This window comes from Caulobacter sp. LARHSG274, assembly GCF_052871235.1.
In genome coordinates this window covers 730,979-840,645 of record NZ_JBIXJO010000002.1, presented here as the reverse complement: position 1 = coordinate 840,645, position 109,667 = coordinate 730,979, and the positions used below count along the sequence as shown (strand labels likewise).

Genomic DNA, 109,667 nt, shown 5'->3' with positions numbered 1-109,667 from the left:
CCAGGGCCGAGGTCTCGTCGCGTTCGGCGGCGCGGACGGTGTAGACCTGGGCCATCACCTGCAGCGAGACCACGCGGTCCAGGCCCTCCTGGGCCATCATCTCGGCGATGGCGCGGTCCAGCTCGGCCAGCTGGCGCGGGGTCAGCAGCTCCAGCAGTTCGTCGTCGCTGAGGTCTTCGGGATTGTTCATGGGGCCGGAGGATAGGACAAAGGAAACCGGATCGCGACCGCCCGCGTCATCGCTCGGCCGCCATCGCCTCGACCACGTGGGCGCGGTAGAGCACGGCCAGCAGGTCGGTCTGGGTGACGATGCCGCGCAGGGTGCGGTCGGCGTCGACGACCACCGCCTCGTGGACGGCGCCGCTGGACAGCAGCGGCAGCAGGGCCTGGATCGGCGTGGTCGCCCGTACCCGGTGCACGAACGGGTCGATCGCCACCTCGACCTTGCGGTCGCGGTTGGCCAGCAGCTCGGCCCGCCGGGCCAGGCCCAGCACCCGGCGCTGGGCGTCGACCACCGGGGCGGTGCGCAGGTCGTGCTCCTGCATGTAGAGCAGCGCGCTCTGGCAGGTCTGCTGCGGATCCAGGACGATGACGTCGGTCGACATGATGTCGCCGCACAGGATCTGGGCGTGCAGCCGCTGGTGGGCCTGCAGCTCGACCTGGCGGAACAGGGCGTCGAGGTCGTCGCGGCTGACGTCGAGCAGCTCGCCGTAGCGGGCCAGGGCGGCGTCGAGGTCGCCGGCGGTGAAGCCGGCCCGCGCGGTCGGCGGCGCGTCGGCGGTCCCGTGGGGACTGACGGCCGGGGTTGGGGCGCGGTGCGGATAGGAGCGGCCCATCAGCCGGTGATAGGCCATCCCGGCCCCGGTCAGCAGCAGCGAGTCCAGGCCCACCGGGCTGAGCGCGAACAGATAGCCCATCTGCCGCACCTGGGGCCCGCCGATCACGCAGATCAGCGCCACGGCCCCGCCGGGCGGATGCAGGCAGCCGGTCAGCAGCATCAGCATGATCGCGGCGCTGACGGCGACCGGCGCGGCCAGGGTCGGGTTGGGGATCAGCAGGGCGCAGGTGATCCCGACCAGGGCCGAGACCACATTGCCGCAGATCACCGAGCGCGGCTGGGCCAGGGGGCTGGCCGGCACCGCGAAGATCAGCACCGCCGAGGCCCCGATCGGCGCCACCAGCAGCGGCGCGATGCGCGGGTCGCCGCCGATCATCAGCCGCGCGGCCACCCCGGCGAACAGCATGCCGAGCACCGCGCCCAGCCCGGCGCGGCCGATGTCGATCAGCCCGCCGGCCGACCGGAGGCGCAGGGCCGGGGGGAATCGATCCTTCATCCCCGCCCGATACGCCAAGCCCCGCCGCAAATGAACCCCAATCCCGCCGTTTCCACCGCCCCCTAAACCGGGCTAGGGTTAGGCATGGACCGTAACGCTTCCGCCTCCGTCATGTCGTCCCACGGCCGCCGCGGCCTGTTTCGCGACATCGAGCCGTTCTCGTTCGGCTGGCTGAACACCGACGGCCCGCACGAGATCTATTACGAGGAGTGCGGCGCGCCGCGCGGCAAGCCGGCGGTGATCCTGCACGGCGGCCCCGGCGGGGCGGTCAATCCGACCATGCGGCGGTTCTTCGATCCCGACCGCTGGCGCATGGCCCTGTTCGACCAGCGCGGCTGCGGCCGCTCGCGGCCCAACGCCAGCCTTGAGGACAACACCACCTGGAGCCTGATCGCCGACATCGAGCGCCTGCGCGAGCACCTGGGCGTCGAGAAGTGGACGGTGTTCGGCGGTTCCTGGGGCTCGACCCTGGCCCTGGCCTACGCCCTCACCCACCCCGACCGGGTCGAGGGCCTGGTGCTGCGCGGCATCTTCCTGCTGACCCAGAAGGAGCTGGGCTGGTTCTACCAGCACGGGGCCTCGATGCTGTTCCCCGACGCCTGGGAGCGGTTCCTGGCCCCGATCCCGGTCGACGAGCGCAGCGACCTGATGGCCGCCTATCACCGTCGACTGACCCATCCCGACCGCCGCATCCAGGCCCAGGCCGCCAACGCCTGGAGCCAGTGGGAGGGCGACACCATCTCGCTGCGCGGCCCCGAGGCCCGTCCGCCGAAGTTCAACGAGGAAGACTTCGCCATCGCCTTCGCGCGGATCGAATGCCACTTCTTCGCCAACCAGGGCTTCTTCGCGGAAGACGGCTGGATCCTGAACAATATCGACCGCATCCGCCACATCCCGGCCTGGATCGTCCAGGGCCGGTTCGACGTGGTCACCCCGCTCGACAGCGCCTGGTCGCTGCACAAGGCCTGGCCCGAGGCCAATTTCGAGATCGTCTGGGACGCCGGCCACGCCTCGACCGAACCCGGCGTCATCGACGGCCTGGTGCGGGCCACGGATGCGGCGTTGCGGACGTAGCGCGTTCGCCGGCCGAACCGATCCCTTCACCGTCATCCCGGGCCTGGCGCCCGGGACCCATCTCACCGCCGCAAGGGCGGTGGAGTGGCGCGCTGGCGCGCCAAGGCGCTTCACGTGCAAGCTGAACCATGGGTCCCGGGCACAAGGCCCGGGATGACGGCGTTGGGGATGGAAACGAACGAATCCCCGGCCCGCGCGCTTTCTTAAAATGGACGTTTCCGACATCCTGGCGCACCGCACGGCGCTGATCGGCACGGCCGTCGCCGCAGCGATCGGCCTGGCCGGCGGGCTGGTCATGCGGACCGGGCCTCAGACCGCGCCGGAACCGGAGACCTACCTCCTCGCCGCCACGCCGACCGAGGACGTCGAGCCGATCGTCTGGCCGACCGGCAAGGTTCCCGACTATGTCATCGGCACCGACTTCCTGACGCCGCCGCAACCGGATCCCGCCCCCGAGGTGGTCGCCTCCGAACCCCTGCCCTACGAACCCCCGCCCTACGAAGACCCCCTGGTGGAGCCGGAACCGGAGCCTGAACAGCTGGCCGTGGTGGACGCCCCGCCGGCCCCGCGACCGCCGCCGGCGCCGATCGCCGTCGCCGCGATGCCCTGATCGACGAGCCTGCGGCCTCCGCCTTGCAATCGGTCTTCCCTCAGGCGGCGCGTGTCTCGTTTCGCGCCAGGGGGCGGACCAGACCTTGCAGACCGGCCAGATCAGCGAACGACACAGCCTGGCGCGCAAGCTGGAAGCCCTGGCCTGCGGCCTGGTGCTGTTCATGCTGTCCAACGCCCTGATCGGTCCGCTGGTGGATCCCCTGCAGGCCGGCGGCGAAGACATGCCGCTGCTGCGGCTGATGTGGCTGCCGGTCTACGCCCTGATCCTGGCCCTGGCCCTGTGGCGCGCGCCGCGGCTGCTCAGCTTCTGGCTGCCGGCCGGCCTGCTGAGCCTGCTGATCTTCTGGGTGTTCGCCTCGGCCGCCTGGTCGCTGGACCCCGGCACCACCAACCGCCGAGCCCTGGCGGCGGCCTTCACCACGCTGTTCGGCCTCTATTTCGCCGCCAGCTTCGACGGGCGGCGGATGGCCGAGATCATCGCCGTCACCTTCCTGGTCCTGGCGGTCGGCGGGCTGCTGGCCGCCGTGGCCTATCCGAAGATGGGCGTGCAGCACGACATCAACGCCGGCGACTGGCGCGGCCTCTGGTACGAGAAGAACCAGATGGGGGCGATGATGGTCTATTGCGCCCTGGCTTCGATGGCCGCCATCCTGGCCGGCTCGCCGCGACGCAAGCTGTTCGTCTTGGCCATCGCCCTGTCGGCGGCGATGATCGTAATGAGCAAGTCCAAGACCTCGCTGCTGGCCCTGATGATCGGCCTGGCCGGCTCGCTGCTGCTGGCGGCCACCCGGCGCGGACCGGCCATGGCGGTGATCGTCGTCTGGACCGGGATCACCGTCGTCGCGGCCCTGGCCCTGGTGCTGTGGCTGGCCCCGGAACTGGCGTTCAAGGCCATTGGCAAGGACCCGTCCCTGACCGGCCGCACCGAGATCTGGACCGCCCTGCTGCGCCAGTCGGCCAAGGCGCCGCTGACCGGCTATGGCTATGCGGTGTTCTGGCGGCTGGACTCGGCGCCCGCCAACTGGATCCGCAAGGAGACCGGCTGGCTGGTGCCCACCGCCCACAACGGCTGGCTCGACATCCTGGCCCAGCTGGGCTGGATCGGGGTGGGGCTGTGCGCCCTGGTGCTGGGCGGGGCCCTGCTGGTCAGCCTGTTCCGCTTCCACAAGGTCGCCGACGGCTATTGGGCGACGCTGTTCCTGGCCATCTTCCTGCTGACCACCTTCTCCGAAAGCTTTATCCTCGAGCGCAACGGCATCGCCTGGGCCCTGGCCTGCGCGGCGGTGGCGCGGCTGCTGGGGCCGGTCCCGGGCGAGCTTGGGCAGGCGGGGCAGACGCCCAGGCGGCCCCTGCTGCCCGAGCCCGTCCTGGCCTGGACCCTGGCCCCGGCCGAGCCCGTGCCGGAGACCTGGGCCGCCGCCCGCGACGGCGTCCCGACATTCGGCAAGCGCGCGGTCTCACCTTTCGGCGCCTGAAGCATCGTGCGGAAAAGTGGGAGCCGGTTTTCCGCAAAAACGATGCGAAAACATAAATCTAGAGCAGGCCGGGCGATTTCGAGGTCGCGCGGCTGGCTCTGGGCCGCTACTGGAGCGGCATGACCGACTACACGCCCCAGCAGATCGTCGCCCGCGGCGCGCGCGCCGACGCCGAAGCCGCCGCCGACGCCATCGACAACCACCCCGGCCTCGAAGGCGCGACCTATTCGATCCTCGAAGAGGACGAGGACAAGGGGATCTGGCGCATCGACGCCTTCCCGACCACCGACGAGGAGGACGCGGGCCTGCTGGCGGTGCTGGCCGGCTATCCGCTGAAGGTGCTGCGCGAGACCCTGGCCGACGCCGACTGGCTGGCCATGGCCCTGTCGGGCCTGCCGCCGGTGCGGGCCGGACGGTTCTTCGTCTACGGCATGCACGACCGCGGCCGCCTGCCGGCCAGCACCGTCAACCTGCGCATCGAGGCCGGCGCGGCCTTCGGCACCGGCCACCACGGCACCACCGTCGGCTGCCTGCTGGCCTATGACCAGCTGATCAAGGCCCGGCGCTTCAACAAGGTGCTCGACGTCGGGGCCGGCACGGGCCTCCTGGCCATCGCCGCGGCCCGCACCGGCACGAAGATCGCCGTCGGCACCGACATCGACCGACCCAGCGTCCGCATCTCCAAAGAGAACGCCAAGGTCAACCGCGCCAACGCCCGCTTCGTCCACGCCTCGGGCCTGGGCCACCGGCTGGTCGCCGACAACGCCCCCTACGACCTGGTGTTCGCCAACATCCTGGCCCGGCCGCTGGTCAGCCTGGCCCAGGACATCAAGCGCGCCCTGGTCCCCGGCGGCACGGTGGTCCTGTCGGGCCTGCTGCGCACCCAGGAGCGGATGGTCAAGGCCGCCTATGTCTCCCGCGGCTTCAAGGTCGTCCGCCGCATCCACCGCGACGCCTGGGCGGCGCTGGTGCTGCAGCGTAACTGAAACCCTCTCCTAGGGAGAGGGTGTTCGTGAGGGGAACGTCCGCCCCCCTCGCCACGTTTGTTTCTGCGGGACATCTCGCTCCAGGAGCAACGTCATGACCTATGTCGATCCCAACGCCCCCCATCCCGAGCGCGTGGTCGAGGTCCGCCGTCCGGGCGGCGCCACCGGCTGGTTCGTGGCCGGCGTGGTGGCCATCGTGGCGATCATCGCCGTGGCCTTCATGCTGACCGTGGGGTCGCGCACCCCCAGCGACGACCAACTCCTCCAGGCGCAGGAACAGGGCCGCGCCGTCGGCGCCCTGCAAGGGGCCCAGGCCGGCGCCGACCAGGCCCAGAGCGTCGCCCAGCAGGCGGCCCGCGACGCCACCGCCGCAGCCGACTCGGCCCGCCGCTCGACCGAGTCGACGGCGCTGAACGCCGCCCAGGCCGCCAAGGACGCCGCCGATCGCGCCGCCGCCTCGCGCGACGACACCCTGGCCCCGTCGGCCGATCCCAACGTCCAGGCGCCGCCGGCTCATCAGCCGCAGCCGCAACCCCAGCAATAAGCGTCCCGACCGCCTCTTTCCTCTTGGGGAGGGGCGGACTAAATCGGAGGCATGCGCCAGACCTTCGATGAATCCACCGATCCCGGCTTCGGCCCCCGTCACGTCCCGCTGATCCGCGCCGCCATGGCCCGCCAGGGCCTGGACGGCTTCCTGGTGCCGCACGAGGACGAGCACCAGAACGAATATCTGCCGCCGGCCAACGATCGCCTGGCCTGGGCCAGCGGCTTCACCGGCTCGGCCGGGGCCGGGGTGATCTTCCAGGATCGGGCCGCGGTGTTCGTCGACGGCCGCTACACCCTGCAGGTCCGCGAGCAGGTCGATCCGGGCGTGTTCGAGATCCGCGATCTGGTCGAGGGCGGGGTGCCGGCCTATCTGGAGACCGCCGCCCCCGGCGCGGTGATCGGCTACGACGCCCGCCTGCACAGCCCGCAAGCGCTGGACGCCCTGAAGGCCGCCGCCGCCAGGGCCGGGGCGGCGCTGAAGCCCGTGGCGGTCAATCCGCTCGACGAGGCCTGGGGGGCCGAGCGCCCCGCCCAACCCGCCGCCCCCGTCGTGCCGCAGCCGGTGGACTATGCCGGCGAGGACTCGGCCTCCAAGCGGGCCCGGGTCGGCGCGGCCGTCGCCGCCCTGGGGGCCGACGCGGCGGTGATCACCGCCCCGGCCTCGATCGCCTGGCTGTTCAACATCCGCGGCGGCGACGTCATCCGCTCGCCCCTGCCGCTGTCCCAGGCCGTGGTCCGGGCCGACGGCTCGGCCCGGCTGTTTCTCGACCCGGCCAAGGTCACCCCCGACCTGCCCGCCTGGCTGGGCAACCAGGTGTCGCTGGAGCCGCCGGGGGCCGTGGACGCCGCCCTGGCCGAGCTGGTCGGCCTGAAGGTGGCCGTCGATCCGGCCCAGTCCTCGGCCTGGTACTTCGACAGCCTGGCCGCCGCCGGCGCGACCGTGGTGCGGGCCATGGACCCCTGCACCCTGCCCCGGGCCTGCAAGAACCCCGTCGAGATCGCCGGCACGGTCGAGGCCCACAAGCGCGACGGCGCGGCCCTGACCCGGTTCCTGCACTGGCTGGCCACCGAGGGCCAGGTCAATCCGCCCGACGAGAAGGAGGCCGTGGCCAGGCTGGAGGCCTTCCGCGAGGCGACCGGCGTGCTCAAGGATCTCAGTTTCGACACCATCGGCGCCGCCAACGGCCACGGCGCCCTGCCCCACTATCGCCCGACCGAGCGCAGCAACCAGCGGGCCGCCCTCGGTTCTCTGCTGCTGGTCGACAGCGGCGGCCAGTACCTGGACGGCACCACCGACGTCACCCGCACGGTGGCGATCGGCCAGCCGACGGCCGAGATGGTCACCCGCAACACCCTGGTGCTGAAGGGCCATCTGGCCATCGCCCGGCTGCGGTTTCCGCCCGGCACCACCGGCTCGGCCATCGACGCCTTCGCCCGCGCCGCCCTATGGGCTCATGGCCTCGACTACGACCACGGCACCGGCCACGGCGTCGGGGTCTATCTCGGCGTCCACGAGGGCCCGCACCGGATCTCCAAGGCTCCCAATACCGTGGCCCTGCAGCCGGGGATGATCGTCTCCAACGAACCCGGCTACTACAAGGACGGCGAATACGGCATTCGCATCGAGAACCTCGAGGTGGTGATGCCGGCCGAGCCGATCGGCGGCGGCGATCGGCCGATGCACCGCTTCCAGGCCCTGACCTTGGCCCCGATCGACCGCCGCCTAGTCGACAAGGCCCTGCTCAGCCCCGAGGAAATCGCCCAGTTCGACGCCTACCACGCCCGCGTCCTGCGCGAGATCGGCCCGCGGGTCGAGCCGGAGGTCCGCGCCTGGCTGCAAACGGCCTGCGCGCCGCTGTAGGGCGTTGTGTCCGGCGCAGCGGACACCGATTCGCCTCAGGAAATGCGTTATATAAAACGCCCTGAAGCTCAGCTCCTCGTTTCCCCTTCCTCGTCATCCCGGGCCTTGTGCCCGGGACCCATCTCTCCGCCGCAGGTGCAGGAGAGTGGCGCGCTGGCGCGCCATTTCACCTCCCGTGCGCACGGAACGATGGGTCCCGGGCACAAGGCCCGAGATGACGGTGAAAGTATTAACGAGTAGCCGATCAACATAATCAGGTCGGAAAGCGAAGGCGAAGGGTCTCTATTCGAAGCTTTCGTCGCCGGTTCGGGCGGTCAGTGACTTGCAATCAAGGCACGTAGTCATTTTCGTCGTCAGAACTGTTGTAGTCGTCAGGGTAAACGATAAACCCATCAAGCGTATTGCGCCGATTCTTTCTCGGCTGATTATAGGCGATCGGCGCCTCCCTGTTGTGCGCCCGAACGAGATTGACGTGAGCGCGACGCGGGATCTCGGCCGTACGGTCGTCCGACACTTCCACTTCGCACTTGGCCCCGGAATACCGTTCGATCCTGCCTTTCAGATTGTTGAGGCTCTGCCGGTCGGTTCCCCACTGGACCTTGATTATCCAGTAGGCGTCCTTTTGCACCACGTTGCTATCCCGGTCCGGAATCCACCGAAGACCCTCGCCCATATCGTCGAAAGTGGTGTCTTTAGCGAAGGTAACTTTGAACTTGGGCATCGGCCGCCTCCCCGCAAGGTGAACCGAAATCATGCCATGGTTGCCAATGCTCATCCATAGCACTTTTAGTTGATATGCGCCGTCAAGCTGACGCCAGACCCGGACCGGTTCGGCGTTCGATAGCTGCCGCTCACGGCGACGCCCGATACCCCGCCGCGATCTGGGCGCTGTCGGCGTATTCCTGGAAGCCGCTGACCTTGCCGCCGCGCAGGGTGAAGACGTGGACCCAGTCGGTGTCGACCGCGGCGCCGGTACGCTTGAGCCGATAGGCGGCGTGGCCCAGCACCACCACCGTATCGCCGTCTGCCAGGAACCGGCGGGGCGAGAAATCGCTGAAGTCCTCGTTCTCGCCGACGCCCTGGAAGAAGGCGGCGACCTCCGCGGGACCGGTCCGGGCGCCGAACAGCGGATAGGCGCCCGGCGGTCCGATCACCGCCCAGCGGACGTCGTCGGTCAGCGACGCCAGGATCGCGGCGACGTCGCCGGCCGCGAAGCTGGCATAGACCTGCCGGACCACCGATAGATTGCCGCTGCTCATGACCGCCTCCCGAAGCTTTGCGACAGGGTCCGCCCGGAAGGCAGGAAGCGCAAGGGCGGCCGGGGCCTACTTGATCCGCGTCCAGGTCTCGGTCTTGCAGAACGGGGCGACGATGCAGCCCTTCAGCTTCAGCGAATTGGCCGAGGTCAGGGTGATGGTGCCCGAATAGGTGCCGCCGTCGGCGGCGTTGTAGACCTTGCCGCCGGTCCATTTGGTCGGGCCGCCGGTGAAGTCGTAGAGCATCTGCATGTTCTTCAGCGGCCGGTCGCGCAGGGCCGTGTCCTTGTTCTTGGCGTCCTTGACGCCCGGATCGGCCCGGATGTGGTCGGAATTGACCAGCTTGCCGCACAGGCTGTTGCCGCAGCGGGCGATCTCGACCTGGCCGCCATTGGTCTGGGTCTGCCACAGGCCGGTGACGTCCTGGGCCAGGACCGGCGAGGCCATGGCGACGGCCAGGGGACCAGCCAGGGCGGCGGCGGCGAGGAGGGGCAGTTTCATGAGGCGTTTCTCCCGAGAGCTTTGCCCCCTTCTAACGCCTGTTCGCCTGAACTGGCGATGAATTGATGCGCTCGCCTATCCCGCGACCATCGCCAGCCATTCGTCCTCGGTCATCACCTGGATGCCCAGATCGGTCGCGGTCTTCAGCTTCGAGCCCGCCCCTGGTCCGGCCACCACCAGGTCGGTCTTCTTCGACACCGACGAGGCGACCTTGGCGCCCAGCGCCTCGGCCTGCGCCTTGGCCTCGTCGCGGGTCATCTTCTCCAGCGCGCCGGTGAAGACCACGGTCTTGCCGGCCACGGCGGTGTCGGTCTTGGGCTTGGCCACCGGCTGGATGTCGAGCTGGGCGACCAGATTGGCGACCTTCTCGCGGTTGTGGCTCTCGGCGAAGAACCGGGCCAGGGACTGGGCCGCCACCGGCCCGATGCCGTCGATCGCCGCCAGCTGCAGATAGTCCTCGCCCGGCGCGCCCCGCGCCGCCTCGACCAGGGCCTGGGCGAAGGCGTTCCAGTCGCCGTAGCGCTCGGCCAGGGCCGTCCGGGCGGGCTTGGACAGCTTGGGCACGGCGTGGCCGATCTTGACCTCCAGGCTGTCGGCTTCCGGCCACGGATCCTCGCGCCAGCCCGCCCGGCCGGCCTCGACCAGTTCGTCGCGCGCCTTGGGCCCGACGCCCGGGGCGCCGGCCAGTTCCAGATAGGTCGGGCCCGGCAGCTGGCCGGCGGCCCGCTCGGCGGCGGCCTGCAGGTCCTCGAAGCGGTCGAAATTGCGGGCCAGCACCGTCGAGGTCGTCTCGCCGATGTCGCGCATGCCCAGGCCGTAGATCACCCGGTCCAGGCCGATGGTCCGCCGCGCCTCGATGCCCTTGACCAGGTTGGCGACCGAGGTCTCGCCATAGCCGTCGCGCTCCCGCAGCTGGGCCAGCTTGTCCTCGTCGCGGGCCAGCTTGAAGATGTCGGCCGGCTCCTTGATCCAGCCGGCCTCGAAGAAGGCGGCCAGCTGCTTTTCGCCCAGGCCCTCGATGTCGAAGGCCCGGCGCGACACGAAGTGGCGCAGGTGCTCGACCCGCTGGAACGGGCAGGCGAACTCGCCGCTGCAGCGGCGCACCACAGATTCGTCGCCCGAGGCGTTGGTCTCGCGGACCAGCGGCGTCTCCAGGTGGCAGGGACAGTGGGTGGGGAATTCGAACGGGACCGCCCCGTCCGGGCGCTCGTCCAGCACCGGCCCGACGATCTGCGGGATGACGTCGCCGGCTCGCTGCAGGATCACCGTGTCGCCGATCCGGACGTCCTTGCGGGCGATCTCGTCGGCGTTGTGCAGGGTGGCGTTGGTCACCGAGACCCCGCCGACCGTCACCGGCCGCAGCCGCGCCACCGGGGTGATCGCCCCGGTGCGGCCCACCTGCAGGTCGATGGCCTCCAGGATGGTGCGGGCCTGCTGGGCCGGGAACTTGCGGGCGACGGCCCAGCGCGGCGAGCGCGAGACGAAGCCCAGCCGGCGCTGCTGCTCCAGGTCGTCGACCTTGTAGACCACGCCGTCGATGTCGAACGGCAGCTTGGGCCGCAGCACCTCGAATTCGGCATAGGCGTCGAGCAGCCCTTGCGCGTCCTGCACGCGGCGGGCCGGCGGGGCGGTGGTCACGAAGCCCCAGTCACGCAGCCGCTCCAGCGCCTCCCACTGGCCGGCGGCGAACGGGCCGCTGACCAGGCCCCAGGCATAGGCGAAGAACCGCAGCGGCCGCTGGGCGCTGATCTTCGGGTCGATCTGGCGCAGCGAGCCGGCGGCGAAGTTGCGCGGATTGGCGTAGGTGCGCTGGCCCGCCTCCAGGGCGGCGGCGTTGAAGGCGGCGAAGGCCTCCAGCTCGACATAGACCTCGCCGCGGATTTCGATCACCTCGGGCCAGCCTGAGCCTTTCAGGCGGTGGGGGATGTCGCCCACGGTGCGCAGGTTGGCGGTGACGTCTTCGCCCACCCGGCCGTCGCCCCGCGTCGCCCCCTGGACCAGCACGCCGTTCTCGTAGCGCAGCGAGGCCGACAGCCCGTCGATCTTCGGCTCGGCGGTGTAGAACACCGGCTCGCCGGCCAGCCGCAGGAACCGGCGGATGCGGGCGTCGAACTCCACGGCCTCGTCATTGGAAAAGGCGTTGTCGAGGCTGAGCATCGGCACGCCGTGCTCGACCGGCGCGAACTGCTCGGCCCGCGCCGCCCCGACCCGCAGGGACGGCGAGTTGTCACGCACCAGGTGCGGGAAGCGGTCCTCGATGTCGAGGTTGCGGCGCTTGAGCGCGTCATATTCGGCGTCGGAAATGACCGGCGCGTCCTGCTGGTGGTAGCGCAGGTCGTGGGCGGCCAGGTCGTCGGCCAGGCGCTCCAGCTCCTCGGCGGCCTGGGCTTCGGAAAGGTCGGCGACGGGGATCTGGGACACGGGCGAATCCGGAAGCTGCGAACGCGGCGGCAGACTAGCGAACTCCGCCGTCCTGGCGAAGGGTGCGCGCGACGCTGGCCCGGGCCTTGCTGCGACGGGCCGGCGTAGGAGCTTGAGCATGACCCAGACCGCCTCGATGTCCCAGAATGGCGCCCGCGGCCTGGTGCGCGGCGGCGCCCTGGACGTCCTGCGTTTCGTCGCGGCCCTGTTCATCGTGCTCTATCACGTGGCCGAGCGGGCCCCGGTGTCGCTGTTCGCCCTGCATCCGGCCCTGAGCCGCGGCTATCTGGGCACCGACTTCTTCCTGATGCTGTCGGGCTATGTGCTGGCGCGGACCTATGGCGAGCGGGTGCTGAGCGGCGGCGTGGGGACCGGCGAATTCCTCAAGCGCCGGATGCTGCGCATCTGGCCGGCCCACCTGGTCATGCTGGTGGTGTTCGTGGCCTTCGTGCTGGGCACGGCGGCGATCGGCCTGGCGCCGCAGAACCCGCAGTGGTTCCAGTGGAGCCAGCTGCTGCCGCAGGTCTTCCTGGTCCAGGCCTGGTTCGTGCCCGGGATCTCGGGCTGGAACATGCCGACTTGGACCCTGTCGGCCCTGATCGTCTGCTATGCCGGCTTCCCGGCCGCCTGGCGGCTGACCGCCAAGGTCCGCTCGCCGTGGACGACCCTGGCGGTCGGCGTGGCGATCTTCCTGGCCGTCGACTACGCGGCCCTGGCGGCGACCGGCATACCGGGCCACCAGCTGCCGCTGCGGTTCGGTCTGGTGCGGGGGATTCCGCTGTTCGTCCTGGGCATGCTGGTCGCCCGGATGCCGACGACCATCCCGTCGCGCCTGGCCGACGGATTGGCGATCGCCGCCGGCCTCGGCGTGTTCGCCCTGCAGGCCCTGGGCCGCTTCGACCACGCCAGCCTGGCCCTGCTGAGCCTGCTGATCTACGCCGCCGGCGCCTCGGGGGCCAAGGGCTCGGCCTGGGCCAGCCTGGCCGGGCGGCTGTCGTTCTCGCTGTTCCTGACCAACCAGCTGGTGGCCGTGGTCTGGTTCGGGGCCCAGCGCGCCGCGGCGGCCAGGTTCGGCTTCGACGCCACAATGCTGTGGCTGACCTGGGCGCTCGCCCTCCCCGCCTGCGTCGCCGGCGCCTGGCTGTTCGAGCGCCTGGTCGACACCCCGCTGCAGGCCTGGATCAAGCGTTGGTCGCGGCGGGAGGCGGCTGTCCCCGCCCCCGCCAGCGAGCCGATTGCAGCCTAACGTGCACTGATTTTAGATCGACGCGCCTTCTCCTTCTTCCGTCTTCCCGGCGAAGGCCGGGATCCAGATTCATCCTGAGCGGCTCGTGGGTTTCACCTGGACCCCGGCCTTCGCCGGGGAGACGGGGTTTCAGACGCGCGATTCAGCTCAGGAAACCCGCCCTAGCCGATCAGCGCCCGCGCCGCGGCCCGGGCCGCCTCGGTGACCTCGGCGCCCGAGAGCATGCGGGCGATCTCTTCCTGGCGTTCGGCGTCCGACAGCGGTTCGACCCGGGTGCGGATGGCGGCGTCGTCGCCGGACTTGGCGATCCGCCAGTGGGCGTCGGCCCGGGCGGCGACCTGGGCCGAGTGGGTGACGACCAGCACCTGGGCGTTGGCGGCCAGGCGCTTGAGGCGCAGGCCCACCGCGTCGGCCACGGCCCCGCCGACGCCCTGGTCGACCTCGTCGAAGATCATCAGCGGCTGGGGGCCGTCGCCTCTTCCTGCCAGAGCAGCTTTCAGGGCCAGGGCGAAGCGGGCCAGCTCGCCGCCCGAGGCGATGGCCTCGATCGGCCCGAACGGCGCGCCGGGATTGGTCGAGATCTCGAAGGCGACGCGGTCCATGCCGGTCGGGCCGGCGCGGTCCTCGTCCAGGGTCTCGATCGCCACCCGGAAGCGGGCCTTTTCCAGCTTCAGCGGGGCCAGCTCGGCCTCGACGGCGGCGGCCAGGCGGTCGCCGGCGGCGCGGCGCTCGGCCGACAGGGCCTGGGCGGCGTGGACATAGGCCTCGCGAGCGTCGGCCGCCTCGGCCTCGGCGGCCTTCAGCGCCTCGCCGGAGGTCTCGATCGCCTGCAGGCGGGCGGCGAAGTCGGCGCGGGCGGCGGGCAGCAGCTCGACGGCGATGTTGAGCTTGCGGGCCATGCCGCGCAGGGCGAACAGGCGCTCCTCGGTCTTTTCCAGCTGGTCGGGCTGGAACTCGAAGCTGTCGGCGGCCGCGTCGATGGCGGCGACCGCCTCCTGGGCCTCGACCAGGGCCCGGTCGACCGCCTCGCAGGCGGCGGCCAGGCGGACCATGGCCGCGCCGTCGGCCGGGGCGCCGGCGTGGGCGGCGCGGTCCCGGGCCCGCTCCAGGGCCCGGAAGGCCCCGGCCAGCTTGCCCGACAGGGCGTCGCCGCCGAGGGCGTCGCGGGCGGCCTCGATGTCGGCCAGGGCCTTTTCGGCCGAGCCCAGCAGGGCCCGCTCCTCGGCCAGCTGGACCTCCTCGCCCTCGCGCGGGTCCAGGCGGTCCAGCTCCGACAGGCGCAGGGTCAGTTCCTCGGTCTCGACGGCGGCGCGGTCGGCCAGGTCGCGCAGGGCGGCGGCCTTCTCGCGGGCGGCGCGCCAGGCGCTCCAGGCGGCGGCGACCGCCCCCGCCCCGACCGAGCCGAAGGCGTCCAGCAGGGTGCGGTGGGTGCGCACGTCGAGCAGGCCGACGGTCTCGTGCTGGCCATGGACCTCCAGCAGCAGGGCGCCCAGGTCCTTGAGCACGCCGACGCTGGTGGCCTGGTCGTTGACGAAGGCGCGGCTGCGGCCGTCGGCCGACAGCTGCCGGCGCAGCACCAGGTCCTCGTCGCGGCTGTAGTCCAGCCCCTTGTCGTCAAGATAGGCGAAGGCGGCGTGGTCGGCCGGCAGGGCGAAGATGGCCGTGGCGCTGGCGTGGCCCGTCGCCCCGCGCCGAACCAAGCCGGCGTCGGCCCGGGCCCCGGCGGCCAGGCCCAGGGCGTCGAGGATGATCGACTTGCCGGCCCCGGTCTCGCCGGTCAGGGCGGTCAGGCCCGGCCCGATGGCCAGGTCCAGGCTTTCGATGAGCACGACGTCGCGGATGGAAAGGCCGATCAGCATGGGCCGCAGGATCGCCGGGAATCAGGGTTTTTCAAAGGGGGGTTGTTCCCCTGGCGTTCTCGCCGGCTTTTGCGGCCGCCAAGAATGCGAAACGGGCCGATCCACAAGGACCGGCCCGCTCGAAGCTACATGCCCAGGACGCCCTTGAGGCCGCCCTTTTTCTTCTTGGTCGCCTCGCCCGGCGGGGCCAGGGTGGCGTCCTTGTCGTGGATCAGCCGGTCCAGCAGGTTCTTCTTGTTGCCGGCCTTCAGCGGCTCGACGGCGGGCTTGAGGCCGTTGTTGGTCAGGAGCTTGTAGGCCTCGGCGTACCAGGGATCGCCCGGGAAGTTGTAGCCCAGCACCGCGCCGTTGCGCTTGGCCTCGTCCAGCAGGCCCAGGGTCAGGTAGCTCTCGACCAGACGGTACAGGGCCTCGGGGGTGTGCGAAGTGGTCTGGTGGCGGTCGATGACGGTGCGGAACCGGCCGATCGCCGCCAGGGTCTGGCCGTTGCGCAGGTAGTAGCGGCCGATGGTCATTTCCTTGCCGGCCAGCTGGTCGCTGACCATGTCGATCTTCAGCCGGGCGTCCTGGGCGTATTCCGAGTTCGGATAGCGCTGGACCACGTCGCGCAGGGAGGCCATGGCCTGCTCGGTGGCGGCCTGGTCGCGGTTGACGTCGACGATCTGCTCGAAATAGCAGACGGCCTTCAGATAGTAGGCGTAGGAGGCCGACGGATTGCCCGGATACAGGCCGATGAAGCGGTCGGCGTCCGAGATCGCCTCGTTGTACTGGTTGCCCATGTAGTGGGCGTAGCCGGTCATCAGGATCGAGCGGCGCGACCATTCCGAATAGGGGTGCTGGCGCTCGACCTCGCGGAAATAGTCGACGGCCTCGTTCCAGTTGCCGCGGTCCAGGCGATCGGCGCCGGTCGAATAGAGCAGCTCCACCGGGCGCTCTTCATAGGCGAGGGACGGCTTCTTATGCTTGCCGGCGCAGGCGTTCACCGACAGCGCGACCAGCACGGCGGCGGCGACCGTAGCGGCCTGGCGTCCCGAGAAATTACGAAGCACGGACTTATCACCCTCGAAGCAAACGTGCGCCCCTGCGCCGTGCAAGGCTTCTACACCACGCCGATGCGGGCGCAAATGGAAGCCGAGCCGTCGAGGAATACGCCCCAAGACGCATCCCCCGGGGAATCCGCCGAACTCTACTGACATCGGCTTTTTGACCAAATCAGGTCGAAGCGCGATCGGCAGGGCGCGAAGCCTCAGACGGCTTCGGCCAGCTCCACCGCATGCGAGCGCATCCGCCAGGCGCGCGGATTGGCGATCAGGGCCCGGACGACGGCGTTGTTCAGGCCGTGGCCGGCCAGCACGCCCTCGAACCGGCCGATGATCGGCGCGCCCAGGACATAGAGGTCGCCCACTGCGTCCAGCGCCTTGTGGCGCACGAACTCGTCGGGACGGCGCAAGCCCTCGGGATTGAGCACGCGGTCGCCGTCGATGACCACGGCGTTCTCCATCGAGCCGCCGCGGGCCAGGCCGATGGCCCGCAAGGCCTCGACGTCGCGCAGGAAGCCGAAGGTGCGGCAGTTGGACAGTTCGGCCCGGAACGACTCCTCGTCGACCGTCAGGTCGACGCGCTGGCGGCCGATGGCCTTGCTGCCGAAGGCGATCTCGAAGGCGACCTCGAAACGGTCCGACGGCGTCAGGCTGGCCAGCTTGTCGCCGTCCTCGACCACCACCGGGGCGAGGATCTCGATATAGCGGCGGGCGGCTTCCTGCTTGCGGCGGCCGGCGCGGTCGAGAATCTGCACGAAGGGCTCGGACGAGCCGTCCATGATCGGCACTTCGGGACCGTCCAGCTCGACGACGCAGTTGTCGATGGCCAGGGCGGCCAGGGCCGCCATCAGGTGCTCGATGGTCGAGACGCGCACGTCGGCGGCGTTGTTGATCACCGTGCCCAGCTGGGTCTGGCAGACCGCCTCGGGCTTGACCGGCACGCGGTTGTCGCGGTCGTGGACATCGGTCCGGACAAAGATGACGCCGGTCTCGACCGGGGCCGGCCGCACCGCGACGCGGACATGCGAGCCCGTGTGCAGGCCCACGCCCGCGAAGATCACCGGTCCTGCGACCGTATGCTGAAAATATGCCGAAGCCGACACCACAGAGACCCTTACCTTGACCAGCGGGGCGGTTCATTGACCGCCTTCTCGCCCCGTCTAACATCTAGGGACAATGCTGCGTCGCGGCAAAGCAAGTCCTGTTTCCGATTGTTACCTGCCTACTCGTTTGTTTTTCATGGCTTTTTTGGGCACCTCAAAGCCATTTTTACGCCGCATTGCAGAGCTTGCGAGTCGGAGCGCAATCTTCTGCCCTCCCCCTGGCCTCTTGCGCAAGCCCTCGCTAGGCTCGCGCCTCTTTCCGGCGCCCTCGCCCCCTGGACCCCGCCTCGATGACCAAGACCTTGCGCCTCGCCGCCTCCGCCCTCGCCCTGTCCCTCGCCGCCTTCGCCGTCGCGCCGACCGCCTTGGCCGCCCCGGACCAAGGGGGCCGCGGCTTCACCGCCCGCGACATGGTGCAGCTGGAGCGAATCAGCGATCCGCGCGTGTCGCCCGACGGCCGCTACGTGCTCTACAGCGTGCGGACGATGGACTACGCGGCCAACAAGGCCTCGATGTCGCTGTGGATCGCCGACCTGAAGGCGCGGATGGCCCCGCGCCGGCTGGCGGTCTCGGACGGCGGGGCGTCGAGCGGCCGCTGGTCGCCGGACGGCCAGGGCATCTATTTCGTCTCCGGACGGACCGGCGGCCTGGACCAGGTCTATCGCACCGACGCCGCCGGCGAGACCGCGGTGCAGGTGACCCAGGCGCCGTTCGACGTCGGGGCCTTCAAGATCGCCCCCGACGGCAGGACGATCGTCATTTCCCAGGCGGTGTTCCCCGACTGCGACACCCTGGACTGCAGCAAGGACCGGCGGGCGGCCAAGGGCGCGGTCAAGACCACCGGCGTGGTCTACGACAAGCTGTTCATCCGCCACTGGGACGCCTGGAACGACGGGACCCAGAACCACCTCTACGCCCTCAAGCTCGACGACAAAGGCGTGGCGAGCGGCGCGCCCGTCGCCCTGATGAACGGCTTCAACGGCGATGCGCCGACCAAGCCGTTCGGCGGCGACGAGGACTTCGCCATCACGCCGGACAGCCGGTTCGTGGTGTTCTCGGCCAAGCTGGCCGACCGCGAGGAGGCCTGGAACACCAATTACGACCTGTGGCGGGTCCCGCTCGACGGTTCGGCCAAGCCGGAGAACCGCACGGCGGCCAACCAAGCCTGGGACGCCCAGCCGAGCTTCTCGCCCGATGGCAAGGCCGCCGCCTACCTGGCCATGAAGCGCCCGGGCTTCGAGGCCGACCGCTTCGCGATCATGGTCCGCGACTACGACGCCAAGGCCCCGAACGGCTACAGGGAGCGCGAGCTTTCGCCCGCCTGGGACCGCTCGGCCCAGTCGATCACCTGGAGCGCCGACGGCAAGACGATCTACACGACCGCCGAGGACGTCGGCCAGACCAGGCTGTTCGCGGTCGACGTCAAGACCGGCAAGGTCACCGCCCTGACCGGCGCGGGCCATGTCAGCGGCTTCAGCCTGGGCGGCGGGACTCTGGTCTACGCCCAGGACGACCTGAAGGGCCCGGCCCAGCTCTACGCCCTGTCCACGACCAGGAAGGCCGAGGCGCCGGTCAAGCTGACGAATAACAACGCCGAGGCGCTCAAGGACGTGGCCATGGGCGAGGCCGAGCAGTTCAGCTTCCCCGGCTGGAACGGCGAGACCGTCCACGGCTACGTGGTCAAGCCGGCCAATTTCGACGCCTCGAAGAAGTACCCGGTCGCCTTCCTGATCCATGGCGGACCGCAGGGCAGCTTTGGCAACCTGTTCCATTACCGCTGGAACGCCCAGACCTACGCCGGGGCCGGCTATGCCGTGGTGATGATCGATTTCCACGGCTCGACCGGCTACGGCCAGGCCTTCACCGACGCGATCAGCCAGCACTGGGGCGACCGGCCGCTGGAGGACCTGCAGAAGGGCTGGGCCTTCGCCCTATCCAAGTACCCCTTCCTCGACCAGGACCGCGCCTGCGCCCTGGGCGGTTCGTATGGCGGCTTCATGATCAACTGGATCGCCAGCCAGTGGAAACAGCCGTGGAAGTGCCTGGTCGACCATGACGGCATCTTCGACAGCCGCTTCATGGGCTATTCGACCGAGGAGCTGTGGTTCAGCGAATGGGAGAACGGCGGCCCTCCCTACCAGGCCGGCACGACCTATTCCAAGTTCAACCCCGCCGACCATGTCGACCAGTGGAGCGTGCCCGAACTGGTCGTCCAAGGCGGCAACGACTATCGCGTGCCGCTGGAGGAAGGCATCGGAACCTTCACCGCCCTGCAGCGCAAGGGCGTGCCCAGCAAGCTGCTGTACTTCCCCAACGAGAACCACTGGGTGCTCAAGGCCCAGAACTCGGTGCAGTGGCACGGCGAGGTGCTGAAGTGGCTGGACCAGTGGACGGGGCCGGCGAAGTAAGGGGAGGTTTAGTTACCCCCGCTTCCGCTCATCCCGGCGAATGCCGGGACCCAGATCCAGCTTGAGCATTCAGGATTCTGGGATCCGTCCGGCTTTATGATCTGGGTCCCGGCATTCGCCGGGATGAGCGGGTTTTGGGGTGGCCTGCTCTTGAATCCGAAGCCTTCAGACCCGCCCCGTCGCCACCGCCCAGGTCAGTCGGGCCCGGGTCTCCAGTTCGCCCAGCTCCCGCGCGGTCTGGGCGAGCGCCAGGGCCGCGGGGGCGGCGGCGGGGAAGGCCGCGACCGGCAGGGCCTTCAGCTCGTCGCGGGCCGCGATTCGGGCCTCGCGGACCCGGCTGCGGAGGTCGGCCTGGGTCCAGTCGGCCGGCAGCCGGTCGACCCCGGCCCGCTTCAGTCGCCACAGGCCGGCCAGGCCGTAGGCCCGGGCCGCGCTCTTCACTGCATGGGGATCGGCCTTGGGGTCCAGCCGCCAGGCGGCCAGCATGGTCACCGCCCCGGCCGTGGCGTCGACATAGGCCAGCACCTGGCCCTCGTCGGCGAACGGCGCCGGGTCGAGATCGGCCATCCGGGCCTCGGCCATCTCGGCCAGGGCCGCGGGCGGATAGCCGGCCCGGGCCGCCGCCTCGACCGTGGGATGCTGGCGCGGCGGCCGGCCGGCGGCGATCTCCTCCATGGCCTCGCGCCACCAGGTCAGGCGGATCTCGCCCATCAGGGCGTTGCTGACGCCGCCGGCCACCCGGGCCAGCTCGTAGTTGAAGGCGTAGAGGGCCACGACGTCGGCCCGGGCCTTGGGGTCGGCGATGAACCGGCTGGCCAGCCAGCGGTCCGGGTCCACGCGCCGGACCAGGGCGTCGAGATCGGTGTCGGGGCCGGGTTCGGGACTCGTCATGGGCGCGGCTTATGCGCCGCATCGGCCAATCATTCAAATCTCCGCTCATCCCGGCGAATGCCGGGACCCAGATGGAAAGGCTGTGGGGATAACGCCATAAGCGCGGCGCTCTTCCAATCAGCCTCCAAGCTTTGGGATCTGGGTCCCGGCATTCGCCGGGATGAGCGGAATCTTTAGCCGAACAGCGTCTGGTACATGGTCATGCAGGCCAGCATCGGGATGCTCAGCAGGGTGTTGATGCGCGAGAACAGCATCGCCGTCCGGGCGGCCTTGGCCTTAGTGTCCGCGTCGGCCTCGACGATGCCCAGGGCCCGCTTCTGGTTCGGCCAGATCACGCCCCAGACGTTGAGGAACATGATGGTGCCCAGCCACATGCCCAGGCCGATGAACACGAAGCCCATGTCGGCGCCGCGCGTATAGCCGCCCCACAGGCCCAGGGTCGCGGCTTCGCCCAGATAGCCGCGGCTGAAGGCGGTGATCACCCCCATCACCCAGGTGGCCAGGGCCGCCCAGCGGAACCAGAACAGCGCCTCGGGGGCGATGTACTTGGAGACCGCGGGCTTCAGCTCGGCCGGGATCTGCGGCATCACCCGGATCTGCACGAAGTTGAAATAGTACAGCAGCCCGATCCACAGGATGCCGAACAGCACGTGCAGCCAGCGGAACACCGCCTGGAAATAGGCGCCGTCGAAGCCGTGCGGGCTATGGCCGAAGCCGAAGGCGATCACCAGGGCCAGGATGACGCTGACGATGATCGTGTTGCGAAAATTCGAAAGAAGTCCGGCCATGGTTCAGCCCCCTGAAATGCCAACCCTGGCTCAGGTATAGGCCTGTTCGCGAACTCGGCAAGCGCCGTTCTCCGAGCGCTGCGGCCGCCTCAGACCGCGATCAGCGCCGCCGCCAGCCGGCGGCCCTCGCTGGCCAGGACGTTGTAGGTGCGGGCGGCGGCCTCGGTGCTCATGAACTCCAGCCCGACGCCGGCGGCCTTGAGGGCGTCGCGCACCGGGCGCGGCGGCAGGGCGTTGACCAGCCCGCCCCCCAGCAGCACGAACTCGACCGCGCCGTCGGCGGCCAGCACCTCGGCGAAGTCCTCGGGGGTCAGGTCGGCCAGGGCCTTGGCCGCCCAGGTCCGCGGCTGGTCGTCGAGGATCAGCAGCGAACCCGCCCGCCACTGGCCCGAGACCCGAAAGCCCCCGCCGCCCCAGGCGTCGATGGATGGCGGCTGGCGCAGCATCAGGGACGGGTGCCGGCGCCGAGCTTGATCGGCGTGGCCTCGTCGTCGCCGCGCTTGGCGCCCCAGACCAGGATCAACGGCAGGGCGATATAGACCGACGAATAGGTGCCGATGACGATGCCGAAGGTCATGGTGAAGACCAGCGGGAACAGCACCGGGCCGCCGAAGAACATCGTGCCGCCCAGGGCCAGCAGGGCCGTGGTGCCGGTGATGATCGTCCGCGACAGACGCTCGTTCTCCGACAGGTCGATGATGTCGCGCAGCGGCGTGGTCTTGTACTTGCGCAGGTTTTCCTTGAGCCGGTCGAAGGTGATGACCTTCTCGTTCATCGAATAGCCGATCACCGTCAGCAGGGCGGCGATCGAGGTCATCGAGAACTCGATGTGCAGCACCGACAGCAGGCCCAGGGTCAGGATGATGTCGTGGAACACCGCGACCACGGCGCCGAGGCCGAACTGCAGCTGGAAGCGGAACCAGATGTAGCCCAGCATCAGCACCAGGGCGATGCCCAGGGCCTTGAAGCCCGAGCCGAGCAGCTCGCCCGAGACCTTGGGCCCAACTTCCGAGCGGTCGGTGATCTTGGCGTCGGGGAAGGTCTGCATGACCTTGGCGGCCATGCGGTCGGCGGCGGCGCTGGGCGCTTCGCCCGGATTGGGCAGGAACCGGACGATCGAGGCGTTGTTGCCGCCGAACGGCTGCACCTGGGGGTCGTGCGCCCCGCCCTGTTCGAGGGTGGCGCGCAGCTTGCCTTGCGACAGCGGGCCAGGCGTGGCGACGCGGAAGGCGACGCCGCCCTTGAAGTCGATCCCCAGGTTCAGGCCCTGGGTGAAGAACGAGGCGCAGGATCCCGCGATCAGCAGGGCCGAGATCGCCGCGGCGACCGGCGCCCACTTCACGAAGCGGAAGTGGGTGTGCCGGGGGATCAGGCGGATGAGGGGCCAAACCATGGTGTGAACCTACGCGATCGGCAGCTTCTTCGGACGGGCGGTCTTGAACCACCAGCCGATGAGCACTTGAGTGATGATGATGGCGGTGAACACCGAGGTGAACACGCCGATCGAGAGCGTCCAGGCGAAGCCCTTGATGGGCCCGGACCCGAAGCCGAACATGATCCCGGCCGAGATCAGGCTGGTGATGTTGGCGTCCATGATCGAGACCATGGCCCGTCGGAAGCCGGTGTCGGCCGCCGACATCGGGGCTCGCCCTCCCGCCGCCTCGTCGCGCATCCGCTCGTAGATCAGCACGTTGGCGTCGACCGCCACCGCCAGGGTCAGGATCAGGCCGGCGATGCCGGGGAAGGTCAGGGTGGCCTGGGTGAACGACATGATGCCGATGATCATCAGCACGTTGACGATCAGGGCCAGGGCCGCGAACACCCCGAACAGCCCGTAGGCCAGGATGATGAACACGAACATCGCCGCAGCCCCGATGGCCAGCGAGATGGTGCCGGCCCGCACGGCGTCGGCGCCGAGTTCGGCCCCGACCGTGCGCTGTTCCTCGAGGTTCAGCTTGGCCGGCAGGGCGCCCGAGCGCAGCAGCAGGGCCAGCTCGTTGGCGCTTTCCGGCGTGAAGTTGCCGGTGATGATGCCCGAGCCGCCCGGGATCGGGCCGTTGATGCGCGGATCGGTGATGTACTTGCCGTCGAGCACGATGGCGAAGCGCTTGCCGACGTTGCGGGCCGTGGCGTCGCCGAACTTGCGGGCCCCCGAGCCGCCGAAGCGGAAGGCGACCACGGCCTGGCCGCTCTGGCTGTCGAAGGTCTGGCTGGCGTCGACCAGGTCCTCGCCGGTCACCAGGGCGCGCTTGGCCACCGGGATCGGCGGGGCGCCGACCTGGGCGCCGGGGATGACCACGACGCCGGGCGGGATGCGGCCGGCGGCCATGTCCTCGGCCGAGACCGTCTCGTCGACCATCTGAAAGGTCAGCTTGGCGGTCTGGCCGATCACCTTGCGCAGCCGCTCGGGATCGCTTTCGCCGGCCGCCTGGATGACGATCCGGTTGTTGCCCTGGCGGGTGATGGTCGGTTCCTTGGTGCCCAGGGCGTCGATCCGGCGGCGGATGGTCTCGATCGACTGGCTGACGGCCTTGGCGGCGTCGGCGTTGGCGGCCTCGGGCACGAAGCTCAGCTCCAGCCGGCCGTCGCCCTTGTTGCTGATCGTGGTGTCGCGGCCGTTGAGCGAGCCCTGCAGCGGCCCGCCCACCGAGCGGCGCAGCAGGCTGACCGCCTGGTCCACCTTGCCCGGGTCGGTGATCCGCACCCGCACGATCCCCCCGGCCTCGCCCAGTTCGCTGAACGGGATCTGGTCGTTGCGCAGCGAGGTCCGCACGTCCTCGACCATGTTGGTCAGGCGTTCGGCCCGCAGGGCGTCGGTGTCGACCTCGTAGAGCAGGTAGGACCCGCCCTGCAGGTCCAGGCCCAGGTTCAGCTTCTGGTGGGGAACCCAGCCGGGAAGCGCGTCGAGCGTCCTCTGCGGCAGCAGGTTCGGCAGGGTGAAGACGATGCCGAAGATCACCGACAGGATGACGGCGGTGACTTTCCAGCGGGAGAGGGTCAGCATGGATTACAGGCTCTAGACGACGCCCTGGGGCGCCCCGTGTTCAGCGGTGTCGGAAAATCAGCTCTTGGGGTCGTTGGCCGGAGCCGGTTCGCCCTTGGCGCGGATCTCGGCGATCATGCTCTTGACGACCTTGACGGTGACGCCCTGGGCGATCTCGACGCCGACCTCGGTCTCCTCGACCCGGACGACCTTGCCCAGCATGCCGTTCGACAGCACGACATTGTCGCCGCGCTTGACGGCGGCGATCGCCGCGGCGTGCGCCTTGGCCCGCTGCTGTTGCGGCCGGATCAGCATGAAATAGAACAGCACGACCATCAGCAGGATGGGCGCGAATTGGATCAGTTGGGCTTGAAGGCCGGCGGGCATGGTGACTCCACGAATCCTGGCTGGCGAAGCTTCCCGGATGGGGGCCCGCCAAGTCGGCGGAAGCTATGCGTTCACCTCCCCTTTTGCAATGACGCCGCGGCAGGGTTAGGACGCAGGCCATGAACGACGCCGCCATCGCCCATCTCGCCCGCATCGCCGACGCCCTGGAACGCCTGGCGCCGCCCGCCCCGGCCGCGCCCGCCTTCGACGCCGCGCGGCTGTTCCGACATGAACCGGGTGGCGGAGGCTTCGTTCCCGCCCCCGACTATCCGATGGCCCTGGACCTGCTGATCGGCGTCGACCGGCAGAAGGACCGCTTCGTCGAGAACCTGCGCCGCTTCGCCCTCGGCCTGCCCTGCAACCACGTGCTGCTGTGGGGCGTGCGCGGCACCGGCAAGAGCTCGCTGACCAAGGCCGCTTTCATGGTGCTGGCCGCCGAATACCCGGCCCTGAAGCTGGTCGAGGTCGATCGCGACGAGGTCACCGCCCTGCCCCCGCTCTTTGATGTGCTGCGCGCCCGGTCGGAGCGCTTCGTCGTGCTGTGCGACGACCTGTCGTTCGAGGACGGGGCGGCGGCCGCCAAGGCCCTGAAGTCGGCGCTGGAGGGCGGCGTGGCCGGGCCGCCGGAGAACGTGCTGTTCGTGGCCACCTCCAACCGCCGCCACCTGATGCCGCGCGACCATGTCGAGACTCAAGGCGCCATCGCCGCCGCCGAGAACGCCGAGGAGGAGATGAGCGTCTCCGACCGCTTCGGCCTGTGGATCGGCTTCCCGCCCATGGACCAGCCGACCTATCTGGCGGCTATCCACGGCTATGCCGCCCGGTTCGGCCTGGAGGTGGAGAACCTCGACCGCCGCGCCCTGCAATGGTCGCAGCTGCGCGGGGCCCGCTCGGGCCGGGTGGCCTGGCAGTTCATCCGTGACCTGGCCGGGGAGTTGGGTGTGAGCTTGCCGAGTTAGGGCGTTCGACGTTTATCGGTGATTCCGCGCCCCCCCTTCACCAACAACTCGTCATCCCGGGCCTTGTGCCCGGGACCCATCCATCCGCCGCAAGGGCGGTGGTGTGGCGCGCAAGCGCGCCATTTTTGCTTCACCGTCAGCTGAACCATGGGTCCCGGGCACAAGGCCCGGGATGACGGTGAAGGAGGATAAACGGCTCTTGGGTTGGGCAGCTCAGCGGGCGAATGCCGTAACCGCCCTCACCCGCCCGCCGAGCGCAGCGCCCGCAGCTGCGGGCGGCTGAGGCGGGAGCGCACCTCGTCCTGGACGTCCATCCGGCAGGCCCGGGCCGACCAGCGGTCGAGCGACTCCTGGCGGATGCGCGCGGCGCACACCGCCTCGCCGGCCGCGTCGATGCGGGCCTTGAAGATCCGGGCGTCCTCGGTTCTCGACAGGTCCAGGTCGCCGACCCGGATGCTGGCCAACGGCGCCGGGCGGGCCGTCCGCGGCGCGGCCTCGGCCTGGCTGAGCCCCACCGCCGGAACCGCCGCCAGGGCCAGAACCGCGATCGTCGAAAGCCTGGCGATGAAGCTTGCCATGTCGATCTCCCCTGTCGTCGAGACGCCGTTCGCGCCTTGATCTTCGAAGGGATACCGACAGGACGGTCACAACACCCGTTACGGCTGCGTCATGACCTCGAATTCACAGAATGAAGAGACCGTAATCTTCTACTGTGTTGAAGAGCCCAGGCTCGCTTCCTTGACCAGCGGCCTTTCCAGGGCCTGGTAGACCAGGGTGCGGCTGGTGGCGTCGAGGCCCGAGCCCACCCCGCCCAGGCGCTGGATCATGCCGATGAAGAACAGGTCGTTGGCCGGGTCGATCCAGAACCAGGTGCCGGCGCTGCCGCCCCAGCTGATCGTGCCCGGCCCGACCGGCGCGCCCGAGGCCGCCGGATCGACGGCGACGGCGACGTCGAGGCCATAGCCCATGCCGGCCGCGAACGGGAACGGCTTCTGGTCGGGCCGCAGCACCCCGGCGGTGCCGTTGGTGGTCAGCTGGAAATTGGCCGGCAAGTGGTTGAACCGCATCAGGGCCACGGTCTGCGGCTCCAGGATCCGCACTCCGTCCAGCTCGCCGCCGTTGAGGATCATCTGGGCGAAGCGGGCGAAGTCGCCGGCGGTCGACAAAAGGCCCCCGCCCCCGGACGGCGCGGCCGGCGGCCGGGTGACGTCGCGCCAGGGTCCCTCCGAGGCCGGGACCAGCTTGCTGGTGGCCGGATCGGCGTCATAGACCGCGGCCAGGCGCGGCAACTTTTCCGACGGGGCCCAGAAGGCGGTGTCCTTCATGCCCAACGGCGCGAAGATCCGCTCCTCCATGAACACCGGCAGCGACTGGCCCGACAGCTTCTCGACGATATAGCCCTGGATGTCGGCGGCGACGCTGTAGCGCCAGACTGTGCCCGGCTGGGCGTACATCGGCAGGACGGCGATCTTCTGGACCATCTGCTGCAGCGAATCCGACTGCAGCACCCCGGCCCGGTAATAGGCCTGGTCGGCCTGGCTGCCCGGATCGTCGGCGATGCCATAGGCGAAGCCGGCGGTGTGGGTCATCAGCTCGCGCATGGTCGGCGGCCGCGTCGCCGGCGTCAGGATCGGTCGCCCCTCGGCGTCGACGCCCGCGGCGATGCGCAGGTTGGCGAACTCCGGCACGTACTTGGTGACCGGGTCGTCCAGCTTCCACTTGCCCTCCTGGTAGAGGATCAGCATCGCCACCCCGGTGACCGGCTTGGTTTCCGAGCGGATGCGGAAGATGGCGTCGGCCGGCATCGGCTCGCCGCTCTCCAGGCTGCGCTTGCCGAAGGCGTTCAGCGCCACCACCCGGCCGTGGCGGCCCAGCAGGGTGACGCCGCCGGCGATCTGGCCCTGGTCGACCAGGGCCTGCAGGGTCTCGTCCAGCTTCTTCAGCTTCTGGACCGAGAACCCCACCGCCTCGGGCCGGGCGCGCGGCAGCGGCGCGGCGGCGACCGAGCCGGCGGCGGTGAGCCCGAGCAGCGCAGCCAGGGCCCCGGAAGCTCTGCGAACCAGGCTCATGCTCCCTTCCCCCTGGAGGGGGGAAGGGCCGGGGATGGGGGTGGAAGCGCGTCAGGATAGGGCGAAGACGCAGCAGCTTCCGCCGGCGGCGCCACCCCCACCCCTGCCCCTCCCCCCTCCAGGGGGAGGGAAAAGCGCGCGACCGCCCGTCCCATCATTTCGGCCTGAACCGCTTGGACGTCGGGAAGCCCTTGGGCGACAGCTTGCCGGCCCCGGCCCGCTTGCCGACCCAGTCGCGCCACTCGACCCAGTCGCGGCGGCGGCCGGCGGTGTCGATCCAGAACGCCCCGGTCTCGGCGTTGAACGAGATGGCGTCGCGCAGCCCGCCCTCGCGATAGGCCTGCAGCTTGACGCCCTTGCCGCGCGGCATCTCCGGCAGCTCCTCCAGCGGGAAGATCAGGATCTTGCCGTTGTCGCCGACCACCGCGATCTGGTCGCCGACGGCCTCCAGGCAGAAGGCCGCCCCGGCCGCGTCAACCGTCAGCACCTGCTTGCCCGCCTTGCGGTTGGCCAGGGCCTCTTCCTCCGGCAGCAGGAAGCCGTAGCCCAGCTTCGACGCCAGGAAGCGCTTGCGCCCGGCCTTGTAGGGGAAGACGTCGATGATCTTCACCTTGTCGTCCAGCTCGATCATCATCCGCACCGGCTCGCCATGACCGCGGGCCGACGGCAGGTTGGCGCAGGGCAGCGTGAAGAACCGGCCGTCGCTGGTGAACAGCAGCAGCTTGTCGGTGGTCTCGGCCGGGACCAGGAAGCCCAGCTTGTCGCCTTCCTTGAACTTCAGCTCCGACGGATCGTCGACCTTGCCCTTGGCGGCGCGGATCCAGCCGCGTTCCGACAGGATGACGGTGATCGGCTCGCGCACGATCATCGCCTCCATGGCCGCCTCGGCGTCGACCAGCGGGGCGTCCTCGAACACCGAGCGGCCGATCACCCCGGTGGGACGCGGCTTGTCGTGCGGATGCTTGATCTTGACCAGCACGGCGCGCACCTGGCGCAGGCCTGCGCCGACCAGGTCCCACTGCTTCTTGTCGCTGGCCAGCATGGCCAGGATGCCGTCGCGCTCCTCCACCAGTTCGGCGTGCTCGCGGCGGATCTCCATCTCCTCCAGCTTGGCCAATTGGCGCAGGCGGGTGTTGAGGATGGCGTCGGCCTGCAGCTCGCTGAGGGCGAAGGTCTCGATCAGCTTCTTCTTCGGCTCGTCCTCGTAGCGGACGATGCGGATCACCTCGTCAAGATTGAGGTAGGCGATCAGCAGGCCATCGAGGATGTGCAGCCGAGCCTCGATCTTGCTCAGGCGGTTGCGGGCCCGGCGGGTCAGCACGTCGCGGCGGTGGGCCAGGAAGGCGATCAGCGCCTGCTTGATGCCCATCACCCCCGGGGTGCCGCGGGCGTCCAGCACGTTGATATTGACCGGGAAGCGGCTTTCCAGGGCCGAGAGCTTGAACAGGCTCTCCATCAGCACTTCGGGCTCGACGTTCTTGGACTTCGGCTCCAGCACCAGCCGGATGTCCTCGGCGCTCTCGTCGCGCACGTCGCCCAGCAGGGCGGCCTTCTTGCTGTCGATCAGGTCGGCCAGCTGCTCGACCAGGTCCGACTTCTTGACCTGGTAGGGGATCTCGGTGACGACGATCTGGTAGGTGCCGCGACCGGTGTCCTCCTTCTCCCACTTGGCCCGGGTGCGCACGCCGCCGCGGCCGGTCTCGTAGGTCTCCAGCAGGCTCTCGCGCGATTCGACGATCACGCCGCCGGTCGGGAAGTCCGGACCCGGCACCCGCTCAAGGATGTCGGCCGTGGTCGCCTCGGGTCGGCTGAGCAGCAGCAGGCAGGCGTCGATCAGCTCGGCCGGATTGTGCGGCGGGATCGAGGTGGCCATGCCCACGGCGATGCCCGACGAGCCGTTGGCCAGCAGGTTCGGGAAACCCGACGGCAGGACCACCGGCTCCTCGTCCTGGCCGTCATAGGACGGCTTGAAGTCGACCGCGTCCTCGTCGATGCCGTCCAGCAGCAGCATGGCCGCGGCGGTCATCTTGCACTCGGTGTAGCGCATGGCGGCGGGGTTATCGCCGTCGATGTTGCCGAAATTGCCCTGGCCGTCGACCAGCGGCACCCGCTGGGCGAAGTCCTGGGCCAGGCGGACCAGGGCGTCGTAGATCGACTGGTCGCCGTGCGGGTGGAAGTTGCCCATCACCTCGCCGACCACCTTGGCGCACTTGCGCGCGGCGCCTTCGGGGTTGAGGCGCATGTTGTTCATCGCGTGCAGCACGCGGCGGTGCACGGGCTTCAAGCCATCGCGCACGTCGGGCAGGGCCCGCGAGCCGATCGTCGACAGCGCATAGGCCAGGTAGCGCTTGGACAGCGCCTCGCTCAGCGGCTCGTCGAGAATGCGATCGCCGTCGCCGGGACCGCCAGGGGGGAGGACTGGTTTGTTCATCGGGGAGATTCGTTACGCGTGAACCCCACCCTAGCCAATCCCGCGCGGCAAATCCTCCCTTCATGCGACAAAAGGAGAACGCTGAGCGCATGGGCGCCTTTTCCTTCACCGCCGTCTTCCCGGCGAAGGCCGGGGACCCAGATTCATCCTGGGCCGCTCGTGGGTTTCACCTGGACCCCGGCCTTCGCCGGGGAAACGGAACGCGGTGTGGTTCCAAAGATAGAGAAGAAGTCTAGACCTTCGCCAACCGCGGATCGCCCGCCTCGATCGCCAGCTCCATGCGCGTGGTCAGGGCGCCGTCGCGGCGGGTGACGGCGTCCAGGACCTTGAACTCGGTGACCCAGCGCCCCGGCGTCACGTCGCAGATCGCATAGCCCCGCTGGCTGTTGTTGAACTTCAGCTGCGGGTTGGCGGCCTGGATCTTCGCGAACTCGGGGGTCTGGTCGACGCCGTCGCCGCCCGAGGTGATCGAGGTGGTGACGAACTCGACAGCGATCGGCCGGGCCTCGGGATGGGCGCCGTCCAGCTGCAGCTCGCCGGCGAAGTGCTGGTGCTCGTCGCCAGTCAGCACCACGACATTGGCGACCTTGCGGTCGCGGATCTGCCTGAGCAGGCGGCCCCGCGGCGTGCGATAGCCGGCCCAGCTGTCGGTGTTGACCACCACGTCCGGCCCCGGATCGCGGTCGAGGTCCATCATCATCACCTGCTGGGCGATGACGTTCCAGGTCGCCTTGGAGGCGGTCAGCCCCCCGACAAGCCAGGCCTCCTGCTTGGCGCCCATCATCTCGGCGTCCGGGCGGTCGAGGGTCGAGCAGACCACCTGTTTGTCGCCGCACGGCTGGTCGCTGCGATACTGGCGGGTGTCGAGCAGGTTCAGCTCCAGCAACCGGCCCCAGGCGGCCCGGCGATAGATCTGGATCGCCGTCCCGACCGGGAAACTGCCCGCCCGCAGCGGCATGTGCTCGTAATAGGCCTGGGCGGCGGCCTGGCGGCGCAGGTTGAACAGCTTGGGGTCCGTGCCGTCCTGGTCGATGTCGCCGGCCCAGTTGTTGTCGGTCTCGTGATCGTCCCAGACCACGAACCACGGGGCGGCCGCGTGGGCGGCCTGCAGGTCGGCGTCCATCTTGTACTGGGCGTAGCGGCGGCGGTAGTCGTCGAGGCTGTAGATCTCGCCGCCGAAGTGCTGGCGGACGTTCTCGCGCGGGCCGTCGGCGCCGTTGGAGATCCGATTGCCGCGGCCCTCATAGATATAGTCGCCGTAGTGGAAGACGAAGTCGGGATTGTCCTGGGCCAGCTTGCGATAGGCGGTGTAGTAGCCGGCTTCGTAATGCTGGCAGCCGGCGACGGCGAAGCGCGCATGGTCCACGGCGGCTCCGGCGGCCGGAGCGGTGCGGGCCCGGCCGACGCCGCTACGCTCCTTGCCGGCCGTGAAGCGGTACCAATAGTCCCGCCCGGCCTCCAGGCCCGACACTTCCACATGGACGGCGTGGCCCAGTTCGGGCGGGGCGACGGCGGTCCCCTTGGCGACCACGGTCTTGAAGCCGCGATCGGCTGCCACTTCCCAGGCGACCTCGACCGGGGCCATGGGCATGCCGTAGCCGATCTCGAACGGCGCCGGCGCCAGGCGGGTCCAGATCACGAAGCCGTCCGGCCAGGGGTCGCCCGAGGCCACGCCCAGCTGGAACGGATACTGGGCGAACACCGCCTGGGCGAAGGCCTGGCCCGTCGCCAGCGGGATCGACAGGGCGGTGACGGCGCTGGCCCCGACGGTCTTGAGCAAACGGCGGCGGCTGAGGGCGTAGCGGTCGAGGACGAGCGACATGGCGGGACTCCACTGGGGTCCCTGCCCGATAGCGTCGCAGTGTGACGGTTCGTCCGGCCTACCCTCTACCCGCTCATCCCGGCGAATGCCGGGACCCAGATCCCACAGCGGGGTGGATGGTTGGACGGGCTCCGCGCTCCTGGCGTCAGCCTCAAAGCCATTCCATCTGGGTCCCGGCATTCGCCGGGATGAGCGGTATATTTAAAGCCGCCCCGCTTCGCCCAGCCGGTCCAGCAGCCACACCCGGGCTGGGGGCAGCGGCCGGTTCAGGGGATGGAACACGAACTGCTCGAGGAAGTGGCCGGTGATGTCGAGCCCGGCCTTGACGTCGCCCGGCCCCAGCCCGCCCTGGGCCGACAGCATGAACGGCGGCAGGGGCAGCAGCTTGTCGTGATAGGGCGCGCCCGCCGCCCGGCTGACCGCCCGGCCGGTGCGCGGGCTGACATAGACCAGGTCGTCGAGCGATCCCGTGGCGGCGCAGCGGGACAGATCCAGGCCAAAGCCCAGGTCCTGCAGCAGCCCGGCCTCGAACCGCACATAGACGGCCGGCCAGATGTCGGGAACGGCCAGGGCGGCGATCAGGGCGTCCAGGGCGTGGAAGGCGCCCGGATGCGGCTCGCGCTCCGGCAGGGCCCCCGCCGCGACGGCGGCGGCGGCGGACAGTCCGGACAGGGCCAGGGGCTCGTCGAACAGCGACGAGGGCCCCTCGCCCATCGGCTCCAGGGTCGCTGCGCCCAGCTGGTCGTTCATCCGGGCCCGGTAGCGGGCGATCACCCGCGCCCCGGCCTGCAGGAACGGCTTCATCCGCCGCGAGGCCGCGCCCGAGACATGGGCGGCGTACTTGCCGCGGTCCTGGGTCAGCAGCTCGACAATCGCCCCGGTCTCGCCGTGGGCCCGCGCCGACAGCACGAAGGCCTCGTCTTCCCATTCCATTTCAGGCCGCTCCGACGGAGAGCGCGCGGCGGCGGCGGGCGGCGGTCACGAGCAAGGGCATGTCCTGTCCATACGACGCCGGCGGCCGGGCGCCGACCCTGAAAAAGACGCGACACCCCAGGATGGGCGAGTCGGCTTGCTCGCCAAATCCGCGACTGCTAGCCAAGGGGGTCGGGAAAGCTTGAGCGGGGGCCAACAGATGATGGAAGAATCGCTGATCGCGTCGCGGGTGTTCGGCCGCAAGCTGGAGAAGCCGCCGATCACCTGGCCGGCCTTCGCGGTCACGGCGGTGATCGGGGTCGCGGTGACCGTGGGCTACAGCGTCGGCTTTCTGGGCCTGCTGGACGGGCCGCTGGACATCTCCAACCTGATCAACACGCGGTTCGTCTACAGCATCGTTCCCTGCGCCCTGATCAGCCTGACCCTGTGGGCCCTGCTCTATTTCGGCTTCGTGCGCTGGCGCAACGCCACCCTGGGGCCGACCTATTTCAACAGCCTGGCGATCATCGTCTTCGCCACCTCGCTGCTGGCCCCGCTGGGCCTGCACGGCGTGCGGTCGGTGGAGCGCCAGGTCGCCGAGGCCAAGGCGCGGCGGGAATGGAACCAGGTGCCGGCCCTGAAAGGCGAGCTGGCGACGATCGCCCGCGACGCTCGCAGCGCCGACCTGGCCGCCTGGAACGCCATCGCGTCCGAGATCCGCGAGGCCGACCTCGCCCTGGACATGAGCCCCTCGACCCTGGCTTCCCAGGCGATCGTCGATGCGCGGCGAGCCCGGATCGGCAAGGCGTCGAAGGACCTGAAGACCTATCAACGCGCCTATGGCCAGCGCCTGGACCAGACCCAGGCGGCCGTGACCGCGGCCCTGGCCCGCAACAAGGCCCCGCCCCTGGTCATGGCCCGGGTCAAGCCGCTGCTCGACGAGGACACCCGCAACGCCCGGGCGGCGCGCGAGCGCACCTACGCCGTGCGCCAACTGGCCTATGACGAGGCCCTTGAGGCGCTCGACATCCTGGCGGCGGCGCGGGGAACCTGGAAGTCCGACGGCCAGCGCCTGCTGTTCTATCGCGAGGGCGTCCTCGACCGGCTGCTGCCCGAGGTCCGGCAGGCGGCCCAGGCCCAGTACCGGCTGCGCTATATCAGCGACAAGGCCTCCTCGCCGATGCTGTGGTCGCGGCCGCCGCCGGGCGTGTAGGAAATCTCAGTCCCGACGCGCCGCCGCGATGCGAGCCCGGGCGATCTCGTCGGCGACCAGGTTGGCCGGGCGCTGGTCGATCAGCGAGTGGTCGAGCACCTCGCCCAGGGTCTGGGCCAGGCGGTCGAGCTTGGCGGCCACCCAGGGCGGGTCGAAGGCCGTCCCGGCCTCCAGGGCGCGGATCTCGCCGGCCACATTGATGATGCCGCCGCCGTTGATGACATAGTCGGGGGCGTAGAGGATGCCGCGCTCGAACACCGCCTGGCCGATCGTGGCGTCAGCCAGCTGGTTGTTGGCCCCGCCGGCGATCACCTTGACCTTCAGGCGCGGCAGGGTGGTGGTCGAGATCGCCCCGCCCAGGGCGCAGGGGGCGAAGACGTCGGCCTCGACGTCGAAGATGGCGTCGGTCGGCACGATCTGCGCGCCGGTCGCCGCCGCCACCTCGGCCAGGGCCTGCTCATTGACGTCGGCGATGACCAGCCGGGCGCCGGCCGCATGCAGCTTCTGGGCCAGGTAGGCGCCGACATGGCCGACGCCCTGGATGGCCACGGTGACGCCGTCGAGGTCGCGGTTCAGGGCCCGCTGCACGCACAGCCGCACGCCGCGGAACACCCCCTCGGCGGTGACCGGCGACGGATCGCCCGAGGCGGCCGCGTGGCCTTCCAGGCCGGCGACATAGCGGGTGGTCCTGCGGGTCGAGACCAGGTCGGCGGGCGAGACCCCGACGTCCTCGGCGGTCCAGTACCGGCCGGCCAGGCTGTCGACGGCGCGGCCGAAGGCCTCGAACAGTTCGGGGGTCTTCTGGCTGCGGGCGTCGCCGATGATCACCGCCTTGCCGCCGCCGAAGTCGAGGTCGGCCATGGCGTTCTTGTACGACATGCCGCGCGACAGCCGCAGGGCGTCGGTCACGGCGGCGCTGGCGCTGGAATAGTCCCACATCCGGCAGCCGCCGGCGGCCGGACCGCGGGCGGTGGAGTGGACGGCGATGATCGACTTGAGGCCGGTTTTTTCATCAAAGAACGCGTGTACGCCTTCGTGCCCCTCGAAATCGGGGGAATCGAACAAGGTCATGCCGTCGGTCTCGCCTCTGCCTGAAAGATTGCACCGGGGTGTACGCTCACCCGGTTCGGCTCACAAGGCCCGGCCTTGCCGCACCGCCAACCTCCGCTCATCCCGGCGAATGCCGGGACCCAGATCCTATGGCGTTGAGGATGACTGGACGGGCTCAGTGTTCTTGGCGTCAGCCCCAGAGCCATTCCATCTGGGTCCCGGCATTCGCCGGGATGAGCGGATTATTATTGGCCCGAAAGCCCCGAGCGCACGACGTTCGGCGCCGTCGGGGCCCCGGGGATCGGCGGGGCGCCGGAGGGCAGGTCCGACAGCGGGTCCTTGAGGAAGGCGGCGGCGTCGCGCCAGACGACTTGCGCCTGCTTGTCGATCAGCAACAGGTGCCAGCCGTTGGCGTAATAGGCCGAGCGGTCGTCGGGCTTGAGCCGCCGGGCCGCCTCCATGGTCGGTTCCTTGGGGATGATCTGGTCGTTGGCCCCGTAGAAATAGGCGACCGGGACCTGGACCTTGCCGAGCGACGACCAGGCCTTCTCCATCAGCCCGACCAGGCCGTAGAGGGTGTCGGACCGCGCGCCCCAGATCATCAGCGGGTCGCGGCCCATGCGGCGCAGCTCGTCGATATTGTCGGTGGGCTGCACGTTCTTGACCAGCCATTCCGGCGGCTTGACCACCCAGCCGCGGGCGGTGTGGGCGGTGATCCACAGGCTGGTCTTGTAGGGCAGCGGCTGGTTCGACCAGCCCCAGACGGCCGGAGCGAACAGCAGGACGCTGTCGGCGGCGGGCGGCCGCTCCGAGGTCATGGCGGCGATGGCCAGGGCCCCGCCCATGCTCTCGCCGGCCAGGGCGACCTTGGCGTCGGGATGGGCCTCCCGCACCAGGGCGACGGCGGTGCGCACGTCCTCGACCACCAGCTCGACCGGCGCCCAGACCCCGCGGTTGGGCGAGCGGCCGAAGCCGCGGATGTCGATGGCGTAGGTGGCGATCCCCTGGCTGGCCCAGAACGGACCGGCTAGGTGGAAGGCGTTGGAATAGTCGTTCATGCCATGCAGGGCGACGATCACGTGGGTGACCGGCTGGCCCTGCGGCAGCCAGCGCATCAGGCCCAGCCGGGCGCTGTCGAAGCTGACCAGGCCGTCCTCTTCCAGGCGCGGACCGCGAAAGCCCAGCGCGCCCAGGCCCGGGCGCTGGGTGACGGGAGCGCAGGCGGCCAGGCCGGCGGCGCTGGCGGCACAGGCAAGGAGGCTCCGGCGATTCATCGCCCCAGAATGCCCGCCACACGGCGGCGAAGATAGGGCGCGACCTCGGCCTCGAACCACGGGTTACGCTTGAGCCAGGCGGTGTTGCGCCACGAGGGATGCGGCAGGGGCAGGACCCCGGCCTCCAGATAGTCGCGCCAGGCGGCGACGGTGTCGGTCATGCTTGCCTTCATGCGAGACCCCAACGCCCAGGCCTGGGCATGGCTCCCGACCAGCAGGGTCAGCTCGACCTTCGGCAGGGCCGCCAGCAGCTGCGGCCGCCACAGGGCCGCGCAGCGGGCCGGCGGCGGATAATCGCCGCCCTTGGGGTCTGTGCCTGGAAAGCAGAAGGCCATGGCCGCCACGCCGATCTCGTCGCGGCCGTAGAAGGTCTCGCGGTCGATCCCCATCCAGGCCCGCAGCCGCTGGCCCGACGGGTCGTTGAACGGCAGGCCGGTCTCGTGCACCAGCCGCCCCGGCGCCTGGCCGCAGATCAGCAGCCGCGTCCCGGCGCCGACCCGCACCACCGGCCGCGGCGCGTGCGGCAGGTAGGGCGCGCAGGCCCGGCAGGCGCGGATGTCGGCGAGAAGGGCGTCCAGCGGCATGGCGGTGGAGTTAAGGGCTGGCCGGGGGAAGGCAAGCGCGAGCATGGCGGGCGGCGCGGCCCCTAACCGCCCAGCACGCGCTTCTCCACCTTCACCAGGGCCGCGAACGACGGGCGGGCCAGGATGGCGTCGGCATAGGCCTTGGCCCTGGGCCAGGGCGACAGGTCGTAGTTCAGATGGCCGAGATTGACGAACGGGCTGGCCACGGCGATGTCGGCCAGGGTCAGGCGGTCCTCCAGCAGGAAACCGGTCTCGGGAACCACCCGTTCCAGATAGTCGAGCACCGGCGGGATCGCCGCCTCGGCCTTGGCCATGATGGCCGCGTCGCCGTCCATGCCCATGAAACGCGGAGCGACGATGCGGTTGAAGAACAGCGGCCCGGCCGCCGCGACGACGATGGTGTCGGCATATTCCTCGAACCAGATCGCCCGGGCCCGGTTCCTGGGGTCCAGCGGGATCAGGTTCGGCTCGGGGTGCAGCGCCTCCAGATAGGTGATGATCGCCGTGGAGTCGGAGATCTGAAAGTCGCCGTCCTCGAAGGCCGGCATCTTGCGGAAAGGGCTGCAGGCCAGAAAGGCGGGGTCGGGCGCGCCGGGGGGCGAGACCTTGTTCTGCAGGGCCAGGCCCTTCTCGGCCCCGAACACCAGGGTCTTGCGGACGAACGGCGAGAGCGACGAGCCGTGGACGATCATGGTGGGGTCCCCCTTATGAGCCTTGCTCATAGGTCCACCGATCCGGCCCTGGTTTCAAGCCACGGCGGCGCTCTAGCCCTCGCCGCCTTCGGCCGCGTCCTCGAAGCTGGTCGGGTCGCCCTCCATCCGCAGGCGCAGGCGGTAGACGCCGCGGAACTGCTCGGGATTCACCGGCTTGTTGTGGCGCAGGATGACGATCCCGCCCTCGCGGGCCAGCTCGATGGCGTTGGTCCGCACATGGCCCAGCAGGCGCTGCCAGCGTTCGGGCTCGATGGCCTTGGCGACCGACATCGGGTCGATGGACTTGCCGGCCGGAACGGCGGCCAACTGCGAAAGGATGGTGTCTTTAATCGGGGAGGTCATGGCCGGAGGGATGCCACGGATTTGTCAGCAGCGCGAGCGCGGCCGCTTGCGTCGCCGCCCGCCCCGCCCTAGCTGCATCCTCAAAGACAACGCAAGTGAACGGGGCGAGGGCGGCGTGATGGACGGCGGCAACGAGATCTGGGACGGGCCCAAGCTGGTCACCGAGGGCGAATGGGCCGGCTGGCGGACCTGGGCGGGCATGGACGCCTTCGAGGACCAGGCCGGGCCGTTCTACTTCCAGGAGCAGGACGGCGTCGTCCGCTGCGCCTTCCGGGCCGAGGCCCGCCACATGAACGGCGGCGGCTTCATGCACGGCGGCTGCATGATGACCTTCGCCGACTATTCGCTGTTCGCCATCGGCTGGAAGCATCTGGAGGGCGTGCGCGCCGTCACCGTCAGCCTGAACGGCGAGTTCCTGGGCCCGGCCAGGCCCGGCGACCTGGTGGAGTCGACCGGTGAGGTGACCAAGGCCGGCGGCTCGCTGCTGTTCGTGCGCGGCCTGCTCTCGACCGGCGGCGCGCCGATGCTGAACTTCTCGGGGGTGATCAAGAAGATCCGCGCGCGGTGACCCGCTAAGCCCTTCCCCCGTTGGCATGAAGAGGCTTCTCGGATTTGCGTGACCCGCCGTAGTCACCCCCATCCCCGGCCCTTCCCCCATCGAGGGGGAAGGGAGAAGAAGAGAGTTACAGCCCGAACCAGCCGCGGGGCATCAGGCCGATCAGCGAGCCGGTCAGGCAGGTGGCCAGGAAGCCGGCCATCATCGCCTTCCAGACCAGGCCCAGCACCTCCTGTCGGCGCTGGGGCACCAGCACCGAGAAGCCGGCGACGTTCATGCCCACCGAGCCGATGTTGGCGAAGCCGCACAGGGCGTAGGTCATGATGATCCGGGTGCGCGGGTCGAGCAGCTCGGGGCCGGTCTTGGCCATCTGGATGAAGGCGGTGAACTCGGTCAGGATCAGCTTGACGCCCAGCAGGCCGCCGGCGCTGCCGGCTTCCTTCCACGGCACGCCCATGGTCCAGGCCAGGGGCGCGAAGATCACCCCCAGGATGCGGGCGATGCTCAGATGCTCGCCGCCGACCATCGGCAGGGCGAACAGGATCTTGTCGACCATGGTGGCCAGGGCGATGAACACGATCAGGGTGGCGCCGACGTTCAAAGCGATCTGCAGGCCGTCGGTGGTGCCCTTCATCACCGCGTCGATCGAGCTGCCATAGGTCTTGTCCTCGGCGGCCAGGTCGAGGTCGTCGGACTTCTCGCTGGGATCGCCGGGCACCATGATCCGGGCCAGCAGCACCCCGGCCGGGGCCGAGATCAGCGAGGCGGCCAGCACGTGGGCGGCGGCGTTGGGCAGCACGTCATGCAGGATGGTGGCGTAGGCGACCATGGTCGAGCCGGACACGCAGGCCATGCCGACCGCGATCAGCATGAACAGTTCCGAGCGGGTCAGGCGCTCCAGATAGGCGCGGATGAAGATCGGCCCCTCGATCTGGCCCATGAAGATGGTGGCGGCGGTGGCCAGGGCGGGCGGGCCGCGCAGGCCCAGGGTCTTCTGGAACAGGAAGCCCAGGCCCTTGGCCAGCCACTTGAGGATGCCCCAGTGCCACAGCAGGGCCGACAGGGCGCAGACCACCAGGATCACCGGCATGACCCGGAAGGCGAACAGGAAGCCGGCCCCTGGATTGGTCTCGGCATAGGGCGGCGTGGTGCCCGACAGGTAGCCGAACACGAAATTGGTCCCCGCCTGGGTCGAGGAGGCCAGGCCCTCGACCGCGCCGTTGACGCCCTGCAGGGCGTTGCGGGTGGCGGGCAGCTTGAACAGCACGAAGACCAGGACGAGTTGGATGGCGATGGCGCAGACGGCCAGCAGCCACGGGAAGCGCTTGCGGTTCTCGGAGACGAGCCAGCAAAGGCCGAGGATCAGCGCCACGCCCGACAGGGCTTGGACGTTCTCGGGAAGAAAGATCAAGGTGGAGGAACCTTACGATGAGGCGACGCCCCCGCGACGCCGACCAAGCGGCCAAAAGACTACGACTAGGGGCGCGGGCGCAAGCGCTATGCGGGATTGTGGCGTCGCCATGGTCGAACCCGCCGCATCCGGGGCGCCCCTGGGCGGTTTGATCCCTTCGGCCAAGACCGCGGAACCCCGACGCCAGGACGCCGGGGTTCCGCGGCCGGATCAGGCCGCGATGCTGACCGACCCCGTCGCGGTCGTCGCCTGGGCGCTGGCCAGCTGGGTCAGCAGCTTCTGCATCAGGTCCGACGCCAGGCTGGAGGCGCCGCCGGTCGAGGCGGCGGCGGTCGTCGACTGGGCGTCCTTGAGCATGGCGGTGAACTCGTCGCCCGACAGGCTGCCGTCGCCGTCGGAATCGGCGCCGCTGGTCAGGCCCTGGGCGGCCGTGGCGGCGTCGCTGCCCTGGGTGTCGGCGGCGGCCAGTTCGGCGGCCGAGACCACGCCGTCCCTGTTGGTGTCGAGCGCCTCGAACACCCCGCTCGTCCCGCTCGCCCCGCCGGACGTGGCTTGACCGTCGCCCGACGGCGGGGGACCGCCCGGCGGCGGGCCGTGGGGCGGCCGGCTGGCCTGGGCCAGGGCGGCGAACTCGTCGCCCGACACGCTGCCGTCGCCGTCGGCGTCGGCGTCCAACACCAGCGTACTCACCGCCGAGGAGACGTCGGCGGAGTCGCCCAGGGCCTTGGTCAAGGCTGTGGTCAGCTCGTCGGTCGACAGGGCGCCGTCGGCGTCGGTGTCCAGGGTCTGGAAAATCCCCTGCCCCGCTTGAGAGGATTCCTGGGTCGAGAGCAGCGACGACAAGGTTTCAGGGCCGAAACCTTCGCCGCTGGAACCCGGCCCGCCCATCGGCGGCGGCGGCGGGCGCTTGCCGTCGACGGCCGGCAAATCCTGCCCGGCGGCGGCGTCGCCGGACGATGAGGTTCCGCTGACGGACGGACTGGTGGAACTGCGCATCGACTGCAGCAACTGCTGCATGATCGAGGAACTGCTCAGGCTTGAGACGCTCAAGACGGTTTCTCCTTTGATCTTCGGGCGGCGCAAGCGGCGCGGCCAGGGCGCGCCGGGGTCCGACGCACTTGAAGGCCTGCGAAAAACATTCCACATTTCAATCTGTTGCGGAGCCTCCCGGATGTTGCCGGGAGGATACAAGATCCGGGTTTCCGGCAACCTTTGGCGGGATGGCTCCGGGCTTCGCCGCGTCCAGTTTCGCCCGCCCGGCGCCGTCGGCGTGCGCAAATCGTCACGCGCGGAGCGTGTATCGCTCGCCTAACGGCGATTTAACTTGGCCGGTCGATCATCGGGCGTCATTGCTGCAACCATCGATTGGGGAGCATGTCGGACAAATGTCGCTGGCCTTGGCCACTCTGCTGTACGAATGGCGTCGCTACATGGCGGCCGTGGTCGCCCTGGCGTTCTCGGGTCTGCTGGTTCTGGCCCAGGTCGGCATCTTCGTCGGCATCGGCAAGGGCTTCACCGCCCAGATCGACCGGGCCCGGGCCGACATCATGGTGCTGGGCCCCGGCGCCAAGGCGCTGTTCGGCGGCCCCGCGGGCCTGCCCCGCCGGATGATCCCCCTGGTCTACACCCATCCGGAGGTGCTGCAGGTGGCCCCGCTCGACGGCTCCGGCGGCCGCTTCCAGAACATCCTGTCGCCCGAGGAGCAGGCCAAGGCCGACGCCCGCGCCAAGCAGGGAGGCAAGGGCGGCGGCGGCGGCGGACGCAAGAGCGAGTTCGTCAATGTCACGGTGATCGACGCGATCCCCGGCTATGTCACCGTGCCGACCGACTATACCGACGCCATGATCGAGGCCCTGCGCCAGCCCTATGCGGTGGCCGTCGACCAGACCGCCCTCAAGCGCCTGGGCGTCAAGAAGGGCGACAAGGCCCTCTACAACGGCAAGACCATCACCATCGGGGTGGTGACCACCGGCTATCCCAACATCATCCAGCCCACCCTGGTGATGTCGCGCGACACCCTGCGGATGCTCGGCGAGGCCGACACCGGCCAGCGGGTCGGCCCGCTGATGGTGCAGATCCGCGACCCGGCCCGGGCCGAGATCGTCGCCGCCCAGCTGAACAAGAAGGGCGACGGCAAGTTCCGCGCCTGGACGCGGCAGGAGCTGGCCGACGCCAATTCCGGGGCCATGCTCGACGACCAGATCATCGGCATCATCCTGGGCTTCTCGGCCTTTCTGGGCCTGCTGATCGGCGTGGTGATCACCTGGCAGACCCTGCGCGGGGCGATCATGGCCAATATCAAGGAGTTCGCCTCTCTGCGGGCCCTGGGCGTCTCGATCGGCAACCTGCGCAACATCGTCATGGAGCTGAGCTTCTGGGTGGGGATCGTCGGCGTGGCCGCCTCGGCCCTGCTGACCTGGCTGGTGTCGCTGGCGGCGACCGCCGGCGGGGTGCCGATGTCGTTCCCGCCGGTGCTGGTGGTGGTGGTGGCGGTGTTCCTGATCGTCATCTCCATGCTGTCCGGCTTCCTGTCGCTGGGCGTCCTGAAGAACAGCCAACCCGCGGACCTGCTGCGATGAACGCTCCCGTCACGATCAAGAGCCTCGGCGCCTTCACCCACGGCGAAAGCGCCCTGACCGCCAAGGGCCTGGTCAAGCGCTTCAAGACCGGCCGAACCTATATCGAGGTGCTCAAGGGCGTGGACTTCGACGCCAAGCACGGCGACGTGACCATGGTCATGGGCCCGTCGGGGTCCGGCAAGTCGACCCTGGTGGCGGCGCTGTCGGGCCTGCTGCGCCCCGACGAAGGCAAGGTGGCGGCCCTGGAGGCCAAGGACCTCTGGAAGCTGTCGCCCGGCAAGATCGACAAGTTCCGCCTCGACCATTGCGGCTTCATCTTCCAGGGCTTCAACCTGTTCCCCGCCCTGACCGCCAAGCAGCAGGTGATGACCGCCCTGAAGTACCAGGGCGTCGGTCCCGGCGAATGCGCCCGCCGCGCCCAGGCGGCGCTGGAGGAGGTGGGCCTGGGCCCGCGCGTCAACCAGCGGCCGTCCGAGCTGTCGGGCGGCGAGAAGCAGCGCGTCGCCATCGCCCGGGCCATGGCCAAGAACCCCAACCTGATCTTCGCGGATGAGCCAACCTCCGCGCTTGACGGGAAAAGCGGCCAGATCGTCATCGGCCTGCTGCGCCGCGCCGCCACCGAGCGGGGCGCGGCGGTGATCTGCGTCACCCACGACCCGCGGCTCGAAGCCTATGCCGACCGCGTCATCCACATCGAAGACGGCCGCATCCTGGACGACGTGCGTAGAACGCCCGACGCCAATCCCGCGCCGCTCAGCCACTGATTTTGTAGGGGGAATTCCGATGCCCGGCTTTCTGCGCCGTCCCAGCTTCTGGATCGTCATCGTCGTGCTGGCCCTGGCCGGCGGCGGCGTCTTCGTGATGAAAGGCCAGGCGGCCGAGAAGAAGAAGAAGCTCGAAGTCGCCGCCGCCGAGCAGGAGCCCAGCCCCTACGGCGCCATCGCCAACGGCAAGGCCGACGTCGAGGGCGGCATCATCCAGGTCGCCGCCCGCCGCCAGGGCATCGTCCGCGACGTCTATGTCCAGGAGGGCGAGGACGTCACCTCCGGCCAGGCCCTGGCCCGCCAGGACGACAACGATGCACGCCTGGCCGCCGACACCGCCGAGGCCAGCCTGGCCTCGGCCCGCGCCCAGCTGTCGGTCTACCAGGTGCAGCTGCATACCGGCCAGCGCGAGTTCAAGCGCCTGCAGGCCCTATCGGCTTCCAACTTCGTAGCCGGCCAGCGGCTGGACGCCGCCCAGGACCAGATCGCCTCGGCCACCGCCAACATCCAGGCCCAGCAGGCGGCCATCCAGGTCGCCGCCGCCCAGCTGGCCCAGGCCCGCTACAACCAGGAACTGACGGTGATCCGCGCCCCGGCCAACGGCCGCATCGCCCGCCGCTACGCCAATCCCGGGGCCGGCGCCTCGACCCTGAACGTCACCCCGATGTTCGACCTCGAACCCCAGACCTCGCGCATCGTCCGCGCCGAGATCGTCGAGTCCGACATTCCCAACGTCACCCTCGGCCAGGAGGTCGAGATCCAGCCGGAGAGCGACCCGACCAAGGTCTATGTCGGCAAGGTGCTGCGCCGGGCGGCGGTGTTCGGGGCCCGCAAGCTGGCCTCGGACGATCCCAACCAGCGCAGCGACGAGCGCGTCGTCGAGGTGGTGGTCAGCGCCGACGGCGCCCCGCTGCTGGTCGGCCAGCGCGTGCTGGTCAAGTTCATGAAGCCGGGCCAGAAGGCCGGCGTGAAGCGCGACCAGCCCAAGCCGCCGACAGCGGCGACCAAGAAGGCGTAGTCGCCGCCGCCCTTGACGGCCCCTCTCCCGCGACGCACAAACGCGCCAAACCAAACGCGCGTTTGAGGGAGATCAGGGTCATGGCGGACGACATCCGGTTCGACGGTCAGGTGGCGATCGTCACGGGGGCCGGCGGCGGCCTGGGCCGGCAGCACGCCCTGGAACTGGCGCGGCGTGGCGCCAAGGTCGTGGTCAACGACCTGGGCGGCAGCGTCGATGGTTCGGGCGGCTCGTCCGAGGCGGCGCTCAAGGTGGTCGAGGAGATCAAGGCCCTGGGCGGCGAGGCCATCGCCCACGGCGCCTCGGTGACCGACGACGCCGGGATCGCCGACCTGGTCAGGACCACCATGGCGACCTGGGGCCGGATCGACATCCTGGTCGCCAACGCCGGCATCCTGCGCGACCGCACCCTGAGTAAGATGGAGTTGGCCGACTTCGAGGCCGTGATCCAGGTCCATGTGTTCGGCGCCTTCAAGCCGATCAAGGCGGTCTGGGACATCATGAAGGCTCAGAACTACGGCCGCATCGTCGTCACCACCTCATCCTCGGGGATGTACGGCAATTTCGGCCAGAGCAATTACGGCGCGGCCAAGATGGCGGTGCTGGGCCTGATGAACACCCTCAAACTCGAGGGCGCCAAGAACAATGTCAGGATCAACGCCATCAGCCCGGTGGCCGCCACCCGCATGACCGAGGGCCTGATGCCGCCGGAGGTTCTGGAGAAGCTGAAGCCGGAATATGTCACCCCCGGCGTGGTCTATCTGGTCTCCGAGGACGCCCCGACCGGCGCGATCCTGACCGCCGGGGCCGGCGCCTTCGCCCTGTCGCGGATCTTCGAGACCGAGGGCGTCTATCTGGGCGCAGGCGGGCTGTCGGCCGAGGCGGTCCGCGACAGCTGGGACCAGATCAGCGCCGAACCGGGCCAGCAGGCCTACTTCAACGGCGGCGAACAAGGCCAGAAGTTCTTCCGAAAAATGGCCGGCGGCTAGCAACGCAGCGCCAAACCCGAGCTCTCCAGACGTGAGGGTCGCCGCGCTTTACTTTCCCTTACGTCAACTTTTCTGCGTTTCTGACGGAATGCAGAAATCAACGCGCGACCTTCACCTGGCGTTTCTTTGACGCGAGCGTTAAAATTCATGGTTTTGTGAATAAATAGCAACGGTTTTTGACTGGATGCGTTAAAGCGACGCCAACCGGCGCCGCCAAGGGGGCCGGAACTCACTTCCCCAGAAGGTCGTCATTCATGTCTCTCTCGCGTAAACGCCTCGCCGTCGGCGTCGCCCTCGCCACCCTGGTCGCCGCCTCGCAGGCCTCGGCGGCCGCCTTCTACCTGCAGGAACAATCGGTGCGCGGCGCCGGGCGCGCCTATTCGGGCGAGGTCGCCGACCGCGGCGCCGCCAGCCTGTGGTGGAACCCCGCCTCGATTGCCGGTCTCGAACAGAACGAGATCTATGGCGGCGTCCACCTGGTCCAGGTCGATTCCCAGGTCAACGACGCCGGCTCGACCCTGACCCGGCCGGTGATCCCCGGCGGCCTGACCACGCCGGTCGGGGGCGAACCGCGGGCCGGCGGCCCGATCAACAACGGCGTCATACCCAACTTCGCCCTGGCCTACCGCCTGAGCGACAAGCTGGCCGTCGGCCTGTCGGCGGCCGCGCCGTTCAACTTCACCACCGACTACAACAGCCGCAGCTGGACCCGTTACGACGCGCTGAAGTCGAACCTGACCACCGTCGACGTCAACGGCACGGTGGCCTATCGCGTCAACGACATGCTCGACCTGGGCGTCGGCGTCTCGGCCCAGTACACCGACGCCGAGCTGAGCTCGGCCCTGCCGAACCTGTCGCCCCTGCTGCCCGACGGCTCCTCGTCGCTGAAGGGCGACGGCAACTGGGACTACGGCTGGAACGTCGGCGCCCAGTTCCACGCCTCGCCCGCCCTGACCATCGGCGCCTCCTACCGCTCGCAGATCAAGCACAAGCTGGACGGCCACGTGGTGGTCTCCGGCCTGCTCGGCCCGCTCGCCGCCGCCAATGTCGACACCGACGGCAAGGCGACGATCACCACCCCGTGGATGGCCAATCTCGGCGCCCGCTGGAAGGTCAACGACAAGACCACCCTGAACGCCTCGGTGTCGCGCATCGGCTGGAGCGAGTTCGACAAGATCGTCGTCACCTATACCGGCGGCGGCACGGTCAGCGCGCAGAACTACAAGGACACCACCACCGTGGCGGCCGGCGTCGACTATGACGTCAATCCCAAGCTGACCCTGCGGGCCGGCGTGCAGTACGACCCGACCCCGACCCCGGACATCGGCCGCACCGCCCGCGTGCCTGACGGCGACCGCATGCTCTACGCCATCGGCGCCACCGGCCAGGTCCGCGACAACCTCAAGCTCGACGCGGCGGTGTCCTACATCAGCTTCGACGACACCAAGATCAACCGCACCGAAACCATCTACCGGGGCAGCCCGGCCGCCACCACGCTCAACCTGAAGGGCGACGTGGGCGGCTCGGCGGTGGTGATTTCCAGCGGCCTGCGCTGGAGCTTCTGACCTGCTATCGTCTTGACCAGAAAGCGGCCGCCCGGAGCGATCCGGGCGGCCGTTTTTCGTTGCGGCGAGGGGCTCAAGCCTCCAGCTCGATGTCCCAGTAGAGGTAGTCGAGCCAGCTGGCGTGCAAGTGGCCGGGCGGGAACCGGCGGCCGCGGTCCTGCAGCTCGTGCATGCTGGGCCGGCGGGCGGTGTGGAACGGGTGCATGCCCGCCTCCCGCGGCGTGCGGCCGCCCTTGCTGAGATTGCACGGCGCGCAGGCGGTGACGATGTTCTCCCAGGTGGTGCGGCCGCCGCGCGAGCGGGGGATCACATGGTCGAAGGTCAGGTCGTCGGGCGCGCCGCAGTACTGGCACGAGAACCCGTCGCGCAGGAACAGGTTGAAGCGGGTGAAGGCCGGCGGGCGGTCCTGCGGCACGTACTGCTTCAGCGACACCACGCTGGGCAGCTTCATCTCGAACGATGGCGAATGGACCACGTGGTCGTAGGTCGAGACCACGTCGACGCGGTCGAGGAACACCGCCTTGATCACCTCCTGCCAGGGCCAGAGGGACAGCGGGTAGTAGCTCAAGGGCCTGTAGTCGGCGTTGAGCACCAGGGCCGGCATGCCGGACGGGGGACGGGACAGCACCTGCATCAGGGCCTCCCAGCGCACGCCCGGGGAACGCGGTCCCAGGGGCGTCTATGAAGCGGATACGCGGTCGGACTGAAGACGGGCCTCCTTCCTACGCATTCTCAGGAATCGCCATTCATTCCCGAACGCAGGCAAAGGATGAGCCATGTTGGCGACAGAACCAAGACATGGTTGCGCCGATCGGGCGACGAAATCAGTCCTGCCCGATCGCGATGATCTCGACCTCGCCGCCCGCCACCCGGGCCGTCTCGCCCACGCCCTTGCCCAGCAGGGCCCGGGCCACCGGCGAAACATAGGACACCGAGCCCTTGGCGGGATCAGCCTCGTCCTCGCCGACGATGCGGAAGGTCTGGCGGCGGCCGTCCTCGCGGTCGAAGGTCACCGCCCCGCCGAACTGCGCCACCGCCAAGGCCGGGTCGAGCTCGCGCAGCTGGGCGCTGGCTCGTCGGGCCGAGTAGTAGCGCAGGTCGCGGGTGGCGCGGGCCATGGCGGTGCGGTCCTGGGCGACGTCGCCGCCGGCCTGGGCGGCGCCGTAGGCGGCGCGGGCGGCGGCCAGGGCCTCGTCCAGCTGGGCCAGGCCCCGCGGCGTCACCAGGTTGGGGTGCGGCGAAATCGGGCGGTCGAGCAGGTCAGCGGCGAAGGCTTCGCTGTCGCCTTCCTTGGTGAAGGCCACGCTCATCGGCGGGCCGGGGAATGATGGGTCATGGAGCGGAAATCCGGCCGAGGGCGGAACGTTCCGCGACGGGGACGCCAGACCTAGACCCGCGCCTTGGCCGGATCAAGCCATGCAAAAGCCGCCGGCGACAAGCGCGGGCGGCTCAGACAACGCCTCCAGGGCGACCGTGTCGGCGGGACGGCGCGCCAGCGCCCTTCCCGTCGGCCGGTTAGGCTAGCCGATCAGATCGCCACCGCGATCAGGGCGGCGGCGACGCCGACGGCCGTGGCCAGGAAGAAACCCACCGCCATGCGGTCGAGCGCGGTTTCGAAGGCGAGAAAGGTCTTGGTCATCACACACATCCTTGAGTTCGGGCCCGGCCTGAGGTCGAGCCCCTTGGTTTCAGGCGCGGCCGTCGAGAGCTGCGCCGGTCCGATCTGGACAGCGCTTAGATAGCATCAATCTGAGCGGCGTCAAGATGATCTTGACATCGTTTGGATGGATTTTCGATCAGGAGCGGTTACAGTGGCCGCGATGACACAGCCCGCCCCCGCCGACGCCCGTCCCTATCACCATGGCGACCTCAGCCGCGCCCTGGTCGACGCCGCGCGCCGCATCCTCGAGACCGAGGGTCCGGCCGCCTTGTCGCTGCGGGCGGTGGCGCGCGAGGCCGGGGTCAGTCCGGCCGCGCCCTATCATCACTTCAAGGACAAGAGCCAGCTGCTGGAGGCCGTCGCCCACGAGGGCTGGGTCGCCCTCGACCTCGCCCTGAGCGCCGCCCGCGCCCAGGCGCCCGACAGCCGGGAACGGATGACCGGCCTGGGCGTGGCCTATATCCGCTTCGCCCGCGACAATCCCGCCCTCTACCGGGTGATGTACGACTGCTCGCGCGACAAGGACTCCCTGCCCGACCAGATGCGGGAGGAAGGCGCCTATTGCCAGGTACGCAACACCATCAACGAGCGCAGCGGCGGCCAGGCCTCGGCGATCGACCTGGAACTGGCCACCATCGCCGCCTGGTGCGCCGGCCACGGCTTGGCCGAGATGATCGGCTTCAAGCAGTTCGCCCCGCTGAAGGAGCTGCTCGGCGGCGAGGAGGCCTTCGTGCGCGCGGTGTTCGAGCACCTGGGCATGTTCGCCAAGCTCGACCAGGGCTGATCGCGCTTGCGCTTCGCCACCCGCTTCGCGCCCTCCCCGACCGGCTATCTGCATCGCGGCCACGCCTTCTCGGCCCTGACCGCCTTCGACGCCGCCCGGGCGGCCGGCGGCCGGTTCGTGCTGCGCATCGAGGACATCGACGCCACCCGCGCGCGGCCCGAATACGAGGCGGCGATCCTCGACGACTTGGCCTGGCTGGGCCTGGCCTGGGAGACCCCGGTCCGCCGGCAGTCCGAACACCTGGCCGACTACCACGCCGCCGTCGACCGCCTGCGCGAGCGAGGCCTGGCCTATCGCTGCTTTCGCACCCGCAAGGAGCTGGACATCGGCCGCGCCCCGCATGAACCGGCCGTCCCGTTCACCGGCGCGCCGCTGCCCGCCGCCGAGGAGGCCGCCCGCCTGCAGCGCGGCGAGCCCTTCGCCTGGCGGCTGTCGCTGGACGCGGCCCGGACGGCGCTGGGCGGCTTCGAAGGCCTGGCCTTCGTCGAGGAGGGCGCCGGCCCCGGCGGCGAGACCGGCCGGATCGCGGCGCGGCCGGAACTGGCCGGCGACATCGTCCTGGCCCGCAAGGACGTCGGGGTCGCCTACCACTTGGCCGTCGTGCTCGACGACGCCCTGCAGGGGATCACCCACGTGATCCGCGGCCAGGACCTGTTCGAGGCCGCCCACATCCAGCGCCTGCTGCAGGCCCTGCTCGGCCTGCCGACCCCGACCTACCGCCACCACCGCCTGCTGACCGGCCCCGACGGCCGGCGCTACGCCAAGCGCGACCGCGCCCAGACCCTGCGCGAACTGCGGGCGGCGGGGGTGACGCCGGAACAGTTGCGGGCGGAGATGGGGTTGTAGATCTCAACCGCCACCAGCCTGCTCCACCAGCCGCCCCATCGCCCGCAGATAGGCCGCAAAAGCCGCGCGGCCGGCCTCGGTCAGTCGCACCCGGGTCAGGGGCTTGCGGCCGACGAAGCTCTTGTCGATCGCCACATAGCCGGCGTCCTCCAGCTTGCGCAGGTGGACCGAGAGGTTGCCCTGGGTGACCTCCAGCAGGTCCTTCAGCTCGGTGAAGTCGGCCACCTCGGCGCTGGCCAGATAGGCGACGATGCCCAGCCGCACCCGCCCGTGGATGACGTCGTCCAAGCCGCTGATGTCGAACTTTTCGGTCACGCGGGTCTCAGGCCGCACGCGCCGTCTGGCGCAGGGCCTGGCGCATCAACACGTAGCCGGGCGTCATCATCCAGGCGAACAGGCCCAGGCCGGCGACCAGCAGGTAGGGGCCCGGATGGTCGATCAGCAGGCCCAGCGCCACGCCCGACCCGATCCAGCCGGCGGCCACCAGGGCCATCCACATCCGCTTGCGCAGCACGAAGACCACGTACCAGACCGCGCCCTGCAGCACGAAGACCACAGCCGGGTGGAACAGCCAGTAGCGGAAGTCGTGGTTGCGCAGGGCGGCCGCGGCGAAGATCAGGATCAGCGCCAGATTGGCGATCCCGGCCCCCGCGAACGCGGAATTGACCGCCCGGTTGGCCACGCCCCCGGTGGGCCGCCGGCGATCGATGACGATCACCACCGTCATCATGATCGCGAAGATCACGGTCGGCAGCCAGCCCAGCAGCAGGCTGCCCAGGGGCGGCAGGCGGAGCACGCCGATCACCTGGCCGAAGTGGCCCAGGCACTGCAGGCCGTAGACCAGGCCCGCCCCGGCATAGAGCGCCCCGCCCGCCGCGCCCATCCCGGCGTCGCCGCGTCCCTCGGTCAAGGTCCGCAGGAAGGCCAGGTCGTCCTGGACCGACTTGATCTCGTCGTTCATCGGCAAGGTCCCTTTCAGCATCCCATCATGGCCGGTCACAGGATTCGGCCCGACAGCGGCATGCGGCGCAGCGCCATGGTCGTCAGCCAGCTGAGCGCCACCGCGCCGGCGAACACCGCCGCGCCCTTGGCCAGGCCGCCCCAAGCCTGCGGCAGCAGCATCCAGGACAGCCAGGCGGTGAAGACGTAGTGGGTCAGGTACATGCCGTAGGCGTTGGCCTGCAGGCTGCCCCCCACCGGCCCGGTCCTGCGCACGAAGCGCAGGAACACCGCCAGGACCGCGAAGGACAGGCTGGCGCAGGCCAGGACGAAGGCCAGGCCGCCGACCAGGTCCAGCACCGGCTTGGGCGGCGGATGGGGCGAGAAGGCGGCGACGAGGGCGCCAACCGCCGCGATCACGGCGGGAACCGGCAGGATCTGCCAGGCCCACCAGCGTCGGGCCAGCGCCCCTTGCGGATCGGTCAGGCCCTGGCCCACCCCCGCCGCGCCGAACGCCAGGCCGGCCAGGAAATAGACGAGGTAATGCGCCGCCCGACCGGTCTGGATCAGGAACGGCCCTTCCAAGGTCCAGTGGCCGAACGGCAGGACCATGTTCAGGGGCACATAGGCCAGAGCGCTGAACGCGACCAGCACCAGGAAGGCGCGCCCCGGCCGCCGGGCCGCGCCCTCCGTCCAGCGCCCCAAGGCCGGGATCAGGCGGGGAAACAGGCTGTCCAGCGCGGCGGCGACCGCGCCGAAGGCCAGCAGCACCCACAGGAACCAGGCCGGCCCGCTGGGCCAGAACGGCAGGCTGGTCCAGGCCCTCGCATAGGCCGCCAGCGACGGCGCCCCGCCCGACTGCAGCCAGGCGGGATAATAGGCCAGCGGCGCCAGCAGCCCCGCCCCGATCACGAACGGCGCCCCCAACCTCAGCGCCCGGCTCTTCAGAAACCCGGCCGCCCCCTTGGCCTTCAGGCTGGCGGCGACGAACAGGCCCGAGACCAGGAACATCAGCGACATGAAGAACAGGTCGTTGACCAGGGTCAGCAGGCCAAAGCCCGCGAACTTCTGCGGATCCACCACCGGAAAGGCGGTCCACAGGATCGGCGGCGCCGCAAAGGCCTTCGGCGGCGGCGCATAGGGGTGATAGGTCAGCGCCGCGTGGTGGGCGATGACCAGCAGGGTCAGGAAGGCGCGCAGGGCGCCGACCGGCGCGTTGCGGATCGTCGGACCCGCGAGGGCGGGGGTTTCGAGCGGTTTGAGGGGCGCGTGCATGGCCGGGCTCCGTTGCGATGGCCGCAGCACGGATCAACTAGTTTGTTTTGTAAACTTGTTGATGAACGCTGATCTTTGGAAAGGTTCGGTTCGGCGCCTTGCCGGGTCAGCGCCGCGCGCTCTAAGCATGGCGGTAGGCGGCCGATCGCCTCGGGAGACGACGATGCGCGGATGGATGCTGGCGGCCGGACTGGCGGCGGGAACCTGGCTGGCGGCGACCAGCGCCCAGGCCGCCGCGCCGACCTTCACACTCGGTCCCTGCGCCGGCGACTATAGCGGCGTCAGCAACCGGATCGAATGCGGGACCCTGGTGGTCGACGAGACCCGCGGCGGGCCGAGTACGCGCCGCGTCGCCCTGCCGGTGACCATCGTCAAGGCCAGCGCCCCCAGGCCCGGCGCGGTTCCGGTGGTCTATCTGCATGGCGGTCCCGGCGGCGCGACGGTCGAGAACGTCGCCCGGCAGCTGCGCGGCCCGGCCGGGCGCGAACTGGTCGCCGTCGACCAGGACTGGATCTTCTTCGACCAGCGCGGCGGCGGCCTGTCGGCTCCGGCCCTCGACTGCGGCCGCGTCGCCCTCAACGACGCCGGCCCGCTGAACGACGCCGCCGCCCAGCAGTTGATCGCCTGCGGCCGGCGCCTGCGGGCCTCGGGCGTCGACCTCAGCCGCTACAACGCCGAGGAGGTCGCCCGCGACGTCCAGGACTTGCGCCTGACCCTGGGCCTCAAGCGCATCGACCTGTTCGGCGTCTCCTACGGCACCCGCATCGCCCTGGCCATCGTCCGCCACCAGCCCCAGGGGGTGCGGGCCGTGGTGCTCGACTCGCCCTGGACGCCGGAGGCCAAATGGACCGAAGGCGGGCCGGAAATGGTCTCCGACGCGGTCAAGGAGATCTTCAAGCGCTGCGCCGCCGACCCGGCCTGCCACGGCAAGTATCCGCACCCGGGCGCCGACCTGGACGCCCTCGCCGACAGGCTGCTGGCCGGTCCCCAGACGATCGGCGGCCGCACCTACGCGGCCGACGACCTGGGCGGTTTCCTGATGGACGCGGCCTATAGCGGTCCCGACGCCCGGGCCCTGCCGGCCACCGTCGCCAAGTTCGCGGCCGGCGACATGACCGCCCTGGCCGAACAGATGGCCAACCGCAGCGGCTACAGCGAGGCCCAGCACCTGACCCACCTGTGCAAGGAGGAGTTCCCGTTCGAGAGCGAGGCGAAGATGCGGGCCGGGGCCAAGCGCGACCCGGTCTCGCGGCTGCTGGAGGCCTCGATGGGGCGCTATTTCGCGGTCTGCAAGGCCTATCCGGTCGGCCCGCCCGACCCGGTCGAGGCCCTGCCGGTCAGCAGCCCCCTGCCGACCCTGTTCCTGGCCGCCGAGATCGACCCCGGCTGCCCGCCGGCCGTGGCCAGGGCGGCGGTCGGGCGCTTCCCCAAGGGCCAGCTGTCGATCATCCCCAACACCACCCACGGCGTGTCGCGCGGCAGCGCCTGCGCCCGCAAGATGATCCGCGCCTTCCTGGCCGACCCCAACGCGCCGATCGACCAGAGCTGCCTGCACCCCGAGCATGACCGGTTCGTGTTCGACCTCGATTAGGGACGCGGGTCCTTCTCCCGCAAGGGGAGAAGGAAAAACCCCCTATTCCACTGCCTTGCGCAGGGCCGCCAGGGTGGCGGGCGAGGTTTCCGAGAGGCGCTCGGTGAGGTCCTCGTCGACCGCCCAGGCGCCGCCGGCCGGGGCCAGGACCACCGCGGTCAGGCTGTCGGCGTTGGGCGAGGACGTGCGGTAGATCAGGCCGATGCGCCCCTTGGAGACCGCGCCGACCGCGGCCAGGCCGTCGCAGGACACCGCCTCGGTCCCGCCGACGCCGATCACCGTCAGGGCCTGGCCGTCCAGCTGGACGCCGCACCAATAGGTGTTGCGCGCCTCCGACCGCCCCGGGGCCGGCTCGAAGCGCCAGGAACTGAGCGTCGCCTTGCGCCCGCCGGTCAGCTCCAGGGCCTGGGGAGCGTGATCGGGCCGGACCGGGCCGGCGGCGTCGGCGAAGACCGCCGGCGGGGCGGCCGTGGGGGCCGACGCGGTGGGGGGCTTGACCGGGACGGGAGCCGGGGCCGAGGCCTGGGAAACCGGCTTGGGGGCGGTCTTCGGCGCCGTCTGGGACCCCGCATCGCAGGCGCCGGCCCCCGACAGCGCCAGCATCAGCACCGCCGCCCAGCTGCGGGCGTCAGCGCGCCGGAGTCTTGGGGCGCGGAGCCGGGGCTGGGGCCGGCGCGGGCGGCGCGAGTGCTTTGTAGGCGTCGGCCATTTTCGTATCATAGTCGTTCTTCTTGTAGTCGGGCCCGTTATAGCCGCGCGCGAACTTGACCCAGTCGAGATCCTTGATTGCCTTGGTCAGGGCGGGACTGGCCTGGATGAACGCGACGAAGGCGTTCAGGTGCTTTTGCTCGCTTTCGAGCATGGCGTCCACGAACGCGGCGACATCGGCGAAGCCCGAGGCCGCGTAATTGGCCCCCATGATCTGGAAGGCGCCCCAGGACGCCGACTGCAGGGCCGCCGACTCGTTCAGGATCGCCGCCCGCCGCAGCTTCTCGTACTGCTCCGAGAACTTGCCATAGCCGCCCGCCGTGGGGTTGGAGATGTCCGGGTGGCTGCGGTCGAAGCGCCGGCCGCTCAGCCGCGAGAAATAGTGCCGCTCGAACAGGATCGTCGGCCGGCCGACGTCGTCCCAGGGCGAGCGCTTGGTCTCGGTCTGGGCCACCGCCTGGATGGCGGCGCGCTGGCAGCCCAGCTGGCGGGCGGCCAGGTCGAAGTCGTTGACCGACAGCCCCTTGCCGTCGCGCGCCCAGCACAGCGGGGTGAAGACCTTGTGGGCCGGCGGCGGGATCGACTGGCGCTCCAGCTGGGTGATGGTGAAGCCCGCCGGCGACACCTTGCCGTCCGGATGCTTCATCGCCGCGGCCGTCTCCTGGAACTTGCGGATCGCCGCAGCGGTGTCGGCGTCGAACTGGCCGCTGACCACCGGCGTCCGGGCCGGCCAGAGCCAGAGCGTGTGGCGGCCCAGCAGCTCCTGGATCGTCCGGACGTCCTTTTCCTTGTTGGGTGCGCCAGGTCCGACGGCGGCGCTGATCAAGGACATGGAACAACCTCCCCGTGAGCGATAAGGATCGCCCAACCCGGCGCGGTTGGGAAGCGCTTTGTCGTGCACGGGCGCCGTTCCGCTATTCGCCTGAGGCCTGGGCCAGATAGGATGCGACCAATGCAGCGCGAGGCGCTCTGCCGGCGCACGAACCAGGGAGGACAGCATGGCGAAGTTCATGGCGATCTATACCGGCACGGCGGACAAGGGCCCGCAGCCGGACGCGGCCACCATCGCCAGGGGCATGCAGGCCTGGACCGCGTGGATGACGCGCCACGCTAGCCAGATCGTCGATGTCGGCGGCCCGCTGGGCAAGACCAAGCGGGTCTCGGCCGACGGCATCGCCGACATCCGCAACACGCTGGCCGCCTATGTCGTCGTCGAGGCCGAAGACCATGAGGCGGCCGCCCGGATGTTCGAGAACCATCCCCACTTCGCGATCTTTCCCGGCGACGCGGTCGAGGTCATGCCCTGCCTGCCGATCCCCACCGCCTGATGGTCGGCGGCCGGATGGGATCAACCAGCGCGATCGCCGCCGCGGTCCGTGAGGGGGCGGCTAGCCGCCTTTCCGACAAAGACGACGCTCAAGTCCGAGACTGCGGCCGATCGCCAGACCCTCCATGCCCGCTTCCTGTTTGAAACGGCGCCAGTCGGCCGCGCCGGCCGGCGCCCAGGCGGGGCCCAGGTTCGTCAAGCCGGCGCAGCGCAGCGCCGCATAGTCTATGAAGATGAACGGCTGGCCGTCGACGACGGCGCCGTCCACCGGCCGGGCGTCGCCGGTCAGGCGCGGCAGGTTCTCGACGACGTCGGCGCTCAGGCCGACCGCGCGGTAGAGGCGCGCCTGGTCGCGCATCGCCGTTCTCATCTGGCGGTCCGTGCGCTCGACATTGGCCGCGATTGTGGCCGGCGACGCATGGGCGTCGGCCAGCATCGTCCGCATGGCCGTCGTCATCTCCGCGACGGCCTCGTCGGTCACGCCCCCGTGCCAAAGGACGACGGAACGGGTCAGGACCACCTGCCTGCGGCCGGCGACGAAGAGGTAGTTCGCGCAGGACGACACGCACGCTCCGTCGACCGCCACACGCAGGTTCCGGGCGCGGATTCGCGCGGCCATCTTCAGGGCCGGGATCACGTCGCCGCCGCCCGAATTGACGACGATGGTGCCGACCTGATCCGTCAGGGCGTCCGCGAAAACCTTGTCGTCTCCAGCCGTGATACGCCCCTCGACCATCAGGATTTCGGGGCTGGGCCGGGTCACCCGAAACGGCCCGCGCGCCGCCTTGAAGATGCTCCGACGGTCCGGATGATCGGCGGCGAGCGCACCCTGGCCTGAACAGAACCAGAAGGACGCCGCGGCCAGCGCGCTGAGCCAGAACCTTAGAAGAGCCGACAGATGCTCGCTCACAGGCGCGCCCCGGAATACAACCATGGCGTCAGCGATGTCAGAACCGCTTGCAGGGGTCAAGGTTCGCGCGTGGCGTCGAAGCCGGTGGTCGCCAATCTGATGGACAGACCCGTCCGCGCCCCTGCGCCTGGCGAGGGAGTCTTCTCCCGCAAGGCTTCCACGGAAGCCCCTACCCCGTCAGCAACCGCGCCAGGCGCGCGTCCGGGGCCGCGCCGAACGGGTTGGTGACCGTCACGCCGCGCCAGGCGAAGCCGTCCTGCAGGTCTTCCGACAGCAACAGGTCGCAGCGGGCCTCGACGGCCGCCGCCAGGACGATGGCGTCGAAAATCTGCAGGCCGTGGTCCGAGGCCAGGTCGAGCGCGGCCTCGAACACCGCGCCGTTGGTGTCGATCAGCTCACCCCGCGCGGCCCAGAGGGCGACCCGGTCGCAGGCCGGGCCGGCGGCGAGCCCGCCCTTGCGCACCAGCACCCGCTGGAATTCGGCCAAAACCTGACGCGGCAGGACGATCTCGTCGTCGACCGCGGCGGCCAGCAAGCGACGGGCCGTCGCTGCCTTGGCGGCGTCCGAGGGCGCGGACCCCAGCCCCTCGGCATAGACCAGGATGTTGGTGTCGAGGGCGAAACGGAGCCGGCCGCGAGGGCGCGCGTCAGTCACGGTCGTAGAGTTCGTCGCGGGTCCAGGGCTGGATCGTGACGGGCTCGACCGCCTCCAAATGCTTCATCAGCGCCTGGTGGGCGGCGCGACGCCGTTCGATCCGCGCCGCGTCGGAACGCACCGGCCCTAGCTCCGCCACGGGTTCGCCATGGGAGGTGATGGTCACGCGGCGACCTTCCCGCGCCGCGCGGAGCAGCTTGGAAAATTGCCGGTTCGCCTCAGCAGCGGAGATGGTCAGGTCGCCGTCGGCCATCTCACTACTGTAGTGCTATTTGGATGGCGTCTCAAGACCAGCGAGCGTTGGCCCCTCCCCGCCGACGCGCGCTCAGGCCGCGCGGCGGGCGTAGAGGAACTCGATCACCGCGGCCCGGGCGTGGATGTAGGTCGGGTTCTCGGCGACGGCCAGGCGGTCGCGCGGGCGGTCGAGGGCGACGTCGAGCACCTGACCGATCGAGGCGCGCGGGCCGTTGGTCATCATCACGATGCGGTCCGACAGCAGGGTCGCCTCGTCGACGTCGTGGGTGATCATCAGCACGGTGTTCTTCAGGGCCGCGTGGATCTCCATGACGCTGTCCTGTAGGTGGGCGCGGGTCAGGGCGTCCAGGGCCCCGAACGGCTCGTCCAGCAGCAGCACCTTGGGCTCCATGGCCAGGGCCCGGGCGATGCCGACCCGCTGCTTCATGCCGCCGGAGATCTCCGAGGGCCGCTTGTCCATGGCGTGGGTCATCTTGACCAGGTCGAGATTGTGCAGCGTCCATTCGCGGCGCTCGGCGGCGGACTTGGTCCTGCCGAACACCTTGTCGACCGCCAGCGAGACATTCTCGCGCACCGACAGCCAGGGCAGCAGCGAGTGGTTCTGGAACACCACCGCCCGGTCCGGGCCGGGAGCGTTGACCTCCTGCTTGTCGAGGATCACCGCCCCGGTGGTCACCGGCACCAGGCCGGCGACGACATTGAGCAGGGTCGACTTGCCGCAGCCGGAATGGCCGATGATCGAGACGAACTCGCCCTTGTCGACCCGCAGGTCGACGCCGGTCAGCACCTCGGAACGGACGGAGCCCTTGGCGAAGGTGACGCCGACGGCTTCGATCGAGAGATAGGCTTTTGCCATGGGGGAGTGTCCTAGCTCGCCGCGCTGCCGCGCGAGATGATGCGGCCCAGCAGGGCCACCAGACGGTCGAGGAAGAAGCCGGTCAGGCCGACCCAGGCCAGGGCCACGACGATGTCGGAGATCCGCCCGGAATTGTACTGGTCCCAGATGAAGAACCCGACCCCGACGCCGCCCAGCAGCATCTCGGAGGCGACGATGGCCAGCCAGCTCATGCCGATGCCGATGCGCAGGCCGGTGAAGATGTAGGGCGTGGTGGCCGGCAGCAGGATCTTGAAGAAGTATTCGACCGGCGACAGCCGCAGCACCTTGGCGACATTGACATAGTCGGTCGGGATGTTGCGCACGCCGACGGCGGTGTTGATGATGATCGGCCAGATCGAGGTGATGAAGATCACGAACAGGGCCGAGGGCTGGGCCTGCTGGAAGGCGGCCAGCGAGATCGGCAGCCAGGCCAGGGGCGGCACGGTGCGCAGCACCTGAAAGATCGGGTCCAGGCCGCGGTGGGCCCAGCGGTTGGCGCCGATCAGCACGCCCAGCATCACGCCGCAGACCGCCGACAGCGAGAAGCCGACGCCGACCCGGCTGAGGCTGGTCAGCACGTGCCAGAACAGGCCCTTGTCGACCCCGCCCCGGTCGAAGAACGGGTCGGTGATCAGGTCCTTGGACTCGGCCCAGATGTGCAGGGGCGAGGGCACGCCGGTATAGGAGTCGCCGGCCATGACCTGCCAGATCCCGAGCAGGACCAGCAGGGTCACGGCCGGCGGGATCACCGCCGCCGCCGTGGCCCCGGCCCGGCGGCGCAGTTCCGACAGCCGCGAGGCCCGCGGCTCGGCGGCCGGCGGCGGAGCCGCCGACGCCTTGACCTCTCCCATGGCCCCCGCCACGGGTTCGGCCGGTGAAAACGAGGGCTTGGGAAAGGTCATCACCGCGCTCCTAGACCAGTTTCTTGATCGGCTGGCTGGCGAGGTAGGCGCCCGGATTGGCCGGGTCGAACACCTTGCCGTCGAAGAACCGCTCGACGCCGCGGCTGTCGCCGGCCGGGCCGGACTGGCCGATGGTCTTGGCCGCCTCGCGCCAGATGTCCGAGCGGTTGACCTTGTTGACCAGCGCCTGGGTGTTGGTCTTCTGCGGCAGCACGCCCCAGCGGATGTCCTCGGTCAGGAACCACAGGTCGTGGGACTTGAACGGGAAGCTGGCGCTGTCGGCCCAGAACTTCATGTGGTGCGGCGAGTTCTTCAGCGTGCGGCCGTCGCCATAGTCCACCGTGCCCTGCAGGCGGGGCAGGATGTCGCCCATCGGCACGTTGACGTATTGGCGGCCCGAGACGATCGAGCACATGGCCGGCAGGTTCGAGGCCTTGTCGCACCACAGCTGCGCTTCCTGCACGGCGGCGGTGATCGCCTGGGCCGCGCGGGGATATTTGTCGACCCAGGCGGCGCGCATGCCCAGCGCCTTTTCCGGGTGATTCATCCACAGTTCCGAGGTCAGGCAGGCGGTGTAGCCGACATGCTGGTTGACCAGCTGGCCGTTCCACGGTTCGCCGACGCAGAAGGCGTCCTGGGTGCCGGCCTTCATGTTGGCGACCATCTGCGGCGGCGGGATGACGATGGTCGAGACGTCGGTCTCGGGATTGATGCCGCCGGCCGCCAGCCAGTAGCGGACCCACAGGTCGTGGGTGCCGCCGCGGAAGGTCATGGCCACCTTGGCGATGTTGCCGGCCGCCTTCAGCTGCTGGAACTTGGCCTTGGCGCCGGCGCTGTTGAGGCCGACCTTGACCGCCTTCAGGTCGTTGCCGACCGAGATGCCCTGGCCGTTGGTGTTCAGCCGGGCCAGGATGTACATCGGCGTCGGCGCGCCGCCGGTGATCGCCCCGGTGGTCATCAGATAGGGCATGGGCGACAGGATGTGCGCCCCGTCGATGCCGCCGCGCTCCGAACCCAGCACCAGGTTGTCGCGCGTGGCGCCCCACGACGCCTGCTTGAGCACCTCGATGTCGGGCATGCCGTGCTTGGCGAACAGGCCGCGCTCCTTGGCGATGATCACCGGCGCGGAGTCGGTCAGGGCGATGAAGCCCAGCTTGGCCTTGGCGATCTCCGGGCCCGAGCCGGCGGCGTGGGCCCCGGCCGGGAAGGCGGCCCGGGCCGCCGCCACCGTGGCGGCGGCGGCGATCAGGGCGTGGCGCCGGGTCAGGCCCGCTTCGGGGCTGGCGGCGGCGGCGACGGTCTTGTCGGTCTTGGTCATGATCTTCAATCCCGCTCGGGTCAGAGTTTGTATTCGAGGGTGAACCAGGCCTTGGTCCGCGAGGCCGGCGGCGTCGCCGTGCCCAGCGGCACGGTCTTTTCGCGCTGGAAGTCGGCGTACTTCAGCTGGAACGAGAGCTTGGGGGTGATGGCGGCCGTGAACTGCAGGTCCCATTCGCGGCCGAGGTCGGCGCCGGTCCGCTGGTCGTCGAAGTCGTGGTAGCGGACCAGCATGTCGGTGTTGAAGAAATAGGTCCGCTTGAAGCGCGGCTTGACGTTGAACGTCAGGTTGGCGTCCTCGATGCCGTCGACGAAGCTCTTGTTGCCGCCCGGCGAGACGAAGGCGTCCGACCAGCCCTGGAAGGCGTGGACGGTGGCCAGGGGCGTGGTGAAGCCGCGGGTTCCGTTGCCTTCGAGCGACTCGTAGCCGGCCTTGACGGTGTAGATGTCGAAGGTGCCGGCGACGTCGCCGCTGAAATAGGCCAGGTCGAACTTGGGCGTGTTGCCGTGATAGTCCGACTGCTCGGCGTAGGTGGCGTTGTAGGCCAGCTGGTAGAGGCCGACCCAGGTCTTGCCCGAGGCCTTGACGCCCTTGGTCAGCGACGAGTTGACCGCCGAATTGCCGAAGTCGAGGGCGTAGACGAAGCCCTGCAGGCGCAGCATCTCGGCGGGCGACCAGGTGACGTTCAGCAGGTGGCTGTCGCTGTCCCAGTCCTTCAGTTCGCCGAGGATGCGGTTGACGTGGGTGACATAGGCGTAGGTGGCCTTGATCCGGCCGAGGGCGAAGTCGGTGCGGATGGCGTCGAAGGTCTGCTCGTCCTGGCGCCAGCCGACATTGCCGACGAAGCGCTGGTCGTCGAGCAGGATGCGCTGGCGACCGGCCGTGACCTGCAGGGCGGCGCTGGGCGTCCAGGTCAGCTGGGCGCGGTTCAGCTCGGTGACGTCGGGGTCGTTGACTACCGGATAGCGGGCCTTGTCGGCGCCGTTCAGCGGCGGGGTGGTCGCGCCGGGGACGTTGACGGCGTAGTGCTCGGGGCCGGCTTGGCGGACGTCCTCGAACTCGATCAGGCCCTTGACGCCCTTGAACTCGCCGGTCTCCCAGCCGAGGCGGGTGCGGATGGTGAAGGCCGAGGCGTCGTCCTTCAGGGTGGCGGTCTTGGTCTGGTCGACGCTCTCGTAGCGGGCCCGGACCTCGAGGATCAGCTTGCCGGCCATGATCTGGTCGCTGATGGTCGGCGGCGGAGCGGGGGGCGGCGGCGGCTCGACGGCCTCGGGCGCCGGCTCGGCGGCCGGTTCGGCGGCGGGCTCCATGGCCGCGGCCGGAGCCGGGTCCGGCGCGGTCTGGGCCAGGGCGGTTCCCCCCCAGGCCAAGGCGCAGATCGCCACGCTGCAACGCAGCATTTCTCTCGATATTTTCATGCCTTCATCCCCCAAGGCCAAAAAAAAACGCCCGGCGGGACCGCTGAAAGCGATCTTGCCGGACGTCTTTGTCCAAACGGTACCGAGCAGCTACAGCGCCGCCGGCGGCCCTCTCGAGCCAGCGCGGGACGTCGTTGCCCCGCGTGTTGTCCACAGGAGGCGGCGGCCGGCCCGGCGCGGCAATTCGAAAACCGCGTTATGCCGCACCGCAACAGACGAATGGGCCGATTTGCACAGCGACCAAGCACGGCCTTGGGCCCGCCTGCCCGCATTTCGCGCGTTCGCCAGATGCTTTCAGGCTGTGAACGTCCGTGGACGTCGCCAAACGTGTGGGGGTCGCGGCGCTCGGAACTGGGGGCAGTCGAGAATCTTGGGCCGAATTCCTCGTCCTTCGACAGGCTCAGGATGAGGAATTCTACTGAACCGCCTTAGCAGTAGCCCTCATCCTGAGCCTGTCGAAGGACGAGGGCGGCGCCCACCACGCCAAACGCCGAACTGTCTATGCCCCTAGGCTTCGATCACGTGCGGCACGAAACGGGCCAGATTCTTGGTCACCACGCTGTCGTCCTCGCGGACGCCGATGCCGGCCGGCTCGGCCCCGACGATCCAGGCGCCGACCACCGGACGCTTGCCGTCGAAGTCCGGCGGCGGGTGATAGGCCTGCAGGATCGCCCCCTCGGCCCCGTAGCCCTGGTCGAGCACCGGCTCGCGCAGGTGTTCGGGACCGCCAAGGATCTCGACATTGGCCCCCTCGCGCGAGAACAGCGGCTTGCGCACATGGTGCGGACCCAGGTTCGAGGCGGCCGGATCGCCCTCGAAATAGGCCTCCAGCAGGTTCGGATGGCCCGGATGCCGCGCCCACAGCAGCGGCAGCACGCCCTTGTTGGACAGGATCGCCTTCCACGGCGGCTCGATCCAGCGCACGTCGGCGGTCTGCAGGTGGGCCGCATAGGGCTCGCGCAGCATGTGCTCCCACGGATAGAGCTTGAACGCCGCCTGCAGCAGGTAACCGTCCGGGTCGACGAACTGGCCCTCCTGGTTGACGCCGATGGCGTCCATGGCCACGAACTTGGGCTCGACGCCCGCCTGGGTCGCCAGGTCCTCGAAGAACCGCACGGTCTGGCGGTCCTCGACCGCCTCGGCCTCACCGGCGAAGTGGACGAAGCCGCCGGTCGGGAACAGAACCTTGAACCGGTCGCGCAGGGCTTCGAACAGGCTGTTGAACTGGTCGGCGTTGGCCGGCAGCGTCCCGCTGGCGATCAGCTCCTCCAGCCACAGCCATTGGAAGGTGGCGGCCTCGAAGACGCTGGTCGGGGTGTCGGCGTTGTATTCGTAGAGCTTGGGCTCGGAGACCCCGTCATAGCCGAAGTCGAAGCGGCCGTAGAGCGACGGCTGCTTGGCGCGCCAGGAGGCGGCCACGAAGTCGCGATGCGCGGCCGGGATCGCCAGCCGCTCCATCAGCTCCTGGCTGGCCGCCGCCTCGTCGACCAGGTCCAGGCACAGGTCGTGCAGCTCGGCCGCGGCGGGCTCGAGGTCCTCTTCCACCTGCTTGAGGGTGAAGGCGTAGGCCGCCCCCTCGTCCCAATAGGCCTGGCCCTCGGTGTGGTGATAGACGAAGCCGACCGCCTCGGCCTTGGCCTGCCAGTCGGGACGCGGGGTCAGGGTGAGACGGCGCACGCGGCCTAGGCTTCGCCGGTCTTGTCGGGATCGGCGGCCTTCTGCTCGATCTGCAGGGCCGGCGGGGCCAGGCGGGCCAGGACGTCGTCGGCGCTGGACTGACCGGGCAGGATGCCGGCCAGGCGCAGCTTCTCGTCGAGATCGGCGCCGGTGCGGCGGTCTTCCAGCTCGCCGGCCGCCTTGATGCGCTCGCCGCGGATCGCCTGCTTTTCCTTGATCCGGGCCAGGCTGTCGGCGGCCGAGCCCAGGGACGAGCCGGCCCCGGCCCCGCGGGCGGCGACCGAGGCCTGGGCGCGCTGGACCGACTCATTGACCTTCACCACCTCGACCTCGCGCCGCAGGGTGTCGATGCGGCGGTCGGTGGCGCTGATGGCCGTATGCAGCTGGTCCTCGGCCGCGCGCATCTCGGCGATCTGCGGCTCCTTCAGGGCGATGTCCTGCTCGAGGTCAGCGATGCGCTGGGCCACCTGGCGGGCCAGGTCCATGTCGCCCTTGGTCACGGCGGCGCGGGCCGAGCCCTCGTACTTGACGACCTGGTCGCGGAAGCTGGCGACCTCCTTCTCCAGGATGCGGCGGCGGGCGACCAGGCTGGCCATGTCGTCGCGGGCCTTGCCCTGGGCGGCGTCGGCGTCGCGGATCTCCTGGTCGAGGATCCGCAGGGCGTTGGCGTCGACGACGGCGGCGGTGGCCTCGTGCGCGCCCGCGCGGCCCAGGGTGAACAGCTTGCGCCAGATGGACATCAGGAGGTCTCCGGTAGGGCTCTGAAAGTGGATTTAGGCGGCGGACGAAAAGGACGAGCGCAGGTCCGAGGCCGCCTCGATGGCGTTCTCGGCCAGGGCCCGCAGCTCGATCAGGATGTCGTCCAGCGACGAGGTCGTCGCCAGCTCGCCGAACAGCTCGTAATAGTCGCGGCCGGCCACCGTGCTGATGCCGAAGTTCGACAGCGGCACCAGCTTCTGAGCCCGGAGCAGGAACTCGTTGAAGGCGTGGCGGTCCTTCTGCTCGTCGACCGGCCACAGCAGCACCGAGGCGGCGATCTGCTGGTCGCTGACGCTGACATAGATCTCCAGGTCCCCATGGTCGTGCATGGTGACCAGCAGGATCGGATCGGCGCCTTCGACCACGCGGGCCGTCATGGCGTCGCTGAAGCCGTCGCTCAGGGCGGTCTTCAGCGAGCGAACTGTCCAGGCGGCGGGGGTCGTCATCGGGCAGGGTCTCCTTCGGCGGGCCAAGTCCTGGGGCCGTTTCATACTAGATGGGCGGCGGAACGCCAGTCGTCGAGAGCGCAACCTTACCGAGCCGCATGACAAGTTGGTAATGGCGCGGGCTCTTTTGCCGAGGCCTTGCGCGTCGTACATGTGCGGGACGCGTTTCGCATCGGGTCGCCTTCATGTTCAGCAAGCTCTTCGGCCGCAAGGACAACGCGCCCGCCTCGGCCCTGCCGGAGATCCGCAACGTCACCCTGGGCCGCACGCTTTGGCTGGATAGCCTGGCCTGGCGGCGGCTGGGCGACGACCTGAAGTTCGTGCTCGACACCGACACCCTGGAGATCACCGCCCAGGGCCTGGTCGAGCTGCGCGAGGGCGGCTTCGTGCATCGGTTCTATACCGACGACAACGTGATGTTCCAGGCGGTCTCCGACGATCGCGAAGGCCAGCGGGTCACCGACATCACCCTCTTCATCCCCTGGGACAGCGCCTATCCGGGCGGGCGGGCCGACGAGGAGGCCTGGGCCAAGCGCCTGCGGGCCCGCACCTTCACCGGCCCCGGCCTGCCGGAGTACCGGCGCGACTGGTTCGGCGACGAGGCCGAGAGCCAGGAGCCCGTCAGCTTCTGGGAAGACGTCCACGACGACCGGGACGGGATCCCCGACCGGCGGATCTTCCAGACCTGCATGCTGTTCTCCCGCGATTTGCCGGGCGACGGCCGCGAGCTTCTGCTAGCCATCCAGCAGGAGAACGAGAACGAGGACACGCGCCGGCGCGAGGTTTCGTTCGAGATCATGATCGGCGTGGCGCTCGGCGTCGGCGAGTTCCGGGCCTGAACCGCACCCAAGGGGGAAATGACCAGATGTTCGACCTGCACGGATTTGGCGCCAGCGCCCTGGCCTTCCTGGTGGCCTTCGTCGCCGCCGGCCTGTTCACCGTCGCCTTCAAGCTGATCTACCAGTGGGTGACGCCCTATGACGAAGCCAAGCTGATCCGCGAGGGCAATGTCGCCGCCGCCCTGGCCCTGGGCGGGGCGCTGGTCGGCTATGTGCTGCCCCTGGCCTCGGCGCTCAGCAACACCGTCTCGCTGATCGAGTTCTGCGCCTGGGCGGCCCTGGCCGGCGTGATCCAGATCGCCGCCTTCACCCTGGTGCGCGTCGTGGCCATGAAGGACGTCTCCGCCCGGATCGAGAAGGGCGAGATCGCCGCCGGCCTTTATCTGATGAGCATCTCCCTGGCGGTCGGCCTGCTCAACGCCGCCTGCATGACGGCCTGAGGCGTATCATGTCCGAACAATTCCCCAAGCCCCGCCGCCGCCTGCGCTCCAGCGGCCTGGCCCTGACCGGGCTGATGGCCGGCACGGCGATGTCGATCAGCGCCTGCGACGACGGCGGCGGTTCGACCGTGCAGTGGGGCGACCCGCCGGCCGCCACGCGCGAGGTCGATGCCAAGACCTTCGCCTCGCTGGACGACTGCAAGAAGTCCGGCGACATGACCGCCGAGCAGTGCCAGACGGCCTATGATCAGGCCCAGAAGGACAGCGCCGCCAACGCGCCGAAGTTCGGCGACCAGCAGAGCTGCGAGGAGCGCTACGGCGTCGACCAGTGCGTGCCGCGCTCCAGCCAGAACGGCGGCAGTTTCTTCACCCCGCTGCTGACCGGCTTCATCGTCGGCCAGGCGCTGAACAACATGGGCGGCGGCTATTACGGCGCGCCGATGTACCGCGACCGCAACGGGACCTATTACGGCGGCGGCGGCTATCCGCTGTCGCGCGACTATGTCACCGGCCGCACCCGGGTGCGCACCGACAGCTTCAACGCTCCGGAAATGCGCGCCCCCACTCGCGTCCAGAGCCGCAGTTCGGTGATCTCGCGCGGCGGCTTCGGCGGCGGCGGAAGGTCATTCGGGGGTTAGGGCGGGTCCCGAAGCGACGGTTCCTGTGAAGCCCTTTCGAACTTGACTGTAAACCATTGTAAATTCGATGTTACAACCGCGGCGGCGGGAGCGGTCGCGCGTTAGTCTGCCCAGGCGGATCGCCGCGATGATCCTTCCCCCTGGACGGGCGACGCCCGCCGCGCGTCCCGCGCCCCCATCGCGGGGCGCGCGAGTTTGTTCTGGCTGTAAGTGAGCGCATGAAAGTCGCCCTGCTTGACGACGACGACAGCCACAACGCGCTGGTCGCCGCCCTTCTGGGCCCGGCCGGCTATGACTGCACCTCCTTCACCCGGCCCGAGCGGCTGCTGGCCGAGCTGCGCCGCCAGACCTTCGACCTGCTGATCCTCGACTGGAACATGCCCGACCTCAGCGGCATCGAGACCCTGCGGCGGGTGGGCGAGCTGCTGTCGCCAGCTCCGCCGATCCTGCTGCTGACCAGCCGCTCGGTCGAGGCCGACCTGGTGGAAGGCCTCAACGCCGGGGCCGACGACTACATCGTCAAGCCGCTGCAGCCGCAGGTCCTGCTGGCCCGGGTCAACGCCCTGGCCCGCCGCGCCTATCGCCCCGCCGCCTTCCCGCAGGTCGAGCAGCACGGTCCCTATCGCCTCGACCCCGGCGCCCAGACCGCCGCCTGGGGCGACCGGGTCGAAGCCCTGACGCCCAAGGAGTTCCAGCTGGCCGCCCTGCTGTTCAACAACCTGGCCCGACCGCTGTCGCGCGAATATCTGCTGCGGCGGGTGTGGGGCCAGCGGCCGGATCTCGAGACCCGCACCCTGGACGCCCACGTCTCGCGCCTGCGCTCGAAGCTTCAGCTGCGGCCGGCCAACGGGTTCCGGCTGACCACCGTCTACGGCTTCGGCTACCGGCTGGAGGCCTGCGAGCCGGAGACCGCCGACGGGGCCGCCAATGGGGCCGCCGGCGGGGCCGCCGAATGAGGCTTCGTCCGTCGCGACTCGTCCTGGCCGCCGTGCTGGCGCTGGAGGCGGGACCGGTCCTGGCCGCGCCCGCCCCCGCCCCGACGGTTGGCCCGCCGCCGTCCGAGCCGCCGGTGACCTATGTGGTCCGGCCCGGCGACACCCTGTTCGGCCTGGCCCAGGCCTATCTGCGCAGCGCCGGCGACTATCGCCACGTGCAGCGCGCCAACCAGATCCGCCGGCCGCGCGCCCTGCGGGCCGGCGCCATCCTCCGCATCGACCGCTCGCTGCTGAAGACCACGCCGATCGACTGCCGGCTCAGCGCCTTCAGCGGCAAGGTCGAGATCGAAGCCGACGGCCGCCGGACCCCGGCGCGGGCCGGCATGGCGATCCTGGAGGGCCAGCGGGTGATCACCGGCCCCGGCGCCTTCGCCACCTTCGAGCTGGAGGACGCCTCGCGCGTCACCCTGCCCTCCAACACCGCCCTGCGCATCGTGCGGCTGCGCAACGTGTTGCTGACCCACGCCCCGCAGCGGATCTTCAAGCTGGAGGAAGGCCGCGGGACCGTCTCGGCCACCCCCAACCCCAATCCCGACGCCCGCTTCGAGGTGCGCACGCCGGTGTCGATCTCGGCGGTGCGCGGCACCGAGTTCCGGGTCGTGGCCGCCGGCGACCGGGCCCAGACCGAGGTGATCAAGGGCGCGGTCGGCGTCGGCCCGGGCGAGGCCCCGCCGGCGGGACCGCCCGTCCCGGCCGGGTTCGGCGTCACCGCCGCCGCCGGCGCCGTCAGCGGCCCGACCGCCCTGCTGCCGGCCCCGAAGCTGGGCGACGGCGGCCAACACCAGGCCGGCAAGGCCGTCCGGTTCGCCGTGGTCCCGGTCGGCGGCGCGACGGCCTACCGATTGCAGCTGTCGCGCGACGCCGGCTTCGTCGACCTGTTCGCCGAGGCCACTCGGCCCGAGCCGGCCGCCGACTTCGGCCCCCTGGACAACGGCACCTATTTCGTCCGCCTGACCGCCCTGGACGCCGGCGGCCTGGAGGGCCTGCCGGCCGACTACAGCTTCGACCGCGACCTCGACACGCTTGAGCCGGGCGCATCGCCCACCGCCGAGCGCGACGGCAAGCACCGCCGGTTCCTGTTCCGCTGGACCGCGGCCGGCGACGGCGTGCGCAGCTACCGCTTCCAGCTGTTTTCCGGAACCGAGGCGACCGCCCCGATCGTCGACCAGCCGGGGCTGACCGAACCGCAGCTGACCCTGACCGACCTGCCGCCCGGCCTCTATGGCTGGCGGGTCAGCGCCCTGCGCTTCAAGGGCGGGACGGTCAGCGAGAAGGTCGGACCGCTCCAGACCCTGCAGATCGGACGCTAGGGCGTGGCGCGCCTTCGTCTTCCTCGTCGCCGCCTGCTGGGCTGGCTGCTGGTCGCGGCCCTGACCAGCCTGGCCCTGGCCGGCCTGACCGTCAGTCCGCTGACCGCCCGGCTGGACAGCATCCTCTATGACCGCCTGCAGCGCGCCTCCGGCCGCCCGGTCGACCCGTCGATCCTGATCGTCGGGGTCGACGAGCGCAGCCTGCGCGAACTGGGGGCCTGGCCGTGGTCGCGGGCCCGCCACGCGGCGATGATCGACCGACTGACCCAGGCCGGGGCCAAGGCGATCGTCTATGACGTGCTGTTCAGCCAGCCGGCCCCCAATCCCGCCGACGACGCGGCCCTGGCCACGGCCATCGCCCGCTCGGGCAAGGTCTATCTGCCGCAGTTCCTGGAGCCGTCCGGCCAGGCCGACGCGCCGCCGGTCCGGATCGGGGCCACGCCCCGGCTGGCGCGCGGCGCGGCGGGGGTTGGCCTGGTGCATGTGCGCTTCGACCCCGACGGCGTGGTGCGGCGCATGGCCCCGTTCGAGGCCGACGGTCCCGACCTGGTCCCCGACCTGATGACCGTGGTCCACCGCGCCACCAAGCCGCCCGGCGCGGCGGACGCCACCCGCGGCGCGGCCAACACCCTGCTGATCCCCTTCGCCGGACCGCCCGACCGCTATCGCCAGATCGCCTTTTCCAGCGTCCTGGCCGGCGAGGCCCCGGCCGAGCTGATCGCCGGCCGCACCGTGTTCGTCGGCCTGACCGCCCCGGGGCTGGGTCCGGCCTTCCCCACCCCCGTCACGCCGGACGCGGCCAGCATGACCGGCGTCCACCTGCAGGCCAGCGTGCTGGACGGCCTGCGCCACGGTCAGATGATCCGCCCCGCCAGCCTCGCCGCCCGCCTGGCCTTCGGGCTTGGCCTGCTGTGGCTGCTGCTGGCCGGGCTGCTGGCCCTGCCGCCGCGGGCCAACCTGCTGCTGCTGGGCGGCCTGTCGGCCCTGGCCTTGGGGGCCAGCGCCGCCCTGTTCGGCGCGGCCCACCTGTGGCTGTCGCCCGTGGCGGCGATTCTCGGCCTGGTTGGGGTCTCGCTGGTCTGGAGCTGGAGCCGGCTGGGCCGGGTCAGCGACTTCCTCGGCCACGCCTTGGACCGGCTGCGCCCGGCGCATTCGCCGCACGCGGTCGAGGCTGAGGCCGGCTTCGGCGGCGACCGGGTCGCCCGCCAGGCCCTCAGCCTCGGCGCGGCCATCACCCGGATCGACGACCTGCGGCGCTTCTCGGCCGACGCCCTGTTCAGCCTGCCCGACGCCACCCTGGTGGCCGACGCCGACCGCCGGGTGATCGCCGCCAACGCCGCCGCTCGCGCCCTGCTGGACGCGGCCCCATCGTCGCTGAAGGGGGCGCCGCTGGAGGGCTCGACCCTGGCCGAGGCGCTCAACGCCCTGGCGCCCCTGGGCCGCGGCTTCGCCCCGACCTGGCCGGCCGAGGTCGAGACCGGCCGCCCCCTCGACCTGCACCTGGCCGACGGCCGCGCCTTCCAGGTCCAGACCGTGTTCCGCCGCGACGAGGCCGGCGACAGCGCCGGCTGGATCCTGCGCCTGGCCGACATCACCCCGCTGACGGCGGCCATGCGCCAGCGCGAACAGGCCCTGCAGCTGCTGACCCACGACATGCGCTCGCCGCAGACCTCGATCCTGGCCCTGCTGGCCACCACCCCCGACCTGCCGGCCGAACTCGCCGAGCGGCTGGGAGCCTGCGCCCGCCGCACCCTGGCCTTGGCCGACGGCTTCGTGCAGCTGGCCCGGGCCGAAGTGACCCAGACGGTGCTGGAGCCGCTCGACGTCTGCGACGTGGCCACCGAGGCCGTCGACGAACTGTGGCCGCAGTGTCGCCAGCGCCGCATCGAGATCCGCCAGGAGGGCTGCGACGCGCCGCTGATGGTGCTAGGCGACCGCGACGTGCTGGCCCGGGCCCTGGTCAACCTGATCGGTAACGCGGTCAAGTACAGCCCCGAGGGCTCGCGGATCATCGTGCGGGCCGCCGTCGCGCCCGAGGCCGAGCGCTCCTTCGTCGAACTCGCCGTCGCCGACCAGGGGCCGGGCCTGACCGCCGAGGAAGCCGCCCTGGCCTTCCGGCCGTTCCAACGCTTCGAGCGTCCGGGGGCCGAGGCGGCCGGCGGCGCGGGCCTGGGCCTGGCCTTCGTCCAGGCCGCCGCCGCCCGTCACGGCGGCGCGGTGACCTGCGTCAGCCCGCCCGGCGCCGGCGCGACCTTCATCCTGCGGCTGCCGGAGGCGGTGGGCTGAGCGTATTGATTTTAGATCAAAGCGCTCTCCCCTTCTTCCGTCTTCCCGGCGAAGGCCGGGATCCAGATTCATCCAGAGCGGCTCGTGGGTTTCACCTGGGCCCCGGCCTTAGCCGGGGAGACGGGGATTTGGGAGGCGCTCTAGCCCTTGCCCGACGCCGTCACCGCCGTCACCAGCCGCTCGGCCAGGTCCGTCGGGTCGGCGCTGGAGGTCCGCACGCCGGCCCAGGCGGCCGGCTTGCCGGTGGCGACGTCGAGCACCACCAGGGTGGCGGTGCGGTTCGGGCCGCGGCGCGACCACGGGCGAAGCCTGACCGGGGCGCTGCGCCAGGCCGGTTGCGGACCGACGGCCGTAGCAACGCCGACGGCGGGATCAGCGGCGGCGACCGCCACCTGCACCAAATAGACGGGAGCCTTCGCGCCCGAGGCGTCGGCGCCGCCGGCCACCAGTCGCGCCATCACCCGGGTTTCGATCGCCCTGGCCAGGGCGGCGTCGGGTCCGGACGGGGTCGCCTGGCCGCCCTGCAGGGTCACGGCTCGGCCGGCCAGGACCGGCAGGACGCCCTCGCCCGCCAGGCGCGGAGCGGTCGCGCAGCCGGCCAGGGTCAGGGCCAGGGCCGCGATCAGAATACGCACGTGTGTCGGTTCCCCCGGCGAAGACTCGGTCCTGCGACTTCTAGCGCCCTAGGATCGCCCCATCCAGCCCAGCAGCCGCCACACGCCCCAGCCGATGGCCGTCCACAGAGTCAGGCTGACCAGGCCGGCCATGCACAGGAACGCCACCCGCGGCCGGCCGTCGGCCGTCCGGTGCGGCGCCGGATCCAGTCCCAGGCGATCGGCGACGCCTTGCAGGAGGGTCATGAATTCCATGGCTCATCCGGCCCCGTGGCCGCCGTCGCGCAGCAGACCGTAGGCCTGGTCGGTCAGCGCCCAACGCTGGCTGCCGGGTCCATAAGGCAGATGCAGCAGGCCGGCGCCGCGCGGGTCGCTGGTCGCGCAATAGGCGGCGAAGGCCGCGTCCAGGTCGCGCCGCAGCGCGTCCGACGGACGAAAGATCCCTCGCCGCCTGGCGACATAGGCCACCACCAGGTCGCGATGCGCCGCCCCGCCCAGGTCGAGCAGGGCCTGGAGAATCTCGGCGGCGGCCGGGTTGAGGATCGCCACCCCGCTTCCGGCTTCGCCAAGACCTCTGGTCGCGACCATCATCCGGCCCATGTTCGCCCCCGTTGTCCCGGAGGCAGTTAAAGGCCAGGAATTCGATCACCACCAGAGGTGGAGGACGTGATTTTACAATGCGTTACATTGAACGGGGCGCCCGTCTCTCGTCAGTGCGTCTCGTAGGCCGCCTTGCCGCCGCTGATGGCGAAGGCCTCCTCCGGCGACAGCACTAGCTTCTTGCGCCCGAACAGGGCGAAATAGGCGATGCCGACCGCGAACCAGATCGCCACCCCGATCACCCCGGTGCGATAGATCGGGTCCTTCAGCTGGTAGAAGATGGTCACCAGCGAGATGGCCACCGTCAGCCCCGCCCCGGTCAGGCCGAAGCGGCTCTTGTAGGGACGCTCCAGGTCGGGGAACTTGCGGCGCAGCAGGATGAACGACAGGCCCTGGGCCAGGTAGGACAGCATGGCCCCGAACACCGCCATGTTCAGCAGTGTGCCGCCGATCACGGCCGCGCCCTTCTCGGCCCCGAGGATGAACCACACCGCCAGCATCACCGCCAGGCCCGCCAGGGCTCCGGTGATCAGGGCCACGTCCGGGGTCTTGCGCACCCCGTGGGTCACCGACAGGGCGCGGGGGAAGTAGCCCGCCCGCGACAGCGAATAGATCTGCCGGCCATAGGCGAAGATCACCGCATGGAAGCTGGCGACCAGGCCGGCCACCGCCACCGCCGCCAGCACCTTGGCCAGGCCGCCGCCATAGATGGTGCGGAAGCCTTCCAGGATCGGCTCGCCCGACTTGGCCAGGGCGAAGGTCCCCGGCGAAATGGCGCTGTTGAGCCACAGCACCAGCAGGGCCGAGACGATCAGGGTCGAGACGCCCAGGATGATGCCCTTGGGCAGGTCGCGGGCCGGGGTGTGCGACTCCTCGGCCGCCAACGGCAGCTGCTCGATGGCCAGGAACAGCCACACCGCGAACGGCAGCTGGGCCAGGGCCCCGCCCATGCCGGCCGGCAGGAACGGCCCGTGGCCGTCCTTCAGCTCGGTGCCGCCCGGACCGACGTTCATGGCGTATTTGAAGAAGTCGGCGTGCGGCAGGGCGCTGACCCAGAACACCGCCAGGCAGGCCAGGGCCAGCAGGGTGACGAACACCGTGAACTTGAACGACATCGCCACCCCGCCGGCGTTCAGCCCGACGAAGATGGCGTAGGCCCCGATCCAGTAGAGCGGCTGCACCCAGGCCGGCGTCTCGAAGATGCCGCCCAGATAGCTGCCGATGAAGAAGCAGACCACCGCGGCGGTCAGCACATATTCGACGTTCTCGCACAGGCCGGTGATGAAGCCGCCCCAGGGGCCCATGGCGGCCCGGGCGAAGCTGTAGGCCCCGCCGGTGTGCGGTTGGGCCGCGGCCATCTCGGCGATCGAGAAGGTCAGGCCCAGGTACATGACGGTGATGATCAGGGTGGCGACCAGCATGCCGCCCCAGCCGCCGGTCCCCATGCCCAGGTTCCAGCCCGAGAACTGGCCGGCGATCACCGCCCCCACCCCCAGAGCCCACAGCGAGAACACCCCCGCATAGCGCTTGAGTCCGCGCTTGTCGAAATAGGCGTCGTCGACCTGTTCGTAGCTGACGCCGCCGCCGGCGGTTTCTTCGCTCATGGACATCCCCTCTGCGCAAATCCTGAGAGGAGCTTGCGCGCCGGACGCCGCGACAGCGACTCCGCGCGCCCTCGAACCGTCGTTTGAACGACAGGCGTTCACTATTTCGGCGCCCTGCGATCCTGGGGTGCAAAAGGCGGGCGGCGACCTGCTATGGATGGGCCATGATCACCATCGACTATCTCGATCACCTGGTCCTGACCGTCGCCAGCCTGGAGGCGACCACCGCCTTCTATCGCGACGTGCTGGGCATGCGGGTCGAGACCTTCGACGACGGCCGCACGGCCCTGGTGTTCGGCGGCGAGAAGATCAACCTGCACGAGGCCGGCCACGAGTTCGAGCCCAAGGCCGCCCGGCCCACCCCCGGCTCGGCCGACCTGTGCTTCGTCGCCTCGACGCCGCTGGAGGCGGTGATCGTCCATCTCGAGGCGCTGGGCGTCGAGATCGTGGACGGGCCGGTCCGGCGGACGGGCGCCTCGGGACCGATCCTGTCGGTCTATGTCCGCGACCCGGACCTCAATCTGATCGAGATCTCGAACCTGGTGTGAGGTCACCCTCTCCGGGGAGAGGGCGAACAATCGCCCCCTCCAGCAACGCCGTATCGCTCTCGTCCTTCAGCGCCACTCCGGTCAGGCCCAGCCTCAAGGCCTCGCGGGCGTGCCAGGCCAGCTTGAAGGCCGCGGCCGCGTAGCTCAGGCCTTCGCCGCGGATGTTGGAGACGCAGTTGCGCTCGGCGTCGGTGCGGCCGATGCGGGGGGCGAAGGTGATGTAAGCGCCCAGGCTGTCGGGCGAGGACAGGCCCGGCCGCTCGCCGACCAGCAGGATGACCAGCCGCGCGGCCAGGGCCTCGCCGACCGCGTCGCCGAGGGCCACCCGGGCCTGGCGGGCGATCACCACCGGTCCCAGCCGCCAGCCGGCGGCGCGGACGGCCGGCAGCAGGGCCTGGACCAGCGGCGCGGCATGGGCGTGGACGGCGGTGCTGGACAGGCCGTCGGCGACGACGATGGCCAGGTCGCAGGGCCCGGGCGGCAGGGCCGCGCGCCCGGCCTCGGACAGGGTCCGGCCCAGGTCGGGCCGGCGCAGATAGGCGGCGCGGTCGGGGGCGGCGCTGTCGACGATCACCGTCTCCAGGTCCAGGGCCCGCAGCGCCGCCGCCGTCGCCTCGGCCTCGAACGGGGTGTGGACCGCGTCGCGGGCCTGGGCGTGGGCCAGGGCCAGGGCCAGCACCTCGCGGGTGGGCAGGCTGGCGCCGCTGCGGCCCAGGGCGATGCGGGCCGGGGTGTGGCGGCGCAGGGCGGTCCAGGGGTCGGGGGTGACCGGCGGCGCGCTCACGCCCCAGCGCCCATTTTGGCCTCGGTCCCGGCGGTCAGCAGCGGATGGCCGGCGGCGCGCGGGGCCAGGCGGCCGTCCGCCCCGACGATCCGCGACCGCTGCAGCCAAGCCTCGAACTCCGGGGCCCGCTGGCGGCCCAGCAGCTCGCGGACATAGAGGGCGTCGTGGAACGAGGTCGACTGATAGTTCAGCATCACGTCGTCGGCCCCCGGCACGCCCATGATGAAGGTCACGCCCGCCGCGGCCAGCAGGGTCAGCAGGCTGTCCATGTCGTCCTGGTCGGCCTCGGCGTGGTTGGTGTAGCAGACGTCGACCCCCAGCGGCGCGCCCAGCAGCTTGCCGCAGAAATGGTCCTCCAGCCCGGCCCGGATGATCTGCTTGCCATCATAGAGATATTCGGGACCGATGAAGCCGACTACGGTGTTGACCAGCAGCGGCGCATAGGCCCGGGCGACGCCATAGGCCCGCGCCTCCAGGGTCTGCTGGTCGACGCCGTGGTGCGCCCCGGCCGACAGGGCCGAGCCCTGGCCAGTCTCGAAATACATCACATTGTCGCCGACCGTGCCGCGGTTCAGCGAGCGGCCGGCGTCGAGCCCCTCCTGCAGCAGGGCCAGGGTCACCCCGAAGCTGGCGTTGGCGGCCTCCGTACCGGCGATCGACTGGAACACCAGGTCGACCGGCGCGCCGCGCTCGATCAGCTGGATCGCCGTGGTCACGTGGGTCAGGACGCAGGACTGGGTGGGAATCTCGAAGCGCTGGATCAGGTCGTCCATCAGCCGGGTCAGGTCGCCCAGCACCGACAGGTTGTCGCTGGCCGGGTTGATGCCGATCACCGCGTCGCCGCAGCCGTACAGCAGGCCGTCGAGGATCGAGGCGGTGACCCCGGCCGGATCGTCGGTCGGGTGGTTGGGCTGCAGGCGCACGGCCATCGTCCCGGGCAGGCCGATGGTGTTGCGGAACTTCGTGACCACCCGGCACTTGGAGGCGGCCAGGATCAGGTCCTGGTTGCGCATCAGCTTGCTGACCGCCGCGACCATCTCCGGCGTCAGGCCGGGCGCCAGGCGGGCCAGGGCGGCCGGCGTGGCCAGCTCCGACAGCAGCCAGTCGCGGAAGCCGCCGACGGTCAGGGCGGCGACCGGGGCGAAGGCCTCCAGGTCATGGCCGTCGAGGATCAGGCGGGTGACCTCGTCGGTCTCGTAGGGCACCAGGGCCTGGCTGAGGAACGCCTTCAGCGGCACGTCGGCCAGGGCCATCTTGGCGGCGACATTGTGCTGGGCGCTGGTGGCGGCGATCCCGGCCAGGGCGTCGCCGGACCGCAACGGCGAGGCCTTGGCCATCAGATCGGCCAGGCCGTCGAAGGTCCAGGTGGTCGCTCCAAGCGTCGCGCGATAGGCCATGGCGGCAGGGTGGCGCCGATCGGGAGCGGGCGAAACCCCGGGCGGCGGCCGGCCGGCGTTCGGGCCGGACCTGCACCCCAGGTGATCGCGCCGCGGCCATTTCGCCTAACGGACGCGCTTCGCCGCCTTAGGCGATCTGCCGCGCCCGGGCCGCGGCGGTCCTGACGGCGTCGACGAAGGCCTCGTGCACGGCGTCGGGCAGGTCGTGGCCCAGGCCGGCGATGATCCGCAATTCCGCGCCGGGAATGCTCGCGGCGGTGTCCCGGCCGCCCTCCACCGACACCAGGGGATCGTCGGCGCCATGCAGCACCACGGTTGGGACCGCGATCGCGCTCAGGGCCCGGCGACGGTCGCCCGAGGCGATCGCCGCCGCCATCTGCCGCGCGATGCCGGCCGGGTGGTAGGCGCGTTCGATGTCGGACCGCAGGCGCGGCCGCTCGATCGCCGGATCGACCGGCCAGGCCGGGCTCTGGACAGCGATCTGGGCCCTCAGCGCGTGGTCGGTCAAACTGTCGAGGTCGGCGGCGGCCGGGCGCGCGAACAGCACCGCCTGCACCTCCGGGCGGGCCGGCGGCACGGCCGGATTGCCGGTGGTCGACATCACCGAGACCAGCGACAGCGCCCGGGCCGGATGCCGGACGGCCACGGTCTGGGCGATCATGCCGCCCATCGAGACTCCGACCAGATGGGCCCGGGCGATGCCCAGGGCGTCGAGCAGGCCCACGGCGTCGTCGGCCATGTCGTCGAGCCTGTAGGGCAGGTCCGGCTCGTCCCCCCGGGCCAGGGCCCCGAACACCGCCGGCAGGTCGGGCGTCCCGGCGGCGTCGAACCGGGTCGACAGGCCGATGTCGCGATTGTCGAAACGCACGACCCGGAAGCCCTCCTCGACCAGCCGGTCGATCAGCGACGGCGGCCAGCGGGTCAGCTGCTGGGCCAGGCCCATGATCAGCAGCACGACCTCGCCGGTCTCCGGGCCGCTGGTCTCGTAGGCGATCTCGATTCCGTTGGCGGCGGCGGTGGGCATGAGGCGTTCCTTCCGGGGACGGGCAAGCTCTCACGTTTGATCGCGCCGCGCCAAGCCTTGCGGTCGGTCCCTCTACGACCATGGGCGGTCTTGAAGCGACAACGCTGTCAGCTAGTCTGCGCCGTCGCGACCGAAGCGGGAGGAAACATGCTCAAGGCCCTGACCCTCGTCCTGACCGTCTCGGGGGCGCTGGCCGCGGGACCCGCCCTGACCGCGCCGGCCGCCGCCCCCCTCGCCCTGGTCGACGTTCCCAAGCCGGCGGGACCGGCCGTAGCGCTGTTCAACGGCCAGGACCTGAAGGACTGGGACGCCTGGCTCGGCTATCGCGACCCGGCCCTGACCTATACCGCCCCGGCGATCGCCCCGATCGGCGCGACGGCGGAGGGCGCGCAGGTGTTCAAGGCGGTGATCGAGGACGGCCGGCCGGCCCTCTATGTCAGCGGCAAGACCTGGGGCAGCCTGGTGCGGCGAGGCGACTTCCATGACTACCACCTGCGCCTGCAGTTCAAGTGGGGCCCCGGCCGCTGGCCGCCGCGCCAGGTCCTGCCGCCCAACAACGGCCTGCTCTATCACTCGCACGGCGCGCCCGGCGCGGTGTTCGGCACCTGGCGGCCGGCCGTGGAGTTCGAGATCATGCAGGGCTCGACCGGCATGGTCGTGCGGGTCGGCGAGACAGTCAGCGGCAAGGTCACGGCCGTCGACGACGCCAGCCTGATCGCGCCGCACCTGCGCTTTTCCCTGGCCGGGCGCGAAGTCACGGTGGCGACGCCGAACTGGAACGTCGAGGCGGCGACGGACGCCGAGAAGCCGGCCGGCCAGTGGAACACCCTCGACCTCTATGTGGTGGGCGACCGCGCCGTCCACGTGGTCAACGGCGTGCCGGTGATGGAAGTCCACGACCTGCGGGCGCGCAACGGCGACGGAGGTCCCGCCCTGCCCCTGACTCACGGCGCGATCCAGCTGCAGTCAGAGGGGGCCGAGACCTTCTTCCGCGACATCACCCTGGAGCCGATCACCGCCCTGCCGAAGATCGTAGCGCGGTAGCAGGGCGCGCGCCGGCTCGCGGTGAGATTCAAGGCCCGAGGCTCATCAGCGGCCTGAATCTGTAGACAGCAGGATGGGGCCAGCGGAACCACCGTGCGTCCTTCGAGGCCCTCCTGCGGAGGGCGCCTCAGGATGAGGAAGTCAGCAGAGGTCCTCATCCTGAGGTGCGAGCCCCGGATTACGGTGGATTACGGTGACGGGATTACGGATTACGGGATTACGGTGACAGGGATTACGGTGACGGGATTACGGTGACGGATTACGGTGACAGTGCACTTAATTCGCGCTTAGACTTGCGCCCGGCATGGGGCGCGACTGAGCGATCGGCCCGATCGGCGCCAATTAGTGCACTGTCACCGCAATAGGACCTCTTAGCTGAACGACGATCCGCCTTAGGCCGGTTCAGGCTGTTTCGCCGTGGCCTTTAGATGGCTCACATAGGCCTCGTCGGTCGTGAAGGGGATCTCCTTCACGTCGATCAGCAGCCGCTTGTTCTGGCCGACGATCAGGATCTTGGGCAGGAACAACCCGTTGAACGTGCCGCGCACGGCGTAGGGCGTCGTCCCCTGCCCCAGCGGGCCCGTCCAGCCCATCACGTCGACGGCCAGGCCGCCGACGAAGTGGGGATCGCGGACCAGCTGGATGTTGCTGGTGAAGTTCGGCGCATTGCCCTTGACCGAGACGCTGAAGAAGCCCGGCGCGCCGAGCCCCGTCCAGACATAGGTCGCTTCCGCCGTATCAAAGGGCTCAGGACCATAGAAACCCATGACGTTCTCCCTTTTATGATTGATCGTCGGCCCAGCCTGACGGCCGGTGCGGACGAGGGCGACGCCGAGGACCGGCGGGCCTCGGCTCCACATATGCGCGTCTGATGCGTTCATTGCTAGTTAAAATTGTATAGAGTCTCCAGAGGACCTCGCGCCGGTCGGCGGCTGATCCGTGCAACTTCTGGAGGCCAGACACAGCGCCCGAGCGGTTTTCCGGCGGGGCGGCGCGCTCCCGGCGAGCGATGACAGGAAAAACCATCATTTTACTTGGTCATTATCCGGATACCGCCAGATTTATTCGAAACCTTCCCAGATCTGACCCACGACCATAGGTCGATCTGTCGCACCCCCGCGGCATCTATTCCTGACCACTCCTTAAGCCCTAAAGGTAATAGTCGCCGCAAAAGACGTCGGGGACCGCATGTTCAACGTCCTGCTTTGCATATCGGGCGGACACGACTGGCGACTGGTCGTGATCGCGGCGCTGGTCTGCGTCCCGACCACGCTGGCGACCTTCTTCCTCTACGCCAAGGCGCTGTCCTTCCCGGCGTCCGGACGCTGGGTCTGGCTGGCCATGGCCGGGATCGTCGCCGGCTCCGGCATCTGGACGACCCACTTCATCGCCATGCTGGCCTTCAAGACCGGCCTGCCGGTCGGCTATGCGCCGCTGGCGACGCTCGGCTCTCTATTGGTCGGCGTGATCGGCGCGACCCTCGGCTTCGCCCTGGCCTCGACGATGACCCACGCCCCTCGACCCGGCCTGCGGGCCGCCGTCGGCGGCGGCGCGGTGGGCTCGAGCATTGCGGCCATGCACTATGCGGGCATGGCCGGCTACCGGACGGCCGGCGTGCTGCACTGGGACGGCCGCTATGTCCTGGCCTCGGTGGCGATCGGCTCGATCCTGGCCGGCGCGGCGCTTCTGGTCGCCCGGCCCAAGGCCCGATGGGACCGCCTGGCGGGGGCCGGCGGCCTGCTCAGCCTGGCCGTCATCGGCATGCACTTCACCGGCATGACCGCCGTGACCATCCTACCCGACCCCACCGTCATGGTTCCCGCCGCCCTGATGTCCGACCCGGTGATCGTGGCGATCACCGCCGCGGTCATGGCGCTGATCCTGATCACGGTGATCAGCGGCGCGGCCATCGACGCCGCCAGCCGCGGCAGCCTTCGGCGTCTGCGCGAGGCGCTGGACGTCATGCCCGAAGGCCTGGCCTTCTACGACGCCGCCGACCGGCTGGTCGCCTGGAACGCCCGCTACGCCGACCTGTTCCAGGTCGGCGACGCGACGCTGGCGGTCGGCCTGCCGTTCGCGGAACTGCTGGCCCGCAACGTCGCCCAGGGCGTCTATGCCGAAGCCGTCGGCCGCGACGCCGAATGGATCGCCGAACGCCAGGCCGCCCGCTGGGGCGCGCCGCGCAGCCTGACCCACAAGACGGTCTGCGGCCGCTGGCTGCGGGTCACCGAGCGCCGCACCGCCGACGGCGGCACGATCTCGGTCAGCGTCGACATCACCGACCTGAAGGTCGCCGAGGCGGCGATGACCGAAGCGCGCGACCGGGCCCAGGAACTGGCCCGCCAGGCCGAGGTCGCCGAGACCGTGGCCGGCCTTGGCCACTGGCGCGTGGACGTTCCGACCCGCCAGGTGACCTGGTCGCCCCAGATGCACCGCATCCACGGTCTGCCCCTGGACACGCCGCTGGACGGCGCGGTGCTCAGGAACATGACCCACCCCGACGACGCCGACCTCATCCCCCAGGTCTGCCGGCGGCTTACCACCGACGCGATCAGCGAGACCGTGACCACCCGGATCATCCGCCCCAATGGCGAGGTCCGGCACCTGTCCGGGCGGGTCTATATCGAACATGACGCCGACGGCCAGGCGCGCACCGTCATCGGCACGGTCGTCGATGTCACCGACCAGAAGGCGGCCGAGGCGGCGCTGGCCGAGAGCGAAGGCCGCTTCCGCCGCCTGGCCGTCAACGCCCCGGACATCATCTGCGAGAGCCGACTCGACGGCGTGCTGACCTATGTGTCGCCGGCCAGCCTGGCCATCACCGGCTTCGCGGCCGAGGAACTGGTCGGCCGCAACTTCCTGTCGCTGATGCATCCCGAGGACGGCAAGAAGGTCCGCGACATGTGCCAGGCGGTGTTCGGCTCCAAGGGCCGGATGGCGGCCTGGCCGATCGAATTCCGCGCCCGTCACAAGTCCGGCGACCTGCTGTGGCTGGAGTGCAAGCCGACCCTGTGCGTCGATCCCGCCACCGGCCGCTTCACCGGCCTCAACGACGTGATCCGCGACATCACCCCCCGCAAGGCCCTGGAGACCCAGCTGCGCGAGGCCCGGGCCGAGGCCGAGGCCGCCGCCCAGGTGAAGGGCGAGTTCCTGGCCAATATGAGCCACGAATTGCGCACGCCCCTGACCAGCATCGTCGGCTTCACCGGCCTGGCCGCCGAGCAGCCCGGCCTGACCGACCTGACCCGGCAGTATGTCGAGCGGGTCGCCGACGCCAGCCGCGCCCTGCTGTGCACGGTCAACGACATCCTCGACTTCTCCACCCTCGAGGCCGGCCAGATCAGCATCCATCCGCAGCCGGTGTCGATCGCCCGGCTCTGCCGCGAGACCCTGGACCTGTTCGCGCCCCAGGCCGGGGCCAAGGACCTCGACCTGGCGCTGGACGGCGATGGCTCCAGCGACGGCGACGACCTGGTGGTCGGGGTCGATCCCGACCGCGTCCGCCAGATCCTGCTCAACCTGGTCGGCAACGCCGTCAAGTTCACCGCCGCGGGCGGCGTCACCCTGCGCACCCGCTACGACCGCGCGGCCCGGATCCTGCGGGTCGAGGTGATCGACACGGGGGCCGGGGTCTGCGCGGACAAGCGCGACCGGCTGTTCAAGCGCTTCTCCCAGGTCGACGGCTCCTTGACCCGGGCCCAGGGCGGCACCGGTCTGGGCCTGGCGATCTGCAAGGGCCTGGTCGAGGCCATGGGCGGCCAGATCGGCGTCGACAGCCGTGAGGGCCAGGGCTGCTGCTTCTGGTTCGAGATTCCCGCTCCGCCGGCCGCAGCCGCGACTGACCCGGCCCCGTCGGCGCGCGGGCCGATGGGCCTGGCCGGCCTGCGGGTGCTGGTCGTCGACGACCATCCGGCCAATCGCGAGCTGGGACGGCTGTTCCTGGCCGGGGTCGGGGCCGAGATCGCCGAGGCCGCCGACGGCGAGGAGGCGGTGGCCCGCGCCGCCGAGCAGCCCTTCGACCTGATCCTGATGGACGTGCGCATGCCCCGGCTCGACGGCCCCGGCGCCCTGACCCGCATCCGCGCCTCGGCCGGCCCCAACGCCGCCACGCCGATCCTGGCCTTCACCGCCGACGCCGACCAAGACTCCGTCCGCGGTCTGGTGGCCGCCGGCTTCCACGGCGTGGTCACCAAGCCCCTGACCCCGGCCGGCCTGATCCGGGCGGTGATCGAGGCGGTGGGCGGCGAGGCGGCGAACGGCGACGAGCCCGCCGCGCCGGGCCGGCGGGCGCGATCCCGGGGACGGTGACGGCCGGTCGCGCCGACGGAACCCGAGGCCTGTGCGTCCCGCTTGGCGACCGGAGCCGCCAAGGCCTCGCTTGTTTAGTCGGACGCAACCTATGCGACCTATTGTCACGACAAGGCAATAGGGAGGAAGACGACCATGCAGACGACCTATGTGAGCCGTGTGAGCGTCGCCGTGACCGAGGACATGACGATACTCTGCACGGTCGGACCGGGCGGCCCGGTGACGGACGGGGCGATCCAAGCGACCGAGGCGGGGCGTTTCGTGATGACGCACAAGACCATGCGGGATCTGGCCAAGATCCTGGCCGAGCATGTGGCCCAGCTCGACGATCGCGAAAAGGCCCTGCTCAGCGAACGCCGGACCATCGAGGCCGGGGCCGGACAGGAACGCCGTCCGCTCCAGTAGACCGCCGCCGTCGGTCGCGTCCAGGCTGAGTTCCCGCCGCCGATCCGCCCCCTGCCGGTTCGTGGTCCCGGCCGCAGGACAGACGGCCTCCGCCTTGGCTGAAATTAGGATTACCGCAATCTCTGCGGCAGAATGTCGCGAAGCTTCCGCACGCCTGCCAGCGGCGAAGCACAGGCCGGCTCCCCGATTGTCCGATCGCTCGGAGCCGGCCGCCCTTGCGGGGTCGGCGCGGTCCCGGGCGGTAGCGGCGCCTATCCTTCTGGTTCTTTGCACCTGGCGTCAAAAACACGCACACAGGCGGGTCGATCAAAAATCGTATCCTGAAGGATACAAAACGACTTGCATCCGCCGCGTATCCCATGGGATACAGTGGCGTGATTGAAGTTCAGGCGACCGCCGAATTCACCGAATGGCTCGAAAGCCTGAAGGACGTTCGAGCCGTCCAGGCGATCGCCGGGCGCTTGTCGCGGTTCGAACTCGGGCTGCTTGGCGACGTTCGACCCGTGGGCGAAGGCGTGGGCGAGGCGCGGATCCATTACGGATCAGGCTTTCGGGTGTACTTCGTCCGGCGGGGCGACGTGCTGATCGTCGTCCTCTGCGGAGGCGACAAGCGGACGCAGGACCGGGATATCGAGAAGGCGAAGGCCTTGGCGAGGGGCCTCTGATCCTCGCCGACCAGGGTGTCGCCAGCACCCGAACGAGAGATGACCTGATGACCGGCAAGACGAAGACGACGCGGTTTGACGCAGCCAAGTACATCGACACCCCCGAGGCGGTCATCGCCTTCCTGGAGGACGCGCTGGAAAGCGGCGATGCGGGCTACGTGGCCCACGCGCTGGGTATCCTCGCGCGATCGAAAGGCATGACGGTGGTCGCCGAGAAGGCCGGCCTTGGCCGCGAGAGCCTGTACAAGGCCCTGAAGGACGGCGGCAACCCGCAGTTGGATACGGTGCTGAAGGTGGTCCAGGCCCTGGGCCTGCGCCTGACGACCGCACCGACGAAGGTGCATGAAGCCGCCTGAGAACCGTTGAAAACGGGAGCCGCCCCTCACGCCTCCACCGGATACCCCCCGTCCCGCCAGGTCTTCATGCCGCCGTCCAGGGCCGTGGCGCGCATGAAGCCCAGCTGGCGCAGGGTCGCCGCGGCCAGGGTCGAGATCTTGCCGAACTCGCAGCAGGTGACGATGCGCATCGTCGGGTCGGGGATCTCGTCATTGACCCGCAGCTCCAGCTGGCCGCGCGGCAGGTGGCGGGCGCCCGGGATGTGGCCGGCCAGGAAGGCGCCGGCCTCGCGCACGTCGAGCACCAGCAGGTCGTTGGGCCGGTCGGCCAGGCGACGGCTCAGCTCGGCCATGCCGATGTGCGGCACCTGGGCGGCGGCCTCGGCCAGCAGCTGGCCGACGGTCTTGCCGCCGGTCATGTTGGTGCGCAGCGCCTCGGTCATGTGGGTGGGGGCGGCCAGGCTGAGCTCGCGCATCATCTGGGTGAAGGCGGCGCGGTCGCGCTTCTGCAGGCGCGGATTGTCGGCGATCTCGGCCCCGAGCGTCGAGCAGCCGCGGCCCTTGTAGTCGTGGGCCGGATAGATCCGCAGGGCCGGGTCGAGCAGCAGCAGCTTGCCGAACAGGCTGTCGTACAGCTGGTCGGGATCTCCGGTCGGCAGGTCGGTGCGGCCGGTCCCGCCGATCAGCAGGGTGTCGCCGGTGAACACCCGGTCCTCGACCACCAGGCACATCGAATCCCGCGTGTGCCCCGGCGTGTGCAGGGCCCGGATGCGCAGTTCGCCAACGATCAGCAGGTCGTCGTCGTCGAGGCGGAGGCCGGCGTGCGGCGCAGGACTGGCCGAATGCATCACCACCGGGACGCCGAGCAGTTCGCCCATCGGCTTGGCGGCCGAGAAATGGTCGGCGTGGGTGTGGGTGTCGACGATGTAGCGGATGTGCAGGCCGTCGCGGGCGGCCAGGGCGCGGTAGCGGTCGATCTGGCTGATCTCCGGATCGATCAGCACCGCGCTCAGCGTCGCCTCGCAGCCGACGAGGTAGGACTGGCAGCCGCCCGTGGCGATCTGTTCGAACAGCAATCCAGCCTCCCCCGATCGAGCCGCCCCGCCCCGCCGCCGTCAGCCCTCGGGCTGGGCGACGACGCGCAGATAGGGCTTCAGCGTCTTCCAGCCGTCCGGATATTTCAGCTTCGCCTGCTCGTCGCTGACCGAGGGCGGGATGATCACGTCCTGGCCGGGACGCCAGTTGACCGGCGTGGCCACGGTGTGGCGGGCGGTCAGCTGGCAGGAGTCCAGCAGCCGCAGCACCTCGTCGAAATTGCGCCCGGTGGTCATCGGATAGACCAGCATGGCCTTGATCTTCTTGTCCGGACCGATGACGAACACCGCCCGCACGGTGGCGTTGTCGGCCGCCGTCCGGCCCTCGGAGGTCGCGCCCTCGATCTCGGGCAGCATGTCGTAGAGGGTGGCGACCTTCAGGTCGGTGTCGCCGATCATCGGATAGTTGACGGCGTGGCCCTGGGTCTCGGCGATGTCGTCGGCCCAGCGCGCATGGTTCTCGACCGGATCGACGCTGAGGCCGATGATCTTGGTGTTGCGCTTGTCGAACTCCGGCTTCAGCCCGGCCATGTAGCCCAGCTCGGTGGTGCAGACCGGGGTGAAGTCCTTGGGGTGCGAGAACAGGATCGCCCAGCCGTCGCCGATCCACTGATGGAAGTCGATCGGGCCCTGGGTGGTCTGGGCCGTGAAGTTCGGGGCCTCCGAATTGATCCGCAAGGACATGGGTCGGTCTCCGTTCGAGGTGGTGCGGCGGGCGCGCGGGCGGGGCCGAACAGCCGGCCGAAAACGCGTCCCGATCGCTTAAGCTTAAGGCCGGCATCGTCTTGCGAAGGGCCCGCCTTGGCAACAGGAAACCGGGGGTGGAGTGTATTTTAGGCCGGGCGGCGACCATTTGGCGGAGGTGCGGAATCTGGCGGCGACGCGGCGTTCATCACGGAATGCGAACACCGAGGGCGCCGTTTACTCTGGCCGGACAAGCGGGGTCGCTGTCCGAAGTACGTCACGGTAATTCGGGAATTAAATGCGCTGTCACCGTAATTCCACCGTAATTCCCAAAAACGGCTACCGGCGAGGCGCGGTCAGCATTACCTTTCCCACGCCCTTGAAGCGCTGGATCACGTCCGCGTACGGTAGTTTTGGCGGGGGCTCGATGCCGTTCATCGAAATAATCGTTAGGTTCTGATCGCGGCGCCGGATCATCAAATCCGGCATCCCGATCCATCCGGCTTTCTGAAGGTGACCGACCATCGCTCGGCGAAGGCCGTTCGTCACGATATCCACGAGTTCCAAACCCGGCTCCGCATCCGTCGAGAACCGGAAATCGCCGAACACCTTGCGCAAATCGACGCTCATTCGAGGCCGGTCGCTCGGCTCTATGTGTGGAAGCAGATATTCTGGAATCTCGTCGTGCAAGAACGGTGCGAAGTGCGACCAGTCAGCATCTTTGAGAAACCCCGCAGGCTGACGGAGCGACGAAGCTTGGAGATAGGGGAACATCACAAAGCTCCACCATTTCTCCCAAGGCGTCGCATCAACCATCGGCTCCTTCCCATCGACAACCCATTTGAACTGCGCCAATTCACGCGGGAACCGCTGAGCGAAATAGTTCGGGATGTGGGTGTACACCTCCCTCAGAAGCTGGAAGTTGGCCGTGCTCTGAACAAAGCCCGGAAGCTTCATGGCCTCCAATTCCGCACGAAGCTGGGCCGCGCCCTTGTGGGTGTTCTCGTGATGCTGGGGCGTCAGGTTACGTGTCAGCCCGTCCGCTAGGCTGGCTTGGTGAGCCTTCAGGCCACCGACCGTGTGCATCCCCATTTCGACAACCACGGCCTCGAACAAGACCGAGTGGCAACGCAACATCTTGATGACTTCGGCGACGTGGAGTTCGCTCAACTGGCGCCCCTTCACCTCACCCCTGCGCGGCCAGATTTTGCGACGCAATTTGGTGTAGTTGGCGAAGAGCTCGTCGAGCTTGTGGTCTGGGATGATGAGCGCGCCTACCACCGAAGGGCTCGGCATCTTGTCGGCGACTTGGAACGCACCCGACTCATCTATGAAGATGTGCATGGCCGATCATACCAGCTGGAGGCGAGTCTCGATAATCGTGGTAGCGAACCGGTCCGCGTCGATCACGCCGACTACGCCCAGCGCGCCTACAACATATGTACCACCGAGAAAATTCAGTGAAATCAGCGGTGCGACCGCTTCTGACAGTGAACATACATAGAACATCCCCGTTCATCTGACGTCTAACTATGTGCGAGCCGCGCGAGCGGAGCGATTCGCGGTTAACGAATTAGTCCTCTTCAATGATGGACTCGGTCAATTGGCCTCCAAGAAATCCAAAGCCAAGAAACAGCGGAAACTCCAAAAGCAGTTGAAGCGCGAACGGCGTGTGAGCGTGACGGTGAACCTCAATCAGCCGAAGCGATCCAGCGGCCTCGTCCGGATGTTGTCCCGACTGTTCAAGGTCGCGGCCTCGGCAATCGTCCTGTTCCACATCTGATTACTGAAGCTGAAGGCGCGGGCGATAATCAGGAAACAGGGATGAGGGACACACACTCATTCCCCCCACGGCCTTTCATCCAATATTTGCGTTGGCGGAAGTGAGCGTGTGTCCCTCAAGCCCGTGAAAAAATTCTCCGCACCGCTCCCGGCGTGTTTCCTGAGCAAATTCAACACGCCAAAATCGTTTATCCTCCCCCTTTCCCGCCGCCCCCATAATCAACCCACTTCAAGGCGATGGGGAGGGCGTGAGGCCTGCGACCTTCGCGGCCTTGGGGGGCGGTCGAGCGGGACGCGCTCGTCGGCGGCGGTTCTGCAAGGAGCCGCGACCTCGTCATCTGGTGCCGGCCGGGCCCGTTTACGGATACGGCGTTGACGAAGGGCCGATGAGAGCGACAGGCACGGGGAGACCCGTGCGTTCCGGGACCGGGCTTCGTGGGCCCGGCCCGCCCGTCGGGGGCCAAGACCGGCGAGGTCCGAACAGGACCGACCGCCGGACGCTCCCGAAGAACGATCGCGCGGAGCGTCGGTCCTGGTCGAAACGGTAATTCTTACAAAGCTTCCGGGCCTGGCCCGGCGCTCCGCCTCCCTCCCACACCTTCAGCGGCCCGCCGCGTGAGGCGGCAAAGTCGCGTCCGAAAGGAGACCCTGATGCCCAGATCCCAGACCCGCGCCCTCTCGAAGATCCGCCCGCCCTGTCGCGACCTACTCATCCACAACCGCGAACGCATCGACCTCGATGAGATAACCAGGAGAAAGGGCGGTGACGCCCATGAGGACGTCGGCGGGCTTGTGATCGCCGAACAGCCCGACTCGCGCCTCCTCGATGATCGACAGATGGCGGTCGCGGTCGTAGCCAACGACATGGATCGTGATCTTCGCCACGTGCTCGGGACCGGCGCCGGCGGCGGCAAGGGCTCGGCCGAGGTTGGCGAACACCTGGCGGGCTTGAACCGCCAGGTCGCCGGGGCCGACAAGCTTCCCGTCGACATCTTCCGGTTCCTGACCCGCGACAAAAATGAGCTTGGCGCCCCTTGCGACGATGACTTGAGTATAGGTCGTCGGGGTCGGCAGATCGTGCGGGTTGATGCACTCGAGCGTCATCTGTTCTCTACTCCCTTGATAGCTTCGCCGTTCCGCTGTTCGGGCCGATCGAAATGCGCCTCTGCACCGCTGCGCCCCAGGAGGCGGGTGGTAGGCCTGGAGGGACTCGAACCCCCAACCAGACCGTTATGAGCGGTCGGCTCTAACCATTGAGCTACAGGCCCCCAGGACCCAGGGCGAGCGCGGCGCGCGTCCCGTGCGGGAGGACGGGTCGATTAGCATGGGCTGCACGGCGCTTAAAGGTCCGGTTCAGGTTGGGGCTGTCATCAGGAAGCCATCAACCGTCGGTCACGCTTGCCGCGGCCGCAACCCCAGACGCCCCAGGCCGCCGCTCCGGCGGCGCAAGGCGTCCGCCTGGAGAACAAGTTCATGACCGCCCTCGTTTCCCGTCCCGTCGCCCTGGTCGCCTCCGCGGCCCTGGCGGGCGTCCTGCTGGCCGCCGCGGCCGCCCTGCCCGCCCGCGCCCAGAGCGTGTCGGACGCGGCGTTCCGGGCCACCACCCTGAACCTGTCGGCGTTCGGCGAGACCGCCATCGCCCCCGACCTGGCGACCATCACCCTGGGCGTGCAGAACGACGCCCCGACCGCCGCCCAGGCCCTGACCGCCAACGCCGCCCAGATGGCCAGGGTGGTCGCCGCCCTGAAGAAGGCCGGGATCGCCGAGCGCGACATCCAGACCTCGACCCTCACGGTCAGCCCGCAATATGTCTATGAGCAGAACAAGCCGCCGCGGCTGACCGGCTACCAGGCCAGCAACCAGGTGACTCTGCAGGTGCGCGACCTGGCCCGGCTGGGCCAGACGGTCGACGCCACGGTGAGCGCGGGGGCGACCAATGTCGGCGGGATCAGCTTCGGCCTGCAGGATCCCAAGACGGCCGAGGACGCCGCCCGGCGCGAGGCGGTCAAGGCCCTGCAGGCCAAGGCCGACCTCTACGCCCAGGCCTCGGGCTATCAGATCGTGCGGCTGGTCAACCTCGCCGAGGGCGGCGGCTATGCGCCCGCCCCGCCGATGCCGATGTACGCCATGGCCAAGCGCGAGATGGCCGATTCCAGCCAAGTGTCGGGCGGCGAGCTGAAGGTGCGGATCGACGTCTCGGCGACCTATGAGCTGGCGAAGTAGATGCTGGAGCCCTCCCCCTGGATGGGAGAGGGTTGGGTGGGGGTGACTGCGGCCTTGCCGGCGGAACCGCCGCGTCACCCCCATCCCCGGCCCTTCCCCCATCAAGGGGGAAGGGAGAGTCCTACAGCCCCGCCTTCTCGAAGGCGCGTTCGACGCGTTCCTGGACTTCGCGGCCGGGCAAGGCGCGCTCGCCCTCCATCACCGCCACATAGGTCAGGCGGCGGTCGGGCCTGCCGTCGGCGATCGGCGCCGGGCCCATGGCCCAGCCGACGGTGTTGGCGCCGCCGGTCCCGGTCGGGCAGCTGGCGAAGCGGGGCGGCTTGCCGATCGCGCCCTCCAGCACGGTCTGGGCCGTGGTCGTGGTCCCCTGGCAGCTCGGCAGCTGGCGGGCGCAGGTGATGTAGCCGCCGGCCCGCCAGACCAGCCGGCCCTTGGAGTCGCCGACCAGCACGCAGGTGTTGGGCCCGCCGATGGCCCGGCCCACCGCCTCGGTCAGCCGGTCGCCGTCGACCCCGGCCGGCAGCTTGGGCGCGCAGGCGGCCAGGCCCAGGCCCGTCGCGGCCAGCAGGGCCAGGACGGCGGCGGCGCGCATCCTCAGGCGGCCTTCTTGATGCGGTTGCCGTCGTCCAGCAGCACCACGGTGGGGGCGTAGTTGCGGGCCTCCTCGGCCGGCATCTGGCAGTAGGTGACGACGATGACGGTGTCGTTCTTCTGCACCAGCCGGGCGGCCGCGCCGTTGACCCCGATCACCTTGGAGCCGCGCGGGGCCTCGATGGCATAGGTGGTGAAGCGGGCGCCGGTGGTGATGTTGAGCACGTCGACCTGCTCGTTGGGCAGGATGCCCGAGGCGTCCAGCAGGTCGCGGTCGATGGCGATCGAACCCTCGTAGTCGAGGTCGGCCTGGGTGACGGTGGCGCGGTGAAGCTTGGCCTTCATCATCGTCAGCAGCATGGCGATATCCCCCTATCCTTTTGAAACGCATGGGATTTGCCGGGTCGCCACACACATGACCCGCGATCAGACAGGCCATATAGACAGGATGGCGCGGCCATTCAATCGCGCCGCGTCAATCAGCGCATCTGCGAACAGGCGGCCGCAAGGGCCGGCCCAGTCGGCCGGCCCCGCTCCGCGGAGGTCTGGAGAGACCGATAGCCCTAGTGGCGAACGGCCCCGGCGGGGGCGTTTTCCGTCGGCGCGGCCTTGGGCAGGACGATCTCCAGCACGCCATGGCGCATCGCGGTGGTCATCCGTTCCGGCGCCACGCCGGGCGGCAGTGGGAAGCTGCGCTCGAACTGGCCGAACCAGCGCTCGCTGCGGCGATAGGTCGAGGTCGCCGCGTCCTGCTCCTGAGCCTTGCGGCCCTGGATGCGCAGCAGGCCGTCCTCGGCCGAGACCTTGATGTCCTGTTCGGTCAGGCCGGGCAGTTCGACCGACACCACGCAAGCGTCGGCGGTCTCCTTGACGTCGACCGAGGGCAGGTCGAGGAACGGGGCCGGGGTCAGCAGCCGCGAGACCTGCGGCGCGCGCAGGCCGCTGGCGGCGTCGCGCCAGAACGCCTGGCTCAGGCGCGCCATGCCCGACAGCACCTGGTTGAACGGCTCCAGCGCCTGCTCCCACAGGCGGATCGAGGCCAGGGTCGTCTGGCGGGCGGCCGCCGCCAGTTCGCCGCCCTCCTGGGTCAGGGCGATGTCGCCTTCCCGGGCCTGGCGCCCGCCGTCGTCGGGGCGGAACGAGGCCGGCTCGGCGGCTGGCGAGGGGGAAGGTTCCGCTCGCCTTGGCGGGGGGGCGGCGGAGGGCTTGGACACGGTTTCGCTGTGCGGATCGGCCATGATCGGGCTCCCTGCAATGATCCTGGTCACGGCCGACAATCTATACCCGGCTGGGCGGCGACACACCCCTCGTCCCGATCACAACATCTTGCCGGACGGCCGTTGAACCTAGGGGCCGGTCAGGCGCTGGACCATGGCCGGCACGGCCCAGCCCTACAGCCGGTAGGCCCCGGCCAGGATCTTGGCGTGCACCGCCTTGGTCAGTTTCACATAGCCCTTGGCCGCGTCGCGGAAGTACAGTGGATCCTTGATCGCGGCCGGATCGAAGCCCTCCTTGACCAGGTCGATCTTGCGGTACTTGAACGTGCCGGTGGTCTCGATCTGCGACTGTAGGCGCACGAAGACCGGGCGGGCGTAGGCCGGCAGCTCGCGGTCGACATATTCGGCCAGGGCCCCGATCTCGAACTCGGGCCCGACCACCAGAGAGGCCATGCCCGCCTTGCCGTCCATCTCGCCGACCGGCACGCCGTAGACATTGACCTCCTCGACCCCCGCCACCCCGGCCAGGCGCTCGGCCACCTCGCTGGTGGCGACGTTCTCGCCCTTCCAGCGAAAGGTGTCGCCGATGCGGTCGACGAAATAGAGATAGCCGTCGCCGTCGGCCCGCATCAGGTCGCCGGTGCGGAACCAGGCGTCGCCCTTCTGAAAGGCGTCGTGCAGGACCTTCTTCTCGGTGGCGGCCTTGTCGGCATAGCCGGTGAAGTTGGAGCGGGCGTCGCTGGCGATGTGGCCGATGCATTCGCCGATCTCGCCAGGGGCGGCCTCGATGCAGCAGCCGTTGGCGCCCCGCACCGGGGTCTCGGTCTCGACGTCGAACTTGACGATGCGGATGTTGAACTTGCTGTGCAGGTAGCGCGGCACCCGGCCGATCGCCCCGCGCCGGCCGTCGAAATTGAACAGCGAGACATTGCCCTCGGTCGCGCCGTAGAACTCCAGCACCGAGCCGACCTTGAAGCGGTCGAGCATGGTGTCCCAGACGTCGGGCCGCAGGCCGTTGCCGAAGATCAGCCGGATCTTGTGGGCCCGCTCGTTGAGCGTTTCGGGATGGTTGGCCAAATAGCGGCACAGCTCGCCGATATAGACGAACATCGTGCAGTTCTCGGCGACCACGTCGTCCCAGAACTGATTGACCGAGAACTTCTTGCGCAGCACCACCGTCCCGCCGTTCAGCAGGGCCGCGCCCATGGCGCAGAGGCCGCCGGTGGCGTGGTAGAGCGGCAGGGTCACATAGATGCGGTCGGTGTGGCGCGCGTCGGTCGAGCCGGCGAAGCCGCGCATGTAGAGCTGGGCCCGCATGTGAGTGATGCGCGCGGCCTTGGGCAGGCCCGTGGTGCCGCTGGTGAAGATGTAGAGGGCGGTGTCGCGGGCGGTCAGGCCGTTGCGGGCCGTCAGGCGGTCGGGCCGCAGTTGGCTGCAGCTCTTCAGCGCATTGACCAGGTCGCGCTGGTCGCCCTGGGCGGGGCCCAGCACCCATTGCTGGACGTGACGCTCCAGCCCGCCCTTGACTTGCTCGAAACAGGGCGAGGTCTCCGGATCGACGATGCAATGCAGGGCGTGGGAGATGTTCAGGCAGTGAGCCAGGGCCGCGCCGGTCAGCTGGTTGTTGATCAGGGCCGTGGCCACCCCGACCTTCGACAGGCCGTACCAGATCGCCAGATATTCCAGTCGGTTGGGCATGAACAGCGCCACGGTCTGGCCGCGGGTGATCCCCTGCCCCTTGGCCCAGTGGGCGTAGCGGTTGGCGATGGCGTCCAGCTCGCCATAGGTGACCGAGCGCCCCTCGAAGACGATCGCCTGGCTGTTGCGCCACCTGTCGATGGCCGCTTCCAGGTCGTCGCAGATCAGGTCGGGACTGTCGGGCGCGATGGACTTCACGCGCTTCAAGGTGCGCGTCAGTCCCTTCAGGAACCGCAGTTCACGCTTCAACCTGGCCGGCAAACTCATCGACGCACTCCGTTCAAACAACCATTGGAGAGCGGCGGGCGAGCGGTCAAGACGCGGCATGCCGTGTCACGCGCCTTGCCAAACGGGCAAGCCGAGACTTTCCATGCTCAACAGTTCAGCCACGGTCGGAATATTGAAACCGGATCTCGCCGCGCTTGAAGTCCATGGCGATGGTGTCGAATTTCTGAAGGATATCGGTCCCGATCAGGATCGCCGGTTTTTCGGATAGGTCCCAATAGTCGAAAGTATGAATGGGTCCAAAAACCACAGGCACATTGCGCAGCATCAGCCCGCCGAAAATCAACGTCTTCAGTCTCGCCAAACGTCCGGAAAGCATCTGGCCAGTTACGCTATGAAGTTCTAGCGAAACGAATTCCGCTCCAATCGCTCCGCGTCGCCGGCCTTCCTCGTAAAAAGCCAGATTGCCCACGGTATTGGTTGCACCGCTGTCGATGAAGGCCGGTAACCGCATGCCCTGAACAGTGGCTTCGACCAGGGTGATGCCACTGCGTTTGGTCCAGGCAGGAATCGTCAGTGTCCGATCATCTGTATTCGGCAAAGCGACGTCGATCGTCATCAGCTGCTTACGATAATCGAGCATCAGGCTCTGTGTGCCCAGCCAGTCGAGACCCAACAGACCGGCGCTACCCAGCCGTTGCTCGGGAACAACGATCAGAGGCACGTTCCGCCGTCGCCGCCGCCCGACCCGCAACGAATCCACCACCGTGGTATCGGCCAAGCCCACACCCGCGATGCCATGCAACGCGACGACGGCTCCTCGTCCCAGACCGATCGCGTCGGCCAGTTCGGACGAGATCATCGAGGCGTTGGCGCCGGTGTCGATTATGAAGGGAAAGGGCCCTCGCTCGTTGATAAGGACCTCGACCGTCAACCGCAGGGCCGGATCGAGCACCTTAAGCCGATCGTTTTGCGCTTTCATCGAAGTTGACGATGGATCGGTCGCTTTCGCCAGCACGAGGCGGGGCGATGCTGCCGCTATTCCGGCCAACCCACATAAAGCTCTACGCGATATGGCCGACACCTTCATCGGAGGCGCCTCCTCAATAGAGAAAGCTATACCCCTGTGAAGGTTCGCGCCAGCAATCGCCGACCAACGTTATCCCGCGACCAAACGCCGCTGGTCGTCGCGGGCCGACTTCAGCTTTTCGGCGACCAGGAACGCCAGTTCCAGCGCCTGTTCGCCATTCAGGCGCGGATCGCAGTGGGTGTGGTAGCGGTCAGCGAGGTCGCCCTCCGACACCGCCCGCGCGCCGCCCAGGCACTCGGTGACGTTCTGGCCGGTCATCTCCAGGTGGACGCCGCCGGGATGGACGCCCTCGGCATGGGCGACCTCGACGAAGGTCTTGACCTCGGCCAGGATGCGGTCGAACGGCCGGGTCTTGTAACCGGTCGACGCCTTCAGCGTGTTGCCGTGCATCGGATCGGTGGCCCAGACCACCGAACGGCCGGCCGCCTTGGTCGCCTTCATCAGCCGCGGCAGGCGGTCGGCGATCTTGTCGGAGCCGAAGCGGCCGTACAGGGTCAGGCGGCCCGGCTCGTTCTGCGGGTTGAGCACGTCGATCAGCCGCAGCAGGTCGTCGCCCTCCATGGTCGGGCCGCACTTCAGGCCGATCGGGTTCTTGACGCCGCGCATGAACTCGATGTGGGCGCCGTCCAGCTGGCGGGTGCGCTCGCCGATCCACAGCAGGTGGGCGCTGGTGTCGTACCAGTCGCCCGAGGTGGAATCGACGCGGGTCATGGCCTCCTCGAAGCCCAGCAGTAGGGACTCGTGGCTGGTGAAGAACTCCACCCGGCGCAGGTCCGGCTGGGTCTCGGGCGTCACACCGACCGCCGACATGAAGGTCAGGGCTTCGCTGATCTTCTCCGACAGCTCGCGGTAGCGCGCGCCCTGCGGGCTGTCGCCGACGAAGCCCAGGGTCCAGCGGTGGATGTTGTAGAGGTCGGCGTAGCCGCCGCTGGCGAAGGCCCGCAGCAGGTTCAAGGTCGCCGCCGACTGGCCGTAGGCGCGCAGCAGCCGGTCCGGATCGGGGATGCGGTCCTCGGGCGTGAAGTCCATGCCGTTGATATTGTCGCCGCGGTAGGACGGCAGGGTGACGCCGCCGATCGTCTCGATCGGTTCGGAGCGCGGCTTGGCGAACTGGCCCGCGATCCGGCCGACCTTCACCACCGGTTTGCCGCCGGCGAAGGTCAGCACCACCGCCATCTGCAGGATCAGGCGGAAGGTGTCGCGGATGTTGTCGGCGTGGAATTCCTTGAAGCTTTCGGCGCAGTCGCCGCCCTGCAACAGGAAGGCGCGACCCTCGGCCACGTCGCCCAGCAGGCTCTTCAGGCGGCGCGCCTCACCGGCGAACACCAGCGGCGGCATCTGGCGAAGGGTCTGCTCCACCCGCGCGACGGCGCCCGCGTCCGGATAGTCGGTCGGGACGTGCTTGGCGGGCTTTGCTCTCCACGACGACGGGGTCCAGCGGCTGGTCATGACGATCTCGGATTTCTCGAAAAGGAGCGGCTTTTATCTTAACCGCGGGCCAAAAGCAAAATCATTGCGACAAAACCCCGCGATCTAGTTCAGCGGGGTAAGTTCGTCCCAAGCTTCGCCGTCGGGGAAGCCGCCGAAACGGGCCAGGCCGCAGGCGATCAGGGTGATCGCGCCCAGGGCCAGCCACCACTCCTGCCAGACGCCGAAGCTCAGGCCGCCGATCGTCAGATAGCTGACCAGCGCCCCGGCCGCCATGGCCCCCTCGCCCCGCGACCGTTCGCTGATCCGCGTGACCTCATAGGTCAGCCAGCAGAAGAACACGCCCGCCAGGGCCGCGCCAATGGCGCCCAGTTCCAGCCACAGCTGCAGCTCGGCGTTATGGGTGTGCAGCGGGATGGCCAGGCCGAAGGTGCGGCTCGCGTCCAGGCCCCAGCCGCGGAACGGATAGTGCTGGATCTGGTCGGCGGCGAAGGTCCAGATGTTGAGCCGCGCGTCCCATGAGGGCGGGGCCAGCCTGTGCAGCCAGGCGACCAGCCCGGTCTCCACGCCCAGCAGGACGGCCAGCGGGGCCAGGACGAACGGCGCCGCCACCAGCACGACCAGGATCTTGCCCCCGGTCACGCCCAGATAGCGCACCAGCAGCCAGGCCGCCGCGCCCAGCCCCAGGGCAAGGAGGCAGGCGTCCGAACTAACGATGACCGACGCCACGACGGTGGCGGCAAGGAGCAGCAGGATCAACTGCGGCCTGTAGCGGCGCGACAGGATCAGCGAGACCGGCCAGAACAGCAGCGCCAGGGCGTAGGTCGCCAGCGAGACCTTGACCATGGCCAGGTCGGGCCGGATCGGATCGCCGGTCAGCAGATGCAGGCGCTGGTAGATTCTCGCGCCGCCGGCGGCGTCGATCGCCGCCAGCACCGCCAGCGCCACGGTCGCATAGGCCAGGATCGCGCCCGCGCGCACGGCCGGCCGCTCCGGCAGCCCCCCAAGCGCCACCACCGCCGCGCCATAGGTGGCCAGCTGCAGGAACAGCTTCATGGCCGTCAGGGTCTCGAGGTCGCCATAGTCCTTGAGCTTGGACGGATCGATCGCCACCGGGCTCCAGGTCATGCTGACCGCCGCCCACAGGGCCAGGGCCAGCAGGATCAGCAGCGGCGGGGCGGCCGCCCGCGTCAGGCGAACGCCTGGCAGCGCCAACAGCCCGACCAGGGCGAGCAAGGGCGCAAAGCCCAGCGGGGCCAGATAGGCCAGCAGCGCGGTCATCACCACCAGGAAGATCGCCACTCCGCCCAGCCAGCGCGTGGTCCAGGTCGCGGGCGCCGCGACGGCGGATGCGGGCTCGGTCATGCGCTCATCTCGGACGGCACGTATTTCTCACGCAAGGTCACCAGTTCCTCAGCCAGGGTCGGGTGGACGGCGCAGGTGGAATCCCACTGGGCCTTGGTCACGCCCATCTTCACGGCCACGGCCGCCATCTGGATGATCTCCGGCGAATCCGGCCCGACGATATGCACGCCGACGATCCGCTCGTCGTCCTGCTTGACCACCAGCTTGATCAGGCAGCGGTCCTGGCCGCCGTAGAAGGTCACCTTCATGGGGCGGAACACGGCGCGATAGATGTCGACCTTGCCGAAGGCGTGGCGGGCCTGGGCCTCGGTCATGCCCACCACCCCGACCGGCGGCTGCGAGAACACCGCCGAGGCCACCATGTCGTGGTCGAAGCGAGTGGGATTGTCGTGGAACTCGGTCTGGGAGAAGGCCGCGCCCTCGCGGATCGCCACCGGGGTCAGGTTGATGCGGTCGGTGACGTCGCCCACCGCCCAGATGTTGTCGACATTGGTCTTCGAATAGTCGTCGACCGCGATCGCGCCGCGCTCGTTCAGCGCCACCCCGGCCTTGTCCAGGCCCAAGCCCTCGACATAGGCCTCGCGGCCGGTGGCGAACATCACCAGGTCGGTCTCGAAGGTCAGGTCGTTGTTCAGCGTGCTCAGCAGGCCGGTCTCGGTTTGCTCCAGGCGCTCGTGCGAGCAGCCCAGCACCACCTTGATGCCGCGCTTTTCCAGCTCGTCGGCCAGGTGGGCGCGGACGTCGTCGTCGAAGCCGCGCAGGATGTTGGCCCCGCGGTAGAGCAGCGTCGTCTGCACGCCCAGGCCGTTGAAGATGCTGGCGAACTCCACCGCGATATAGCCGCCGCCCACCACCATGGCCCGCTTGGGCAAGGTCGGCAGGTGGAAGGCCTCGTCCGAGGTGATCCCCAGCTCCGCGCCCGGGAAGTCGGGACGCCAGGGCCGGCCGCCGGTGGCGATCAGGATCTTGCGGGCGGTGTAGCGGCCGGCGTCCTTGCTGTCCGCCTTGGGCAGCACCTCGACGGTGTGCCTGTCGATGATCTGGGCCCGGCCGTGCAGCAGATGGGCCCCGGCCTTCTGCAGGTTGGTGACATAGATTCCCGACAGCCGGGCGATCTCGACGTCCTTGTCGTGCAGGAAGGCCTTCCAGTCGAACGACCGCTCGCCGATCGTCCAGCCATAGCCCTTGGCGGTCTTCAGCTGGCTGGCCACCTCGCTGGCGTAGACCATGAACTTCTTGGGCACGCAGCCGCGGATCACGCAGGTGCCGCCGACCCGGTATTCCTCGGCCACCGCGACCTTGGCCCCGCTCATCGCCGCCACCCGCGCGGCCCGCACCCCGCCCGAGCCGGCGCCGATGACGAAAAGGTCGAAGTCGTACTCAGCCATCGCAGGCGCTCCGGGGTCGCGGTCGGTTGGACTCTCAGCGAGGCTGTGAGGCCGGAAGAGGGCGGATATGGGTCTAGGGGACCAGCTTGACCACCCCTTGGTCGGTTCCCAGCAGGGCCTCGTCGGCCAGATCGAGGAACAGGCCGTGGTCGACGACGCCGGTCACCGCCTTCAGGGCGGCGGCCAGGGCGGCGGGCTCGGCGATGACGCCGGCGGCCATGTCGTAGATGACGTTGCCGCCGTCGGTGACCACCACGCCCCGCTCGGCCATCCGCAGGCGCGGCGGCAGCAGGTCGAACTCGGCGGCGATATCGGCCAGGCGCTGGCCGGTATGGACATGGCCGAACCGCACCACCTCGATCGGCAGCGGGAACTTGCCCAGGGCCGGCACCTGCTTGGCGGCGTCGGCGATGACCACGCAGCGCTTGGAGGCCTCCCAGACCAGCTTCTCGCGCAGCAAGGCCGCGCCGCCGCCCTTGATCAGCGACAGGCCCGGACCGATCTCGTCGGCCCCGTCGATGGTCAGGTCGATGGACTTGACGTCGTCCAGGGCGGTCAGCGCGATGCCCAGCTCGCGCGCCAGATTGGCGGTCGCCTCGGAGGTCGGCACGCCGCGGATGTCCAGCTTGCGGGCCGCCAGGGCCTTGACGAACCAGGCGGCGGTCGAGCCGGTGCCCAGGCCCACGACCATGCCGCTCTCGACGAGCTCGGCGGCCGCCTCGCCCGAAATCCGCTTCTGATCGTCGGCGCTCATGGTTTTTCCTTCTGGGCCAGCTTGAGGGCGCGGAACTGGTTGGCCCAGCCCGCCTTGTCGCTTTGCGGCGCCCGGCCCAGGGCCAGGGCCCCGTCGGCGACGTCGCGGGTGATCACCGAGCCTGAGCCGGTCATCGCCCCCTCCCCGACCCGCACCGGCGCCACCAGGGCGGTGTTGGAGCCGATGAAGGCGCCTGGCCCGACATGGGTCTCGAACTTGTCGAAGCCGTCATAGTTACAGAAGATCGTTCCGGCCCCGATATTGGCCTTGGCGCCCACCGAACCGTCGCCGAGATAGGACAGGTGGTTGGCCTTGGCGCCGGCCCCGACCTTGACCTTCTTGACCTCGACGAAGTTGCCGATGTGAGCCTCGGGGCCGATCTCCGCCCCCGGCCGCAGGCGGGCATAGGGACCGATCAGGGCCCCCTCGCCGACGCTCGCGCCTTCCAGGTGGCTGAAGGCCTTGATCACCGCTCCCGTCGCGACGCTGACGCCCGGGCCGAACACCACGAAGGGCTCGACCGTGACCCCGGCCGCCAGCCGGGTGTCCCAGCACAGGTGGACGGTATCGGGCGCGGGCATGGTCACGCCCTCGACCAGCAGGGCGGCGCGCCGGCCTGCCTGCCAGACGGCCTCGGCGGCGGCCAGCTCGGCCTGGGAATTGACGCCCTGGACCGCGGCCTCGGGCGCAAACGCGGCGCGGGTCGCCAGGCCGCGGTCATGGGCCAGGCCGACCACGTCGGTCAGGTAGTACTCGCCCTTGGCGTTATCGTTGCCGACCTGGGCCAGCAGGTCGAACAGCAGGGCGCGGTCGGCGGCCAGGACGCCCGAATTGCAGTGCCTAACCTGGCGGACGGTGTCGTCGGCATCCTTGGCCTCGACGATGCGCAGCAACACCTGGCCGGGGGCCAGGATCAGCCGGCCATAGGCGCCCGGATCGGCGGCCTCGAAGCCCAGCACCGCCACGTCGGCGCCCTTGGCTTTCAGGTCGAACAGCGGCTCGATCACCGGCGCGGTCAGCAGCGGGCAGTCGGCATAGGTCACCACCACGTCGCCGTCGAAATCGGCCAGGGCCTCGCGCGCCGCCAGCACGGCGTGGCCGGTGCCCAGCGGCGGGTCCTGGACCACGGCGGCGTCAGGGCCGAGACGGGCGCGGACGTGCTCGCCGACCTTGGGGCTGTGGGCCCCGACCACCACCACCACCCGCTCGCAGTCGAGCGCCAGGGCGGCGTCGATGGCGTGGTCGAGCAGGGCCCGGCCGCCGATCGCGTGCAGCACCTTGGGCGTCGGCGACTTCATCCGCGTGCCCTGGCCGGCCGCCAGGATGACGGCCGCGCGCTTGCGAGGCGAAGGACTGGTCATGGGCTTGAGCGACTCCCCCTTGGACGGACCAAAGTTGCATTAGCCGCGCGTTTAGCCGAAAGGCCAGAGCCATGCATGCCCAGAACGACATCTTGCCGACCGATATCGGCAATGGCCAAATCCTCCGGGGGGCGACGATCGCCTTCGACCTCGACGGCACCCTGGTCGACACCGCCCCGGACCTGGTCGCGTCGCTGAACATCATCCTCGGCGAGGAGGGCCTGCCGCCCCTGCCCTTCGACGACGTGCGCAGGATGGTCGGGCGCGGGGCCAAGGCCCTGCTGGAGCGCGGCTTCGCCGCCGCCGGCGCGCCGCTAGACGCCGACCAGGCCCCCGACCTGGTCGAGCGCTTCATCGCCCTCTATCTGGGCCGCATCGCCCACGAGAGCGCGCCCTTCCCCGGCGTGGTCGAGACCCTGGAGGCGCTGCGGGCGGCCGGGGCGAAGCTGGCGGTCTGCACCAACAAGCTGACCCACCTGTCGGTGGCCCTGCTCGACGCCCTGGACCTGACCCGCCATTTCGACGCCGTGGTCGGGGCCGACCACGCCCCGGCCGCCAAGCCCGATCCCCGCCACCTGCTGGCGACCATCGCCGCGGTCGGCGGCGACCCGGCCCGCGCCGTGATGGTCGGCGACAGCATCAACGACGCCCTGTCGGCCAAGGCCGCCCAGGTACCGGTGCTGCTGGTGTCGTTCGGCTATACCGAGGCCCCGGTCGAGACCCTGGGCGGGGACCTGCTGATCGACGCCTTCTCCGACGTGCCGGCCGCCTGCGTCACGCTCCTGACCGCCCGGCCGCCCAGCGCCTAATCCCGGTCCGGCGCGCCCAGCGGGAAGAAGTGGCGATAGGGCCGGCCGCCGTCGACGGCGCGGGCGAAGGACGGCCGGGCCAGCAGCCGGGCGCGGTAGGCGTGCAGGTGCTTGAACTCGGCCGGGATGGCGTGGGTCCAGTCGGCGTAGAACAGCGACGGGGCCGCGGCGCAGTCGGCCAGGCTGAAGGTCTCGCCCACCGCCCATTCGCGATCGGCCATCCGCTTGTCCAGCCAGTCATAGATGGCGTCGAGCATCGCGTGGGCCTCGCGCACGCCATAGGGGTCGCGGTCGGTCTCGGGGCGGATGGCGTCGAACACGCAGCGGCCTTGCGGGGTCATGACGTAGTTGTCGAACACCCGGTCCAACATCCGGACCTCGACGGCCAGGTCCGGATGGTCGGGGATCAATCGCACCGGGCCGGGATGGCGCACCTGCAGGTGCTCGATGATGCTGGTGGCCTCCAGGATCGTGCGCCCGCCGTCGACCAGGATCGGGAAGCGCTTGATCGGCCAGAGCCGGGCGAATTCCTCGCCATTCGCCGGCTCGTCGGGCGACAGCATGCGGAACTCGAAGGGGATGTCGTTCTCGTAAAAGGCGATCAGCGCCTTCTGGCAGTAGGACGAGAACGGGTGGGCGAAGAGCTGCAGGGTCATGTCGATCTCCTCAGGCGCGGTCGCGAACGTAGTGCAGGATGACCGCGCCCGTATCGAGGGGCGTGGTCTCGATCAGCTTCAGGGCCAGGGGCGGCAGGCCGGGGGCGAACAGGCGCTTGCCGTCGCCGAACACCTGGGGCAGCACCATCAGCCGGTACTCGTCGACGACGTCCAGGGCCATCAGGCTGTTGGCCAGGCCGGCGCCGCCGAAGCTGTAGATGTCGCCGGCGACGGTTTGCCGGAGGGCGGCTACGGCGTCGGCGAGGTCTTCGCCGCGCACGACCTGGCCGTTCCAGCCCGGATCGCCCGAGAGGCGCGACGAGACCACGGTCTTGGGCAGGGCGTTCATCGCCTCGGTCTCCGGCATCCCGACCGCGTCGGACGAGGTCCAGAAGCCCTTGTTGAACTCGAAATTGGTGCGGCCGTAGATCAGGTGACGGGCCGCGGCCAGGCCCTTGCCCGACCAATGCTCCCCCACCGCGTCCGACCAGGCCGGGGGAATGAATTGGCCGTCCGGCCCTTCGATATAGCCATCCAGGCTGACGAACATCGCCAGAACCACCTTCGCCATCGCCGTCTCTCTTGGTTTAAACCAGTTGCGATATGCAAGCAGTTGCGTTCTAGCAAACCGATCCTATATTGCAACCAGTTTTTGCGGAGAACTTCGGATGGAAGGCGCCCACCGTTCGGGATGCCCGATCAACCTGACGCTGGAGATGCTGGGCGACCGCTGGAGCCTGATCGTCATCCGCGACCTGATGTTCGGAAACCGCCGCCACTATCGCGAGCTGCTGACCCAGTCGGAGGAAGGGATCGCCTCCAACATCCTGGCCGATCGGCTCAAGCGCCTGACCGAGGCGGGGATGATCTCGCGGCGCGACGATCCCAGCCATAAGCAGAAGGCGATCTACAGCCTGACCGAACCGGCCATCCAGCTGGTGCCGCTGCTGGCCCAGATGGGCGCCTGGGGCCGACGACATACGCCGACCTCGGAGGAGCTGGCGATCCGCGCCCAGGTGCTCGAAGAGGGCGGCCCGCCGATGTGGGACGCCTTCATGGCCGAGCTGCGCCACCTGCACCTGGGCGCGCCGCCGCCGCAGACCTCGGTGTTCGGGCAGTTGCAGCAGGCCTATGAGGCGGTGGTCGCCCAGCGCCGCCAGGACCCGGCGCCCGCCCCTTCGGCCTGACTGGGCGTCGCCTCCTCGCCTACGCCAGGGCCGAGGCGGAAACCAAGGCCGCCGCTCGCGGTTGGTGGGCCAAGGGCCCGGCGTGAGCTAATCACCGCCTCACGTCTCCAGGGCCGGGCGCAGCCGCAGCAGGCGCGGATCGATCGCGGTCTTGATGCTGGCGTGGATCTCTTCGTGGAACCCAGGAGGCGTCAGGGCCAGGGCTCGCTGCGGCGCGATGGCGGCCGGCTCCAGGCCCTCGGGGAGGAACTGCAAGGCGCCCATGAAGTCGCGGCCGATCTGCTCAAGCAGGCTGTAGGCGTGCGGAAGACCCGGCCCTAGTCTTGGACGACAGCTTCGACCACGAAGCCTGGAACGGCAGCCGTCAAGCCGGCGTGGTCCTGAGCCGTCCGTACATGACGATCTGTTGGTGGCGGCAAGGAGGCGACGAGCGGATCCGCTATAGTCCGACAATTATAGCAAGCTTGAGCGGCCCGCTACGGCGACGCTTTCGATGTCGACGATCTATTGCTCCCGCCACCGGAGCCTCCCCTCCTGCCGACAGGGGCCGCACTTTTTGCTCTTGCCTCGTTCCGGATTCCCCGATATTCCGCTTTTGTCTGAGTAAATGACTTCGACAAACCAGCACGCTACCAAGGCGGGCGGCAACAAAGGCGCAAGGCGTCGCGCAAACGGGGGGAGACGATGGGCCGTTACGGCGCCCGTCCGACATCCGCCCTTCCGCGCACAGCCGGCGTCGACGGGGAGTGGACCGCGTGGCGCGTGTGCGGCTTGAGCAGCTGAGCAAGAGTTTCGGCCCGGTCGCGGTGCTGGACGACCTCTCGCTGGACATCGCGGCCGGCGAGTTCATCGCCTTTCTCGGCCCCTCGGGCTGCGGCAAGTCCACCCTGCTGCGGATGATCGCCGGGCTGGAGACCGTCGAACAGGGCCAGATCCACATCGGCGAGCGGCGGGTCGATCCGCTGCCGCCCGGCGACCGCGGCGTGGCCATGGTGTTCCAGCACTACGCCCTCTACCCGCACATGACGATCTTCGAGAACATGGCCTTCGGCCTGCGCAACGCCAGGGTCCCGAAGGCCGAGATCGAGGCCCGCGTGGCCGAGGCCGCCCGCATCCTGGAAATCGAGCGCTTCCTGCGGTCCAAGCCCGGCCAGCTGTCCGGCGGCCAGCGCCAGCGCGTGGCCATCGGCCGGGCCATCGTCAAGAAGCCGGACCTGTTCCTGTTCGACGAGCCGCTGTCCAACCTCGACGCCGCCCTGCGCATGCGCACCCGGCTGGAGCTGGCCCAGCTGCGCCGCCGGGTCGAGGCGACGATGATCCTGGTCACCCATGACCAGGTCGAGGCCATGACCCTGGCCGACCGCATCGTGGTGATGAGCGACCGCCGCATCCAGCAGGTCGGGACGCCGATGGAGATCTACGCCCGCCCCGCCAACCGTTTCGTCGCCACCTTCGTCGGCTCGCCGCCGATGAGCTTTCTCGACGCGACCCTGTCGGAAGGACCCGCGGGCCTGGCCCGCGCGACCCTGGCCGGCGGCGCAAAAGTTGACACCGGTGTCGCCCTGACCGACCTGCCCGCCGGCGCCGGCGCCGGTTGGCGGCTGGGCCTGCGGGCCGAGACCGTCCGGGTCGTCGCGCCGGGCGCCGGCCTGGTCGACGCCAGGGTCGAGTTCGTCGAGCGCCTGGGCGACCGCACCCTGGTCTATCTGCGCCTGGCCGACGGGGCGGCGATCACCGCCGAGGACGCCGGGACCAGCCGCGCGGCCATGGGCGACGTCGTCGGCCTGGCCCTGACCGGCCCGCCCCATCTGTTCGACGCCGACGACGTCGCCCATTACGACAGGTCGCGCCCATGACCGCCCCCGCGCCCCGCCCGGGAAAGGGTTCCTGGACCAACGGCCTGTTCATCGCCCCCTACCTGGCCGTCTATCTGGGCCTGCTGCTCTATCCGCTGCTGGCCGGGGTGTGGCTGAGCCTGCACAAGGCCGACCTGTTCGGCGGGGCGGCGTTCGTCGGAATCGAGAACTTCGCCCGGCTGCTGCGCGACGGCGTCTTCCTGCAGGCGGTGCGCAACACCTTCTTTTTCGTGCTGCTGACCGTGCCGGCCCTGGCGACGATCAGCCTGGCCCTCGCCCTGGCCCTGAACCGCCCGACCCGCGCGGCGGCCTTCTTCCGCGGCGTGTTCTTCAGCTCGTCGGTGCTGTCGGTGACCATCGTCACCCTGATCTGGCGGCTGGTGCTGATCCCCGACGGCGGGCTGATCGCCAACTTGCTGCACGCCGTCGGCCAGCCGCCGCTTCCCCTGCTCAGCCATCCGGACCTAGTGCTGCCGGCCATCGCCTTGACCACCGTGTGGTGGTGCATCGGCCTGCCGATGATGCTGTACTTGGCCGCCCTGCAGCAGGTGCCGGCCGAGCTCTACGAGGCCGCCGCCCTCGACAAGGCCGGAGGGTGGAAGACCCTGACCCGCATCACCCTACCCTCGATCCGGCGGACCATCGTGCTGGTGGTGATCATCCAGTGCGTGCTGCAGTTCCAGCTGTTCGGCCAGGCCCAGCTCCTGACCCAGGGCGGCCCCAACGGCGCCTCGCGGCCGATCGTGCTGTTCATCTACGAGGTCGGCTTCCGGCGCTGGGACATCGGCTATGCGGCCGCCGCCTCGGAGATCCTGTTCGGCCTGATCCTGGTCGCCACCGTGCTGCAATATGTGACGACCCGCGGCGGGGAGCCTCGCCGATGAGCGCCCTCGACCGCGCCGCGGGACGCAATCCCTGGATCGGCCGCCTGGGCTGGACGGCCATGGCGGTGACGGCCGTGGTCATGGTCCTGCCCCTGCTGTGGACGGTGGGCCTGTCGCTGAAGTCGAACGGCGCCCTGCTGCGCGACACCGCCTCGGTGTTCCACGGCCCCTACACGCTGGAGAACTACGGCTCGATCCTGGCCCGGGCGGCGGTGTTCCGCTGGCTGTGCAACAGCCTGCTGGTGTCGCTATGCACCACGGCCGGCGTCCTGGTCCTGTCGTCCCTGGCCGGCTACGGCTTCGCGCGGCTGGAGTTCCCCGGCCGCAAATGGCTGTTCGCCCTGGTGCTGTTCGGCCTGGCCGTGCCCGAGCAGTCGGTGATCATCACCCGCCACCAGCTGTTCAGCGCCCTGCACCTGCACAATAGTTATCCCGGCCTGATCCTGCCGGGCCTGGCCGCGCCGTTCGGGGTGTTCCTGATGACCCAGTACTTCAAGGCCATCCCGCTGGAGCTGGACGAGGCGGCGGTGCTGGACGGGGCCTCGCGTCTGCAGGTGTTCTGGAAGGTGCTGCTGCCCCTGACCCTGCCGGCCCAGGCGACCCTGGGGATCTTCACCTTCCTGTCGTCGTGGAACGACTACTGGTGGCCGCTGATCTCGGCGACGCGCAGCGAGATGTTCACCCTGACGGTCGGGGTCGCCAGCTCGCAGATCAACTTCGCCCAGACCAGCGGCCTCGGCTTCCTGATGGCCCAGGCGGTGTTCGCCAGCGCGCCGGTGCTGGTCGTCTATGTGGTCTTCCAGAAGTACATCGTGCGGGCCGTGTCCGGGGCGGCGGTGCGATGAGCCGCCTTCCCCGCCTGTTCGCGATCGCCGTCGCCGCCCTGAGCCTGTTCGGCTGCGCCAGGCCCGACGACGTCACCCGGATCACCGTGCAGCGGATCTTCGGCGAGTGCCGCTCGACCGGGGCCGGAACGCGCAATCCCGACGGCGAGTGCGAGATCATCACCGGCCTGCTCGACCAGTTCCAGCGCGAGAACCCGGACATCCGGCTGAAGGTCAATATCGCCGCCTGGCCCGGCTATGACCAGTTGTCGGCCCAGTTCGCGGCCGGCGACCCGCCCGACCTGGTGACCATGCACATGTCGGCGATCTCCGACTACCAGTCGCGGGGCCTGATCGAGCCGATGGGGCCGGACCTGGCCAAGGTCGGCGTCGAGCCCGCCGCCTTCACCCGCGCCGCCCGCGAGGGGGTGACCAAGTCCGGCCAGGTCTGGGGTCTGCCCTTCGACAACTGGGCGCCGCTCTGGCACGTCAACCTGAACCAGTTCCGCCAGGCGGGGCTGGTGCGCGACGGCCAGCCGATCCTGCCGACCAGCGCCGACGAGCTGCTGGCCCAGGCCCGCCAGTTCAAGGCCGCCACCGGCAGGCCCTACCTGGTCCAGGCCATGGCCAACGAGACCGCCAGCTACACCCGCAACCTCTACACCTGGCTGATGACCCAGGACGCGGTGATCTTCCCCGACGCCAAGCACATCAAGCTGACGACGCCGCAAGCCCATCGGATCGTGGCCCTGTTCAAGCAGATGTACGACGAGAACCTGACGACCAAGGACCAGGACTATCCGGCCGCCACCAGCGGCTTCATGAACGGCGACGGCGGCGTCTATCTGGTCGGCACCTGGATGATCGGGACCTTCGAGGCCGAGGCCCACGCCAAGGACCGGCCGCTGTCGGACGGCTATGCGGTCGTGCCCTATCCGCGGCTGTTCGGGGATCGGGACGCGGCCTATGTCGACGGCCATGCCTGGGTCGTGCCGCACCGCCAGCGGACGCCGGCCCAGCGCGCCGCCGTCTATCGCCTGGTGCGGTTCCTGGCCGATCACGACTATGACTGGTCGCGCACCGGCCACCTGCCGGCCATGCAGGCGGTGATCGACAGTCCTCGTTTCAAGGCCCTGCCCCACCGCCAGGCCATCGCCCCGCTGGCGACGATCGGCCAGACCCTGCCGCCGCAGGTCCAGCGCCAGTTCGCCATCCAGGACATCATCGGCGACGAGATGGCCAGCGCCATCACCGGCCGCAAGCCGATCGACACCGCTCTGGCCGACGCCGAGCGGCGGGTCAACGACCTGCTCTTCCACCTTCTCTAGCCACGCGAGCCGCCATGC

General features: G+C 69.6%; 110 protein-coding genes, 1 tRNA gene and 1 pseudogene (2 of these 112 running past the window's edge). 42 read left to right on the top strand and 70 right to left on the bottom strand.

Going from position 1 to position 109,667, the window contains the following annotated elements; all coding sequences use genetic code 11:
- Both ACIPQB_RS08250 and ACIPQB_RS08245 read right to left on the bottom strand, forming a co-directional pair.
- A protein-coding gene (locus ACIPQB_RS08250) for a low temperature requirement protein A (RefSeq protein WP_446484717.1) crosses the window boundary here: on the bottom strand, positions 1-190 show its 5' portion. 65 nt of this gene lie to the left of the window's left edge; only the first 190 of its 255 coding nucleotides appear in the window; it begins with the start codon at positions 188-190; its stop codon lies beyond the left edge, outside the window.
- 46 nt (positions 191-236) lie between these two features.
- Entirely contained in the window at positions 237-1,334 is a 1,098-nt protein-coding gene (locus ACIPQB_RS08245; RefSeq protein ID WP_446484716.1) for an HPP family protein, read from the bottom strand.
- A gap of 84 nt (positions 1,335-1,418) precedes the next feature.
- Here ACIPQB_RS08245 and pip point away from each other — a divergent pair, with 84 nt between their 5' ends.
- From pip to ACIPQB_RS08215, 6 genes are all read left to right on the top strand, one after another.
- Positions 1,419-2,408: a prolyl aminopeptidase gene (gene pip / locus ACIPQB_RS08240; protein WP_446484715.1), complete on the top strand. Its 990-nt coding sequence runs from the start codon at positions 1,419-1,421 to the stop codon at positions 2,406-2,408.
- 208 nt (positions 2,409-2,616) lie between these two features.
- A complete protein-coding gene (locus ACIPQB_RS08235; RefSeq protein WP_446484714.1) occupies positions 2,617-3,018 on the top strand; it encodes a hypothetical protein in 402 nt (133 codons plus the stop codon).
- A gap of 85 nt (positions 3,019-3,103) precedes the next feature.
- Positions 3,104-4,495, top strand: coding sequence for an O-antigen ligase family protein (locus ACIPQB_RS08230; protein WP_446484713.1), 1,392 nt, complete (start codon positions 3,104-3,106; stop codon positions 4,493-4,495).
- A gap of 119 nt (positions 4,496-4,614) precedes the next feature.
- Positions 4,615-5,481: a 50S ribosomal protein L11 methyltransferase gene (locus ACIPQB_RS08225; RefSeq protein WP_446484712.1), complete on the top strand. Its 867-nt coding sequence runs from the start codon at positions 4,615-4,617 to the stop codon at positions 5,479-5,481.
- A gap of 94 nt (positions 5,482-5,575) precedes the next feature.
- The gene (locus ACIPQB_RS08220) at positions 5,576-6,025 is read left to right on the top strand and encodes a hypothetical protein (RefSeq protein WP_446484711.1); all 450 of its coding nucleotides are present in this window, start codon (positions 5,576-5,578) and stop codon (positions 6,023-6,025) included.
- A 51-nt stretch (positions 6,026-6,076) separates the two neighbouring features.
- Positions 6,077-7,888, top strand: coding sequence for an aminopeptidase P family protein (locus ACIPQB_RS08215; RefSeq protein ID WP_446484710.1), 1,812 nt, complete (start codon positions 6,077-6,079; stop codon positions 7,886-7,888).
- 328 nt (positions 7,889-8,216) lie between these two features.
- On the opposite strand, the gene ACIPQB_RS08210 is transcribed toward ACIPQB_RS08215, so the two are convergent.
- The 4 genes from ACIPQB_RS08210 to ligA all read right to left on the bottom strand — a co-directional run bounded on the left by ACIPQB_RS08210 (position 8,217) and on the right by ligA (position 12,066).
- Positions 8,217-8,609: a hypothetical protein gene (locus ACIPQB_RS08210; protein WP_446484709.1), complete on the bottom strand. Its 393-nt coding sequence runs from the start codon at positions 8,607-8,609 to the stop codon at positions 8,217-8,219.
- Between the two features lie 130 nt (positions 8,610-8,739).
- The gene (locus tag ACIPQB_RS08205) at positions 8,740-9,147 is read right to left on the bottom strand and encodes a nuclear transport factor 2 family protein (protein WP_446484708.1); all 408 of its coding nucleotides are present in this window, start codon (positions 9,145-9,147) and stop codon (positions 8,740-8,742) included.
- A 66-nt stretch (positions 9,148-9,213) separates the two neighbouring features.
- On the bottom strand, positions 9,214-9,645 hold the full coding sequence (locus ACIPQB_RS08200; RefSeq protein ID WP_446484707.1) for a DUF2147 domain-containing protein: 432 nt from the start codon (positions 9,643-9,645) through the stop codon (positions 9,214-9,216).
- Between the two features lie 75 nt (positions 9,646-9,720).
- Positions 9,721-12,066, bottom strand: coding sequence for an NAD-dependent DNA ligase LigA (ligA, locus tag ACIPQB_RS08195; RefSeq protein WP_446484706.1), 2,346 nt, complete (start codon positions 12,064-12,066; stop codon positions 9,721-9,723).
- Positions 12,067-12,184: 118 nt separating this feature from the next.
- Between ligA and ACIPQB_RS08190 the strand changes: the two genes are divergently transcribed.
- Positions 12,185-13,312 (top strand): acyltransferase family protein, encoded by a 1,128-nt coding sequence (locus tag ACIPQB_RS08190; protein ID WP_446484705.1) that lies wholly within the window; start codon positions 12,185-12,187, stop codon positions 13,310-13,312.
- A gap of 161 nt (positions 13,313-13,473) precedes the next feature.
- Here the strand turns inward: ACIPQB_RS08190 and recN are convergent, their stop codons facing one another.
- The 3 genes from recN to lpxC form a co-directional block, all read right to left on the bottom strand.
- On the bottom strand, positions 13,474-15,171 hold the full coding sequence (gene recN, locus ACIPQB_RS08185; protein ID WP_446484704.1) for a DNA repair protein RecN: 1,698 nt from the start codon (positions 15,169-15,171) through the stop codon (positions 13,474-13,476).
- 125 nt (positions 15,172-15,296) lie between these two features.
- A complete protein-coding gene (locus tag ACIPQB_RS08180) occupies positions 15,297-16,265 on the bottom strand; it encodes an outer membrane protein assembly factor BamD (protein WP_446484703.1) in 969 nt (322 codons plus the stop codon).
- Positions 16,266-16,417: 152 nt separating this feature from the next.
- Complete coding sequence (lpxC, locus tag ACIPQB_RS08175) at positions 16,418-17,314, bottom strand: UDP-3-O-acyl-N-acetylglucosamine deacetylase (protein WP_446484702.1); 897 nt, start codon at positions 17,312-17,314, stop codon at positions 16,418-16,420.
- Between the two features lie 290 nt (positions 17,315-17,604).
- On the opposite strand from lpxC, the gene ACIPQB_RS08170 reads away from it, so the two are divergent.
- The gene (locus ACIPQB_RS08170; protein ID WP_446484701.1) at positions 17,605-19,722 is read left to right on the top strand and encodes a prolyl oligopeptidase family serine peptidase; all 2,118 of its coding nucleotides are present in this window, start codon (positions 17,605-17,607) and stop codon (positions 19,720-19,722) included.
- A gap of 165 nt (positions 19,723-19,887) precedes the next feature.
- Here ACIPQB_RS08170 and ACIPQB_RS08165 read toward each other — a convergent pair whose 3' ends face one another.
- From ACIPQB_RS08165 to yajC, 6 genes are all read right to left on the bottom strand, one after another.
- Positions 19,888-20,613: a squalene/phytoene synthase family protein gene (locus tag ACIPQB_RS08165; RefSeq protein ID WP_446484700.1), complete on the bottom strand. Its 726-nt coding sequence runs from the start codon at positions 20,611-20,613 to the stop codon at positions 19,888-19,890.
- Between the two features lie 173 nt (positions 20,614-20,786).
- Entirely contained in the window at positions 20,787-21,401 is a 615-nt protein-coding gene (locus tag ACIPQB_RS08160; protein WP_446484699.1) for a urate hydroxylase PuuD, read from the bottom strand.
- A gap of 89 nt (positions 21,402-21,490) precedes the next feature.
- The gene (locus ACIPQB_RS08155) at positions 21,491-21,844 is read right to left on the bottom strand and encodes an Mth938-like domain-containing protein (RefSeq protein ID WP_446484743.1); all 354 of its coding nucleotides are present in this window, start codon (positions 21,842-21,844) and stop codon (positions 21,491-21,493) included.
- 2 nt (positions 21,845-21,846) lie between these two features.
- On the bottom strand, positions 21,847-22,794 hold the full coding sequence (gene secF, locus ACIPQB_RS08150; protein WP_446484698.1) for a protein translocase subunit SecF: 948 nt from the start codon (positions 22,792-22,794) through the stop codon (positions 21,847-21,849).
- A gap of 9 nt (positions 22,795-22,803) precedes the next feature.
- A complete protein-coding gene (gene secD / locus ACIPQB_RS08145) occupies positions 22,804-24,405 on the bottom strand; it encodes a protein translocase subunit SecD (protein ID WP_446484697.1) in 1,602 nt (533 codons plus the stop codon).
- Between the two features lie 57 nt (positions 24,406-24,462).
- Entirely contained in the window at positions 24,463-24,771 is a 309-nt protein-coding gene (gene yajC, locus ACIPQB_RS08140) for a preprotein translocase subunit YajC (protein WP_446484696.1), read from the bottom strand.
- 119 nt (positions 24,772-24,890) lie between these two features.
- Between yajC and ACIPQB_RS08135 the strand changes: the two genes are divergently transcribed.
- Positions 24,891-25,730 carry an ATP-binding protein gene (locus ACIPQB_RS08135; protein ID WP_446484695.1) on the top strand — a complete coding sequence of 280 codons (840 nt, stop codon included), beginning with the start codon at positions 24,891-24,893 and terminating at the stop codon, positions 25,728-25,730.
- A gap of 239 nt (positions 25,731-25,969) precedes the next feature.
- Here the strand turns inward: ACIPQB_RS08135 and ACIPQB_RS08130 are convergent, their stop codons facing one another.
- The 5 genes from ACIPQB_RS08130 to recO all read right to left on the bottom strand — a co-directional run bounded on the left by ACIPQB_RS08130 (position 25,970) and on the right by recO (position 32,985).
- Positions 25,970-26,308 carry a UrcA family protein gene (locus ACIPQB_RS08130; RefSeq protein WP_446484694.1) on the bottom strand — a complete coding sequence of 113 codons (339 nt, stop codon included), beginning with the start codon at positions 26,306-26,308 and terminating at the stop codon, positions 25,970-25,972.
- A 129-nt stretch (positions 26,309-26,437) separates the two neighbouring features.
- Positions 26,438-27,799, bottom strand: a complete 1,362-nt coding sequence (locus ACIPQB_RS08125) for a serine hydrolase domain-containing protein (protein ID WP_446484693.1) — start codon at positions 27,797-27,799, stop codon at positions 26,438-26,440.
- 154 nt (positions 27,800-27,953) lie between these two features.
- Positions 27,954-30,230 (bottom strand): DNA topoisomerase IV subunit A, encoded by a 2,277-nt coding sequence (parC, locus tag ACIPQB_RS08120; RefSeq protein ID WP_446484692.1) that lies wholly within the window; start codon positions 30,228-30,230, stop codon positions 27,954-27,956.
- 232 nt (positions 30,231-30,462) lie between these two features.
- Positions 30,463-32,052 carry an alkaline phosphatase D family protein gene (locus ACIPQB_RS08115; protein WP_446484691.1) on the bottom strand — a complete coding sequence of 530 codons (1,590 nt, stop codon included), beginning with the start codon at positions 32,050-32,052 and terminating at the stop codon, positions 30,463-30,465.
- A 201-nt stretch (positions 32,053-32,253) separates the two neighbouring features.
- Positions 32,254-32,985, bottom strand: a complete 732-nt coding sequence (gene recO, locus ACIPQB_RS08110; protein ID WP_446484690.1) for a DNA repair protein RecO — start codon at positions 32,983-32,985, stop codon at positions 32,254-32,256.
- 199 nt (positions 32,986-33,184) lie between these two features.
- Here recO and ACIPQB_RS08105 point away from each other — a divergent pair, with 199 nt between their 5' ends.
- The gene (locus ACIPQB_RS08105) at positions 33,185-34,177 is read left to right on the top strand and encodes a hypothetical protein (RefSeq protein ID WP_446484689.1); all 993 of its coding nucleotides are present in this window, start codon (positions 33,185-33,187) and stop codon (positions 34,175-34,177) included.
- A gap of 6 nt (positions 34,178-34,183) precedes the next feature.
- Here the strand turns inward: ACIPQB_RS08105 and ACIPQB_RS08100 are convergent, their stop codons facing one another.
- From ACIPQB_RS08100 to ACIPQB_RS08080, 5 genes are all read right to left on the bottom strand, one after another.
- Positions 34,184-35,248, bottom strand: coding sequence for a Leu/Phe/Val dehydrogenase (locus ACIPQB_RS08100; protein ID WP_446484688.1), 1,065 nt, complete (start codon positions 35,246-35,248; stop codon positions 34,184-34,186).
- A gap of 224 nt (positions 35,249-35,472) precedes the next feature.
- Positions 35,473-36,501, bottom strand: coding sequence for an alpha/beta hydrolase (locus ACIPQB_RS08095; RefSeq protein WP_446484687.1), 1,029 nt, complete (start codon positions 36,499-36,501; stop codon positions 35,473-35,475).
- Entirely contained in the window at positions 36,498-37,085 is a 588-nt protein-coding gene (locus tag ACIPQB_RS08090; protein WP_446484742.1) for a uracil-DNA glycosylase family protein, read from the bottom strand. The genes ACIPQB_RS08095 and ACIPQB_RS08090 overlap by 4 nt, the downstream gene beginning before the upstream one ends.
- A gap of 62 nt (positions 37,086-37,147) precedes the next feature.
- Positions 37,148-37,807: a glutathione S-transferase family protein gene (locus ACIPQB_RS08085; RefSeq protein ID WP_446484686.1), complete on the bottom strand. Its 660-nt coding sequence runs from the start codon at positions 37,805-37,807 to the stop codon at positions 37,148-37,150.
- Between the two features lie 42 nt (positions 37,808-37,849).
- Positions 37,850-38,140, bottom strand: coding sequence for a DUF3253 domain-containing protein (locus tag ACIPQB_RS08080; protein ID WP_446484685.1), 291 nt, complete (start codon positions 38,138-38,140; stop codon positions 37,850-37,852).
- A 118-nt stretch (positions 38,141-38,258) separates the two neighbouring features.
- On the opposite strand from ACIPQB_RS08080, the gene ACIPQB_RS08075 reads away from it, so the two are divergent.
- The gene (locus ACIPQB_RS08075; protein WP_446484684.1) at positions 38,259-38,708 is read left to right on the top strand and encodes a PaaI family thioesterase; all 450 of its coding nucleotides are present in this window, start codon (positions 38,259-38,261) and stop codon (positions 38,706-38,708) included.
- 115 nt (positions 38,709-38,823) lie between these two features.
- On the opposite strand, the gene ACIPQB_RS08070 is transcribed toward ACIPQB_RS08075, so the two are convergent.
- Together ACIPQB_RS08070 and ACIPQB_RS08065 are read right to left on the bottom strand one after the other, a co-directional pair.
- The gene (locus tag ACIPQB_RS08070; RefSeq protein ID WP_446484741.1) at positions 38,824-40,104 is read right to left on the bottom strand and encodes a NupC/NupG family nucleoside CNT transporter; all 1,281 of its coding nucleotides are present in this window, start codon (positions 40,102-40,104) and stop codon (positions 38,824-38,826) included.
- A 213-nt stretch (positions 40,105-40,317) separates the two neighbouring features.
- Positions 40,318-41,157 (bottom strand): EF-hand domain-containing protein, encoded by an 840-nt coding sequence (locus ACIPQB_RS08065; protein ID WP_446484683.1) that lies wholly within the window; start codon positions 41,155-41,157, stop codon positions 40,318-40,320.
- On the opposite strand from ACIPQB_RS08065, the gene ACIPQB_RS08060 reads away from it, so the two are divergent.
- The 6 genes from ACIPQB_RS08060 to ACIPQB_RS08035 all read left to right on the top strand — a co-directional run bounded on the left by ACIPQB_RS08060 (position 41,123) and on the right by ACIPQB_RS08035 (position 47,022).
- Positions 41,123-41,419, top strand: a complete 297-nt coding sequence (locus ACIPQB_RS08060; RefSeq protein ID WP_446484682.1) for a hypothetical protein — start codon at positions 41,123-41,125, stop codon at positions 41,417-41,419. The two genes, ACIPQB_RS08065 and ACIPQB_RS08060, sit on opposite strands and share 35 nt — an antisense overlap.
- Positions 41,420-41,492: 73 nt before the next feature.
- Entirely contained in the window at positions 41,493-42,686 is a 1,194-nt protein-coding gene (locus tag ACIPQB_RS08055) for an ABC transporter permease (protein ID WP_446484681.1), read from the top strand.
- Positions 42,683-43,450, top strand: coding sequence for an ABC transporter ATP-binding protein (locus ACIPQB_RS08050; protein ID WP_446484680.1), 768 nt, complete (start codon positions 42,683-42,685; stop codon positions 43,448-43,450). Before ACIPQB_RS08055 ends, ACIPQB_RS08050 begins: the two co-directional genes overlap by 4 nt.
- A 19-nt stretch (positions 43,451-43,469) precedes the next feature.
- A complete protein-coding gene (locus tag ACIPQB_RS08045) occupies positions 43,470-44,468 on the top strand; it encodes an HlyD family secretion protein (RefSeq protein ID WP_446484679.1) in 999 nt (332 codons plus the stop codon).
- Positions 44,469-44,548: 80 nt separating this feature from the next.
- Positions 44,549-45,457 (top strand): SDR family NAD(P)-dependent oxidoreductase, encoded by a 909-nt coding sequence (locus ACIPQB_RS08040; RefSeq protein ID WP_446484678.1) that lies wholly within the window; start codon positions 44,549-44,551, stop codon positions 45,455-45,457.
- Between the two features lie 254 nt (positions 45,458-45,711).
- Complete coding sequence (locus tag ACIPQB_RS08035; RefSeq protein WP_446484677.1) at positions 45,712-47,022, top strand: outer membrane protein transport protein; 1,311 nt, start codon at positions 45,712-45,714, stop codon at positions 47,020-47,022.
- A 73-nt stretch (positions 47,023-47,095) separates the two neighbouring features.
- Here the strand turns inward: ACIPQB_RS08035 and ACIPQB_RS08030 are convergent, their stop codons facing one another.
- Entirely contained in the window at positions 47,096-47,659 is a 564-nt protein-coding gene (locus tag ACIPQB_RS08030) for an HNH endonuclease (RefSeq protein ID WP_446484740.1), read from the bottom strand.
- A gap of 187 nt (positions 47,660-47,846) precedes the next feature.
- Entirely contained in the window at positions 47,847-48,332 is a 486-nt protein-coding gene (gene greA, locus ACIPQB_RS08025; protein WP_446484676.1) for a transcription elongation factor GreA, read from the bottom strand.
- A 510-nt stretch (positions 48,333-48,842) separates the two neighbouring features.
- Here greA and ACIPQB_RS08020 point away from each other — a divergent pair.
- On the top strand, positions 48,843-49,466 hold the full coding sequence (locus tag ACIPQB_RS08020; protein WP_446484739.1) for a TetR/AcrR family transcriptional regulator: 624 nt from the start codon (positions 48,843-48,845) through the stop codon (positions 49,464-49,466).
- A 6-nt stretch (positions 49,467-49,472) separates the two neighbouring features.
- Complete coding sequence (gluQRS, locus tag ACIPQB_RS08015) at positions 49,473-50,312, top strand: tRNA glutamyl-Q(34) synthetase GluQRS (RefSeq protein ID WP_446484675.1); 840 nt, start codon at positions 49,473-49,475, stop codon at positions 50,310-50,312.
- Between the two features lie 3 nt (positions 50,313-50,315).
- Here the strand turns inward: gluQRS and ACIPQB_RS08010 are convergent, their stop codons facing one another.
- From ACIPQB_RS08010 to ACIPQB_RS08000, 3 genes are read right to left on the bottom strand one after another with little or no spacing between them, the layout of a single operon-like run.
- Positions 50,316-50,627: a winged helix-turn-helix domain-containing protein gene (locus tag ACIPQB_RS08010; protein ID WP_446484674.1), complete on the bottom strand. Its 312-nt coding sequence runs from the start codon at positions 50,625-50,627 to the stop codon at positions 50,316-50,318.
- Between the two features lie 7 nt (positions 50,628-50,634).
- Complete coding sequence (locus ACIPQB_RS08005; RefSeq protein ID WP_446484673.1) at positions 50,635-51,273, bottom strand: hypothetical protein; 639 nt, start codon at positions 51,271-51,273, stop codon at positions 50,635-50,637.
- A gap of 35 nt (positions 51,274-51,308) precedes the next feature.
- The gene (locus ACIPQB_RS08000) at positions 51,309-52,526 is read right to left on the bottom strand and encodes an acyltransferase family protein (RefSeq protein ID WP_446484672.1); all 1,218 of its coding nucleotides are present in this window, start codon (positions 52,524-52,526) and stop codon (positions 51,309-51,311) included.
- Positions 52,527-52,689: 163 nt separating this feature from the next.
- Here ACIPQB_RS08000 and ACIPQB_RS07995 point away from each other — a divergent pair, with 163 nt between their 5' ends.
- Positions 52,690-54,117 (top strand): alpha/beta hydrolase, encoded by a 1,428-nt coding sequence (locus ACIPQB_RS07995; RefSeq protein ID WP_446484671.1) that lies wholly within the window; start codon positions 52,690-52,692, stop codon positions 54,115-54,117.
- A gap of 42 nt (positions 54,118-54,159) precedes the next feature.
- Here the strand turns inward: ACIPQB_RS07995 and ACIPQB_RS07990 are convergent, their stop codons facing one another.
- Positions 54,160-54,720 (bottom strand): hypothetical protein, encoded by a 561-nt coding sequence (locus ACIPQB_RS07990; RefSeq protein WP_446484670.1) that lies wholly within the window; start codon positions 54,718-54,720, stop codon positions 54,160-54,162.
- Between the two features lie 25 nt (positions 54,721-54,745).
- Positions 54,746-55,657 carry an N-acetylmuramidase domain-containing protein gene (locus ACIPQB_RS07985; RefSeq protein ID WP_446484669.1) on the bottom strand — a complete coding sequence of 304 codons (912 nt, stop codon included), beginning with the start codon at positions 55,655-55,657 and terminating at the stop codon, positions 54,746-54,748.
- Between the two features lie 166 nt (positions 55,658-55,823).
- On the opposite strand from ACIPQB_RS07985, the gene ACIPQB_RS07980 reads away from it, so the two are divergent.
- Positions 55,824-56,153 carry a hypothetical protein gene (locus ACIPQB_RS07980; RefSeq protein ID WP_446484668.1) on the top strand — a complete coding sequence of 110 codons (330 nt, stop codon included), beginning with the start codon at positions 55,824-55,826 and terminating at the stop codon, positions 56,151-56,153.
- 60 nt (positions 56,154-56,213) lie between these two features.
- Here the strand turns inward: ACIPQB_RS07980 and ACIPQB_RS07975 are convergent, their stop codons facing one another.
- From ACIPQB_RS07975 to ACIPQB_RS07930, 10 genes are all read right to left on the bottom strand, one after another.
- Positions 56,214-57,062 (bottom strand): hypothetical protein, encoded by an 849-nt coding sequence (locus ACIPQB_RS07975; RefSeq protein ID WP_446484667.1) that lies wholly within the window; start codon positions 57,060-57,062, stop codon positions 56,214-56,216.
- A 169-nt stretch (positions 57,063-57,231) separates the two neighbouring features.
- Positions 57,232-57,717 carry a PIN domain-containing protein gene (locus tag ACIPQB_RS07970; RefSeq protein WP_446484666.1) on the bottom strand — a complete coding sequence of 162 codons (486 nt, stop codon included), beginning with the start codon at positions 57,715-57,717 and terminating at the stop codon, positions 57,232-57,234.
- Positions 57,710-57,970 carry a type II toxin-antitoxin system Phd/YefM family antitoxin gene (locus ACIPQB_RS07965; protein ID WP_446484665.1) on the bottom strand — a complete coding sequence of 87 codons (261 nt, stop codon included), beginning with the start codon at positions 57,968-57,970 and terminating at the stop codon, positions 57,710-57,712. Before ACIPQB_RS07965 ends, ACIPQB_RS07970 begins: the two co-directional genes overlap by 8 nt.
- A 72-nt stretch (positions 57,971-58,042) precedes the next feature.
- Positions 58,043-58,828 carry an ABC transporter ATP-binding protein gene (locus tag ACIPQB_RS07960; RefSeq protein WP_446484664.1) on the bottom strand — a complete coding sequence of 262 codons (786 nt, stop codon included), beginning with the start codon at positions 58,826-58,828 and terminating at the stop codon, positions 58,043-58,045.
- An 11-nt stretch (positions 58,829-58,839) separates the two neighbouring features.
- A complete protein-coding gene (gene ntrB, locus ACIPQB_RS07955) occupies positions 58,840-59,751 on the bottom strand; it encodes a nitrate ABC transporter permease (RefSeq protein ID WP_446484663.1) in 912 nt (303 codons plus the stop codon).
- A gap of 10 nt (positions 59,752-59,761) precedes the next feature.
- Entirely contained in the window at positions 59,762-61,069 is a 1,308-nt protein-coding gene (locus ACIPQB_RS07950; RefSeq protein WP_446484662.1) for a CmpA/NrtA family ABC transporter substrate-binding protein, read from the bottom strand.
- Positions 61,070-61,089: 20 nt separating this feature from the next.
- On the bottom strand, positions 61,090-62,487 hold the full coding sequence (locus ACIPQB_RS07945; RefSeq protein ID WP_446484661.1) for an alginate export family protein: 1,398 nt from the start codon (positions 62,485-62,487) through the stop codon (positions 61,090-61,092).
- A 507-nt stretch (positions 62,488-62,994) separates the two neighbouring features.
- Positions 62,995-64,164 (bottom strand): glutathionylspermidine synthase family protein, encoded by a 1,170-nt coding sequence (locus ACIPQB_RS07940; RefSeq protein WP_446484660.1) that lies wholly within the window; start codon positions 64,162-64,164, stop codon positions 62,995-62,997.
- A 5-nt stretch (positions 64,165-64,169) separates the two neighbouring features.
- Positions 64,170-64,904 (bottom strand): PspA/IM30 family protein, encoded by a 735-nt coding sequence (locus ACIPQB_RS07935; RefSeq protein ID WP_446484659.1) that lies wholly within the window; start codon positions 64,902-64,904, stop codon positions 64,170-64,172.
- A gap of 33 nt (positions 64,905-64,937) precedes the next feature.
- Entirely contained in the window at positions 64,938-65,369 is a 432-nt protein-coding gene (locus ACIPQB_RS07930; RefSeq protein ID WP_446484658.1) for a YjfI family protein, read from the bottom strand.
- Positions 65,370-65,554: 185 nt separating this feature from the next.
- Here ACIPQB_RS07930 and ACIPQB_RS07925 point away from each other — a divergent pair, with 185 nt between their 5' ends.
- From ACIPQB_RS07925 to ACIPQB_RS07900, 6 genes and pseudogenes are all read left to right on the top strand, one after another.
- A complete protein-coding gene (locus ACIPQB_RS07925) occupies positions 65,555-66,208 on the top strand; it encodes a DUF2491 family protein (RefSeq protein WP_446484657.1) in 654 nt (217 codons plus the stop codon).
- 26 nt (positions 66,209-66,234) lie between these two features.
- On the top strand, positions 66,235-66,648 hold the full coding sequence (locus ACIPQB_RS07920) for a DUF350 domain-containing protein (RefSeq protein ID WP_446484656.1): 414 nt from the start codon (positions 66,235-66,237) through the stop codon (positions 66,646-66,648).
- An 8-nt stretch (positions 66,649-66,656) separates the two neighbouring features.
- Positions 66,657-67,286: a DUF1190 domain-containing protein gene (locus ACIPQB_RS07915; protein WP_446484655.1), complete on the top strand. Its 630-nt coding sequence runs from the start codon at positions 66,657-66,659 to the stop codon at positions 67,284-67,286.
- Between the two features lie 127 nt (positions 67,287-67,413).
- Positions 67,414-68,242: pseudogene (locus ACIPQB_RS07910) on the top strand (response regulator transcription factor).
- A complete protein-coding gene (locus tag ACIPQB_RS07905; RefSeq protein WP_446484654.1) occupies positions 68,239-69,591 on the top strand; it encodes a FecR domain-containing protein in 1,353 nt (450 codons plus the stop codon). The pseudogene ACIPQB_RS07910 and the gene ACIPQB_RS07905 overlap by 4 nt, the downstream one beginning before the upstream one ends.
- A 3-nt stretch (positions 69,592-69,594) precedes the next feature.
- Positions 69,595-71,877, top strand: coding sequence for a CHASE2 domain-containing protein (locus ACIPQB_RS07900; protein ID WP_446484653.1), 2,283 nt, complete (start codon positions 69,595-69,597; stop codon positions 71,875-71,877).
- A gap of 140 nt (positions 71,878-72,017) precedes the next feature.
- On the opposite strand, the gene ACIPQB_RS07895 is transcribed toward ACIPQB_RS07900, so the two are convergent.
- The 4 genes from ACIPQB_RS07895 to ACIPQB_RS07880 all read right to left on the bottom strand — a co-directional run bounded on the left by ACIPQB_RS07895 (position 72,018) and on the right by ACIPQB_RS07880 (position 74,695).
- On the bottom strand, positions 72,018-72,512 hold the full coding sequence (locus ACIPQB_RS07895) for a hypothetical protein (RefSeq protein WP_446484652.1): 495 nt from the start codon (positions 72,510-72,512) through the stop codon (positions 72,018-72,020).
- Positions 72,513-72,560: 48 nt separating this feature from the next.
- Entirely contained in the window at positions 72,561-72,737 is a 177-nt protein-coding gene (locus tag ACIPQB_RS07890; RefSeq protein WP_446484651.1) for a hypothetical protein, read from the bottom strand.
- 12 nt (positions 72,738-72,749) lie between these two features.
- Positions 72,750-73,079 (bottom strand): hypothetical protein, encoded by a 330-nt coding sequence (locus ACIPQB_RS07885; RefSeq protein WP_446484650.1) that lies wholly within the window; start codon positions 73,077-73,079, stop codon positions 72,750-72,752.
- A 122-nt stretch (positions 73,080-73,201) separates the two neighbouring features.
- The gene (locus ACIPQB_RS07880) at positions 73,202-74,695 is read right to left on the bottom strand and encodes an amino acid permease (protein WP_446484649.1); all 1,494 of its coding nucleotides are present in this window, start codon (positions 74,693-74,695) and stop codon (positions 73,202-73,204) included.
- 164 nt (positions 74,696-74,859) lie between these two features.
- Between ACIPQB_RS07880 and ACIPQB_RS07875 the strand changes: the two genes are divergently transcribed.
- On the top strand, positions 74,860-75,243 hold the full coding sequence (locus ACIPQB_RS07875; protein WP_446484648.1) for a VOC family protein: 384 nt from the start codon (positions 74,860-74,862) through the stop codon (positions 75,241-75,243).
- Here ACIPQB_RS07875 and eutC read toward each other — a convergent pair.
- The 3 genes from eutC to ACIPQB_RS07860 all read right to left on the bottom strand — a co-directional run bounded on the left by eutC (position 75,212) and on the right by ACIPQB_RS07860 (position 78,448).
- On the bottom strand, positions 75,212-76,027 hold the full coding sequence (gene eutC, locus ACIPQB_RS07870) for an ethanolamine ammonia-lyase subunit EutC (protein ID WP_446484647.1): 816 nt from the start codon (positions 76,025-76,027) through the stop codon (positions 75,212-75,214). The genes ACIPQB_RS07875 and eutC overlap by 32 nt on opposite strands.
- Positions 76,024-77,424: an ethanolamine ammonia-lyase subunit EutB gene (locus ACIPQB_RS07865; protein ID WP_446484646.1), complete on the bottom strand. Its 1,401-nt coding sequence runs from the start codon at positions 77,422-77,424 to the stop codon at positions 76,024-76,026. Before ACIPQB_RS07865 ends, eutC begins: the two co-directional genes overlap by 4 nt.
- 127 nt (positions 77,425-77,551) lie before the next feature.
- Complete coding sequence (locus ACIPQB_RS07860) at positions 77,552-78,448, bottom strand: alpha/beta fold hydrolase (RefSeq protein ID WP_446484645.1); 897 nt, start codon at positions 78,446-78,448, stop codon at positions 77,552-77,554.
- 147 nt (positions 78,449-78,595) lie between these two features.
- Here ACIPQB_RS07860 and ACIPQB_RS07855 point away from each other — a divergent pair, with 147 nt between their 5' ends.
- On the top strand, positions 78,596-79,492 hold the full coding sequence (locus tag ACIPQB_RS07855) for a 3-keto-disaccharide hydrolase (RefSeq protein WP_446484644.1): 897 nt from the start codon (positions 78,596-78,598) through the stop codon (positions 79,490-79,492).
- Between the two features lie 392 nt (positions 79,493-79,884).
- On the opposite strand, the gene ACIPQB_RS07850 is transcribed toward ACIPQB_RS07855, so the two are convergent.
- Positions 79,885-80,259 carry a hypothetical protein gene (locus ACIPQB_RS07850; protein ID WP_446484643.1) on the bottom strand — a complete coding sequence of 125 codons (375 nt, stop codon included), beginning with the start codon at positions 80,257-80,259 and terminating at the stop codon, positions 79,885-79,887.
- Positions 80,260-80,680: 421 nt separating this feature from the next.
- Between ACIPQB_RS07850 and ACIPQB_RS07845 the strand changes: the two genes are divergently transcribed.
- From ACIPQB_RS07845 to ACIPQB_RS07830, 4 genes are all read left to right on the top strand, one after another.
- Complete coding sequence (locus ACIPQB_RS07845) at positions 80,681-83,800, top strand: PAS domain S-box protein (RefSeq protein ID WP_446484642.1); 3,120 nt, start codon at positions 80,681-80,683, stop codon at positions 83,798-83,800.
- A gap of 135 nt (positions 83,801-83,935) precedes the next feature.
- Positions 83,936-84,205 (top strand): hypothetical protein, encoded by a 270-nt coding sequence (locus ACIPQB_RS07840; RefSeq protein ID WP_446484641.1) that lies wholly within the window; start codon positions 83,936-83,938, stop codon positions 84,203-84,205.
- Positions 84,206-84,579: 374 nt separating this feature from the next.
- Positions 84,580-84,870 carry a type II toxin-antitoxin system RelE/ParE family toxin gene (locus ACIPQB_RS07835; RefSeq protein WP_446484640.1) on the top strand — a complete coding sequence of 97 codons (291 nt, stop codon included), beginning with the start codon at positions 84,580-84,582 and terminating at the stop codon, positions 84,868-84,870.
- Positions 84,871-84,917: 47 nt separating this feature from the next.
- Positions 84,918-85,226, top strand: a complete 309-nt coding sequence (locus tag ACIPQB_RS07830) for an addiction module antidote protein (RefSeq protein ID WP_446484639.1) — start codon at positions 84,918-84,920, stop codon at positions 85,224-85,226.
- A gap of 26 nt (positions 85,227-85,252) precedes the next feature.
- On the opposite strand, the gene ACIPQB_RS07825 is transcribed toward ACIPQB_RS07830, so the two are convergent.
- The 3 genes from ACIPQB_RS07825 to ACIPQB_RS07815 form a co-directional block, all read right to left on the bottom strand.
- Positions 85,253-86,281 (bottom strand): MBL fold metallo-hydrolase, encoded by a 1,029-nt coding sequence (locus tag ACIPQB_RS07825; protein WP_446484638.1) that lies wholly within the window; start codon positions 86,279-86,281, stop codon positions 85,253-85,255.
- Between the two features lie 39 nt (positions 86,282-86,320).
- On the bottom strand, positions 86,321-86,983 hold the full coding sequence (locus ACIPQB_RS07820; RefSeq protein WP_446484637.1) for a peroxiredoxin: 663 nt from the start codon (positions 86,981-86,983) through the stop codon (positions 86,321-86,323).
- A 339-nt stretch (positions 86,984-87,322) separates the two neighbouring features.
- Entirely contained in the window at positions 87,323-88,327 is a 1,005-nt protein-coding gene (locus ACIPQB_RS07815) for a hypothetical protein (protein WP_446484636.1), read from the bottom strand.
- 259 nt (positions 88,328-88,586) lie between these two features.
- On the opposite strand from ACIPQB_RS07815, the gene ACIPQB_RS07810 reads away from it, so the two are divergent.
- A complete protein-coding gene (locus ACIPQB_RS07810) occupies positions 88,587-88,766 on the top strand; it encodes a hypothetical protein (protein WP_446484635.1) in 180 nt (59 codons plus the stop codon).
- 704 nt (positions 88,767-89,470) lie between these two features.
- Here ACIPQB_RS07810 and ACIPQB_RS07805 read toward each other — a convergent pair.
- Positions 89,471-89,869, bottom strand: coding sequence for a RidA family protein (locus tag ACIPQB_RS07805; protein WP_446484634.1), 399 nt, complete (start codon positions 89,867-89,869; stop codon positions 89,471-89,473).
- Between the two features lie 88 nt (positions 89,870-89,957).
- A tRNA-Ile gene (locus ACIPQB_RS07800) sits at positions 89,958-90,033 on the bottom strand.
- 205 nt (positions 90,034-90,238) lie between these two features.
- Between ACIPQB_RS07800 and ACIPQB_RS07795 the strand changes: the two genes are divergently transcribed.
- Positions 90,239-90,988: an SIMPL domain-containing protein gene (locus ACIPQB_RS07795; RefSeq protein WP_446484633.1), complete on the top strand. Its 750-nt coding sequence runs from the start codon at positions 90,239-90,241 to the stop codon at positions 90,986-90,988.
- 121 nt (positions 90,989-91,109) lie between these two features.
- On the opposite strand, the gene ACIPQB_RS07790 is transcribed toward ACIPQB_RS07795, so the two are convergent.
- From ACIPQB_RS07790 to glmU, 10 genes are all read right to left on the bottom strand, one after another.
- The gene (locus ACIPQB_RS07790) at positions 91,110-91,580 is read right to left on the bottom strand and encodes a hypothetical protein (RefSeq protein WP_446484632.1); all 471 of its coding nucleotides are present in this window, start codon (positions 91,578-91,580) and stop codon (positions 91,110-91,112) included.
- Between the two features lie 2 nt (positions 91,581-91,582).
- The gene (gene panD, locus ACIPQB_RS07785; protein WP_446484631.1) at positions 91,583-91,939 is read right to left on the bottom strand and encodes an aspartate 1-decarboxylase; all 357 of its coding nucleotides are present in this window, start codon (positions 91,937-91,939) and stop codon (positions 91,583-91,585) included.
- 203 nt (positions 91,940-92,142) lie between these two features.
- Positions 92,143-92,817 carry an Hsp20/alpha crystallin family protein gene (locus tag ACIPQB_RS07780; RefSeq protein WP_446484630.1) on the bottom strand — a complete coding sequence of 225 codons (675 nt, stop codon included), beginning with the start codon at positions 92,815-92,817 and terminating at the stop codon, positions 92,143-92,145.
- A 153-nt stretch (positions 92,818-92,970) separates the two neighbouring features.
- Positions 92,971-94,761: a long-chain-acyl-CoA synthetase gene (locus ACIPQB_RS07775; RefSeq protein ID WP_446484629.1), complete on the bottom strand. Its 1,791-nt coding sequence runs from the start codon at positions 94,759-94,761 to the stop codon at positions 92,971-92,973.
- A 115-nt stretch (positions 94,762-94,876) separates the two neighbouring features.
- On the bottom strand, positions 94,877-95,809 hold the full coding sequence (locus ACIPQB_RS07770) for an aspartyl protease family protein (RefSeq protein ID WP_446484628.1): 933 nt from the start codon (positions 95,807-95,809) through the stop codon (positions 94,877-94,879).
- 69 nt (positions 95,810-95,878) lie between these two features.
- On the bottom strand, positions 95,879-97,258 hold the full coding sequence (locus ACIPQB_RS07765; protein ID WP_446484627.1) for a class II 3-deoxy-7-phosphoheptulonate synthase: 1,380 nt from the start codon (positions 97,256-97,258) through the stop codon (positions 95,879-95,881).
- 84 nt (positions 97,259-97,342) lie between these two features.
- Entirely contained in the window at positions 97,343-98,602 is a 1,260-nt protein-coding gene (locus ACIPQB_RS07760) for an O-antigen ligase family protein (protein ID WP_446484626.1), read from the bottom strand.
- On the bottom strand, positions 98,599-99,990 hold the full coding sequence (gor, locus tag ACIPQB_RS07755; protein ID WP_446484625.1) for a glutathione-disulfide reductase: 1,392 nt from the start codon (positions 99,988-99,990) through the stop codon (positions 98,599-98,601). The genes ACIPQB_RS07760 and gor overlap by 4 nt, the downstream gene beginning before the upstream one ends.
- 73 nt (positions 99,991-100,063) lie before the next feature.
- Positions 100,064-100,744: a ribose-5-phosphate isomerase RpiA gene (gene rpiA / locus ACIPQB_RS07750; protein ID WP_446484624.1), complete on the bottom strand. Its 681-nt coding sequence runs from the start codon at positions 100,742-100,744 to the stop codon at positions 100,064-100,066.
- Positions 100,741-102,105, bottom strand: a complete 1,365-nt coding sequence (glmU, locus tag ACIPQB_RS07745) for a bifunctional UDP-N-acetylglucosamine diphosphorylase/glucosamine-1-phosphate N-acetyltransferase GlmU (protein ID WP_446484623.1) — start codon at positions 102,103-102,105, stop codon at positions 100,741-100,743. The genes rpiA and glmU overlap by 4 nt, the downstream gene beginning before the upstream one ends.
- A 71-nt stretch (positions 102,106-102,176) precedes the next feature.
- On the opposite strand from glmU, the gene gph reads away from it, so the two are divergent.
- The gene (gene gph / locus ACIPQB_RS07740; protein WP_446484622.1) at positions 102,177-102,914 is read left to right on the top strand and encodes a phosphoglycolate phosphatase; all 738 of its coding nucleotides are present in this window, start codon (positions 102,177-102,179) and stop codon (positions 102,912-102,914) included.
- Here gph and ACIPQB_RS07735 read toward each other — a convergent pair.
- Positions 102,911-103,570 (bottom strand): glutathione S-transferase family protein, encoded by a 660-nt coding sequence (locus ACIPQB_RS07735; protein WP_446484621.1) that lies wholly within the window; start codon positions 103,568-103,570, stop codon positions 102,911-102,913. The two genes, gph and ACIPQB_RS07735, sit on opposite strands and share 4 nt — an antisense overlap.
- Positions 103,571-103,580: 10 nt before the next feature.
- Positions 103,581-104,141, bottom strand: a complete 561-nt coding sequence (locus tag ACIPQB_RS07730; RefSeq protein WP_446484620.1) for a dihydrofolate reductase family protein — start codon at positions 104,139-104,141, stop codon at positions 103,581-103,583.
- A 97-nt stretch (positions 104,142-104,238) separates the two neighbouring features.
- Here ACIPQB_RS07730 and ACIPQB_RS07725 point away from each other — a divergent pair, with 97 nt between their 5' ends.
- Complete coding sequence (locus ACIPQB_RS07725; RefSeq protein WP_446484619.1) at positions 104,239-104,757, top strand: winged helix-turn-helix transcriptional regulator; 519 nt, start codon at positions 104,239-104,241, stop codon at positions 104,755-104,757.
- Positions 104,758-104,856: 99 nt separating this feature from the next.
- On the opposite strand, the gene ACIPQB_RS07720 is transcribed toward ACIPQB_RS07725, so the two are convergent.
- Entirely contained in the window at positions 104,857-105,021 is a 165-nt protein-coding gene (locus ACIPQB_RS07720) for a hypothetical protein (RefSeq protein ID WP_446484618.1), read from the bottom strand.
- A gap of 491 nt (positions 105,022-105,512) precedes the next feature.
- On the opposite strand from ACIPQB_RS07720, the gene ACIPQB_RS07715 reads away from it, so the two are divergent.
- The 5 genes in view from ACIPQB_RS07715 to arfA are tightly spaced (at most 14 nt apart) and all read left to right on the top strand, a layout consistent with a single transcriptional unit that may run on beyond the window.
- The gene (locus ACIPQB_RS07715; RefSeq protein ID WP_446484617.1) at positions 105,513-106,613 is read left to right on the top strand and encodes an ABC transporter ATP-binding protein; all 1,101 of its coding nucleotides are present in this window, start codon (positions 105,513-105,515) and stop codon (positions 106,611-106,613) included.
- Entirely contained in the window at positions 106,610-107,497 is an 888-nt protein-coding gene (locus tag ACIPQB_RS07710; RefSeq protein WP_446484616.1) for a carbohydrate ABC transporter permease, read from the top strand. Before ACIPQB_RS07715 ends, ACIPQB_RS07710 begins: the two co-directional genes overlap by 4 nt.
- Positions 107,494-108,342 (top strand): carbohydrate ABC transporter permease, encoded by an 849-nt coding sequence (locus tag ACIPQB_RS07705; protein WP_446484615.1) that lies wholly within the window; start codon positions 107,494-107,496, stop codon positions 108,340-108,342. Before ACIPQB_RS07710 ends, ACIPQB_RS07705 begins: the two co-directional genes overlap by 4 nt.
- The gene (locus ACIPQB_RS07700) at positions 108,339-109,649 is read left to right on the top strand and encodes an extracellular solute-binding protein (RefSeq protein WP_446484614.1); all 1,311 of its coding nucleotides are present in this window, start codon (positions 108,339-108,341) and stop codon (positions 109,647-109,649) included. Before ACIPQB_RS07705 ends, ACIPQB_RS07700 begins: the two co-directional genes overlap by 4 nt.
- A gap of 14 nt (positions 109,650-109,663) precedes the next feature.
- Positions 109,664-109,667: the 5' end (the start) of an arabinosylfuranosidase ArfA gene (arfA, locus tag ACIPQB_RS07695; protein WP_446484613.1), read on the top strand. 1,508 nt of this gene lie beyond the right edge of the window; 4 of the gene's 1,512 nt are visible here — the first part of the coding sequence; its start codon is at positions 109,664-109,666; its stop codon lies beyond the right edge, outside the window.

What these genes read in the sequence shown, in the direction of transcription:
- ACIPQB_RS08245 (WP_446484716.1), bottom strand. Translation starts at nt 1,334, where the DNA reads ATGAAGGATCGATTCCCCCCGGCCCTGCGCCTCCGGTCGGCCGGCGGG.
- pip (WP_446484715.1), top strand. Translation starts at nt 1,419, where the DNA reads ATGGACCGTAACGCTTCCGCCTCCGTCATGTCGTCCCACGGCCGCCGC.
- ACIPQB_RS08235 (WP_446484714.1), top strand. Translation starts at nt 2,617, where the DNA reads ATGGACGTTTCCGACATCCTGGCGCACCGCACGGCGCTGATCGGCACG.
- ACIPQB_RS08225 (WP_446484712.1), top strand. Translation starts at nt 4,615, where the DNA reads ATGACCGACTACACGCCCCAGCAGATCGTCGCCCGCGGCGCGCGCGCC.
- ACIPQB_RS08220 (WP_446484711.1), top strand. Translation starts at nt 5,576, where the DNA reads ATGACCTATGTCGATCCCAACGCCCCCCATCCCGAGCGCGTGGTCGAG.
- ACIPQB_RS08215 (WP_446484710.1), top strand. Translation starts at nt 6,077, where the DNA reads ATGCGCCAGACCTTCGATGAATCCACCGATCCCGGCTTCGGCCCCCGT.
- ACIPQB_RS08210 (WP_446484709.1), bottom strand. Translation starts at nt 8,609, where the DNA reads ATGCCCAAGTTCAAAGTTACCTTCGCTAAAGACACCACTTTCGACGAT.
- ACIPQB_RS08205 (WP_446484708.1), bottom strand. Translation starts at nt 9,147, where the DNA reads ATGAGCAGCGGCAATCTATCGGTGGTCCGGCAGGTCTATGCCAGCTTC.
- ACIPQB_RS08200 (WP_446484707.1), bottom strand. Translation starts at nt 9,645, where the DNA reads ATGAAACTGCCCCTCCTCGCCGCCGCCGCCCTGGCTGGTCCCCTGGCC.
- ACIPQB_RS08190 (WP_446484705.1), top strand. Translation starts at nt 12,185, where the DNA reads ATGACCCAGACCGCCTCGATGTCCCAGAATGGCGCCCGCGGCCTGGTG.
- recN (WP_446484704.1), bottom strand. Translation starts at nt 15,171, where the DNA reads ATGCTGATCGGCCTTTCCATCCGCGACGTCGTGCTCATCGAAAGCCTG.
- ACIPQB_RS08170 (WP_446484701.1), top strand. Translation starts at nt 17,605, where the DNA reads ATGACCAAGACCTTGCGCCTCGCCGCCTCCGCCCTCGCCCTGTCCCTC.
- ACIPQB_RS08165 (WP_446484700.1), bottom strand. Translation starts at nt 20,613, where the DNA reads ATGACGAGTCCCGAACCCGGCCCCGACACCGATCTCGACGCCCTGGTC.
- ACIPQB_RS08160 (WP_446484699.1), bottom strand. Translation starts at nt 21,401, where the DNA reads ATGGCCGGACTTCTTTCGAATTTTCGCAACACGATCATCGTCAGCGTC.
- secF (WP_446484698.1), bottom strand. Translation starts at nt 22,794, where the DNA reads ATGGTTTGGCCCCTCATCCGCCTGATCCCCCGGCACACCCACTTCCGC.
- secD (WP_446484697.1), bottom strand. Translation starts at nt 24,405, where the DNA reads ATGCTGACCCTCTCCCGCTGGAAAGTCACCGCCGTCATCCTGTCGGTG.
- yajC (WP_446484696.1), bottom strand. Translation starts at nt 24,771, where the DNA reads ATGCCCGCCGGCCTTCAAGCCCAACTGATCCAATTCGCGCCCATCCTG.
- ACIPQB_RS08135 (WP_446484695.1), top strand. Translation starts at nt 24,891, where the DNA reads ATGAACGACGCCGCCATCGCCCATCTCGCCCGCATCGCCGACGCCCTG.
- ACIPQB_RS08130 (WP_446484694.1), bottom strand. Translation starts at nt 26,308, where the DNA reads ATGGCAAGCTTCATCGCCAGGCTTTCGACGATCGCGGTTCTGGCCCTG.
- ACIPQB_RS08125 (WP_446484693.1), bottom strand. Translation starts at nt 27,799, where the DNA reads ATGAGCCTGGTTCGCAGAGCTTCCGGGGCCCTGGCTGCGCTGCTCGGG.
- parC (WP_446484692.1), bottom strand. Translation starts at nt 30,230, where the DNA reads ATGAACAAACCAGTCCTCCCCCCTGGCGGTCCCGGCGACGGCGATCGC.
- ACIPQB_RS08115 (WP_446484691.1), bottom strand. Translation starts at nt 32,052, where the DNA reads ATGTCGCTCGTCCTCGACCGCTACGCCCTCAGCCGCCGCCGTTTGCTC.
- recO (WP_446484690.1), bottom strand. Translation starts at nt 32,985, where the DNA reads ATGGAATGGGAAGACGAGGCCTTCGTGCTGTCGGCGCGGGCCCACGGC.
- ACIPQB_RS08105 (WP_446484689.1), top strand. Translation starts at nt 33,185, where the DNA reads ATGATGGAAGAATCGCTGATCGCGTCGCGGGTGTTCGGCCGCAAGCTG.
- ACIPQB_RS08100 (WP_446484688.1), bottom strand. Translation starts at nt 35,248, where the DNA reads ATGACCTTGTTCGATTCCCCCGATTTCGAGGGGCACGAAGGCGTACAC.
- ACIPQB_RS08095 (WP_446484687.1), bottom strand. Translation starts at nt 36,501, where the DNA reads ATGAATCGCCGGAGCCTCCTTGCCTGTGCCGCCAGCGCCGCCGGCCTG.
- ACIPQB_RS08090 (WP_446484742.1), bottom strand. Translation starts at nt 37,085, where the DNA reads ATGCCGCTGGACGCCCTTCTCGCCGACATCCGCGCCTGCCGGGCCTGC.
- ACIPQB_RS08085 (WP_446484686.1), bottom strand. Translation starts at nt 37,807, where the DNA reads ATGAGCAAGGCTCATAAGGGGGACCCCACCATGATCGTCCACGGCTCG.
- ACIPQB_RS08080 (WP_446484685.1), bottom strand. Translation starts at nt 38,140, where the DNA reads ATGACCTCCCCGATTAAAGACACCATCCTTTCGCAGTTGGCCGCCGTT.
- ACIPQB_RS08075 (WP_446484684.1), top strand. Translation starts at nt 38,259, where the DNA reads ATGGACGGCGGCAACGAGATCTGGGACGGGCCCAAGCTGGTCACCGAG.
- ACIPQB_RS08060 (WP_446484682.1), top strand. Translation starts at nt 41,123, where the DNA reads ATGATCGAGGAACTGCTCAGGCTTGAGACGCTCAAGACGGTTTCTCCT.
- ACIPQB_RS08055 (WP_446484681.1), top strand. Translation starts at nt 41,493, where the DNA reads ATGTCGCTGGCCTTGGCCACTCTGCTGTACGAATGGCGTCGCTACATG.
- ACIPQB_RS08050 (WP_446484680.1), top strand. Translation starts at nt 42,683, where the DNA reads ATGAACGCTCCCGTCACGATCAAGAGCCTCGGCGCCTTCACCCACGGC.
- ACIPQB_RS08045 (WP_446484679.1), top strand. Translation starts at nt 43,470, where the DNA reads ATGCCCGGCTTTCTGCGCCGTCCCAGCTTCTGGATCGTCATCGTCGTG.
- ACIPQB_RS08040 (WP_446484678.1), top strand. Translation starts at nt 44,549, where the DNA reads ATGGCGGACGACATCCGGTTCGACGGTCAGGTGGCGATCGTCACGGGG.
- ACIPQB_RS08035 (WP_446484677.1), top strand. Translation starts at nt 45,712, where the DNA reads ATGTCTCTCTCGCGTAAACGCCTCGCCGTCGGCGTCGCCCTCGCCACC.
- greA (WP_446484676.1), bottom strand. Translation starts at nt 48,332, where the DNA reads ATGAGCGTGGCCTTCACCAAGGAAGGCGACAGCGAAGCCTTCGCCGCT.
- ACIPQB_RS08020 (WP_446484739.1), top strand. Translation starts at nt 48,843, where the DNA reads ATGACACAGCCCGCCCCCGCCGACGCCCGTCCCTATCACCATGGCGAC.
- ACIPQB_RS08005 (WP_446484673.1), bottom strand. Translation starts at nt 51,273, where the DNA reads ATGAACGACGAGATCAAGTCGGTCCAGGACGACCTGGCCTTCCTGCGG.
- ACIPQB_RS08000 (WP_446484672.1), bottom strand. Translation starts at nt 52,526, where the DNA reads ATGCACGCGCCCCTCAAACCGCTCGAAACCCCCGCCCTCGCGGGTCCG.
- ACIPQB_RS07995 (WP_446484671.1), top strand. Translation starts at nt 52,690, where the DNA reads ATGCGCGGATGGATGCTGGCGGCCGGACTGGCGGCGGGAACCTGGCTG.
- ACIPQB_RS07990 (WP_446484670.1), bottom strand. Translation starts at nt 54,720, where the DNA reads ATGCTGGCGCTGTCGGGGGCCGGCGCCTGCGATGCGGGGTCCCAGACG.
- ACIPQB_RS07985 (WP_446484669.1), bottom strand. Translation starts at nt 55,657, where the DNA reads ATGTCCTTGATCAGCGCCGCCGTCGGACCTGGCGCACCCAACAAGGAA.
- ACIPQB_RS07980 (WP_446484668.1), top strand. Translation starts at nt 55,824, where the DNA reads ATGGCGAAGTTCATGGCGATCTATACCGGCACGGCGGACAAGGGCCCG.
- ACIPQB_RS07965 (WP_446484665.1), bottom strand. Translation starts at nt 57,970, where the DNA reads ATGGCCGACGGCGACCTGACCATCTCCGCTGCTGAGGCGAACCGGCAA.
- ACIPQB_RS07960 (WP_446484664.1), bottom strand. Translation starts at nt 58,828, where the DNA reads ATGGCAAAAGCCTATCTCTCGATCGAAGCCGTCGGCGTCACCTTCGCC.
- ntrB (WP_446484663.1), bottom strand. Translation starts at nt 59,751, where the DNA reads ATGACCTTTCCCAAGCCCTCGTTTTCACCGGCCGAACCCGTGGCGGGG.
- ACIPQB_RS07950 (WP_446484662.1), bottom strand. Translation starts at nt 61,069, where the DNA reads ATGACCAAGACCGACAAGACCGTCGCCGCCGCCGCCAGCCCCGAAGCG.
- ACIPQB_RS07945 (WP_446484661.1), bottom strand. Translation starts at nt 62,487, where the DNA reads ATGAAAATATCGAGAGAAATGCTGCGTTGCAGCGTGGCGATCTGCGCC.
- ACIPQB_RS07935 (WP_446484659.1), bottom strand. Translation starts at nt 64,904, where the DNA reads ATGTCCATCTGGCGCAAGCTGTTCACCCTGGGCCGCGCGGGCGCGCAC.
- ACIPQB_RS07930 (WP_446484658.1), bottom strand. Translation starts at nt 65,369, where the DNA reads ATGACGACCCCCGCCGCCTGGACAGTTCGCTCGCTGAAGACCGCCCTG.
- ACIPQB_RS07925 (WP_446484657.1), top strand. Translation starts at nt 65,555, where the DNA reads ATGTTCAGCAAGCTCTTCGGCCGCAAGGACAACGCGCCCGCCTCGGCC.
- ACIPQB_RS07920 (WP_446484656.1), top strand. Translation starts at nt 66,235, where the DNA reads ATGTTCGACCTGCACGGATTTGGCGCCAGCGCCCTGGCCTTCCTGGTG.
- ACIPQB_RS07915 (WP_446484655.1), top strand. Translation starts at nt 66,657, where the DNA reads ATGTCCGAACAATTCCCCAAGCCCCGCCGCCGCCTGCGCTCCAGCGGC.
- ACIPQB_RS07905 (WP_446484654.1), top strand. Translation starts at nt 68,239, where the DNA reads ATGAGGCTTCGTCCGTCGCGACTCGTCCTGGCCGCCGTGCTGGCGCTG.
- ACIPQB_RS07890 (WP_446484651.1), bottom strand. Translation starts at nt 72,737, where the DNA reads ATGACCCTCCTGCAAGGCGTCGCCGATCGCCTGGGACTGGATCCGGCG.
- ACIPQB_RS07885 (WP_446484650.1), bottom strand. Translation starts at nt 73,079, where the DNA reads ATGGTCGCGACCAGAGGTCTTGGCGAAGCCGGAAGCGGGGTGGCGATC.
- ACIPQB_RS07880 (WP_446484649.1), bottom strand. Translation starts at nt 74,695, where the DNA reads ATGAGCGAAGAAACCGCCGGCGGCGGCGTCAGCTACGAACAGGTCGAC.
- ACIPQB_RS07875 (WP_446484648.1), top strand. Translation starts at nt 74,860, where the DNA reads ATGATCACCATCGACTATCTCGATCACCTGGTCCTGACCGTCGCCAGC.
- ACIPQB_RS07865 (WP_446484646.1), bottom strand. Translation starts at nt 77,424, where the DNA reads ATGGCCTATCGCGCGACGCTTGGAGCGACCACCTGGACCTTCGACGGC.
- ACIPQB_RS07860 (WP_446484645.1), bottom strand. Translation starts at nt 78,448, where the DNA reads ATGCCCACCGCCGCCGCCAACGGAATCGAGATCGCCTACGAGACCAGC.
- ACIPQB_RS07855 (WP_446484644.1), top strand. Translation starts at nt 78,596, where the DNA reads ATGCTCAAGGCCCTGACCCTCGTCCTGACCGTCTCGGGGGCGCTGGCC.
- ACIPQB_RS07850 (WP_446484643.1), bottom strand. Translation starts at nt 80,259, where the DNA reads ATGGGTTTCTATGGTCCTGAGCCCTTTGATACGGCGGAAGCGACCTAT.
- ACIPQB_RS07845 (WP_446484642.1), top strand. Translation starts at nt 80,681, where the DNA reads ATGTTCAACGTCCTGCTTTGCATATCGGGCGGACACGACTGGCGACTG.
- ACIPQB_RS07840 (WP_446484641.1), top strand. Translation starts at nt 83,936, where the DNA reads ATGCAGACGACCTATGTGAGCCGTGTGAGCGTCGCCGTGACCGAGGAC.
- ACIPQB_RS07830 (WP_446484639.1), top strand. Translation starts at nt 84,918, where the DNA reads ATGACCGGCAAGACGAAGACGACGCGGTTTGACGCAGCCAAGTACATC.
- ACIPQB_RS07820 (WP_446484637.1), bottom strand. Translation starts at nt 86,983, where the DNA reads ATGTCCTTGCGGATCAATTCGGAGGCCCCGAACTTCACGGCCCAGACC.
- ACIPQB_RS07815 (WP_446484636.1), bottom strand. Translation starts at nt 88,327, where the DNA reads ATGCACATCTTCATAGATGAGTCGGGTGCGTTCCAAGTCGCCGACAAG.
- ACIPQB_RS07805 (WP_446484634.1), bottom strand. Translation starts at nt 89,869, where the DNA reads ATGACGCTCGAGTGCATCAACCCGCACGATCTGCCGACCCCGACGACC.
- ACIPQB_RS07795 (WP_446484633.1), top strand. Translation starts at nt 90,239, where the DNA reads ATGACCGCCCTCGTTTCCCGTCCCGTCGCCCTGGTCGCCTCCGCGGCC.
- ACIPQB_RS07790 (WP_446484632.1), bottom strand. Translation starts at nt 91,580, where the DNA reads ATGCGCGCCGCCGCCGTCCTGGCCCTGCTGGCCGCGACGGGCCTGGGC.
- panD (WP_446484631.1), bottom strand. Translation starts at nt 91,939, where the DNA reads ATGCTGCTGACGATGATGAAGGCCAAGCTTCACCGCGCCACCGTCACC.
- ACIPQB_RS07780 (WP_446484630.1), bottom strand. Translation starts at nt 92,817, where the DNA reads ATGGCCGATCCGCACAGCGAAACCGTGTCCAAGCCCTCCGCCGCCCCC.
- ACIPQB_RS07775 (WP_446484629.1), bottom strand. Translation starts at nt 94,761, where the DNA reads ATGAGTTTGCCGGCCAGGTTGAAGCGTGAACTGCGGTTCCTGAAGGGA.
- ACIPQB_RS07770 (WP_446484628.1), bottom strand. Translation starts at nt 95,809, where the DNA reads ATGAAGGTGTCGGCCATATCGCGTAGAGCTTTATGTGGGTTGGCCGGA.
- ACIPQB_RS07765 (WP_446484627.1), bottom strand. Translation starts at nt 97,258, where the DNA reads ATGACCAGCCGCTGGACCCCGTCGTCGTGGAGAGCAAAGCCCGCCAAG.
- ACIPQB_RS07760 (WP_446484626.1), bottom strand. Translation starts at nt 98,602, where the DNA reads ATGACCGAGCCCGCATCCGCCGTCGCGGCGCCCGCGACCTGGACCACG.
- gor (WP_446484625.1), bottom strand. Translation starts at nt 99,990, where the DNA reads ATGGCTGAGTACGACTTCGACCTTTTCGTCATCGGCGCCGGCTCGGGC.
- rpiA (WP_446484624.1), bottom strand. Translation starts at nt 100,744, where the DNA reads ATGAGCGCCGACGATCAGAAGCGGATTTCGGGCGAGGCGGCCGCCGAG.
- glmU (WP_446484623.1), bottom strand. Translation starts at nt 102,105, where the DNA reads ATGACCAGTCCTTCGCCTCGCAAGCGCGCGGCCGTCATCCTGGCGGCC.
- gph (WP_446484622.1), top strand. Translation starts at nt 102,177, where the DNA reads ATGCATGCCCAGAACGACATCTTGCCGACCGATATCGGCAATGGCCAA.
- ACIPQB_RS07735 (WP_446484621.1), bottom strand. Translation starts at nt 103,570, where the DNA reads ATGACCCTGCAGCTCTTCGCCCACCCGTTCTCGTCCTACTGCCAGAAG.
- ACIPQB_RS07730 (WP_446484620.1), bottom strand. Translation starts at nt 104,141, where the DNA reads ATGGCGAAGGTGGTTCTGGCGATGTTCGTCAGCCTGGATGGCTATATC.
- ACIPQB_RS07725 (WP_446484619.1), top strand. Translation starts at nt 104,239, where the DNA reads ATGGAAGGCGCCCACCGTTCGGGATGCCCGATCAACCTGACGCTGGAG.
- ACIPQB_RS07720 (WP_446484618.1), bottom strand. Translation starts at nt 105,021, where the DNA reads ATGGGCGCCTTGCAGTTCCTCCCCGAGGGCCTGGAGCCGGCCGCCATC.
- ACIPQB_RS07710 (WP_446484616.1), top strand. Translation starts at nt 106,610, where the DNA reads ATGACCGCCCCCGCGCCCCGCCCGGGAAAGGGTTCCTGGACCAACGGC.
- ACIPQB_RS07705 (WP_446484615.1), top strand. Translation starts at nt 107,494, where the DNA reads ATGAGCGCCCTCGACCGCGCCGCGGGACGCAATCCCTGGATCGGCCGC.
- ACIPQB_RS07700 (WP_446484614.1), top strand. Translation starts at nt 108,339, where the DNA reads ATGAGCCGCCTTCCCCGCCTGTTCGCGATCGCCGTCGCCGCCCTGAGC.